The 115,343-nt window shown below is 38.3% G+C and carries 108 protein-coding genes, 1 other RNA gene, 3 pseudogenes, 1 riboswitch and 3 other annotated features (1 of these 116 running past the window's edge); of the genes and pseudogenes, 89 read left to right on the top strand and 23 right to left on the bottom strand.

Going from position 1 to position 115,343, the window contains the following annotated elements; genetic code table 11:
- Positions 1-710 precede the first annotated feature (710 nt).
- Complete coding sequence (yajC, locus tag NV349_RS15770; RefSeq protein WP_036124438.1) at positions 711-977, top strand: preprotein translocase subunit YajC; 267 nt, start codon at positions 711-713, stop codon at positions 975-977.
- Positions 978-1,051: 74 nt separating this feature from the next.
- Here yajC and NV349_RS15765 read toward each other — a convergent pair whose 3' ends face one another.
- Positions 1,052-1,894 carry a polysaccharide deacetylase family protein gene (locus tag NV349_RS15765; protein ID WP_271910526.1) on the bottom strand — a complete coding sequence of 281 codons (843 nt, stop codon included), beginning with the start codon at positions 1,892-1,894 and terminating at the stop codon, positions 1,052-1,054.
- Between the two features lie 136 nt (positions 1,895-2,030).
- On the opposite strand from NV349_RS15765, the gene NV349_RS15760 reads away from it, so the two are divergent.
- Positions 2,031-2,666 (top strand): DUF421 domain-containing protein, encoded by a 636-nt coding sequence (locus tag NV349_RS15760; RefSeq protein ID WP_036124431.1) that lies wholly within the window; start codon positions 2,031-2,033, stop codon positions 2,664-2,666.
- Here NV349_RS15760 and NV349_RS15755 read toward each other — a convergent pair.
- Positions 2,663-4,180 carry a putative polysaccharide biosynthesis protein gene (locus NV349_RS15755; RefSeq protein ID WP_089934900.1) on the bottom strand — a complete coding sequence of 506 codons (1,518 nt, stop codon included), beginning with the start codon at positions 4,178-4,180 and terminating at the stop codon, positions 2,663-2,665. The genes NV349_RS15760 and NV349_RS15755 overlap by 4 nt on opposite strands.
- Before the next feature lie 93 nt (positions 4,181-4,273).
- Between NV349_RS15755 and NV349_RS15750 the strand changes: the two genes are divergently transcribed.
- Positions 4,274-4,582: a post-transcriptional regulator gene (locus NV349_RS15750; RefSeq protein WP_036124425.1), complete on the top strand. Its 309-nt coding sequence runs from the start codon at positions 4,274-4,276 to the stop codon at positions 4,580-4,582.
- A gap of 347 nt (positions 4,583-4,929) precedes the next feature.
- Complete coding sequence (gene secDF / locus NV349_RS15745; RefSeq protein ID WP_101966519.1) at positions 4,930-7,197, top strand: protein translocase subunit SecDF; 2,268 nt, start codon at positions 4,930-4,932, stop codon at positions 7,195-7,197.
- A gap of 74 nt (positions 7,198-7,271) precedes the next feature.
- Here the strand turns inward: secDF and NV349_RS15740 are convergent, their stop codons facing one another.
- Positions 7,272-8,960 (bottom strand): methyl-accepting chemotaxis protein, encoded by a 1,689-nt coding sequence (locus NV349_RS15740; protein ID WP_271910524.1) that lies wholly within the window; start codon positions 8,958-8,960, stop codon positions 7,272-7,274.
- 322 nt (positions 8,961-9,282) lie between these two features.
- Positions 9,283-9,527: a binding site (T-box leader), on the top strand.
- A 99-nt stretch (positions 9,528-9,626) separates the two neighbouring features.
- On the opposite strand from NV349_RS15740, the gene NV349_RS15735 reads away from it, so the two are divergent.
- The 10 genes and pseudogenes from NV349_RS15735 (at position 9,627) to NV349_RS15690 (ending at position 21,243) form a co-directional block, all read left to right on the top strand.
- Entirely contained in the window at positions 9,627-10,994 is a 1,368-nt protein-coding gene (locus NV349_RS15735; RefSeq protein ID WP_271910523.1) for a chorismate-binding protein, read from the top strand.
- Positions 10,994-12,025, top strand: a complete 1,032-nt coding sequence (gene trpD, locus NV349_RS15730; protein WP_089934892.1) for an anthranilate phosphoribosyltransferase — start codon at positions 10,994-10,996, stop codon at positions 12,023-12,025. The genes NV349_RS15735 and trpD overlap by 1 nt, the downstream gene beginning before the upstream one ends.
- Entirely contained in the window at positions 12,022-12,813 is a 792-nt protein-coding gene (gene trpC / locus NV349_RS15725) for an indole-3-glycerol phosphate synthase TrpC (RefSeq protein ID WP_271910521.1), read from the top strand. The genes trpD and trpC overlap by 4 nt, the downstream gene beginning before the upstream one ends.
- A complete protein-coding gene (locus tag NV349_RS15720) occupies positions 12,810-13,424 on the top strand; it encodes a phosphoribosylanthranilate isomerase (protein WP_271910519.1) in 615 nt (204 codons plus the stop codon). Before trpC ends, NV349_RS15720 begins: the two co-directional genes overlap by 4 nt.
- Positions 13,424-14,635: a tryptophan synthase subunit beta gene (trpB, locus tag NV349_RS15715; protein ID WP_271910518.1), complete on the top strand. Its 1,212-nt coding sequence runs from the start codon at positions 13,424-13,426 to the stop codon at positions 14,633-14,635. Before NV349_RS15720 ends, trpB begins: the two co-directional genes overlap by 1 nt.
- Positions 14,632-15,423 carry a tryptophan synthase subunit alpha gene (gene trpA, locus NV349_RS15710; RefSeq protein ID WP_089934884.1) on the top strand — a complete coding sequence of 264 codons (792 nt, stop codon included), beginning with the start codon at positions 14,632-14,634 and terminating at the stop codon, positions 15,421-15,423. Before trpB ends, trpA begins: the two co-directional genes overlap by 4 nt.
- Before the next feature lie 165 nt (positions 15,424-15,588).
- Positions 15,589-15,879, top strand: a complete 291-nt coding sequence (locus tag NV349_RS15705) for a single-stranded DNA-binding protein (RefSeq protein WP_271910516.1) — start codon at positions 15,589-15,591, stop codon at positions 15,877-15,879.
- A 722-nt stretch (positions 15,880-16,601) separates the two neighbouring features.
- Positions 16,602-18,491: a group II intron reverse transcriptase/maturase gene (gene ltrA / locus NV349_RS15700; protein ID WP_271910515.1), complete on the top strand. Its 1,890-nt coding sequence runs from the start codon at positions 16,602-16,604 to the stop codon at positions 18,489-18,491.
- A gap of 161 nt (positions 18,492-18,652) precedes the next feature.
- Positions 18,653-20,695, top strand: a pseudogene (gene recJ, locus NV349_RS15695) (single-stranded-DNA-specific exonuclease RecJ); the annotation flags it as partial.
- A 35-nt stretch (positions 20,696-20,730) separates the two neighbouring features.
- Entirely contained in the window at positions 20,731-21,243 is a 513-nt protein-coding gene (locus NV349_RS15690; protein ID WP_036124410.1) for an adenine phosphoribosyltransferase, read from the top strand.
- A 451-nt stretch (positions 21,244-21,694) separates the two neighbouring features.
- On the opposite strand, the gene NV349_RS15685 is transcribed toward NV349_RS15690, so the two are convergent.
- Complete coding sequence (locus NV349_RS15685; RefSeq protein ID WP_271910511.1) at positions 21,695-22,153, bottom strand: MarR family winged helix-turn-helix transcriptional regulator; 459 nt, start codon at positions 22,151-22,153, stop codon at positions 21,695-21,697.
- A gap of 189 nt (positions 22,154-22,342) precedes the next feature.
- Here NV349_RS15685 and NV349_RS15680 point away from each other — a divergent pair, with 189 nt between their 5' ends.
- The 7 genes from NV349_RS15680 (at position 22,343) to NV349_RS15650 (ending at position 30,260) form a co-directional block, all read left to right on the top strand.
- The gene (locus NV349_RS15680) at positions 22,343-23,593 is read left to right on the top strand and encodes an MFS transporter (protein WP_271910509.1); all 1,251 of its coding nucleotides are present in this window, start codon (positions 22,343-22,345) and stop codon (positions 23,591-23,593) included.
- A 120-nt stretch (positions 23,594-23,713) separates the two neighbouring features.
- Positions 23,714-24,805: a carbohydrate kinase gene (locus NV349_RS15675; RefSeq protein WP_058845310.1), complete on the top strand. Its 1,092-nt coding sequence runs from the start codon at positions 23,714-23,716 to the stop codon at positions 24,803-24,805.
- A gap of 4 nt (positions 24,806-24,809) precedes the next feature.
- Positions 24,810-25,724 (top strand): pseudouridine-5'-phosphate glycosidase, encoded by a 915-nt coding sequence (locus NV349_RS15670; RefSeq protein WP_271910506.1) that lies wholly within the window; start codon positions 24,810-24,812, stop codon positions 25,722-25,724.
- Positions 25,725-25,928: 204 nt separating this feature from the next.
- Positions 25,929-28,124, top strand: coding sequence for a RelA/SpoT family protein (locus NV349_RS15665; RefSeq protein WP_036124404.1), 2,196 nt, complete (start codon positions 25,929-25,931; stop codon positions 28,122-28,124).
- Between the two features lie 35 nt (positions 28,125-28,159).
- On the top strand, positions 28,160-28,600 hold the full coding sequence (gene dtd, locus NV349_RS15660; protein ID WP_036124403.1) for a D-aminoacyl-tRNA deacylase: 441 nt from the start codon (positions 28,160-28,162) through the stop codon (positions 28,598-28,600).
- Between the two features lie 71 nt (positions 28,601-28,671).
- Complete coding sequence (locus NV349_RS15655) at positions 28,672-28,887, top strand: DUF2642 domain-containing protein (RefSeq protein WP_036124402.1); 216 nt, start codon at positions 28,672-28,674, stop codon at positions 28,885-28,887.
- A 272-nt stretch (positions 28,888-29,159) separates the two neighbouring features.
- Positions 29,160-30,260, top strand: coding sequence for an alpha/beta hydrolase (locus NV349_RS15650; protein WP_271910505.1), 1,101 nt, complete (start codon positions 29,160-29,162; stop codon positions 30,258-30,260).
- A 338-nt stretch (positions 30,261-30,598) separates the two neighbouring features.
- On the opposite strand, the gene NV349_RS15645 is transcribed toward NV349_RS15650, so the two are convergent.
- Complete coding sequence (locus NV349_RS15645; RefSeq protein ID WP_271910503.1) at positions 30,599-31,954, bottom strand: lytic polysaccharide monooxygenase; 1,356 nt, start codon at positions 31,952-31,954, stop codon at positions 30,599-30,601.
- Between the two features lie 561 nt (positions 31,955-32,515).
- On the opposite strand from NV349_RS15645, the gene NV349_RS15640 reads away from it, so the two are divergent.
- The gene (locus NV349_RS15640; protein WP_058845150.1) at positions 32,516-33,922 is read left to right on the top strand and encodes a YfcC family protein; all 1,407 of its coding nucleotides are present in this window, start codon (positions 32,516-32,518) and stop codon (positions 33,920-33,922) included.
- 492 nt (positions 33,923-34,414) lie between these two features.
- Here the strand turns inward: NV349_RS15640 and NV349_RS15635 are convergent, their stop codons facing one another.
- Positions 34,415-35,998: an N-acetylmuramoyl-L-alanine amidase family protein gene (locus NV349_RS15635; protein ID WP_101966511.1), complete on the bottom strand. Its 1,584-nt coding sequence runs from the start codon at positions 35,996-35,998 to the stop codon at positions 34,415-34,417.
- A 164-nt stretch (positions 35,999-36,162) separates the two neighbouring features.
- Positions 36,163-36,405, top strand: a binding site (T-box leader).
- A 254-nt stretch (positions 36,406-36,659) separates the two neighbouring features.
- On the opposite strand from NV349_RS15635, the gene hisS reads away from it, so the two are divergent.
- The 12 genes from hisS to NV349_RS15575 all read left to right on the top strand — a co-directional run bounded on the left by hisS (position 36,660) and on the right by NV349_RS15575 (position 47,843).
- Positions 36,660-37,928 carry a histidine--tRNA ligase gene (gene hisS, locus NV349_RS15630; RefSeq protein ID WP_271910501.1) on the top strand — a complete coding sequence of 423 codons (1,269 nt, stop codon included), beginning with the start codon at positions 36,660-36,662 and terminating at the stop codon, positions 37,926-37,928.
- 64 nt (positions 37,929-37,992) lie between these two features.
- Positions 37,993-39,762, top strand: a complete 1,770-nt coding sequence (gene aspS, locus NV349_RS15625; protein ID WP_101966510.1) for an aspartate--tRNA ligase — start codon at positions 37,993-37,995, stop codon at positions 39,760-39,762.
- Positions 39,763-39,902: 140 nt separating this feature from the next.
- Positions 39,903-40,102: non-coding RNA, 6S RNA (ssrS, locus tag NV349_RS15620), on the top strand.
- 190 nt (positions 40,103-40,292) lie between these two features.
- On the top strand, positions 40,293-41,453 hold the full coding sequence (gene nagA, locus NV349_RS15615) for an N-acetylglucosamine-6-phosphate deacetylase (protein ID WP_257982877.1): 1,161 nt from the start codon (positions 40,293-40,295) through the stop codon (positions 41,451-41,453).
- Positions 41,454-41,479: 26 nt separating this feature from the next.
- Positions 41,480-42,202 (top strand): GntR family transcriptional regulator, encoded by a 723-nt coding sequence (locus NV349_RS15610; RefSeq protein WP_036124397.1) that lies wholly within the window; start codon positions 41,480-41,482, stop codon positions 42,200-42,202.
- 4 nt (positions 42,203-42,206) lie between these two features.
- Positions 42,207-42,926 (top strand): sugar isomerase domain-containing protein, encoded by a 720-nt coding sequence (locus NV349_RS15605; protein WP_036124385.1) that lies wholly within the window; start codon positions 42,207-42,209, stop codon positions 42,924-42,926.
- Between the two features lie 19 nt (positions 42,927-42,945).
- The gene (locus tag NV349_RS15600) at positions 42,946-43,215 is read left to right on the top strand and encodes an HPr family phosphocarrier protein (RefSeq protein ID WP_036124382.1); all 270 of its coding nucleotides are present in this window, start codon (positions 42,946-42,948) and stop codon (positions 43,213-43,215) included.
- A gap of 96 nt (positions 43,216-43,311) precedes the next feature.
- On the top strand, positions 43,312-44,487 hold the full coding sequence (locus NV349_RS15595; protein WP_271910497.1) for a GNAT family N-acetyltransferase: 1,176 nt from the start codon (positions 43,312-43,314) through the stop codon (positions 44,485-44,487).
- 227 nt (positions 44,488-44,714) lie between these two features.
- Positions 44,715-45,026, top strand: coding sequence for a PTS sugar transporter subunit IIB (locus NV349_RS15590; protein ID WP_036124378.1), 312 nt, complete (start codon positions 44,715-44,717; stop codon positions 45,024-45,026).
- 17 nt (positions 45,027-45,043) lie between these two features.
- On the top strand, positions 45,044-45,364 hold the full coding sequence (locus NV349_RS15585; RefSeq protein WP_036124376.1) for a PTS lactose/cellobiose transporter subunit IIA: 321 nt from the start codon (positions 45,044-45,046) through the stop codon (positions 45,362-45,364).
- Between the two features lie 46 nt (positions 45,365-45,410).
- Positions 45,411-46,736, top strand: coding sequence for a PTS sugar transporter subunit IIC (locus NV349_RS15580; protein WP_036124372.1), 1,326 nt, complete (start codon positions 45,411-45,413; stop codon positions 46,734-46,736).
- A 24-nt stretch (positions 46,737-46,760) separates the two neighbouring features.
- A complete protein-coding gene (locus tag NV349_RS15575; protein ID WP_036124370.1) occupies positions 46,761-47,843 on the top strand; it encodes a DUF871 domain-containing protein in 1,083 nt (360 codons plus the stop codon).
- A gap of 113 nt (positions 47,844-47,956) precedes the next feature.
- Here NV349_RS15575 and NV349_RS23255 read toward each other — a convergent pair.
- Positions 47,957-48,112 (bottom strand): annotated as a pseudogene (locus NV349_RS23255) (IS5/IS1182 family transposase); the annotation flags it as partial.
- 368 nt (positions 48,113-48,480) lie between these two features.
- Here NV349_RS23255 and NV349_RS15570 point away from each other — a divergent pair.
- The 4 genes from NV349_RS15570 to NV349_RS15555 all read left to right on the top strand — a co-directional run bounded on the left by NV349_RS15570 (position 48,481) and on the right by NV349_RS15555 (position 51,475).
- Positions 48,481-49,242, top strand: coding sequence for a tRNA threonylcarbamoyladenosine dehydratase (locus NV349_RS15570; protein ID WP_271910494.1), 762 nt, complete (start codon positions 48,481-48,483; stop codon positions 49,240-49,242).
- A 129-nt stretch (positions 49,243-49,371) separates the two neighbouring features.
- Positions 49,372-49,758, top strand: a complete 387-nt coding sequence (locus NV349_RS15565; protein WP_036124366.1) for a hypothetical protein — start codon at positions 49,372-49,374, stop codon at positions 49,756-49,758.
- Positions 49,759-49,968: 210 nt separating this feature from the next.
- Complete coding sequence (locus tag NV349_RS15560; RefSeq protein WP_036124364.1) at positions 49,969-50,487, top strand: hypothetical protein; 519 nt, start codon at positions 49,969-49,971, stop codon at positions 50,485-50,487.
- 271 nt (positions 50,488-50,758) lie between these two features.
- Positions 50,759-51,475, top strand: coding sequence for a hypothetical protein (locus NV349_RS15555; protein ID WP_036124362.1), 717 nt, complete (start codon positions 50,759-50,761; stop codon positions 51,473-51,475).
- An 83-nt stretch (positions 51,476-51,558) separates the two neighbouring features.
- Here NV349_RS15555 and NV349_RS15550 read toward each other — a convergent pair whose 3' ends face one another.
- On the bottom strand, positions 51,559-52,839 hold the full coding sequence (locus NV349_RS15550) for a replication-associated recombination protein A (RefSeq protein WP_036124360.1): 1,281 nt from the start codon (positions 52,837-52,839) through the stop codon (positions 51,559-51,561).
- 204 nt (positions 52,840-53,043) lie between these two features.
- Here NV349_RS15550 and cymR point away from each other — a divergent pair, with 204 nt between their 5' ends.
- The 5 genes from cymR (at position 53,044) to NV349_RS15525 (ending at position 58,562) form a co-directional block, all read left to right on the top strand.
- Positions 53,044-53,463, top strand: a complete 420-nt coding sequence (gene cymR / locus NV349_RS15545; RefSeq protein WP_008181126.1) for a cysteine metabolism transcriptional regulator CymR — start codon at positions 53,044-53,046, stop codon at positions 53,461-53,463.
- Positions 53,464-53,865: 402 nt separating this feature from the next.
- Complete coding sequence (locus NV349_RS15540) at positions 53,866-55,014, top strand: cysteine desulfurase family protein (RefSeq protein ID WP_036124356.1); 1,149 nt, start codon at positions 53,866-53,868, stop codon at positions 55,012-55,014.
- 76 nt (positions 55,015-55,090) lie between these two features.
- On the top strand, positions 55,091-56,215 hold the full coding sequence (gene mnmA, locus NV349_RS15535) for a tRNA 2-thiouridine(34) synthase MnmA (protein ID WP_058844058.1): 1,125 nt from the start codon (positions 55,091-55,093) through the stop codon (positions 56,213-56,215).
- Positions 56,216-56,289: 74 nt separating this feature from the next.
- A complete protein-coding gene (locus NV349_RS15530) occupies positions 56,290-56,949 on the top strand; it encodes a tetratricopeptide repeat protein (protein WP_058844059.1) in 660 nt (219 codons plus the stop codon).
- 170 nt (positions 56,950-57,119) lie between these two features.
- Positions 57,120-58,562, top strand: coding sequence for an MDR family MFS transporter (locus NV349_RS15525; RefSeq protein ID WP_101966500.1), 1,443 nt, complete (start codon positions 57,120-57,122; stop codon positions 58,560-58,562).
- A gap of 143 nt (positions 58,563-58,705) precedes the next feature.
- Here the strand turns inward: NV349_RS15525 and NV349_RS15520 are convergent, their stop codons facing one another.
- From NV349_RS15520 to hisA, 4 genes are all read right to left on the bottom strand, one after another.
- Positions 58,706-59,428 carry a GTP pyrophosphokinase gene (locus tag NV349_RS15520; RefSeq protein ID WP_036124348.1) on the bottom strand — a complete coding sequence of 241 codons (723 nt, stop codon included), beginning with the start codon at positions 59,426-59,428 and terminating at the stop codon, positions 58,706-58,708.
- Positions 59,429-59,444: 16 nt separating this feature from the next.
- Positions 59,445-60,083 carry a hypothetical protein gene (locus tag NV349_RS15515; RefSeq protein WP_271910491.1) on the bottom strand — a complete coding sequence of 213 codons (639 nt, stop codon included), beginning with the start codon at positions 60,081-60,083 and terminating at the stop codon, positions 59,445-59,447.
- A 331-nt stretch (positions 60,084-60,414) separates the two neighbouring features.
- Positions 60,415-60,702: a hypothetical protein gene (locus tag NV349_RS15510; RefSeq protein WP_036124345.1), complete on the bottom strand. Its 288-nt coding sequence runs from the start codon at positions 60,700-60,702 to the stop codon at positions 60,415-60,417.
- Positions 60,699-61,466 carry a phosphoribosylformimino-5-aminoimidazole carboxamide ribotide isomerase gene (gene hisA / locus NV349_RS15505; RefSeq protein WP_271910490.1) on the bottom strand — a complete coding sequence of 256 codons (768 nt, stop codon included), beginning with the start codon at positions 61,464-61,466 and terminating at the stop codon, positions 60,699-60,701. The genes NV349_RS15510 and hisA overlap by 4 nt, the downstream gene beginning before the upstream one ends.
- A 188-nt stretch (positions 61,467-61,654) precedes the next feature.
- Here hisA and recD2 point away from each other — a divergent pair, with 188 nt between their 5' ends.
- From recD2 to mtnN, 22 genes are all read left to right on the top strand, one after another.
- Positions 61,655-64,087, top strand: coding sequence for an SF1B family DNA helicase RecD2 (recD2, locus tag NV349_RS15500; RefSeq protein WP_058844063.1), 2,433 nt, complete (start codon positions 61,655-61,657; stop codon positions 64,085-64,087).
- Between the two features lie 137 nt (positions 64,088-64,224).
- Positions 64,225-65,658, top strand: a complete 1,434-nt coding sequence (hpaB, locus tag NV349_RS15495) for a 4-hydroxyphenylacetate 3-monooxygenase, oxygenase component (RefSeq protein ID WP_271910489.1) — start codon at positions 64,225-64,227, stop codon at positions 65,656-65,658.
- Between the two features lie 56 nt (positions 65,659-65,714).
- Positions 65,715-65,880, top strand: a riboswitch (M-box (ykoK) riboswitch).
- Between the two features lie 247 nt (positions 65,881-66,127).
- A complete protein-coding gene (locus tag NV349_RS15490) occupies positions 66,128-67,093 on the top strand; it encodes a magnesium transporter CorA family protein (RefSeq protein WP_036124338.1) in 966 nt (321 codons plus the stop codon).
- 67 nt (positions 67,094-67,160) lie between these two features.
- Positions 67,161-67,378 (top strand) — a binding site (T-box leader).
- 114 nt (positions 67,379-67,492) lie between these two features.
- On the top strand, positions 67,493-70,153 hold the full coding sequence (gene alaS, locus NV349_RS15485; RefSeq protein ID WP_271910488.1) for an alanine--tRNA ligase: 2,661 nt from the start codon (positions 67,493-67,495) through the stop codon (positions 70,151-70,153).
- A 156-nt stretch (positions 70,154-70,309) separates the two neighbouring features.
- Positions 70,310-70,576: an IreB family regulatory phosphoprotein gene (locus NV349_RS15480; RefSeq protein ID WP_004226839.1), complete on the top strand. Its 267-nt coding sequence runs from the start codon at positions 70,310-70,312 to the stop codon at positions 70,574-70,576.
- Positions 70,577-70,578: 2 nt separating this feature from the next.
- Complete coding sequence (gene ruvX, locus NV349_RS15475) at positions 70,579-70,995, top strand: Holliday junction resolvase RuvX (protein WP_036124334.1); 417 nt, start codon at positions 70,579-70,581, stop codon at positions 70,993-70,995.
- 19 nt (positions 70,996-71,014) lie between these two features.
- Positions 71,015-71,323 carry a DUF1292 domain-containing protein gene (locus NV349_RS15470; RefSeq protein ID WP_036124332.1) on the top strand — a complete coding sequence of 103 codons (309 nt, stop codon included), beginning with the start codon at positions 71,015-71,017 and terminating at the stop codon, positions 71,321-71,323.
- 286 nt (positions 71,324-71,609) lie between these two features.
- On the top strand, positions 71,610-72,137 hold the full coding sequence (locus NV349_RS15465) for a DUF1292 domain-containing protein (protein ID WP_036124330.1): 528 nt from the start codon (positions 71,610-71,612) through the stop codon (positions 72,135-72,137).
- 833 nt (positions 72,138-72,970) lie between these two features.
- The gene (locus tag NV349_RS15460; protein ID WP_036121966.1) at positions 72,971-73,780 is read left to right on the top strand and encodes a MetQ/NlpA family ABC transporter substrate-binding protein; all 810 of its coding nucleotides are present in this window, start codon (positions 72,971-72,973) and stop codon (positions 73,778-73,780) included.
- Positions 73,781-73,819: 39 nt separating this feature from the next.
- Positions 73,820-74,899, top strand: a complete 1,080-nt coding sequence (locus tag NV349_RS15455; protein ID WP_271910482.1) for a methionine ABC transporter ATP-binding protein — start codon at positions 73,820-73,822, stop codon at positions 74,897-74,899.
- Positions 74,892-75,494: a methionine ABC transporter permease gene (locus NV349_RS15450; RefSeq protein WP_271913602.1), complete on the top strand. Its 603-nt coding sequence runs from the start codon at positions 74,892-74,894 to the stop codon at positions 75,492-75,494. Before NV349_RS15455 ends, NV349_RS15450 begins: the two co-directional genes overlap by 8 nt.
- Before the next feature lie 14 nt (positions 75,495-75,508).
- A complete protein-coding gene (locus tag NV349_RS15445) occupies positions 75,509-76,345 on the top strand; it encodes a MetQ/NlpA family ABC transporter substrate-binding protein (RefSeq protein ID WP_271910481.1) in 837 nt (278 codons plus the stop codon).
- Between the two features lie 14 nt (positions 76,346-76,359).
- A complete protein-coding gene (locus tag NV349_RS15440; protein WP_271910480.1) occupies positions 76,360-77,706 on the top strand; it encodes an LLM class flavin-dependent oxidoreductase in 1,347 nt (448 codons plus the stop codon).
- The gene (locus NV349_RS15435; protein ID WP_271910479.1) at positions 77,703-78,890 is read left to right on the top strand and encodes an acyl-CoA dehydrogenase family protein; all 1,188 of its coding nucleotides are present in this window, start codon (positions 77,703-77,705) and stop codon (positions 78,888-78,890) included. The genes NV349_RS15440 and NV349_RS15435 overlap by 4 nt, the downstream gene beginning before the upstream one ends.
- 171 nt (positions 78,891-79,061) lie before the next feature.
- Positions 79,062-80,189: an endolytic transglycosylase MltG gene (mltG, locus tag NV349_RS15430; protein WP_036121947.1), complete on the top strand. Its 1,128-nt coding sequence runs from the start codon at positions 79,062-79,064 to the stop codon at positions 80,187-80,189.
- Between the two features lie 285 nt (positions 80,190-80,474).
- A complete protein-coding gene (locus NV349_RS15425; protein WP_036121943.1) occupies positions 80,475-81,107 on the top strand; it encodes an O-methyltransferase in 633 nt (210 codons plus the stop codon).
- Positions 81,108-81,112: 5 nt separating this feature from the next.
- The gene (locus NV349_RS15420; protein ID WP_058844212.1) at positions 81,113-82,045 is read left to right on the top strand and encodes a peptidase U32 family protein; all 933 of its coding nucleotides are present in this window, start codon (positions 81,113-81,115) and stop codon (positions 82,043-82,045) included.
- Positions 82,046-82,058: 13 nt separating this feature from the next.
- Positions 82,059-83,339 carry a peptidase U32 family protein gene (locus tag NV349_RS15415; RefSeq protein WP_271910478.1) on the top strand — a complete coding sequence of 427 codons (1,281 nt, stop codon included), beginning with the start codon at positions 82,059-82,061 and terminating at the stop codon, positions 83,337-83,339.
- Entirely contained in the window at positions 83,339-83,977 is a 639-nt protein-coding gene (gene udk / locus NV349_RS15410; RefSeq protein WP_271910477.1) for a uridine kinase, read from the top strand. Before NV349_RS15415 ends, udk begins: the two co-directional genes overlap by 1 nt.
- A gap of 175 nt (positions 83,978-84,152) precedes the next feature.
- Positions 84,153-84,641, top strand: a complete 489-nt coding sequence (greA, locus tag NV349_RS15405) for a transcription elongation factor GreA (protein ID WP_036121930.1) — start codon at positions 84,153-84,155, stop codon at positions 84,639-84,641.
- A gap of 131 nt (positions 84,642-84,772) precedes the next feature.
- Entirely contained in the window at positions 84,773-85,432 is a 660-nt protein-coding gene (locus tag NV349_RS15400; protein WP_036121926.1) for a YrrS family protein, read from the top strand.
- Between the two features lie 59 nt (positions 85,433-85,491).
- Complete coding sequence (gene mtnN / locus NV349_RS15395) at positions 85,492-86,184, top strand: 5'-methylthioadenosine/S-adenosylhomocysteine nucleosidase (RefSeq protein ID WP_036121923.1); 693 nt, start codon at positions 85,492-85,494, stop codon at positions 86,182-86,184.
- Positions 86,185-86,513: 329 nt separating this feature from the next.
- Here mtnN and sigK read toward each other — a convergent pair whose 3' ends face one another.
- On the bottom strand, positions 86,514-87,221 hold the full coding sequence (gene sigK, locus NV349_RS15390) for an RNA polymerase sporulation sigma factor SigK (protein ID WP_036121917.1): 708 nt from the start codon (positions 87,219-87,221) through the stop codon (positions 86,514-86,516).
- Between the two features lie 86 nt (positions 87,222-87,307).
- Positions 87,308-87,808, bottom strand: a complete 501-nt coding sequence (gene pssA, locus NV349_RS15385) for a CDP-diacylglycerol--serine O-phosphatidyltransferase (RefSeq protein ID WP_271913600.1) — start codon at positions 87,806-87,808, stop codon at positions 87,308-87,310.
- A gap of 136 nt (positions 87,809-87,944) precedes the next feature.
- Between pssA and NV349_RS15380 the strand changes: the two genes are divergently transcribed.
- The 12 genes from NV349_RS15380 (at position 87,945) to NV349_RS15325 (ending at position 97,660) form a co-directional block, all read left to right on the top strand.
- Complete coding sequence (locus NV349_RS15380; protein WP_249646110.1) at positions 87,945-88,727, top strand: phosphatidylserine decarboxylase; 783 nt, start codon at positions 87,945-87,947, stop codon at positions 88,725-88,727.
- Between the two features lie 36 nt (positions 88,728-88,763).
- Positions 88,764-89,285, top strand: coding sequence for a YqeG family HAD IIIA-type phosphatase (locus NV349_RS15375; protein ID WP_271910476.1), 522 nt, complete (start codon positions 88,764-88,766; stop codon positions 89,283-89,285).
- The gene (yqeH, locus tag NV349_RS15370; RefSeq protein ID WP_036121905.1) at positions 89,282-90,385 is read left to right on the top strand and encodes a ribosome biogenesis GTPase YqeH; all 1,104 of its coding nucleotides are present in this window, start codon (positions 89,282-89,284) and stop codon (positions 90,383-90,385) included. Before NV349_RS15375 ends, yqeH begins: the two co-directional genes overlap by 4 nt.
- Positions 90,386-90,418: 33 nt before the next feature.
- Positions 90,419-91,249, top strand: coding sequence for a shikimate dehydrogenase (gene aroE / locus NV349_RS15365; protein WP_036121902.1), 831 nt, complete (start codon positions 90,419-90,421; stop codon positions 91,247-91,249).
- 5 nt (positions 91,250-91,254) lie between these two features.
- On the top strand, positions 91,255-91,557 hold the full coding sequence (yhbY, locus tag NV349_RS15360) for a ribosome assembly RNA-binding protein YhbY (protein ID WP_036121900.1): 303 nt from the start codon (positions 91,255-91,257) through the stop codon (positions 91,555-91,557).
- Between the two features lie 9 nt (positions 91,558-91,566).
- A complete protein-coding gene (locus tag NV349_RS15355; protein WP_036121897.1) occupies positions 91,567-92,157 on the top strand; it encodes a nicotinate-nucleotide adenylyltransferase in 591 nt (196 codons plus the stop codon).
- Entirely contained in the window at positions 92,126-92,698 is a 573-nt protein-coding gene (yqeK, locus tag NV349_RS15350; protein ID WP_036121894.1) for a bis(5'-nucleosyl)-tetraphosphatase (symmetrical) YqeK, read from the top strand. Before NV349_RS15355 ends, yqeK begins: the two co-directional genes overlap by 32 nt.
- Complete coding sequence (gene rsfS / locus NV349_RS15345; protein ID WP_036121893.1) at positions 92,695-93,039, top strand: ribosome silencing factor; 345 nt, start codon at positions 92,695-92,697, stop codon at positions 93,037-93,039. Before yqeK ends, rsfS begins: the two co-directional genes overlap by 4 nt.
- Before the next feature lie 5 nt (positions 93,040-93,044).
- Positions 93,045-93,785 (top strand): class I SAM-dependent DNA methyltransferase, encoded by a 741-nt coding sequence (locus tag NV349_RS15340; RefSeq protein ID WP_036121889.1) that lies wholly within the window; start codon positions 93,045-93,047, stop codon positions 93,783-93,785.
- A gap of 279 nt (positions 93,786-94,064) precedes the next feature.
- Positions 94,065-94,694: a helix-hairpin-helix domain-containing protein gene (locus NV349_RS15335; RefSeq protein WP_058844218.1), complete on the top strand. Its 630-nt coding sequence runs from the start codon at positions 94,065-94,067 to the stop codon at positions 94,692-94,694.
- A gap of 105 nt (positions 94,695-94,799) precedes the next feature.
- Positions 94,800-95,369 (top strand): ComE operon protein 2, encoded by a 570-nt coding sequence (locus tag NV349_RS15330; protein ID WP_036121883.1) that lies wholly within the window; start codon positions 94,800-94,802, stop codon positions 95,367-95,369.
- A gap of 131 nt (positions 95,370-95,500) precedes the next feature.
- Entirely contained in the window at positions 95,501-97,660 is a 2,160-nt protein-coding gene (locus NV349_RS15325) for a DNA internalization-related competence protein ComEC/Rec2 (RefSeq protein ID WP_271910474.1), read from the top strand.
- 28 nt (positions 97,661-97,688) lie between these two features.
- On the opposite strand, the gene NV349_RS15320 is transcribed toward NV349_RS15325, so the two are convergent.
- Positions 97,689-97,826 (bottom strand): YqzM family protein, encoded by a 138-nt coding sequence (locus NV349_RS15320; protein ID WP_036121877.1) that lies wholly within the window; start codon positions 97,824-97,826, stop codon positions 97,689-97,691.
- Between the two features lie 165 nt (positions 97,827-97,991).
- Here NV349_RS15320 and holA point away from each other — a divergent pair, with 165 nt between their 5' ends.
- Positions 97,992-99,002, top strand: coding sequence for a DNA polymerase III subunit delta (holA, locus tag NV349_RS15315; RefSeq protein WP_058844220.1), 1,011 nt, complete (start codon positions 97,992-97,994; stop codon positions 99,000-99,002).
- A gap of 95 nt (positions 99,003-99,097) precedes the next feature.
- Here holA and rpsT read toward each other — a convergent pair whose 3' ends face one another.
- Complete coding sequence (gene rpsT, locus NV349_RS15310) at positions 99,098-99,346, bottom strand: 30S ribosomal protein S20 (RefSeq protein ID WP_036121871.1); 249 nt, start codon at positions 99,344-99,346, stop codon at positions 99,098-99,100.
- Positions 99,347-99,509: 163 nt separating this feature from the next.
- On the opposite strand from rpsT, the gene gpr reads away from it, so the two are divergent.
- The 8 genes from gpr (at position 99,510) to NV349_RS15265 (ending at position 108,612) form a co-directional block, all read left to right on the top strand.
- Entirely contained in the window at positions 99,510-100,526 is a 1,017-nt protein-coding gene (gene gpr / locus NV349_RS15305) for a GPR endopeptidase (RefSeq protein WP_036121869.1), read from the top strand.
- Between the two features lie 119 nt (positions 100,527-100,645).
- A complete protein-coding gene (gene spoIIP / locus NV349_RS15300; protein WP_249646113.1) occupies positions 100,646-101,500 on the top strand; it encodes a stage II sporulation protein P in 855 nt (284 codons plus the stop codon).
- A gap of 465 nt (positions 101,501-101,965) precedes the next feature.
- The gene (locus NV349_RS15295) at positions 101,966-103,861 is read left to right on the top strand and encodes an acyltransferase family protein (RefSeq protein ID WP_271910471.1); all 1,896 of its coding nucleotides are present in this window, start codon (positions 101,966-101,968) and stop codon (positions 103,859-103,861) included.
- A 247-nt stretch (positions 103,862-104,108) separates the two neighbouring features.
- On the top strand, positions 104,109-105,935 hold the full coding sequence (lepA, locus tag NV349_RS15290; RefSeq protein WP_058844222.1) for a translation elongation factor 4: 1,827 nt from the start codon (positions 104,109-104,111) through the stop codon (positions 105,933-105,935).
- A 934-nt stretch (positions 105,936-106,869) separates the two neighbouring features.
- Entirely contained in the window at positions 106,870-107,160 is a 291-nt protein-coding gene (locus NV349_RS15285) for a hypothetical protein (RefSeq protein WP_271910469.1), read from the top strand.
- Positions 107,161-107,187: 27 nt separating this feature from the next.
- The gene (locus NV349_RS23175; RefSeq protein ID WP_334312333.1) at positions 107,188-107,370 is read left to right on the top strand and encodes a phage holin; all 183 of its coding nucleotides are present in this window, start codon (positions 107,188-107,190) and stop codon (positions 107,368-107,370) included.
- A gap of 300 nt (positions 107,371-107,670) precedes the next feature.
- Positions 107,671-108,063 (top strand): M15 family metallopeptidase, encoded by a 393-nt coding sequence (locus NV349_RS15270; protein ID WP_271910466.1) that lies wholly within the window; start codon positions 107,671-107,673, stop codon positions 108,061-108,063.
- Between the two features lie 84 nt (positions 108,064-108,147).
- A complete protein-coding gene (locus NV349_RS15265; protein ID WP_271910465.1) occupies positions 108,148-108,612 on the top strand; it encodes a GNAT family N-acetyltransferase in 465 nt (154 codons plus the stop codon).
- A gap of 58 nt (positions 108,613-108,670) precedes the next feature.
- Here the strand turns inward: NV349_RS15265 and NV349_RS15260 are convergent, their stop codons facing one another.
- The 3 genes from NV349_RS15260 to NV349_RS15250 all read right to left on the bottom strand — a co-directional run bounded on the left by NV349_RS15260 (position 108,671) and on the right by NV349_RS15250 (position 110,854).
- Entirely contained in the window at positions 108,671-109,021 is a 351-nt protein-coding gene (locus NV349_RS15260) for a hypothetical protein (protein WP_271910463.1), read from the bottom strand.
- A gap of 259 nt (positions 109,022-109,280) precedes the next feature.
- Complete coding sequence (locus NV349_RS15255) at positions 109,281-110,327, bottom strand: Ig-like domain-containing protein (RefSeq protein ID WP_036121760.1); 1,047 nt, start codon at positions 110,325-110,327, stop codon at positions 109,281-109,283.
- Positions 110,328-110,650: 323 nt separating this feature from the next.
- Positions 110,651-110,854, bottom strand: coding sequence for a helix-turn-helix domain-containing protein (locus NV349_RS15250; RefSeq protein WP_271910460.1), 204 nt, complete (start codon positions 110,852-110,854; stop codon positions 110,651-110,653).
- 133 nt (positions 110,855-110,987) lie between these two features.
- Between NV349_RS15250 and NV349_RS15245 the strand changes: the two genes are divergently transcribed.
- Together NV349_RS15245 and NV349_RS15240 are read left to right on the top strand one after the other, a co-directional pair.
- Complete coding sequence (locus tag NV349_RS15245) at positions 110,988-111,197, top strand: hypothetical protein (RefSeq protein ID WP_036121755.1); 210 nt, start codon at positions 110,988-110,990, stop codon at positions 111,195-111,197.
- Positions 111,198-111,333: 136 nt separating this feature from the next.
- On the top strand, positions 111,334-111,660 hold the full coding sequence (locus NV349_RS15240) for a hypothetical protein (protein WP_036121752.1): 327 nt from the start codon (positions 111,334-111,336) through the stop codon (positions 111,658-111,660).
- Between the two features lie 185 nt (positions 111,661-111,845).
- On the opposite strand, the gene NV349_RS15235 is transcribed toward NV349_RS15240, so the two are convergent.
- The 4 genes and pseudogenes from NV349_RS15235 to NV349_RS15220 form a co-directional block, all read right to left on the bottom strand.
- Positions 111,846-112,487 (bottom strand): hypothetical protein, encoded by a 642-nt coding sequence (locus NV349_RS15235; protein ID WP_271910459.1) that lies wholly within the window; start codon positions 112,485-112,487, stop codon positions 111,846-111,848.
- A 646-nt stretch (positions 112,488-113,133) separates the two neighbouring features.
- Complete coding sequence (locus NV349_RS15230) at positions 113,134-113,268, bottom strand: hypothetical protein (RefSeq protein ID WP_004226973.1); 135 nt, start codon at positions 113,266-113,268, stop codon at positions 113,134-113,136.
- Between the two features lie 321 nt (positions 113,269-113,589).
- A pseudogene (locus tag NV349_RS15225) lies at positions 113,590-114,024 on the bottom strand (GNAT family N-acetyltransferase).
- Positions 114,025-114,027: 3 nt separating this feature from the next.
- A complete protein-coding gene (locus NV349_RS15220; RefSeq protein WP_036121742.1) occupies positions 114,028-114,579 on the bottom strand; it encodes a GNAT family N-acetyltransferase in 552 nt (183 codons plus the stop codon).
- Between the two features lie 425 nt (positions 114,580-115,004).
- Here NV349_RS15220 and NV349_RS15215 point away from each other — a divergent pair, with 425 nt between their 5' ends.
- Positions 115,005-115,343: the start of an SMI1/KNR4 family protein gene (locus NV349_RS15215; protein ID WP_249646114.1), read on the top strand. It continues 414 nt past the right edge of the window; 339 of the gene's 753 nt are visible here — the first part of the coding sequence; its start codon is at positions 115,005-115,007; its stop codon lies beyond the right edge, outside the window.

Genomic DNA, 115,343 nt, shown 5'->3' with positions numbered 1-115,343 from the left:
AAATAAAAAAGGTAATGTCAACGGCATAATAAGCAATTTTGTAAGGCGAGGGGTTGATTTCCGTTCCACCAGCGTCCTTTCCAGGGGGCGTCAGATGAGCCGCTTCACTCACTGCGTTCGCTCCAGGGTCTCCTCTATGACGCTAAATCCCCTAGGAGTGACACTGGCTCCACTCCAATCAACCATTCTGCAAAAATGTCTTTTCCTTATCTTTCATACGAGCCGTATTTGTATGATTAGAGAAAGGATAGCCTCTTATTTTCAATGTGGAGAAGTGATGAGTGACAACACCCTCCATAAAGAGTAATGAATACCTTCACTTTATTTGAAGATCTTTGCTAAACAGAAACATTTTTATGGATTGGAGTGGAAGGCTACTTGACTCCCGTGGGATAGCTCGGCGCTCGCCCACAGGAAAGCAAGTAGCCTGCAACGGAAATCCTTTTTCACCTTTCATATAAATTCTATGAATGGTTTTGTTTTTCAACACTATGAAAGGACATTAGGCAGTGCCTAATGTCCTTATACTATGGCAATCGTTTTGTAAAAGCATTCAAATCTTTGTAAAAAGTGAATATTTCTAGCAAAATAATGTCAATCATAGAAAAAATATTAGTAATTGAGAAAATTTTTTGGCTTGTCCATCGCTTTTTATTGGTGGAATAGTCTATACTAAAAAAGTGAGATTTGGAAAGGGGGCAAGATATATTATGGATCAATTATTAGGATTAGCGCCAATATTATTAATGTTCGTTGCAATGTGGTTTATCTTAATCCGTCCAGCTAAAAAAAGACAGCAGGAAACACAAAATATGCAAAGTAGTTTGCAACGTGGAGATAAAGTCATTACAATCGGTGGTCTACATGGTGTCGTAGATGCGATTGAGGACACAGCAGTGACGTTAAAAATCGCTGACAATGTACGAGTGAAATTTGACCGTCAAGCAATTGGGCGAATTGTTAATGACAATCAGTAACAAAAGAGAAAAGGCTTACAATAGGGCATTAGCTATGTTGTAAGTCTTTTTTTACACATGAAGCGAACTCATGGCTAGTTAGCTGTTTTTATTTTATGGATCAATACTTCACCAGAATCTTTGCCGTTTACAGTTATTCTGCTTAACGTAAACAGAGAATCGCCCCTTTTCACATGTTTATTTTGAATAACAAAGGCCATCTTAAAACCAGCTTCTTTTGCTAATTTTATGGTGGATGGTGAATGAATACCGTAAGGATAGCTAATAGCAATGGGCTCATAGCCAAGTTTTTCTTTTATTATTTTTCGTGAGCGAATAAAATCATTTCTAACTCTTTCTTCATATGCATGATAACTTTCAAGTTGTCCGTCTACAAAACCTGGTCCATATACCGCACCATTTAGCCTACCGTTTTCTGAAGGTAATTTATAATGCAAATCCCATGTGTGACTTTGAATTGTCATATAATCCTTCATTTCCTTTAACTGCTCCCAGCTCATCTTTGGAATTTCTTTTGGCTGTTGAATTTTTTCATCATTTTCTAGGATTCGGCTTGCAATCACAAAGATTTCTGCATGCATATCGTATTTTTTTAAAACAGGGTATGCTTTTTCATAATTGCTTAAATACCCATCATCAAACGTAATTAATATAGGCTTTGGAGGTAATGGCGTTTGCCCATTTAAGTAATCATATAATTGCTGAACAGAAATGGTATGATATCCTGCACCTTTCAGCGCCTTCATTTGATTTTCAAAATTTTCGGGTGAAATAACTGTAGTATTATTTATATGTTCCTCTAAATGATGATACATAAGAACCGGTATTTCCGGCTCTTGGTATCCGTAAATAAGGGAGGGGCTTATTAACAACAGGAGCATATAAACAGCAACGAAAACAATTATTTTCCTTGTCATGTTCTCACCTTGTTTGTTTTTATAGTCGTTAAGCATTTTGTTCTTTGTTATTGTGTACGAACAAGTGGAGACTATTCCTTGAAAATTGTATAAAAAACAATAAGTAAGGTCACTTTGATAGTATGGGGGTGTTTCTATGGAAGAATATTACCATATTATTTTTCGAACTTGTTTTTTATATGTGTTTATTATCATTGTTTTCCGTTTAATGGGTAAACGAGAAGTAGGAGAATTATCAGTCATAGATTTGGTTGTATTTGTATTGATTGCAGAAGTTGCTGCTTTTGCGCTAGATGACTTTAAAAATCCTCTCTTTAATGCCATACTACCTATCATTATTTTGCTCTTTATTCAAATTTTAAGTGCTTACTTATCGTTAAAGTTCAAAAAAATACGAGATTTAGTGGATGGTGACCCAGCTTTATTAGTAAAAGATGGTGTTATTTTAGAGAGTGAGATGCGAAAACACCGCTATAATTTAGATGATTTATGTCAGCAATTACGAGAAAATGGCGTTGCATCAGTGACAGATGTGGCATTTGCCTATTTAGAGCCATCAGGCAATCTTTCCATCTATAAAAAAGATGAAAAAGCTTTCGTGTATCCACTTATTATCGATGGCGATATTCAAGAAAGACATTTATTGACCATGCATAAAGATGTGGATTGGTTAATGGGTGAGCTAGCTAAAAACAATATAACAAACAGTGAAACGGTATTTTTTTGTATTTGGGAAGACCATAAGCTCCACATCCAATTAAAAGAATCTTAAACCTTCTTCGCTAATTTTTTGATGTAGCGGAAATCAGTGATTCGTAACTGATTGGTAAATAATAAAAAAGTAAACAGTAAAAATAATGTAACACCACTGCTCAAAATAAATGGTAGTGATAATATTGGAATAAGAAAATACTGTGCGACACAAACGGCAATAAAGCAACTATAAGGTACGACAAACATTCTGAAGCCAGCACGTAGGTTTTTTCTTTGTCTAACAGTTGCGATATGCAGGAAGGACGTCAGTAAAACACCAAAGCCAATAGCTACGACGGCTCCTTTTTCCTGAATGCCAGGTTGAGAGGCTAGTACAAACATCACAAATAATTTACCGAGTCCACCATAGATGGAGTTCATCATAGCAGCTCTAGCTTCACCAATCGCTTGTAAGATAGAATGGAGCGGGCTTTGAATATAATAAAAATAAAAAATTGGTGCTAAAATTTTAACGTACCCCCGATTTTCTTCTAAATGGAAGAGCTTCATAGCTAATTCATCACCATGTACAAAGAAATACGTAGCAGCAAAGCAGCCTACTAAGGAAGATAATCTTAGGGAGACCGAAATTCGCTCTTGTAACAGCGGGATGTGCTGTCGAGCGACGGCATCACTCACAGCTGGAATTAGTACAATGGATAAGGCTGTTGATACAAAAGCTGGAAATAATAGTAAGGGTACTAAAACACCAGAGATGACACCATATAAAATAGTAGCAGCAGAAGCAGTTAAACCTGCGACTGTCAAAGCTTTTAAAAAGATAATCGGTTCTAAAAACCAAGTGAAAGAACCAAACAGCTTACTGCCCGCAGAGGGAAGGGCAATACGTAGCATGGGTGATGCAGGGTAGCCTTCGATTTTAGTTTTACGCGTCAATAGTCTCTTTTTCGAAACGATATAATGTAGCCATAAATAGAGGAATGCTACAACCTCAGCAAGAAGTGTAATACCCATTGCAGCAGCCGCAGTAACAGCCGCATTATTGTAATTAGCCACATAAGGCAGCATTAACGTAATGAAGCTAATTCGGACAATTTGCTCAATCATTTGAGCCCAAGCAGTTGGGGTAATTTTAGCTACACCCTGTAAATAAGCACGTAATAACCCAGATCCAACGGACACAGGTACAGCAAAGAGCGCAATCCATAGCGTAAATGTTGTCTGTTCATTATGTAAGAGCGTCGTCGAAATATATGGTATTGTGAGTGCAACGAGTGGCATAAAAATGATCATACCAATGAATGACCAAAGAATGGCCGTACGCATGACACCAAAGATGTTTTCGCGCTTATTTTTTGCTAGTAATTCTGCCACGATTTTAGCTACAGCGATAGGTAGTCCAAGTTGAATGAGTGAGATAAAGAAAATAAATGCTGGATAGACGGTCATATAAATGCCGACAGCCTCTTCACCAGCAATACGCATAAATTGCATTCTATAAAAGAAGCCAAAAAGTTTAGATAAAAAAATCACGAACATTAAAAATAATGTACCTCTTACAAAAGAACTCATGCCATCCGTCCCTTCTCAAGCCGCAAAAATTCATTTACACTATTTGTATGCAAACATGTCTTACGTTACGACTTTGATTGGAGATGATTCAAAATGAGTATGCAATATGAGCAACTATTTGAAAAAATCCGTCCGGCAATTGATAGTAAGATGGCAGAGTTCAAACATTATCAATATGATGCCATTACGGCGGAAGAACTTTGGCGCTACTGTATTGAAAAAAAATGGCGTAAAAAGAAAATCGAACAGCTACGTTTACATGAGGTGATTGCGACCATTTTTGCGGTATCACCATCTGATATTGTCTCATTTAATCAAGTAGAGTTTTTACAAAGTAATAATTGGTTTGAAGAAGTAGGTATGGAAGAATTACAATTACTGCTTGGTCCAGTTAGAACGTAATCAAGGATGTGTCAAATTTTACAATATTTCAAAGAATCCTAAATGTGTTGAATTGACACCAAGCGCAACCTGTTTCATAATAAGTGTGTTGCGCTTTTTTTATTTTGAATAAGTTTTTACTTACATAAGTCTTGAATGCTCTTTTACTTGCATTTGGAAGGCTAGTACCTAATAATACAAAGATAAACTTGCGCGTTATGAACGATTGAATAAGTAGAGCAACCTTTTTGAGACACAGGTAACACGATTCTAAAGGAAAAGGAGGATTAAACGTTTCAAAAGGTATTGCTAGTTACTTGTTTGGCGTGTAAGGACAGCCCTTACACCAATTCGAGGAGGATTTATTGATGAAACTAAAAAGTCGTATAGTTGCATTCCTATTAATTCTAGTGCTTTTCGCAGCAGGAATTAGTACGACTGTAAACGGCGTCTTAAAGGACATCAAGCTTGGTCTTGACTTACAGGGCGGGTTTGAAGTACTTTACGAGGTAAATGAATTAAAAGATGGTCAAAAAATTACACCTGAAATTGTCACTGCTACGGCAACAGCTCTTGGCAACCGTGTAAATGCTATTGGGGTAAGTGAACCTAGCATTCAAGTTGAGGGAGAAAACCGAATCCGTGTGCAATTAGCAGGTGTTGAAGATCAAGAATCTGCACGTAAGTTATTGTCTACTTCTGCGAATTTAACATTCCGTGATGTTGATGATAATTTATTATTAGATGGAGATGATCTAAAAGAAAATGGAGCAAGTGCTTCCTTTGACCAACAAAATCGCCCAATTGTTTCGCTAAAATTAAAAGATGCGAAAAAATTTGCTGATGTAACAAGTAAGATTGCTGCGAAACCCGCAGGACAAAATTTATTGGTTGTATGGTTAGACTTCGAAGAGGGTGTTGATTCTTATAAAGCGGAATCACAGAAAGCGAAGCCTCGCTATGCATCTGCAGCAACAGTTTCTCAAACATTAAATACAACAGATGTAATGATAAGTGGTAATTTCTCTGTTGAAGAAACAAAAAATCTATCAGGTATTTTAAATGCAGGGGCATTACCTGTTAAACTTGATGAAATTTATTCAACTTCTGTGGGTGCTCAATTTGGTGATGAAGCACTGAAAAGCACTATTTTCGCTGGTATTGTTGGCGTAGTGATCATTTTCTTATTTATGCTATTCTACTATCGTTTACCAGGCTTTATTTCGATCATCACACTTGGTGTATTTACATTCCTAGTACTGGTTGTATTTGATTGGATTAATGCAGTCTTAACGCTTCCTGGTATAGCAGCCATTGTGCTTGGTATAGGAATGGCAGTAGATGCCAATATTTTAGCAGCAGAACGTATTCGAGAAGAATTACGTGTCGGCTACTCAGCGAAGCAAGCCTTCCTACTAGGCTCTAAACAATCTTTATCAGCCATTGTTGATGCACAGCTAACTACATTATTAGCAGCAGGTGTACTATTCTACTTTGGGACAAGCTCTGTTAAAGGATTCGCTACAACATTAATCATTAGTATTTTATTGAGCTTCTTAACAGCAGTGTGGGGCTCACGTGTACTATTAGGTTTACTTGTGAACAGTGGCTATTTCAATAATCCAGCCTGGTATGGTATTGCGAAATCAAAACAACATAGTCTGGATGAAAATATTGGTGCATTAGATTTATCAACGAAATTTGATCGCTTTGACTTTGTACACAATCGTAAGAAATTCTATACATTCTCATTAGCTATTTTAGTGGCTGGTTTAGTTGTTCTTGGTATTTTCCGTCTAAACCTTGGTATTGATTTCTCAAGTGGTACACGTATTCAAATTGAAGCAGATCAAACATTAACAAAAGAAGCAGTGGAAAAATATGTTGATAGTATCGGCTTCCCTTCGGAAGATGTAGTTCTTTCAGGAGAAAAGAGTACCTCAGCGGTTGTACGTTATAAAACCGATTTATCTCAAGCAGATATTTTGAAATTCCAAAAAGAAACAACTGAGGAATATGGTCATAAACCTACTGTAAGTACAGTATCTCCTACTGTTGGTAAGGAACTTGTGAAAAATGCCATTAAGGCATTATCTCTTGCAGCACTAGGTATTATCATTTATGTGGCGATTCGCTTTGAATGGCGCATGGGGGTCGGGGCAATTGTTTCGCTTCTGCATGATGTATTCTTAATTGTTGCTGTGTTTAGTTTCATGCGTTTAGAGGTAGATATTACGTTTATTGCGGCTGTTTTAACAATTGTTGGTTATTCTATTAATGATACAATCGTTACCTTTGACCGTATGCGTGAAAACTTAGATCGATATGATACCATTAATGACCGTGAAATATTGGCAAATATTGTGAATAAATCGCTACGCCAAACGATGGGACGTTCTGTTAATACAGTGTTAACTGTTATTATCGTTGTTGTATCCCTATTAATTTTTGGTGCACCATCTATTCAAAACTTCTCTATCGCTTTATTGATTGGTTTAATTACAGGTATGTATTCTTCTATCTGTATCGCCGCTCAAATCTGGTATTCATTAAAAATTCGTGAAATGAAAAAATCAGATGGAAAGCTACTCAAGAAAGAGAAAAAACAATGGGGAACTGACGAACCTACAGTATAATTTAGTAAGCAGGGAATAGAAAACGATTCGTTTTCTATTCCCTGCTTTTTTGTAGGCGAGATTGCCGAGTGTATTTATAATTTAAATTGCTGAAGGACTTCTTGGAGCTGTTGCGCATTCTGACTTAATTCCTCAGCAACCGCATTCACTTGCTGCATTGTCGCCACTTGTTCGTCAACAGACTCTGCAATCAGTTGAGAATTGCTAGCTGATTGATTTGAAACATTGGCTGTTTCGGTGACAGAGGCGGCAACCTGCTCGGCACTTGCTGAAATTTCTTCGGATGTGGCAGATATTTCTTCAATTTGCTCTGTAAAGGCTGTGACCGCTGAGGTAATAGAGTAGAAAGCATCTCCTGCTTCGTGAATTTTAGACACGCCGTCCTGTACAGAAGCTAAGCCATGGTCCACTGCATTAGCCACATTGCGCGTATCTGTTAGGATTTCCCTCGTAATGGCAACAATTTGATTAGCAGATTGATTGGATTCCTCTGCTAGTTTACGTACTTCATCAGCTACAACGGCAAAGCCTTTACCATGTTCTCCAGCTCTTGCTGCTTCAATGGCCGCATTAAGAGCAAGTAAATTTGTTTGTTCTGAAATGGCTGTAATGACAGTTGTAATTTGTCCAATTTCTTCCGATTGCTTACTTAGCTTTTGAGTCAATGTGGCAATTTCAGAGGTAGCCACAGAAATGATATTCATTTGTTCTTCCGCTGTTGAAATCGTTGCTCCTCCTGTATGGGCTAGTTGGCGCATACTCTCTGCATTGTGGTGAAGACTATGTGTCGCCTCAGCAATGCGTTGAACACCTGCTGCTGTTTCATCCATTGCCAGAGCACTTTGCTGCGAGGTACGAGCGGAAGAAGTGAGCGATGTTGCGTTTTCTTGAATTCTTTGTGCAATATCATCGGATGTTACCGTTACTTCCTCTGTGCTCGCAGTAAGCTCTTCAGAGACAGCTGATAAATGGGATGCACTGTCTTGAATGTTCGTCATCAGACCAGCTAGACTTTGTTTTAATGTATTGACTGCACCCGCAAGTATGCCAATTTCATCTTTTGTCTGATGGTCAAGCTCAGCGATTGTTAAATCTCCTTGTGCTAATGTGTCTGCTGCTTCAGTGACCTTCCGTAATGGCTGAACAATGGAGTTTTTAACAAAATACATAAAATATATACCAATAATAATACTAGCAATTAGTAGACTAATGGAAATAATAAGAGCACGTGAAACGGTATGATTTACTTCTTGATCGACCTTTTGAAGCTGCTCATCATGATAAGCTAATAAATCAGTTGTTAGCTTGAAGATTTCCTTATTGTATTTTGTGACATCGTTATTTATGTAAGTGAGAGCTAAATCCGTATTGCCACTATTAAACGTCTGCAAGGCTTTCGCTGAAGAGGCTAGTAACTCGTTTTGTAATGCAGTGACTTGTTGCATAATATCTTTTGTATAATCAGAGCGAACAAGACCAGAAAGTTCTTGAACTGTTTCAGGTAAAAGTTTGTGATAACGCTCTAAATTATCCCGAGCTGCTTCATCCTTATTATTTAAAACATAGGAGCGTAAAAATAAACCTTGAGACGCAAGTTGTTGCTGTATATTCTCCGTTAATTGAATTTGAACAATACGATGCTTCAATACTTCCTCTAAATCATTTTGTGTTGTTTTGAATTGAAGAAATGATAAGATGCTTGAAATGAGTAGTAAACAGGTTAAAGAAATGAAGCCTAAATTTAATTTTTTGCGAACGGACATATACGTTCCTACTTTCTATATATTATATGGAAAAAATTATTGTTCTGAAATTACTATAACTTGATATATTTACATGGTCAATACTCAGAAAATATTCAATAGTAAGGAATCCTTTTCCCTTTTAAGGTCTTTTTGAAGGATAATATACCTACATAAAAAGTTCTTACGAAAACATAAATTTCAATCTTTTTCTTCAGAATTAATTGACAATTAAATTGGTTTGGCATAGAATTAAGGCTAACTTTTTGTTCGGTCAAGGTAGAAGGCTTCGGGAGCGAGGTCAGCCTAAGAACAGATGAGCTGAGTTTAGATGAGAATAGCTGAGAAATTGTTGAATAAGAGTAGTAGCATAGGTATGTAATTTAGAGAGTCAGTGGGTGGTGTGAACTGATTTACAGCTTATGTGAATGGACTTATGAGAGTCGCTTTTAAAAGCGAACGTGATTCCCCACGTTATAGGGGTGCTTTGAATGTATGGCTAAAATGAAGCTGGTCATCATAGAAAGCACAAAAGTGAGAGCATATGCTCTAATATGAGGTGGCAACGCGGTCATGATCGTCCTCTGCAATTAGGAATAATCCTTTTTGCAGAGGGCTTTTTTTATTTTGCTTCAGCATTCGTCTAGACATTAGCAAAAGGAATTTTTGAAAAGGAGCTTATAAGCTATGCAAACAACGAGTTCAAGAACAAAAATGAAAACTATCAATGGCGATTCTTTAACACCTATTTTAATTTTCAGACGTTTACAGGGGAAATATAAATTTTTGCTGGAGAGCTCTGCACAGCATGAGGGAGCAGGCAGATTTTCATTTATTGGTGCGAATCCACGAAAAACCTATAAAGGTGTGGGACAAGAAATTCAGGAGATATCCTATAAAACGGGAAAAACATATGTGCATAAAGGGGAGCTTTTTGTCCTCCTTAAACGACTTATGCCACGTATCTCTAATACGACACAATTTCCGTTTTCAGGAGGTGCTGTCGGATATATAGGTCATGGTGGAACGACAATGTTCGCTGACGAGAAAATAGGGCTTCCTGATGCGCACTTCCATGTGTATGAAACGATCATTGTGTTCGATCATTTAACAGATGAAGTGACACTGATTCATACAAATATTGATGCGGAAAAACAGCAACCTGATTTGGAAGTGCTGGCCCAACAATTATTAAATGGTGATGCTTATGACGAAGCAACTTATCATTATCACGCAATAGAAAAGGCAACGGATGAATCCTTTGCAGCAGAGTTACAGGCGATGCAAACCAAGTTAAATGATGACATAACAAGGGTAGTACTGCCTAAGCGTTATGTAGCAAATTTTCAAGGTGATGCGTTTTCCTTATACAGACAGCTACGCAAAAAAAAACCTGCACCCTATATGTATTATGTAGAGTTTGAGGATCACGTTATATTAGGCACTTCTCCTGACAGCCTTATACGAGTGAAGGGGGAGCGAGTGATAGCCACACCAACGGAGGGCACCTATCCACGTGGGGAGACTAAAAGTGAAGACCTAAAAAATGAGCGCACATTATATGAACAAACGGACATTCGAAATTCACATGCAATACTCGTTAGTGCCATTCAGCAAAAATTACAGTCTGTTTGTTTTCGAGACTCTGTTCAGGTCATTGAGGCCATGCGTATTGAAAGGTCAAAACAGGCACTGCACTTGACGTCGAGAGTAGAAGGTCGGCTTTTACCTATGTTGCACGCTTTGGATGTACTGGCAGTAACAATCCCACCATTTTCAGTTACAGAGATTTCTAAGAAGCAGGTGATACGTTACTTAGAAAATGGGTCACACATGGCATGTATTTTTGGTGATGCTCTTGGCTTTATTGGATTCAATGGCCATTTGGATTTTGCTTTAACAGCGCAATCCATTGTAGTTGAACATGAAACGATGTATATGCAATCCACAATAACAATGACTAAATATACGAATATCCCTAACGTGTTACAGCAAGTGCAAGAGGAAGAGAAAGGTTTTTTACAGTTATTGGTTAACGATGGAGGGCGAAACTGATGGAACAATTACAACGGAAAGTAGTGCAAGGTGAACATCTGATGTATGAGGAAATGCTGAAGGTCGCGCAATGGTTATTTCAGGATGAGACACCTAAAGAGGAAATCGCCAGTTTTTTAACGGCTTTAGCTGTGAAAGGGGAAACAGCACACGAGGTAGCAGCATTAGCAACTATTATGCGTTCTTTTGCACGTGATGTAGCTGTAAAAGAAGACGACTATATGGATAATTGTGGTACGGGTGGAGATGGTCTTCATACCTTCAACATTAGTACAGCCTCTGCTTTTGTACTAGCTGGAGCAGGTGTCAAAATGGCAAAGCATGGGAATCGTAAAATATCTTCATCCTCGGGTAGCTCAGATGTGTTGGAGGCATTAGGTATTCATACAGCTATTTCCATACCTCAAACGATTGAATTGCTAGAGAAAGAAGGAATTGCTTTTATCTATGCACCGAATGTTCATCCAAAATTAAAGCGAATTGGCGAAGTTCGTCGTTCATTAGGAAAACCAACGATTTTTAATCTAGTCGGTCCTTTAACCAATCCAGTACCATTATTTACGCAATTCACAGGTATTAATCGTCCTGATTTTGTCATGGAATATGCCTCAGTCCTACAGATGCTGGGGCGGGAGCGAGCCATTGTTGTTTCAGGTCCTAAGGGGCTTGATGAGGCTTCCTTAGCAGGACAAAATACATTGGTCCTAGTAGATAGAGGAGATTTAATTCCCTTCTCCTTGTCGGCTGAAGATGTTGGTCTTCAAGCAGCACCTTTAGAAGCTATCCGTGGTGGCAATGCAGATGACAATGCGGTCATTATGAAAAAAATATTGGCTGGAGAGCACAGTGCGTACTTAGATACGGTGTTATTAAATACGGGTATTGGCTTATTCGGTTATGGTCAAGCAGAAACCATTAAAGAAGGTGTCGCGATGGCGAAGGAAAGTATTTTTAGTGGGAGAGCATTGAAAAAATTGGAAGCAGTTATTACTTACAGTGAACAAATGAAAGAAGTGGAGGTAGGGCAATGAATATACTCTATAAAATTCTGCAGCAAAAGAAAATTGAGATAGGTGCTTTATTAGAGCAGCCAGATCCTTTAGCAAATTTTACAGAAAAGCCACGACCCTCATTAGTCGAAACATTACGTCAAGCTACAAAATTACAGGTCGTTGCTGAAATGAAACGTGCTTCGCCCTCCAGGGGGGTCATCGCTGGTGCGGCGGATCCAGTTGCTCAAGCACAGGTCTATGCACAGGCAGGAGCAGCAGCTATTTCTGTTTTAACAGATAAGGCGTTTTTTAAAGGCTCCTTTGAAGATTTAGCGGCAGTTGCTCGTGTTGTTGACACGCCTCTTCTTTGTAAGGATTTTATGATAGATCGGGTGCAGATTCGATTTGCGAAGGCAGCAGGTGCCTCTATTATTTTATTAATTGTGGCGGCCTTAACGGATGACGCTTTACGCGACTTATATAGTTATGCAACGGGCTTAGGCCTAGAAGTTTTAGTGGAAGTACACGATACAGAGGAGCTTGAACGTGCTCTTGCAGTAGATGCAAAGTTGATTGGTGTCAATAATCGGGATTTACGTACCTTTGAGGTTAGTCTACAACGGACAAAAGAAATTGCCGAAGTTTTCCCATTCAGTGAGCAACGTGTATTAATTAGTGAAAGTGGTATTTGGTCACAGGAAGATGCCAATCAAGTTGCCACAATGGGAGCTAGTGGCGTTCTTGTAGGGGAGGCATTGATGCGCAGTGAAGACGCGGGGCAAGCACTACAACGTTTACAGGTACTAAAGGAGGCAGCTTCTATATGACAAAAGTCAAAATTTGTGGATTACAAGAACAAGTACATGTCAAAACAGCTATTCATGCTGGCGCAGATGCCATTGGTTTTGTTTTTGCACCAAGTAAACGTCGTGTAACTGTTGAGCAAGCCCAACAGTTAGCGAAGGAGGTGCCACGAGGTGTTTTGAAAATAGGTGTCTTTGTCAATCCCACACCAGCTGAATTAAAGGAAGCGGTAGAGCGCGTGCCTTTAGACTATGTGCAATATCATGGAGAGGAAACGCCAGCATTTATTCAGGAGCAAGGCTACCCAGCCATTAAGGCATTGTCGATACGAGGAAGAGAGGATGTTCAAGCAGCTGTTCATTATCAGGTGGATTATTATTTATTCGATGCCCCTGGAACAGATTTTAAAGGTGGTAGCGGTCATACTTTTGATTGGACGTTACTTGAGGAAGTAGGTATTCCAAGAGAGAAATTATTATTAGCGGGTGGTCTCAATGTGGACAATATTGAAGCGGCCATTTCAAGTGTTGCTCCTGTAATGGTGGATGTATCAAGTGGCGTGGAAACAGACGGAGTCAAAGATTCTATAAAAATACAGGCATTTTTGCAGGCAGTAAAGAGGGGGAGCGAATAATGGGAAATTCAATCGCATTTAATGTACCGACTAAGGAAGGTCGTTACGGACAATTTGGTGGACGTTATGTGCCAGAAACATTAATGACAGCTTTACTAGAATTAGAAACAGCTTATGAAGAAGCGATGAAGGATTCAATGTTTACAGAGGAGCTATCCTATTATTTACAGGAGTATGTAGGGCGAGAAACCCCACTCTATTACGCAGAAAATTTAACGAGCGCACTTGGAGGAGCTAAGATTTATTTAAAGCGTGAAGATTTAAATCATACAGGTGCACATAAAATTAACAATGCGATTGGGCAGGCGCTTCTTGCCAAACGCATGGGCAAAAAGAAAATTGTTGCTGAAACAGGTGCAGGACAGCATGGTGTGGCAACGGCTACTGCTTGTGCCTTATTAAATCTAGAATGTGTTGTTTTTATGGGTGCGGAAGATATGAAACGTCAGCAGTTAAATGTTTTTCGCATGGAGTTGCTTGGCACAAAGGTTCAATCGGTGGAAAGTGGTTCTAAAACTTTAAAGGATGCTGTGAATGCAGCGCTACGTTATTGGGTGACAAATGTTGAGGATACGCATTATATTTTAGGCTCTGCCCTAGGACCTCACCCATTTCCTAAAATCGTTCGAGACTTTCAGCGTGTCATTGGGGTAGAAACGAGAAAGCAAATTTTGCAAAAGGAAGGTCGTTTACCTGATGCTGTTGTGGCTTGTATTGGTGGCGGCAGTAATGCAATTGGTATGTTTCATCCGTTCGTAGATGATGCATCAGTCGCTTTATATGGTGTAGAGGCGGCAGGGAGTGGTCTTGAAACAGGGAAACACGCTGCGGCAATTGCAGGTGGACAATTAGGTGTATTGCATGGTGCCTACATGTATTTATTACAGGATGAAAATGGCTTTGTCCAAGAAGCACATTCGATTTCCGCGGGGTTAGATTATCCGGGAAAAGGGCCAGAACATTGTTATTTACATGATATCGGTCGAGCGCAGTTTGACGCCATCACAGATGCTGAGGCACTAGAAGGCTTACAATTGTTAAGTCGAACAGAGGGGATACTTCCTGCGCTTGAAAGTTCCCATGCTATTGCTTACACAGCAAAACTTGCTAAAACCATGCCGAAAGACCAGATCATTGTAGTGTGCTTGTCTGGTCGCGGAGATAAGGATGTACACACGGTTAGGGCGGTACTAGGAGGAGATGGCAAATGACGACGTTACAACAAGCAATTGAACAAGCAAAGGTAGCAGGAAACAAAGCCTTTATTCCGTATATCATGGCAGGTGATGGAGGGCTAGAAACGATCAAGCCAACCATCCTAACACTACAGCAGCTAGGTGTGACAGCTATTGAAGTAGGTATCCCCTTTACAGACCCTGTTGCAGATGGGCCAACAATTGAGCGGGCAGGAGAACGTGCACTCGCAGCTGGCGTAACATTAACGAAGGTATTGCAAACGCTCACTTCATTTAGAGATGAAATCACGGTACCTCTAGTTGTCATGACTTATTTCAATCCAGTGTTAGCGTATGGCTTAGAGGCTTTTGCAAAAGCCTGTGTAGCTGGGGGCGTTAAGGGAATAATCGTACCAGATGTTCCATTAGAAGAAAGTGCTCTATTACGGGAGGCATTAAACCCATATACCATTGATGTTGTTCAACTTGTCTCTTTAACAAGTCCTCCTGAGCGTATTGCTCATATTGCAGCAGCTAGTCAGGGCTTCGTTTATGCTGTGACTGTGAATGGAATTACAGGGGCAAGGTCCCGTTTTGCTGCAAACTTAGAGCAGCATTTTGCAAGTCTACGTCAAGCAAGTTCAATCCCTGTGCTTGCAGGCTTTGGTATTTCAACACCTGAGCAAGTGAAAAGGATGGGGTCATTGGGAGATGGAGTTATTGTTGGTAGTGCTATTGTAACAGCATTGCATGAAGAAGATATGACCACCGTAGCAGCATTAGTGGCCGCTTCAAAAGGTGTATTCGAGAAGTCTACTCTATAGAGTAGGCTTTTTTGCTGCTAGATGGATAGTAAGTTTAAACTGATGGATTAATCAGTAAAAGGGGCGGATAGAAATTTTCACATTGATGGATAAAACTATCAATCTAACGGATAGTGCGTATCCAATAGAATTTCGGTATAATAGCTTTCGTAAGGAAGTGAGAAGATGATTCTATCGAAAAAAAGATGGCAGGTGGAGCGTCCAGATGCCACACTTGTACAAGCATTACAAAATGACTTACAACTTTCCGCGATTGCTGCAAAAATTTTAGCAGCACGAGGCTGTGAAACTACGGCTGAAGCAGAAAGCTTATTAAATATGACTGAAGCAAATGTCCATGACCCATTTCTTATGTACGGTATGGCTGAAGCAGTAGCACGAATTGAGCAAGCATTAGAAAATGGGCAGAAGATTTTAGTCTATGGCGATTATGATGCCGGTGCGACACGTTTCTAAGTGAAAAGCTTAGACACTAGGGAGTCGCTTAATTTCCCTAGGAGAACTGATTTCTTGATAGGTGGAATGAGAGGGTAACGCCTTGAAACGCCTACTCTGATACTCCGACATGCTTTAGCTAAGGTTAACTAGTGAAGTATGAAGCTCGGTAAAGTCGGCAGAGAGATACCGTCAGCTTACAAATGTAAAAATGTTCACAGTAAGTCACGAAAGCTGTCTAGAGGTAGATGGTGTATCCTATATGCCGGGAGTCCATAAAGTATCTATGGTTAGAATGTGCTGCACAAGCACTGACGAATCTCTGAATGTACAGGTCTAGACGTAGATGTTGTAGAAATGCAATGGGTGGCAGTGCCATCGTATGTGTGGATGAGTAAAAATCGTGCGTTATGAAAATCCATAGCTTGTTACAGGCAAGTTCAAGCATACAGGACTATAGGAGAAACCTAAGGATATATGGATGGATAGAGAAGTCGGAACGTGGAAAGCGAAGGATGTGGAGGTATTAACCTGCCTATGAAGCAGTTCAGTATATAAAGGGGCAACCTATTAAAACTGATTAACCTTTCGTGAGAGTGGAGCCACAGTACCTTTGAAATCGTGATAATAAGCGGTGGAGGGATAGGCTCTAGTCGGAAATTTCAAAGACTTATAAATGCATAACAAATCACAGATTCGAGTATGACTAATAGAATCACCACTTGAGAGAGGGGTTGATGTCTGTGGCAAATTCACGAATCGTACAACATGTTAAAAAGTCCAAGTTAAGAAATGCTGAATATTATAGTATGCAGTCAACTTTTGACATGCTATATGACCAAAGTAAAAACGGTAGTAATTTTAAAAACTTAATGAGAATTATCAGTTCGTCTGAAAACATTAAGTTAGCGTATCGTAATATTAAGAAAAATACGGGTAGTAAAACGGCTGGCGTAGATGGTCGGACAATCGAACATGTTTCGAAGCTAGCCGAAGAACAATTCGTTTGTTATGTTAGAAATAAATTAAGAGATTACAAACCGAAAGCAGTTAGACGAGTTGAAATACCAAAACCTAATGGTAAAGTAAGACCTTTAGGAATTCCTGCAATTTGGGATAGAATAGTCCAACAATGTATTTTCCAAGTTCTTGAGCCTATAGCAGAAGCAAAATTTTCTGGTAGAAGTCACGGATTTAGACCAAACCGTTCAGTAGAAAATGCGATTGCTCAAAGTTATCGGTTAATGCAACATTCCAAAATGTCTTATGTAATTGATATAGATATAAAGGGATTTTTCGATAATGTTTCACATGCAAAGTTGTTAAAACAAATGTGGACACTAGGTATACAAGACAAAAATTTACTCACGATTATTTCAAAAATGCTAAAAGCCAAAGTCAAAATGCCAGATGGTCAAATTATTGAGAATAAAAAAGGTACACCACAAGGAGGTATTTTATCTCCATTGTTGTCTAATATTGTGCTTAATGAACTTGACCGATGGATTGAAAGCCAATGGGAAACATTCCCCACTTTAAAAGACTATACGCAATATGGTGGTAAGGGAGAAAATAGACATCCTCACAATAGTTATAAATATAGGATGTTAAAGAAATCATCTAAACTGAAAGAATGTTACATTGTTCGCTATGCAGATGACTTCAAAATCTTTTGTAGTAATCCTAACCATACCAAAAAGTTATTTATTGCGGTTCAAAAATGGCTTAAAGATAGACTAGGTCTAGCAATTAGTGAAGACAAATCAAAAATCGTGAATCTTAAAAAGGACTATTCTGAATTTCTAGGAATCAAAATGAAGTTAATTCCAAAAGGTCAGAAATGGGTAGTTAAAAGTCATATGTGTGATAAAGCAGTACAGCGTACGAAGAATAACCTTAAAGAAATTATTAATGGTATTCGATATGATAGTGGCTCAAATGACCAAGCAAGAAAAATAGCATTATATAACTCAACTGTAATAGGACTTCATCAGTATTTTCGCATAGCAACTATGATAGCCGAAGATATGGGAAACATCGCATATGAAATAAACGTATGTTTGAAGGACCATCGAATGAAACGGCGAATCAAGAAAACGGGTGTTATCACTTCTGATTTCATCAAGAAAGAATACGGAAAAAGCAAGCAACTTAGATTTATATCACGAGAACCGTTTCTACCTATTGGTTACATTAAACACAAAAGTCCAATGATGAAACGAAATGTAGTAAATGCATATACAAAAGAAGGTAGAGAAGAAATTCATAAAAACCTCTCTACTATTGATGTTGGCGTACTTCGTTTCTTAATGGAACATCCAATTTCACAACGAAGTGTCGAATATAACGACAATCGAATTGCATTATACTGTGCACAAAGAGGTATATGCCATGTAACAGGGCAAGGACTAAACCCAATGACGATTCACTGTCATCACAAAGTACCACGATTGCAAGGTGGTACTGACGAATACAAAAACCTCTGTCTCGTTGATAAAGACATTCATATTTTAATTCATGCGAAAGATGAAGAAATTATCTCGAAATATAAATATCTTATAACGAATGTTGGAAGCCTCAACAAACTTAATACGTTACGCAAAATACTAAATTTAGAAGAACTAGCAATTTAATTGGACAAATAAACATACGCTTAGTGAATACTGTTAAGTTATGTAGATTAACAAAGTTTTGAAATTATTCGATGGAACGCCGTGTGAGGTGAAAGTCTCACGCACGGTGTGAAGTGGGGGAAAAGCTAGAGATAACCTCAAAGGCTTACCTATCACTATATGGTGTCACAAGCACGACTGTTATGCTAAATGTTTTACTAGATCTTGGAGCGGATGTATCCTTTAAAATCCCCAATCGTTTTATCCATGGTTATGGTCCACATGAGGCATTATTTCGTGAAGCATATGAAGAGGGTGTACAGTTAATCATAACAGTAGATAACGGGATATCTGGTATCGAACCTGTTCGAGTGGCTAAAGAGCTTGGCATGGATGTCATTGTGACAGATCACCATGAGCCAGGTGAGGAACTACCGCCAGCAGATATTATTCTTCATCCTCGATTACCAGAAGGTCATTATCCGTTTGGAGAGCTAGCTGGAGTAGGTGTAGCCTTTAAGTTAGCACATGCTTTATATGGTGAACTACCAATTCATTTAATGGAATTGGTGGCGATTGGAACTGTAGCTGATTTAGTTCCTTTAGTGGATGAAAATCGCTATCTCGTGAAGCGAGGTATACAGGAAATGCGTCGTTCCCTTAGTCCATGGGTACAAGCAATGTGTGATATAGCCAGTACAGAGCAGGCAAAAATTACGGAAGAGACAATTGGCTTTTATTTTGGTCCTCGATTAAATGCTGTTGGTCGACTCGGAGAAGCAGCTCCAGGAGTCGAGTTATTAATGGCAGATGATAGTGCTAAAGCAAGCGCATTGGCAAAGCAGCTTAATGCCTGCAATACAGAGCGCAAAGATATTGTGAAAAGCATTACAGATGAGGCCATTGCACTTATTGAATCGGATGAAAAAATCGGCAATTCCTTAGTTCTTGTTGTGGCGGGGGAAGGCTGGAATGCAGGCGTTGTTGGAATAGTTGCCTCACGACTTGTTGAGCAGTACTATCGTCCAACCATTGTCCTTTCACTTGATCCTGAAAAGGGCACAGCAAAGGGTTCCGCTCGAAGCATTGAAGGCTTCCATCTATATAATGAACTAGCTAAAAACCGAGATATTTTACCGCATTTTGGTGGACATCCTATGGCCGCAGGCATGACCTTATCGTTAGAGCATGTGGATGAACTACGTACACGCTTGGATGCACAGGCAAGAGAATGTTTAACAGAGGAGCAATTAACACCGATCGTCCATATTGATATTCCGTTAAGTATCGATGAAATTTCAGCAGATGCTATTGAAGAAATTTCAGCACTAGGACCATTTGGAACAGATTTTCCAAAGCCTGTTTACGTACTTGAGGATGTTGAAATCTCATCTATGCGTAAAATTGGAGCAGCTGAGAATCATATTAAAATGGAATTAACAAATGGCTATGATAAATTAGATAGTGTCGGCTTTAATAAAGGGCATTTACATGATGAATTAACGTATGGCATTAAAGTATCCTTTATAGGCGATTTACAAATTAATGAATGGCAGGGACGTAAAAAAGCCCAATTTATGATCGAGGATGTCCAAACAACGGAATGGCAGCTATTTGATATTCGTGGTATCCGTCAAACTGCGCGTTGGCTTAATACGGTACCGAAGGATGAGGCACAGTTTATTGCCTTTCATCCAGCAACGATGGCGTATTATCAATCATTGATTGGTGCTCCTATTACAGTAGTTGACCCAGCACTATCCAATGTGGAACAAAGTGATTATATTGTGCTCTTAGATTTGCCACAACAAGTTCAAAGACTAGAAGAGGTGTTACAGAAGACGACACCTTCACGTATTTATGCGCATTTTTATATGCCTGATTCGCAATACTTTAGTGGTTTACCTACTCGTGAGCAATTTTCTTGGTATTATAAATTTTTGAAAAATCGACCAGCCTTTCCGCTTGATATGCATATAGCAGATTTAGCAAAGCATACAGGTTGGCCATTGGATGTATTAAAATTTATGACACAGGTGTTTTTTGAGCTTGGTTTTGTTAAAATGGAGAGTGGACTGACGACTGTCAACGTGAATGCCCCAAAACAAGCACTAACAGAGGCACCGTCTTACAAACAACGTTCAGAACAGATTGAAATGGAGCAAAAGCTTGTCTATGCTCCTTATATAGAATTAAAACAATGGTTTGATGAACGATTAACATAAACGGACGTACAGCGTTTCGTAGGAGGAGCAATAACATGGATTTAAAGCAATATGTTACAACAGTTGAAAACTGGCCGAAAGAGGGCATTAGCTTCAGAGATATTACAACAATTATGGATAATGGACCAGCATACAAATATGCAACAGACCAAATTGTAGAATATGCAAAAGAAGTGGGAGCTGAAATTGTAGTTGGCCCTGAGGCTCGTGGTTTTATCATCGGTTGCCCAGTTGCCTATGCACTTGAAATTGGCTTTGCACCTGTTCGTAAACCAGGTAAATTACCACGTGAGGTTATTAGTGCAGACTATGGTCTTGAATATGGTCAAGATACGTTAACAATGCATCATGATGCGATTAAGCCTGGCCAAAAGGTTTTAATCTGTGATGATTTACTAGCAACGGGTGGGACAGTTGAAGCAACTGTTCGTTTAGTAGAAGAATTAGGTGGTCAGGTAGTAGGCTGTGCCTTCCTAATCGAACTTTTAGAATTAAATGGTCGTGCAAAGCTTGGAGATTTAAATATTAAAACACTTATTCAATATTAAGAGAAAGCGTCTACCATAGTGGGCACTTCAGATTGTAGACAAACTCAAGAAATTACGAGTTTGCCTACAGTCTTTTTCTTTTACAATGAAATAAAGTAAAGCCGATACGGGCCGAGTTGCTTTCCCCGCTCCATCGAACTTCTTCCCTATTACTGTGTTGATTAACCGTAAACTTTTAAGCTGATGAAAGCTGAAGACGGAAAATTAAATCAATAAACATGAACAATTAGAAATGGTAACGGTTAATCAATTTATATCATTTGAGCGAAAATTAGAGGCTGCTATTTACCCTTTAGTAGAAACGACTTACTAAGCTTATGGATGCCCAAATATTGATCATGCCACTCTATATTTGGTAAGTAATTAGAAGAAAAAATGACAACAGCCATCGAGGTGAACTTTTCGATGGCTGTTGTTTGCAGTTTGAAGCGCCCAATAAAGTAGGTACTTTTTAATCTTCATCATATGCTTGGATGATCTTTTGTATTGTGCGCAAGGTATCATAGAAATCTGCATATTTTTCAACCCCTATATCTTCGATGATTCTATCTTGAATCGTTTGCCAAATGGGTGCGGCTTCATGCAGCTTTTCTAATCCTTTTTCAGTGAGCGTAATCTTTTTAGTGCGCGCATCGCTTGTGTCTCGCTTTAATTCAACATAGCCATGTTGCTTTAATAGATTAATATTACGGGTCACAGTCGTTTGATCAAGTTGTAAAATTTCACCTAAACGGCTAATTGAGACAGTTTGCTGAAGATCGATATGGGCCAGCATGGAATATTGTGTAACCTTTAAACCAGTGGGCTGTAGCAGCTTATCATATAATTGTGTGACAACCCTTGTTTTTTTTCTAAGGTTTGCACAAACACAGATTTGTGTATAATCGATTGTTTTAAGTTGATTCTTCATCGTCAGTACTCCTTTGAGGGGATTCTACTAATTGTAAGTATACACCTAAGAGCTAGAAAAGACTGCTTGACAGCTATAGGAACGATTATTATCATTATACATGTATATACATATAAATGGAATGAAGAGATCGCAAAACATGTATATACATGTTTTGTTATGCATCTCACAAGAAAAGAAGGTGTTAGGATGAAGCGAGTTCATTATAGCTGGTTGATTTTGATTGTCACATTTTTCTCGATTATTGTAGCAGGGATTACAATGTCATCGTCTGGTGTTTTCCTGGATCCCCTCGAAAAAGAATTTCAATGGGATCGCTCAACGATTGCTTTAGCATTTGCTGTAAGTTTATTTTTATATGGCATATCTGGACCATTTATGGCGGCGCTGCTTGAAGTCATTGGCTTAAAGAAAATGATGCTTAGTGCCATGTCTACTTTAATAGTAGGAATGACCTTAACCTTTTGGATGAGCCAATCCTGGCAGTTAATCATTATTTGGGGAGGTATCATTGGGCTTGGTGCGAGCCTTTTTTTAACGGTGCTCAGTCCCTATGTAGCGAATCATTGGTTTGTTAAACGCAGAGGGCTGGCAGTTGGGATTTTAACGGCTAGTACAGCCACAGGTCAATTAATTTTACTGCCAGTGCTAGCCATTATTATTGAACATTATTCTTGGCGATGGGCAATGGGATTAATCCTACTCCTGAGTACCATGATGTTCGTCATGATTGCTATGTTTATTAAAAACAAGCCGCAAGATATTGGTCTAACCCCTTACGGTCATGATGAGATTATAGAAGAGCCGCAAGTACAGCCCAAGAAGAATCCAATTAGTATGGCATTTCTTGGTTTAGCAGAGGCAGTTAAAGTCAAAGCATTTTGGCTCTTAGCAGGCAGCTTTTTCATTTGTGGTCTTTCGACAAGTGGATTAATCGGAACTCACTTTGTGTCATATTGTATTAGCTTTGGCGTTCCGCTAGTAACCGCTGCATCTCTTCTTTCTTTTATGGGGGTGTTTAACTTATTAGGCACGACTGTCTCTGGCTGGCTATCGGATCGCTTTGATAATCGTTGGCTATTATTTTGGTATTACTTGTTAAGGGGAGCTTCTCTCTTGCTACTCCCTTATGCACTCGCTCAAGGCTCCTTTGTTTTATTGACGATTTTCAGCATCTTTTATGGACTCGATTGGATTGCCACAGTACCACCAACTATCAGCATTACACGACAAATTTTTGGGATGCAAAAAAGCAGCATTATTTACGGATGGATATTCGCCTCACATCAGGCAGGAGCGGCAGTTGCTGCGTATGGGGGTGGGTTAATTTATAAATTTTTCAATTCCTACACATGGGCTTTTTTCCTTGCTGGCCTATTCTGTGCATTGGCAAGCTTATTCGTTATCATTGTAAAAAAACAAACGCCTCAGCAAGGATAAACAGTCGACTAAAAAAGTTGAACCTCGACAGAAAGAGGTTCAACTTTTTTTATCAATATTAGTTTGACATTTAACAAACAAAAGTTTACAATATAAACAAATATAATAAAAGGTGATGCTATGAATGAAAGAGAACAGGCGGTGCTTGCTTTAATTCGCCAAAACCCGTTTATGTCTCAGCAAGAGATGGCAGATACAATGAATCTGTCCCGTCCCGTGCTTGCTAATTTAGTGTCTAGTTTAACAAAGCAAGGAAAAATTGTAGGTCGTGCTTATATTTTACCCGAGGAAAATGAAATTATTTGCATCGGGGGAGCTAATTTAGACCGAAAATTCCATGTGAAGGGCAATGTTCAATTTGGAACATCTAACCCTGCCAGCTCTTCTTTTAGTGTAGGTGGAGTTGGTCGAAATATTGCTGAAAACTTAGGCAGATTAAACCATCAAGTGACGTTATTAACAACGGCTGGTAAAGATGCTGATTGGCAAGTGATCCAAGAAGCTTCGGAATCCTTTATGAATCTACGTTATGTGGAGCAGCTAGCTGAGGCTTCTACGGGTTCCTATACAGCTATTATGGATGAACAAGGTGAGCTAGCATTAGCTGTAGCCAATATGGAGGTTTATGACCTGCTGTTACCGAGTTTGTTGAAAAAGCATGAAACAATGCTAGTGAATGCTGGTTGCTTTATTTTGGATTTAAATTGCCCGAAAGAAACAGTGGCGTATATCCAGCAAGTAGCCATTGCTCGTGCCATTCCATTAGTCATTGTGCCAGTATCTTCGCCAAAAATGAATCGACTACCTGAAACATTACAAGGTGTAACTTGGTTTATTTGTAACACGGATGAAGCAGAAACAATTGTTGGACATAAAATTGAAAGCGCTACCCATTATGAAAAAGCATTACAACAGCTCTTACAACTAGGTGCTGAACATGTCATTATCACAGCTGGTAGCAAGGGTGTTTATGCAGCATCTACGACGATCACACCTCGTCATTTCGCTGCGAAAGTGATCAACAAAATTGAAGATGTTACAGGAGCAGGAGATGCGTTTGTCAGCGCTGTGATACACAGTTGGTTGACAGGTCAATCTTTTGAGACATGTATTGATGCAGGGTTAACAAATGCTAAAAATACATTGGCATCTCCTTATACAGTAAGACCTGAATTATCAGTAGATTTGTTAAAAAATGAAATGGAGGAATAACAACATGAAAGAATTCATCGTATTATCAGAAGAAGTAAAAGCAGGACAAGCAGAAGGTCTACCAATCGTGGCATTAGAATCTACAATCATTTCACACGGTATGCCATATCCACAAAATGTGAAAACTGCGCGTGAAGTTGAGCAAATTATTCGCGATAATGGTGCAGTACCTGCAACCATTGCCTTAATAGATGGCAAAATCAAAATCGGTTTATCAGATGAAGAGCTAGAGATGTTTGGAAATTCACAAGGCGTTGCAAAAGCTTCACGTCGTGACTTAGGCTACTTACTTGCAACAAAAAAATTAGGTGCGACAACAGTTGCAGCTACAATGATCTGTGCTGAACTTGCAGACATTGAAATCTTTGTAACAGGTGGTATTGGTGGTGTACACCGTGGTGCTGAAACAACAATGGATGTCTCTGCTGACTTAGAAGAATTAGCACAAACTAATGTGGCTGTTATTTGCGCGGGTGCAAAATCTATTCTAGATATTGGTCTTACATTAGAATACCTTGAAACAAAAGGGGTACCAGTAGTTGGTTATGGTACAGATGAATTACCAGCATTCTACACACGTCAAAGTGGTTTCGATGTCAACTTCCAGCTTGATACACCAGAGGAGATTGCAGCAATGCTATCTGCGAAATGGCAATTAGGGTTAAAAGGTGGCGCTGTCATTGCCAACCCAATTCCAGAAGCTGAAGCATTAGATCATGCATTTATTACAAACATTATTGAAAAAGCTTTAGCTGAAGCTGAAGAGAATGGTATTCAAGGTAAAAACGTTACACCATTCTTACTTGGTAAAGTAAAAGAATTAACAGAAGGTAAAAGTCTTGATGCGAACATTGCATTAGTGAAAAACAATGCAGTCGTTGGCGCAAAAATTGCTGTTGCCTACAATCAATTACACTAATCATTTGTCGAAACAAGAACCCTTTGTGACATCCTGTCGCAAAGGGTCTTTTTCATTAAAAAGAAGAATATTTTTTCCATTTTTCGAACTGTTCACGAGATTAACTAAACTAAATGACACAGTCTCTTTACAATAGGCTACAAAATTTTATACAATTAAGTTTATATCTAATCTGAAAAATTTGACGAGCAAGGTGGACATGTTATGGCGAAAGAGCAAATTTTGACTCCTGAGGACGTTTTTGAGTTAGTCAAATCCTACATGAATGATGAAAATGTCACATTCGTGAAAAAAGCATATGAATTAGCAAGGGATGCCCATATTGAGCAATTCCGTAGCTCTGGTGAACCTTATATCATTCACCCAGTACAAGTGGCAGGTATTCTAGCTGAATTACAAATGGACCCGGAAACAGTAGCGGCAGGTTTTTTACATGATGTTGTCGAAGATACGGATTTTACGCGGGATGATTTGGTACGGGAATTTGGCGAAGAAGTAGCCGTGCTTGTTGATGGTGTGACAAAGCTAGGGAAAATTAAATATTTATCAAAAGAGGCGCAGCAAGCAGAGAATCATCGAAAAATGTTTGTAGCTATGGCACAGGATATTCGTGTCATCTTAATTAAGCTAGCAGACCGTCTCCATAATATGCGTACGTTAAAGCATTTACCTGCTGAAAAGCAGCGACGTATATCGAAAGAGACGCTAGAAATTTTTGCACCACTTGCACATCGTCTGGGAATCTCGACTGTAAAATGGGAGCTTGAAGATACAGCACTTCGCTATTTAAACCCACAACAATATTATCGTATTGTCAGTTTGATGAAGAAAAAGCGTGATGAGCGTGAGGCTTATTTAGAGAATGTCATGGCTGAGATGAAGTCACAGCTTAATGAGGTTGAAATTGAAGCAGATATCTATGGTCGTCCAAAGCATATTTACAGTATTTATCGAAAAATGGTGCTCCAAAAGAAACAATTTAATGAAATTTATGATTTATTAGCCATACGTGTACTTGTCGATAGTATTAAAGATTGCTATGCGGTTTTAGGGATTGTGCATACACTCTGGAAACCGATGCCAGGGCGCTTTAAAGACTATATTGCCATGCCAAAACAAAACCTGTATCAGTCCTTACACACGACCGTTATTGGACCCTATGGTGATCCATTAGAGGTTCAGATTCGTACGAAGGAAATGCACAAAATTGCAGAGTACGGGATTGCGGCACACTGGGCGTATAAAGAGGGCAAAAATGTTGATCATCAAAAGCAAAATGTCGATCAAAAATTAACATGGTTCCGTGAGATTTTAGAATTTCAAAATGAATCTTCTAATGCAGAAGAATTTATGGAATCCTTAAAATTCGATTTATTTTCTGATATGGTCTACGTATTTACACCTGAAGGCGATGTCATCGAATTGCCGGCGGGTTCTGTGCCCATCGATTTTGCCTATCGTGTCCATTCAGAGGTCGGAAATCGTACGATTGGGGCAAAAGTCAATGGGAAAATGGTGCCGCTTGATACACCACTGAAAACCGGCGATATCATTGAAATTTTAACATCTAAGCAATCCTTTGGTCCGAGCCGCGATTGGCTAAAAATAGCACAATCCTCACAGGCGAAAAATAAGATTAAGCAATTCTTTAAACGACATTTACGTGAAGAGAATATCATCAAAGGGAAAGAAATGATTGAAAAGGAAATTCGTGCTCAGGATTTCGATTTAAAGGAAACGATGTCATCAGAAAACCTCAAACGTGTATGTGATAAATTCAACTATACGAATGAGGAGGACTTGTATGCAGCAGTAGGGGTGAATGGCATTACTGCACAGCAAGTGGTTAATCGTTTAGCGGAAAAACGTCGTAAAGAGCGTGAGCAGGAAGAAGCTTTAGAGAAAATCGAACAAAAAATGAAAAATCCAATTCCGCAAAAACGAACGGAATCGGGTGTCATCGTCAAGGGCATTGATAATATGCTTATTCGACTTTCTCGTTGTTGTACGCCTGTACCTGGTGATGAGATTGTAGGCTTTATTACAAAAGGTAGAGGTGTTTCTGTACACCGTGCAGACTGTCCAAATATTCAAATTGAGGATGAGCAAGAACGTTTAATTGAAGTGGAATGGGAGCATGGAATCATCCCTGAGAAAAAAGAATATCCAGTGGATATCGAAGTGTCAGCCTTTGATCGACCTGGTATTTTAAATGAAATTATGCAAATTGTTAGTGAAACAAAAACAAATATTTTAGCAGTCAGTGGTCGTGCTGATCGTGATAAAATGGCAACAATTCATTTAACGATTTCCATTTCAAACATTTCACATTTGCATAAGGTTGTTGAGCGGATTAAACAAACACCTGATATTTATTCGGTGCAGCGTGTCATCAATTAATGATTGGCAACAACATAGAATTGGGGTTTTAATGCATGAAAGTAGTATTACAGCGCAGTAAAGCTGCTTCTGTAACGGTTGACGGAACTGTCACAGGAGCGATTGATAATGGCTATGTTCTTCTAGTAGGTATTACACATGAGGATACACATGAGGATGTCGCTTATTTAGCGAAAAAAGTAGCTAATTTACGCCTTTGGGAAGATGCGGAAGGAAAAATGAATCATTCGATCCTAGAGCATGGAGGCGCAATTTTATCCGTCTCACAATTTACATTGTATGGGGATGCAAAAAAGGGAAATCGTCCTAGTTTCATCAGTGCAGCTAGACCAGAAGTAGCCGAACCGCTGTGGGAAGCTTTTAATCAAGCATTGCGTGAGCTCGGCTTACATGTGGAAACAGGTATTTTTGGTGCAATGATGGATGTTGCACTAATCAACGATGGTCCAGTAACAATACTTCTAGAATCAAAATAATGGAACATTTCCTATAAATCCTTCATATACTAATGAGTATGGTTAGTTTTATAGGAAGGAGTGTCTTAAACTTGACGCAGATAGGGAGTAGATCTAATCCATATTTATACGAAACACTTAACATGATGATTGGCCAGGCAGTAGTGGTGCAAACAGAAAAAACGATGCAAAAAGGTATTTTATTATCCATACTACCTGACCATATGATCCTTGAGATGAATCGTACCCCTTTCTTCATTCGAATGGAGGAAATTGTATGGGTTACATTGGAAACTACAAAAAATTGATGAAGTACGAACCTTCGAATCATAAAAGATGATAGAAGGTTCTTTTTTATATTTTAAGGTATAATGAGCAAATTTAATTATTAGAATATGGAGTTTATATTGGTTTGAGGGCAGAAGCAGGGATCGTTCATGGAGAAAGACACTTTTGGTATGTCTCTTGTGAAATCGGTCATAAAGCGACTAGAATTATACTCAACTAAGAAACAAGTAGGAATGGCTGCTAATATACTATTTAATACTGTCATGAATAGGTTTAAAGGAGGTTATATATTATGAACATAATGAAGAAAATAGCCAAGATAGTGGGAATAATTCTAGCTATTTTCGCTTTGTTTATAGGGGGTGGATACGCTATTCTTGAGATTAATCCATTTGGGAATAAACTAGGCAAGCCAGTTGCGGATATTGAGCACAAGGTTGAAATTTGGGGAGAAGAAGTTGCAGGAAATCATTCTGGAAGTAAGCTAGACGATATGAATATTAAGGGTAATCCTAACAGACTCTTAGCGACATTCAAATTTTCTACTAGTATTGTGGGAGAAGAATATAAAGACAATGAAGCTGCAATTGATACCTTTACATATGTCCATGAAATTGTAGGAGGCTATGAAAAATCTACCTATGAAGATGAACCATATCTGATTCCTTATACGAGGTCAAACAGTGACAGTGCCATCATTATTATTCCAGGAGGTGGCTATGGCTTTAAGGAAATGGATGGTGGAACTGCTGAAGGAAAAGAAGTAGCTGAATCATTAAATAAGGCAGGTATCAATGCATTCGTTCTACACTATCGTTCTAACCCATATGAATGGCCTATTCCCCAATTGGATGTTCAGCGGGCTGTCCGTTATCTACGTTATCATGCAAATGATTATGGTATTCATCCAGATAAAATTGGATTAATCGGTTTTAGCGCGGGTGGTTTTCAAACCGGTAGCTTTATTAATCTCATTCAGGGGAAAAATCTGTTTCCTAATAGTTATCAGCTTGATGACATCGATGCAGTCGATGATAAAGTAGTCTCTGCAGCTATGATTTATCCAGCATTGACCTATCGCTATAATGTGCCTATGCTCTTTGCTTCTTTTAAAGATGAAGATGTAAGAAGTCCAGAAGTGCGTGAAGAGCTTTTGAATCAGACAGATTTATCTAAACATTTTAGCACAGCAAATATACCTCAGTTTATTGCTTATGGGACGAATGATTTAGCTGTTGGGGTAAAAGGGCCACAAGAATATATTCAATCTGCACGAGTAGCAGATGCGGATATTACTGAAATTGTAGTAGAAGGTCAGAATCATGGCTTTAAGCAGGAACACTATATGAGAGAGTTTCTTGAATGGGTAAAAAAGGTTTTCAATTCCTTATAATGTGTCTTTTTTACTTTTGTTAATTGTAACTTGTGGAAGCAGAATCAATAATGCAAGCGATATAATTAGTATATACACATGCATGGGCTACTTGCTTTCCTGTGGGCGAGCGCCTAACCGCTTCCACTCCGTGCAGGGGTTGGATACGTTAATGTTTTACTAAATGTTGGAAATTAAAGAGGAAGAAAAATGACAAAAGCCATCGAGATCAACTTCTCGATGGCCTTTGTATGAATTTATTTAACTTCTAAAATGAATTTATAGCTATTATCTATAGAAATAAAACTATTGTTGATTTAAAAGGATCTTTTCAATCACTGCAATCTCATACTAGGACTTTACTCATTTTCTTTCCATAAAGACAATGCGTTTATCCAATTTGGATCTCCGTATCCTTGATAGCTTTGAACGGCTACATAAATCTTTCCTTGGTACTCAACCTTATCTCCTTTTGTGTACGCCTTAAATGGACTCCATTGCTCATAAGAAGCCCCTAGATCTTTTGTAGTCACAGTTAAAATGGAACTTTTAATTGATTCATTTCCAGCCGCATCCACTGCAGTTACTGCATACATATATGTTGTATTGGATTGGAGATTCATGTTCATAAATGATGTAGTTTTTGATGTTCCAACAACAGACATTTGATCTGCTTGTGTTCCTTGATATATAACATAATGGTCAACTGCTACATTATCCTCTGATGCACTCCACATTAAGTCTGCACTTGAAGATGTTACGCCCATTGTGTGAAGTGCAGTCGGTTGCGTTGGTGCTTCTGTATCTGGAGCTGTATGCATTGTCTCTACAACTATCGATTCACTTTCATTAGAAACATTCCCAGCTGCATCCACTGCCTTTACCGTATATGTATACTTGGTAGTCGGTTTTAAATTTTTATCTGTGAATGTTGTTCCTGGTACCACTCCAACTACTTTATTATCACGTAATATCTGATATTCTTTTACACTCACATTGTCTGTAGAAGGACTCCATTTTAGCTCGGCACTGTTTGAAGTAACTTTCGTAGTATGTAATCCATTTGGCTGAGTTGGAGCTTCTATATCTACATTTCCATTATTCACTAAATTAACGTCGATTACATTATAGAATGCATTTGAAGTATCAGCTACATCCCAAACAGCTAGAATAATGTGGTAACCACTACGATCAGTTGGCACGTTAATTGTATGAGTTAAATTATTCGATGCAGCAGAACCATTATGTTCTACAGTTTCAATTAGCTCAAGGTCAGCACGGTTTAATGGTTTATTTGGATTCCATCCCTTTTTAGTAATATAATAGTGCCATTTGCTTGTTAAATGTGGAGCTGTATACTTCCATGTAAAGGTATTTGAACCTCCTGTAATCGTGTTTTTAAACCAACGATCAGCGGTTTGTTGATCGAGTATGCCACCAAATAGACCTCCAGCAGATGCGATTTTTCCATCAGCCGGCCCACTTTGTGGAAATCCCTTAGGTGCCTCTAAACTCTGTGGCTCATACATTATGTTTCCGCACATTAAATTAAGTGCTCCATAATTTTGACTACATAAAGCAGCTCGGCTAGCTGGTTTTTCAACAAATCCATGGGCATATGCATTAGGTGCCATTGAAATACCCATGATTCCTGCTGCTAATATGGCAGCACTTATTCCCTTTTTACTTAACTTTTTTGCGAATTTAGTATTCATATAACTAGTCTCCTTTTGTTGGAATTGGATAGCAACTAGTATGATAGCAATATATTAAAAATTATTCAAAGTCTGTTTTTATAGGATAATAGTTTTGTTGTGCAAATAACTTTTGTTGCAAAATTAATGAGTATATAGACCTTAATTGGGTAAATATCTTACTTTAGAGGATTGTTTTCTATTAAAAATAATTAGCTATTATAATAAAATCTTCAAATCTATTAAAATTTGTCAATTTACGTACAGTTACTCTTCTCATTCATGAAATGTAGCTATAGAAGTTGTTAACCTTGGTCACAATACTCAAATTACGGCGCTCTGCTGAACGCATAATTATCCAATTAATCGAGTATGAATATTTTATGTAGCAGAGGATAAGCATCCTTATCAGCAGGGGCGTCTGAGAAAGCTTGCTGTGGCAACAAATAAATAGAATTTCTGAAATAATAGAAAATTAATACTTTACAATAAATTTGAACTCATGTATATTTATTTTCAATTAACGACATATAGCGACAATATAATGCAAATGTCTAAATTGATTAAAAGGAGGGTGATGTCATGGAAAATGAACAAGGTGTAAAGAAAAGAAGCTGGCTGAAAGTACCTCATACATATACCATTATTTTTGCTATTATTTTTTTAGCGGGTATTGCAAGCTATATTATTCCAGCAGGTGAGTTTGAACGAATAGAGGATAAGGAAGGGCGAATGCTCGTTGTAGATGGAAGCTATCATCATATTGAGAGTGATCCAGTTTCATTTTTTGAAATGTTTACAGCTATTCCAATGGGTCTTGAAAAAGGGGCTCAAATTATTTTCTACATTTTCTTAGTCAGTGGTGTTTTTGGGATTATTCGTTCCACGGGTGCCATTGAAGCTGGTGTTTATAAAGGGGTAAAAGCTTTAGAGGGAAGAGAAAAATTACTTATCCCATTATCAATGATTTTATTCTCTGTTGGTGGTTTTACAATGGGGATGGCCGAAGAAACAATTATTTTCGTACCGATTGGTGTAGCAATTGCGCGTGCGATGGGCTTCGATGCTGTGACAGGGACTGCCATGATCACACTTGGAGCGGCCAGTGGATTTTTTGGAGGGATGCTTAATCCCTTTACGGTGGGTGTTGCACAATCATTAGCAGATGTACCGTTATTCTCTGGGATCGGCTTCCGTGCAGTTGTCTATGTTTTTGTGTTAGGTTTTGCTATTTTCTATGTATCTCGCTATGCCTTTAAGGTGAAAAAGAATCCACAGGCAAGTGTTATTTATGACATCGAGCAAAAAGCTAAATCTAATGTATCCGTTATTGACATTCCTACATTAACAGGAAAGCATAAATTTGTATTTATTGTGATGGCTTGTGGAATTGGCTTTAATATTTATGGTGTATTTAATTGGGGCTGGTTCTTAACACAGTTAACCGCCTCCTTTTTAATTATGGGGTTAATTGCAGGGCTAATTGGTGGGTTGAAACCTGCAACTATTTTTGATTCCTTCATTGAAGGAGCGAAGGCTGTAACATTCGGTGCTTTAATTGTAGGTTTTGCCCGTGCGATTACGGTTGTTTTAGAGCAAGGGAAAATTATCGATACTATCGTTTATGCGGCATCGGAAACAATTGGGCATTTACCACATGCTATCAGTGCAATCGGTATGTTATTTATTCAAGCACTGTTAAATTTATTTATTTCATCTGGTAGTGGACAGGCAGCCGCAACAATGCCGATTATGATACCAATTACCGATTTATTAGGGTTAGAACGACAAGTGGCTGTATTAGCCTTCCAATATGGTGATTCCTTAACGAACTCTATTATTCCTACTTCATCTGCCTTAATGGCCTATTTAGCGGTTGCAGGCATTCCCTATGAAAAGTGGATCAAATTCATTTGGAAGATGATTCTTGGCTGGGCAGTGATTGCATGCCTGGCGTTAATTGCTGCGGTAGCAATAGGGGTTTCTTAATACGTGAAAAAAGCTGTGGATAGCATCCGCAGCTTTTTTCTTAGTGTTGAAAAACAAAACAGTCAATTGGAAGGTAGAAATGGATTTCCGTTGCAGGCTACTTGACTCCATTCCAACCTACAAAAGTGTTACCTTTTTAGTGAAGGTTTTCAAATAAAGTGAAGGTCTTCACTGCTCTTTATGGAGAGGTGTTGTCACGCATCACTTCTCTACATTAATAATAAGAGCTTATTCCCTCTAAGAATACAAATAATGGGCTATTTAATCGCTATATTACTATGAAAAAAAGTAAAGACTCTTTGCAGAATGGTTGATTGGAGTGGAGCCAGCGTCACTCCTAGGGGATTTAGCGTCACAGATGAGACTCTGGAGCGAGCGTAAGTGAGTGAAGCGGCTCATCGGACGCCCCCCTGGAAAGGACGCTGGCGGAACGGAAATCTCCCCCTCCCCTTGCAAAGTTGCTTTTTCTGCCTTTGACATGATCTTTTTTCATTATTCCTCTTGCTCATTAAAGTAGTTGAGAATTCCTTGATAAATACCGAGAGTCGCCTGTTCACGGAACTTCGCTGTGGTGATGACACGCTCTTCACTTGAATTACTTAAGAAGCCTAACTCAATAAGGACTGCTTTTTGACGATTTTCTCGTAGTACTAAATAGTTACCTTGTTGTGTGCCACGATCTCTTAACTCTAATTTACTTGATAGTCCATCATGAATCGCTTCAGCAAGCCCTTTTTGATTACTATTCATATAATAGGAGGTGAAGCCGTTAATAGAGCTATCGTCTGTTGCATCATAATGGAGACTAATAAAGGCATCTGCTTCATATTGATGCGCAATCGATACACGCTTACGCAATGCCACATATTCATCTGATTCCCTCGTCATGACTACATTGGCGCCAGCCGCACTTAGCTTGGATGCAAGCATAGTAGCTGTTTTCAGCGTAATGCCTTTTTCCTCTGTACCACGTTGACCCGTTGTGCCATGATCATTTCCACCATGGCCAGCATCAACAACTATTGTTAACCCACTTAACGTCCCTTTTTTACGAGGCTCTTCTTTTTCCTTTTGAGGAATCATCGTTTTATTAGAACTTGTTGTTACAACCCAGTTTGCAACAAATGCTGTTTGATCTTCATCTAATTGAATTTCATAAAAATCATTTTTTACGCCGACAATTGGATAATTTAAGCCAGCATCTACCCGTTCAACCACTTCAGCTGCTGTTGAGGCATCTGTTCGTAAGTTTGTCCCATTATAGATTATGGTAACGGATTCCAACTCTTTGGAAGAGGAAGTTTTGGATGTACTTTTAACTTTATTGGAGAAAGTACCATAAAAGCTATAAACCCAGCCTGTTTTTTTATCATTGTACTGAATTTGTACCCAATTATGTTCATGTGCAATTACTTTAAAGGCTTGACCTTTTTTCGCAGTGCCGATTTTTTTAGCATTCAAGTCTGGTTTTTTACGAACATTGAGGACGTCTACTAAAATAGTAAAGGTTGTGTCCTTGTTAACAGGTGTTGTAGTTGTCGTTACTTCTACGGCATCATCTTTAGGTTCCTTTTCTTTTTTAGGATTATCATTAATCGTGACATAATCCTTTGAAACCCATCCCGTAAGTCCATTCCAATCAATTTTTGCCCATTCAGCATTTTCTTCAATGAGGTTGGCTTGGTTGCCTGTAGAAAGTTGACCAAGAACAGCTGAAGAAATATCTGGATCTGTTCGTATATTTAAACGGTCAACTTGTGAGATGACGGATTTATCGATGGCCTGTTTAGCACTTGTAGGAGCCGTCAGCCATGAAGCAACCCAGCCCTCATAGTTACCTGCTTTTACTTGAATCCAATCACCTTCACGACCGATAGAGGTTAAAGGATCACCTTCTTCTAATGTCGTAATAATGGGATATGATAATCCAGGACCCTCACGCAAATGAAGAATCGTTCCAGCGACTTTTAGATCACTGGTGTCAGCGGAAGCTCTTTGAACAAAGTTCTTATTTGGCATCGCAATCGTTACCATTAGTACGAATATGATTATACTATGTAAAATTTTTGTCCTCATCAGATTCCTCCTATTCCTTGTGCTATTTTACCATGCTTTTGTCATAAAATTCGTGGTAAAATGGTAACGGAATTTGTTATTTTCATTATAGCCCTATGAAAAATACAAAAACAGTTGACATTGGCATGGCTAGTGACTAACATAAAGGGTAATCGAAAAATGATTAATCGCTTATGACCAAGCAAGTAGCGTATACCTCTATTGGAACAGAGAGGGAAAGACTTAGGCTGCAATCTTTCCTACAAAAATGTATCACGCGAATAACACTTGAGAGGCTTTTTTCTGAAAAGCAGTGCTTAGTAGGAAAAAACGGAATCGGCCGTTATCCGATTACGAGGAGGACACATGTAATTAATTGTGTCAACTAGGGTGGAACCGCGGAAGCTTATACAGCTCTCGTCCCTTGCTATGGCAAGGTGACGGGGGCTTTTTTGTTGTTCGAAAAAACTGCGAGATTCTTTTGAGAAAAGGGATGGGTTCGGTTTTAGGTGGTGAGTCTGCTCATCAAAATTGCGAACCCGCTCTAATCAAAGTGAAGACCGCTCTTTGAAGGTGTAACCAAACTCCAACCTGAATGAAAACTGCTCAATCGAAGCATGCCTCCGCCCCAAGTAGAATGACAGCTGCTCTATCATAAGCAATCGATATAGGAGGGATTTACATGAGTTTTAAAGTGCCACGAGGGACACAAGATATTTTGCCAGGTCAATCTGAAAAATGGCAAAAGGTTGAAGCGATTATTCGTGATATTTGTCGTGTTTATCGTTATAACGAAATTCGTACACCGATTTTCGAGCAAACGGATTTGTTTGCGCGTGGTGTTGGTGAAACAACGGATGTTGTGCAAAAGGAAATGTATACATTTGAGGATCGCGGGGGACGTTCACTAACATTACGTCCTGAAAATACGGCTGGTGTCGTACGTGCCTACGTAGAACATAAAATGTTTGGTGCTCCAGATCAGCCCGTTAAGCTTTCTTACTTAGGACCAATGTTCCGCTATGAGCGTCAACAGGCTGGGCGTTATCGTCAATTTGTACAGTTTGGAGTAGAGGCCATTGGTTCAGCAGATCCTGCAATTGATGCGGAAGTCATTGCTCTTGCGATGGATGTTTATGAATCAGCGGGCTTAAAGGATTTAAAACTAGTGATTAATTCACTGGGTGATAAAGAAACGCGTAATACTCACCGTACAGCCTTATTACAGCATTTTGAGCCACATATTCAAGAGTTTTGCTCTGACTGTCAAAATCGTTTGCAAAAAAATCCATTACGAATTTTAGATTGTAAGGTGGATCGTGAACACCCATTAATGCAAACGGCTCCAGCGTTAACTGATTTCTTAACAGAGGAGTCAGCTGCTTATTTCAGTCAGGTGAAATCGTATTTAGATACATTGGGCATTTCTTATGAGGTGGATCCAAATCTTGTACGTGGGCTTGATTATTACAATCACACAACATTTGAAATTATGTCTACAGCAGCTGGCTTTGGTGCGATTACAACACTATGTGGAGGCGGACGCTACAATGGGCTAGTGCAAGAAATTGGAGGTCCAGATGTACCGGGTATTGGTTTTGCATTAAGTATTGAGCGTTTATTATTAGCACTTGAAGCAGAGGGCGTTGAATTAGATACCGCTTCAGTACTAGATGTTTATATTATCGCAATGGACGCTGAAGCCAAGCAAAAGGCTGTAGAGCTAACTAGTACTTTCCGTGCAAAGGGTCTTGCGACAGAAATGGATTATTTAGATCGTAAAATGAAAGCCCAAATGAAATCAGCGGATCGTCTAGGTGCAAAATACACAATCGTTCTTGGCGAAACAGAGCTTGAAGAGCAAGCAGCTGCCGTGAAACATATGGAATCTGGTGAACAGCACAAAGTGGCATTCTCAGAGCTAGTGAATTATTTATCACAACAATCTTAAAGTAGATACAGGGCATTGCTAGTAGATGCTACATAAATTGAAGATATTTTGGAGGAATTTAACAATGGCTACAAGAACACATGCTAGTAACGAGCTATCAGAGGCGTTACAAGGCGAAAAAGTCGTATTAAAAGGTTGGGTGCAGCGTCGTCGTGACCTTGGTGGTTTGATTTTCATTGATTTACGTGACCGTACGGGAATTACACAGGTCGTATTTAGTCCAGACGTGGCTGAAGCACATGCACTAGCGGATAAAGTACGTAGTGAATATGTGATTGAAGTGGAAGGAACAGTTATCCTTCGTACAGAGGATCAAATTAATCCGAATGTACCAAACGGTAAAATTGAAGTAGAAGCAACAAGTTTAATCGTAATTAATACGGCCAAAACAACACCATTCCAAATTGAAGATCGCACAGATGTATCAGAAGACCTACGTTTAAAATATCGCTATTTGGACTTACGTCGTCCAGTCATGTTCGATACATTCAAAATGCGTTCTGATGTTACACGTACAATCCGTAACTTCTTACAAAATGAAGGCTTCTTAGAAGTAGAAACACCGATTTTAACAAAATCAACGCCAGAGGGTGCCCGTGATTATTTAGTACCATCCCGTGTCCATGAGGGTGAATTTTATGCATTACCACAATCACCACAATTGTTTAAACAATTATTAATGGTTGCAGGCTTTGAAAAGTATTTCCAAATTGCCCGTTGCTTCCGTGATGAAGACTTACGTGCTGACCGTCAACCAGAGTTTACACAGGTGGACATTGAAACTAGCTTCTTAACACAAGAAGAAGTATTAGAAATGAATGAACGCTTAATTCAAGCTGTTATGAAAGAAGTAAAAGGAATCGATATCCCTGCACCTTTCCAGCGTATGAAGTATCAAGAAGCAATGGATCGTTATGGTTCAGATAAACCAGACGTACGTTTTGGATTAGAGCTAGTAGCATTAAATGATATTTTTGAAGGCTGTAATTTCAAAGTATTTGCAGATACTGTTGCACAAGGAAAACAAGTGAAAAGTATCAATATTAAAGGAGCAGCGGACAAATATTCTCGTAAAGACATGGATGAATTAACAAAATTCGTTAGTATTTACGGAGCAAAAGGTCTTGCTTGGTTAAAGGTTACAGAAGAAGGCTTAAATGGCCCAATCGCGAAATTCTTTGACGAAGCGTTAGCAGCAGCTTTAATCGAACGTATGGGAGCAGAAGTTGGCGATATTCTTGTATTCGTGGCGGATAAGGCACCTGTTGTTGCAGCTTCTTTAGGGGCATTACGTTCGAAATTAGGACAAGATTTAAACTTGATTGACGAATCACAATTTGCTTTCCTTTGGATTACTGACTGGCCATTATTTGAATTCTCTGAGGAAGATGGACGTTACTATGCAGCACATCATCCATTCACACGTCCGTTCGATGAAGATATAGCGTTAATGGATACAGATCCTTCAGCAGTTCGTGCACAAGCCTATGATATCGTATTAAACGGTTACGAGCTTGGTGGTGGATCATTACGTATCTATGAACGTGACCTACAGGAAAAAATGTTTGAATTACTTGGCTTTACAGAAGAAGAAGCACAAGCGCAATTTGGCTTCTTATTAGAAGCATTTGAGTATGGCGTGCCACCACATGCAGGTCTTGCCTTTGGTCTTGATCGCTTTGTGATGCTACTAGCAGGACGTACGAATTTACGTGATACTATCGCATTCCCGAAAACAGCAAGTGCTAGCTGCTTAATGACAGAAGCACCGAGCGAAGTATCACCAGAGCAACTAAGTGAATTAAGCTTAGCCATCAAACCATTTAAAAAATAATGAATAAAACAAAATACCTGGATTTCCTAGCAAATATTGTTGAGAATCTAGGTATTTTTTTGTGTTTTTTCAGGAAAATATAGATTATGAGAGAAAATCGTTTGAATTATCAGAAAAGTGGTGTTATGATAACTGTAATACGAATCCTGATGTGTTTGTCTAACTGCTAAATCTACTTCACAGTTTTGACCGAACACTATCGAATCGGGAGCCTTCATTTTGTAGTCGCAAACATGCCCCTAGCGGAGCGGGACGTTTAAAGCTGCAAAGCGGGCACCCCCCTGCAAATTGCGGGTTCAAAACGAATGTTTCTTGGCATTACGGCACAATTGGGATTCGTCCTATACATAGGATTAAAAAGGAGCTTGAGAGTAGCTCCTTTTTTGTTGCCAATTTTTAAAAGAAAGATTTATAGAAAAATTTTGAAAATATGAAAAAATAACTTTTTATTTTAGATGAACGAGCATATAATTGGTATAGACAACTATACCTTTTGGAGAGCGTTCATAAAAAGGTTGGAGGTGATAAGTTTGAAGGACACATTATTAATCTCAAATGTTAGGATTATTAATCCTGATGATCAGCCGTTTAAGGGTGACGTCTATATAGAAGATGGTAAGATCATTCAAATAGGGCAGTGTTTGTCAAGAAAGGCAGTGCAACGTATTGATGGGCAAAATCATGATTGGCTACTGCTCCCTGGCTATATTGATATGCACATTCATGGATCAGCTGGGCATGATACGATGGATGCTAGTCCATTAGCTTTGCATGAAATAGCACAGTCCTTAGTGCAAGAAGGCGTTACAGGTTTCCTTGCTACAACTATGACACAAACTATAGCCAAAATTGAAAGCGCTTTAGTCAATGTGGCGCAATTTGAACAGCAAGAAGGAGAAGCCGTTTTACTGGGCATTCATGTTGAAGGTCCATTTGTTTCGAAAATACGTGCAGGTGCACAGCCAGAAGAATACATGATTAGTCCTACGATTGAACAATTTGCTAATTGGCAAAAAATGAGCTGTTATCGTATCAAACAAATTACCGTCGCACCAGAAATAGAAGGTGGATTCACATTTCTTGAAGCATTAAAGAACTTTAATGTGATTCCGTCTATTGGTCACTCAGATGCTACAATAGAGGAAGTCCATCAAGCAGTATCATTAGGTATAAGTCAAGCCACTCATTTATATAATCAAATGCGACCATTTCATCATCGTGATCCAGGTGTCGTTGGTGGGGTATTATTAGAAGATAACATCAAAGTGGAATTAATTGTTGATTGTGTGCATAGTCATCCTCAAGCAGTCAAGCTAGCCTATCGGACAAAAGGTGCCAAGGGGATCATTCTTATTACGGACGCCATGCGAGCGAAAGGCTTGCAGTATGGTGAATATGATTTAGGTGGGCAAACGGTGTATGTAAGTGAAAAAGGAGCCCATTTAGCGAACGGAGCATTAGCTGGCAGTGTGTTAACAATGGAACAGGCGGTTAAAAATATGAAGGCCATTACGAATTGTTCCTTACAAGAAATAGTCGCCATGTCTTCTACGAATGCCGCTGAACAATTGCAGCTTCCCATGAAAGGTCGAATTGAAGAAGGCTTTGATGCAGATTTTGTCTTGCTAGATCAACAATTAAATGTGCAAAAAACGATTTGTCGAGGTAAAGTTGTATTTGAGAAATCATAAAAGAGGCGATAAGGAAGGTGCAAGATTTGTTAGAGAAAAATTCTCATATACCTATTTATATACAAATAGAAGAGATTATTAAACAAAGAATTTATTTAGAAGAATACAGAATTGGTGAGACGATACCTTCAGAACGTGAACTTTCTGCACAATTTGATGTTAGTAGAATGACTGTGCGTCAATCCATTACCAATCTCGTAAACAGCGGTCTGTTATATCGAGAAAAAGGGAGAGGTACCTATGTTGCTAATCCCAAATTGGAGCAGCCATTAAAGGGCTTAACAAGTTTTACGGAAGATATGCGCGCTAGAGGAATGGAACCAAGCAGTAAGGTGTTACGATTTGAAAAAATCATACCACCAGTGGATATTGCAAGAGATTTAATGATTGAGCCTGGAGAAGAAGTATTCTTTGTGGTGCGAATTAGAAATGCCGATTCTCAGCCAATGGCGATTGAAAGAACGTATATTCCAGTCAAAATCTATCCAGAGTTGGATGAAAAGCAAATAATGGGCTCGCTTTATGCTTTAATCGAAGCAAAGTTCCATCAAAAGATTGGGAATGCCGTACAGCAAATGGAGGCAGCCATTGTCTCAAAAGAAGATAGTAAATTTCTACAGATAAATCAAACAGCACCTGTTTTAATTATCAAACGTACGAGTTATTTATCGGACGGTAAACCATTTGAGCTTGTACGCAGTACGTATCGAGCTGATCGCTATAAATTTATAAGTGAAATTAAAAGGTGATTATATGCATGCATATTTTTCTGAAATCGAAAAGCTCATCCAGATTGTGAAGGAGCAGGAGACTGTTCATTTAAAGGAAGCAGCACAAATCATTGTTCAACGTCTTCAAAGAGGTGGAATCATCCAATTATTTGGCTGCGGCCATTCTCAGCTATTAGCGCAGGAGGCTTTTTATCGAGCTGGTGGTTTAGTACCTGTTCGTCCGATTTTTCTAGAACCTTTGGCATTACATGCTGGAGCACTAGCTTCCTCAATCAATGAGAAGGATCCCACTATTATTGAACAACATAAGGAACAGTTTGATTTTCGTGAAAATGACGTTTGCATTGTCATTTCAACTTCAGGGAGAAATGCGGCCCCTATAGATGCTGCTTTGTTGGCAAAGGAGTCAGGGGTATACGTGTTTTCTCTACAGTCGCTCCTCTATAGAGAGCAGGTTGCACGTCATCACAGTGGGCACAGGCTTGAAGACGTGGTAGATTTTGTGATCAATACACATATCCCTATTGGAGATGGTGTTTTGCATCTACATGAAATGCAGTATGCGCCAGCTTCTACTGTCATTGGTTCCTTATTATTAAACGCCTTGTTCAGCGAAGTCATCGAAATAATAGCAAAGACGACAAAGGAGTTACCTATTTTTGTCAGCAATAATGTTGACTCGGATTGGTCGCATAATGAAACAATGATGGCCAACTATCAACATCGTATAGATTTTACATGAAAAAGGGGAGACATCGTAAATGAAAAAAATGTATAAAATTACTTCACCTGAGGGCATTCATGCCAGACCTGCTGCACTACTAGTAACTGCAGTAACTCCATTCGAAAGTGATATTCAATTAACGTACAAGGGAAAATCTGTTAATCTAAAGTCCATTATGGGCGTTATGTCATTGGGTGTAACACCTGGTAGTATAGTAGAAATTTCAGCGGCTGGTCCAGATATTGAAAAATTATTTCAAACCGTAACAGAAATCATGGTGTCAAAAGAAATAGGAGAAGAATGTTAAGAGGACAAAAGATTCTTGCAGTGATTGTTTTCATCTCACTGCAGAAGAATCTTTTGTAAATAACTGAATTTTTAGAATTGCAATAGGGGTGATTATATGGATATCCACATCGTCTCGCCTAATGATTATAGGCAGATTCATCAATTAAGAGATTATTGTTTTCCGAATAAATACACAGGGGCTCGACGAGAGGACTTTCATTATTGGATAGAGCAGAGTACGACATTAGGAGCTTATGATCATAAAAAGATTGTCGGTCAACTTTTAATATTGCCACTCAACATGACGGTTCATGGTGTTCCTTATAAAATGGGCGGAATCGGCTTTGTTGCAACATATCCTGAGTACCGACAACAAGGGATTATTAAAAGGCTCATGATAGAAGCCCTACAAAAAATGCGTGATAATGGGCAAACCATTTCAGTTTTAGCGCCTTTTTCTGTGTCCTTCTATCGACATTTTGGTTGGGAATTATTTTTTGAGAAGCTTCATTACACGATCCCACAAGCACAATTTCCGTCGTTTGGGAAACAACTGGATATCGTCAAACGGATGAGCTTTGAATGGGTTGAGCCTGAGCTGTTCAAGGAAATAAAGGATTTTCATAATATAATGGCAATATTGCAAAATGGAGGCATGGTAAGAGATGATGCCTGGTGGAAAAGAATTGAGAGAAGGAGCCCTGACAGCCATTTTGCAGCCTATTTTCAAGCAGATAAAATAGAGGGCTATATTCGTTATACCATTCTGCAGGGGACGTTTGTCATTCAAGACTTTATTGTAGCTAATTATTTAGCGGAGCAAGCCATATGGCGTTATATTACGTCACATGCAGCAAGTGTCGATCAAATTACAGGTGTTACTAGCAATCATTATCCCTTTGGTTTTTATTTCAAAGAGCCGCAATTCAAAAGGGAAGTCATACAGGATGTGATGGTTAGAGTCGTAGACGTTGCAGCTTTTATGCAGCGGTATCCATGGAGAGATATCACAGAAACATTGACGATACGTATTGACGATCCATTTTGTCATTGGAATGAGCATGTCTATCAAATAAATAAAAATGGTCAAGTGTCCATAATTGAGACAAATTCGGTCTCTGACAAGCATATGTTAACACTACCAATTAATCTTTTTTCTGCAATGATGGTTGGTTATCTTTCCGTCAAAGAGGCTGTTGTCTATGCTAATCAATCGACAGTGGAAAAGACTCTACAACGATGGCAAAGGGCATTGCCTACTGAAAAGCCAGCATTTTATGAGTATTTTTAAGCACTAAATGGTTTGAAAATTTTAAATTTTTTTGGATTTTTTTCTGGACTATACCAGTTGAGTAGAATCGTTTATGTTGCTATAAAAAACAATAGCCCAATTTTGTAAATAATTACACGGATATAAAATTAATGTAAAAAGTGTATTGTGGTATATACCAATAGGTGCTATTCTCAAAATAAGTAAGCGATTACACAATCAAAAAAACATAAAAAGGAGTGTTTCGAATGAAAAATATTATGTTAGTGTGTGTAGCGGGCATGAGTACTAGTTTATTAGTATCTAAGATGCAAAAAGCTGCTCAAGAGCAAAATATTGAAGCTGATATTTATGCCATTGCTGAAGGTGAGGTGGAAAAAGTATTAGCGACGAAAAAAGCGGATGTGCTGTTATTAGGTCCTCAGGTTCGCTATTTAAAGGGGTCATTTGAAACAAAATTCAAGGATAGGGGCTTTCCAATCGATGTCATCAATATGGCAGATTATGGCATGATGAATGGTGAAAATGTCCTGAAGCAAGCACTACACTTAATTGGATGAAAAAGGGGTTAAAGGGAATGGGAGAAGCAGCATTAATGGAGTCCATTATGGGTCTTATTGTGCATAGTGGCAATACGAAAAGTGAGTGTATGGAAGCTCTTCAGCTAGCAAAAAAGGGGCAAGTTGAGGAAGCAAAAGAAAAAATTAAATTAGCAAATGAGTCTTTAATTGAAGCACATCATGCTCAAACGGGGTTACTGTCTCAAGAAGCAAGGGGAGAAAAAGTAGAGGTTTCCATGTTATTAATTCATGCGCAAGATCATTTAATGAATGCTATTACTTTTCGCGATTTAGCGCAAGAAATGATTGAGTTATATGAACGAATCAAAGGGGAGTAACATCAAATTTTGATGTCACAATAAAAAGCAAAGGGAGTGTATGTGGATGTTCCGTTTTTTAGAAGAAAAATTTGTACCGGTTGCTGCTAGGGTTGGGAATCAGCGTCATTTAGTTGCTATTCGTGACGGCTTTATTACGATCATGCCGTTGACAATTGTTGGATCATTAGCTGTACTTATTAACAATTTGCCCATTAAATTATATCAAAATGCACTCGATGCCATTTGGAAGCATGAGACATGGACACAGTTTGGGGGGAATATTTGGGGAGCGACATTTGGAATTATCTCTCTATTATTAGCCTTTTGTGTTGCCTATCATCTGACAAAAAGCTATGACAAGGATGCATTATCTGGTGGGGTAATAGGGCTTGCCAGTTATATGACATTTGGTACGTTTGGTGAAGGGGGATTAACGGGTTTAACGACAGGTACAGGAGGAATATTTGTTGCCCTCATTACCGCTTTAATTTCCGCAGAACTATTTTCTCGTTTATCTGGCAATCCAAAGCTTTTAATTAAAATGCCTGCAGGTGTGCCATCCGCTGTGTCAAAGTCATTTGCAGCATTACTTCCAGCAATTATAACAATTGGTTTATTAGCATTAGTTCGTACGATCATTTCTGCTGGGTTTGATATACCTGATATTATTGGAACGTTTTATTCATCGATTCAAGAGCCATTTATGGGCTTAACAAATACATGGGTAGCTGGACTTATTTTAGCCTTCATTCCAACATTTTTATGGACATTTGGTATTCATGGGGCAAATATTATCGAGCCGTTTATGCAATCGATTAATCTACAAGCAATTGATGCTAACGTTGCAGCCATTTCTGCTGGAAAAGTCGCACCTTACATTATTAACAAACCGTTCTTTGACGCTTTTATTAATATGGGTGGCTCAGGTACAACGATCGCTTTAATTATCGCAATATTCATTATTGCTCGTAAAAACAAACAATATAATACGGTTGGTAAATTATCCGCTGCTCCCGGATTATTTAATATTAATGAACCATTACTATTTGGTTTACCAATTGTCTTAAATCCAATTTTATTTGTACCATTTATTTTGACACCAATGGTCAATGTGACAATTGCTTTCTTTGTAACAAAATGGGGTTGGGTGCCAGCAGCAACGATTGCTGTTCCATGGACGACGCCTCCAATTATTAATGGTTTCCTAGTCACGCAATCTTGGCGTGGAGCTGTACTGAGTATTGTCTTAATTGTTGTAGCTATTTGTATCTATTTACCATTTTTATCCATGGCTAATCGCTTGTCAAGACAGAATGAACAAAAGGCTGCTTTAGCAGCACAGAGCGAACAATCTGTTGTGGAATCCCAAGGGGAAAAAGTAGAAGTATAAGCGTCAATTAACGGAGGGTTTGAAGTGAGAAGATTAGGAATTTCGCTATATCCACAGCATAGTACACTAGACGAAATGAAGCGCTATGTTCAACTTGCTCATGACAATGGCTTTGATCGGATTTTTACCTGTTTGATGTCATTAAAACAGGAGGGGGAGCGTCAGAAATTACAGCAAATTAATGCCTTTGCGCAGCAGCTTGGTTTTGACATATCGGCTGATATCGCACCAGCTGTTTTTGATGATTTAGGCTTAACCTTTAAAGATATTGGCTATTTGAAGGAACATTATTATTTGGCAGCCTTACGTTTAGATATGGGATTTTCTGGTCAGGAAGAAGCGTTGATGTCACTTGACGCAAGTAATCTAAAAATAGAATTAAACATTAGTAACGGGACGAAATATGTAGACAATATTGTTTCTTACCAGCCCAATAAAGAGAACATTATCGGGTGTCATAATTTTTATCCAAGACGCTTTACTGGGCTATCTCGTCAGCACTTTTTACAAACATCCCAACACTTTAAAGCACACAACTTGAGAACTGCCGCGATGATCTCCTCGCAGCATGGTCAATTTGGGCCTTGGGAGCAAACGGAGTACGGGTTACCTACATTAGAGGAGCATCGTCATCTTCCTATCACTGTACAAGCGAAAGATTTATGGCATACAGGGCTCATTGATGATTGTATTATTGGCAATATGTATGCCTCAGAGGAGGAAATACGTGCGTTAGGTCAATTAAATCGCAATAAGCTTGAAATAAAGGTTGTCCCGTCAGCAGACACGAGTATTTTAGAGGAAACGATTCTTTTTAAAGAGCCCCATTTTAATAGAGGGGATGTCTCTGAGTATGTCATTCGTAGCACACAATCTCGGGTTAAATATAAAAACGGAGATTTTCCTGTGCATGATACACGACCATTAAAAAGAGGCGATATCACGATTGATAATAATTTGGATGTTCGTTATAAGGGAGAGCTACAAATTGTTCTAAAAGAAATCCCAAATGCCGGGTCGAGCAATGTTATCGCTAGCGTTGTTGAGGAAGAACAATTTTTATTAGCACATATTCAACCATGGGCATCATTCGGCTTTACAAAATGAAAAAAGGTGAGAAAGGGATTGAGTCATCAATCTCACAGACTGTAGCCATCGAGAACTTCACTCTCGATGGCTTTTGTCATTTTTCTTTCTTTGTTCAATATTTGATAAACCATTCCATAATCAGAATAGGGGTTTGCTACTAATGGATAAATAAACGAAAAATTAATAGTGGTTTCTAATTTTCGCACTTAATGATCTTGTCGTACTAATTGATCAATCGTAAACATTTCTAATTGTTTACATTCGTTGATTTTATTCTTCGTCAGCATCGTTTTTCACTTTAAAAGTTTACTTTTCATCAACATATATGGATGGAGTTGCTTTATATAGATGTTGAATATAGCGAAGGACGGTGACTCCTGCGGGGAAAGCAGCTCGACACCGCATGTGGAAAGTATCAGCTTGGAGTGGAATCAACCGTTTCCCTTTAGAAAATAATGCCAAGGAAGCATTCCAACTTTATTTTAAAATCCTTGTTTAATTACTGTTATTTGGATGGTTTTCAGTAGGCAATCTTCATTTTTTTCTTTATAATTTTCTCTTGAACAATAACATGATAAAATGTAAGATAGATTTTGATTTTATCTTAGTATATAACTAGGTTTACTAATAAAATATACAGATGGAGAGTGTCAGGATGTTACATCAATTTTCACGTAACGAGCTCGCTATAGGAACAGAGGGTCTCGAAAAATTAAAAAATACAACGGTTGCCATACTTGGTGTAGGTGGTGTTGGTTCATTTGCAGCCGAGGCATGCGCAAGAAGTGGAATCGGTCGCATTATTTTAGTTGATAAGGATAATGTCGATATTACAAATGTCAACAGACAACTAGTGGCATATCTATCAACTGTAGGCAAATCTAAATCAGCTGTCATGAAAGAGCGCATTACAGATATTAACCCAGCATGTGAAGTCATTGATATGCACATGTTTTACACGGAAGAAACCTATGAAAAGTTTTTCGCACAAGGCATTGATTATGTCATTGATGCAAGCGATACAGTGATGTACAAAATTCATCTAATGAAGGAATGCTTGCAACGTAATATTCCTATTATTTCGAGTATGGGTGCAGCAAATAAAATGGATCCTACTCGTTTCCAAATTGCGGATATATCAAAAACACATACAGATCCATTAGCAAAAATAATTCGTACAAAGCTTCGTAAAGAGGGTATTCATAAGGGTGTAACGGTTGTTTTTTCTGATGAAAGTCCAATTGTTGTACGTCCTGATGTCGTAGAGCATGTTGGTAAGCCTGATGCGGCAATTCGTAAGGCAAAGATGCCGCCTTCATCCAATGCCTTTGTACCGTCCGTAGCAGGTTTAATTGCGGCGAGCTGGGTAGTCAATACCATCTTAAAAGATGTAAAAATTACGCGCGTACAAGGATAATGTCAGAGAATTATTTTAAAAAAACAGCATAATGGATTATTTTCGTAGAAGTAGCTGCCTCATTGTTTTGAGAAGTAGCTACTTTTTCTATGTTACAATTAGACCGTTGAAAAAAGGAGGCGCATACAGATGGAAAAAATTTATCAAATGGAATATAGAGGTTTAAATCTTTTCGATGAAATTAGCACTGTAGAGTTAGCGATTGATGAAGAGAAGCAAACTATACATATTTTTGATGTTGGACAAGTAGTCAGCCCCATTTTTAATTTTGATGTATCTGCCTATGAATTGTCCGATGGTTTTTATAAAATGGCGGATGTTCTGCGGCATAAGAAAATCTTAACGAATCATCAAGCAGATAATAATGTCACATTAAGTGAATGGTTAATTATGAACAATGCTTATTTTTATATACCTCAAAAGCGCATTAAAAAATATATGCAGGGGAGCATTATTGAAATTGTTGATCGCGCAAAGGAACCCTGGTTATTTGATGATTATGTACAAAGGGTATAATTTTACCAAAATAGTTCGTCTTATGTACATAAAATGCTATTAATTCACGAAATTGTCTTATTTTTTTCATGTCCTCACTACTCCATATAGTTTATTGATATAATTTAAATCATCCATTAGATAATCGATCAGTTTGTTTGGGATGCTCCGAGCTACTTAGTAAATAGCCAGGAAGTTAAAACAGCAAATGACATATGGGAGAGTGGGGAAATGGAAATTCAAGTAATTCGTGATCATTTAGATATTGTCAAACTTCAAGAGAAAATGAATGCCATTGTATTTGACTATTTGGATACATCTAATAATTATCCGAAAGCTATGAGAGGGTTGAATCCTTTATATAGTCAAGTAACAACTTATTATAAAGAGTATGTTGATCATCGATCAGGGGAATTACCAAGCGCAAATACGTATTGGCATCTGTTTATCGATTGTTGTGCAAAATTATGTTATTTTTTAGCTGCATCGACCTATTATTCTTCGAATGCCTTGCAAAAAACGCCTGAAAAAGTGGAGCGTTTATTAACAATAGCAGCTTATTCCTTACCGGGAATTGAACAGGAAGAGAATGAATTATTATTAACAGATATCTTTGCTCTCTTAACGGAAGTGCTAGAGGATGAAGAGAAAATGACAACGATACGCAATGAAGTGCTTGCACAAAAGGGTGATGTGAAGCAGTGTCTGGAACAGTTCAAAGCATTTGTTGATGAAGAACTGACAGCCTAGACATTATTAGACTAGCTATTTTCAGAAAATAGCCTATACGACAAGAATCTACGTAACTTTTGTAAGTAATTCTCGTTTTTCTATACTAGAAAAAAGTGGATTTACTTGCTTCGTTTTGTTTCGTGGGTTCTTTTTTGTTATTTGGAAAGTAAAAAAAGACCATTTTACTTAAAGGGAATTATGATTTTTTGTCGAATTATAGTTAAAAAATGGGTTCTCCTATAATCATTTTATTCAACACTGTAAGAACTTATTGAAAGGGGGCTAGGCAATGATTGTAAACGGTATAAAATTAGATTTGGCGAATTTGGAAAAACCGCTTTTACTAGTTAGTGAGGAAGATGAGCATTTATTTCAACGACTTATCCAACCAACGATTGAGAAGGAACTTATACAGTGTCAATTAGCGCTCTCTACAAGAAAATCTATTTCATTGGTCAAAGATATTTGGTTGGCAATGTATAGGGATCGAGAAAAGTTATACATTAATAGTGGTCATGCCATGCTGTACCCAATTCGTTTAATTCTTTTTGAATTAGTGACACAAGCAGAATCTTTCCAGCGCTTAGCAAAAAAGTCGCGTGGTGATGCATGTCTTTCCCTTATATATGCAGTTATTCTTATACAATTTGTCTTGCAGTGGTTAAAGGATCGGTTTAGTGGAAACCAAGAGGTATATGGTGCATTAAAGCGGTTATACAGAGTGACGGATGATGAATTAACTAGAGAGCCATCCTATGAAACAAGAGAACAAAAAATTGCACAAGCTATTGCTGTAAAAGCAATTCGCTTTGAAGTGAGAGAAAACAATCAAGAATTCGCGAGTGTGTTGTATCAATCGTATAATTTGATTGTTTTTTTGCATAGTAAGGTCAATGAAGAGGATGGGAAAGAATCCCTTCTGTCATCACTTCGACATGTAGCAGAACCATTAAATTTGTTTTATAAAGAGCGATACACAGCAAATAACCAGAGCTTTACAGGATGATCATCAAAGCAGCCCATCCTGTTATTTTGTAAAAAAGCAAAGTCACTATCAGTACTGGAAATCGTGACTTTGCTTTTGTGCTGTTATTGATGGAACGATTTGAGCTTTTCATAGATGCCTGCCATTCGTTTTTCTTCTCCAGCAATAACAGGTTTATAAAATTCTGTTCCTACAAGTTCATCCGGTAAATATTGCTGGTCTACCCAACCACCAAAAGTGCCAATGGGTGTGTTATGTGGATATTGATAGCCAACATGTCCTAAATCTTTCGCTCCCTCGTAATGAGCATCTCGTAAATGATGAGGAATATCACCCGTTTTGCCTTCATGAATTGCTGTAATGGCAGCGTCTATTGCAGCTATGGCAGAATTGGATTTAGAGGCAAGGCACATTTCTATGACGGCGCTTGCGAGTGGAATACGTGCCTCAGGTAACCCTAGTCGTTCGGCTGCTTGGATGGCAGCCAGCATATGAGGACCAACATCGGGATTGGCAAGACCAATATCTTCATAAGCCATCACAAGCAGGCGCCTGCTGACGGCCACTAAATCGCCTGTTTCCAGTAAATGCGCTAAATAATATAAAGCAGCATTGGTATCACTGCCACGTACAGATTTTTGCAAGGCGGAAAGTAAATTATAAAAATGTGAACCTTTTTTATCGCCATAAACACCGATTCGGTTAATGAGATGCTCAATAACATGATCGGCTGCAAGCGTCTGCCCATCAACCTCATCACTCGCATAATAAATGGATTCTAGTAGTGTTAATGCCTTCCGCGCATCCCCGTTTGCGGCTCCTGCAATTTGCTCAATTTGAGTGGGTGTTAATACAAAATGATATTTACCTAACCCTCGTTTTTCATCTGCTAGTGCTTTTTCAATCAACTCAATTAAATTTTCCTTTGTTAGTCGTTTTAGCTGGTAAATTTCTCCACAGCGTGAACGAATAGCTGGATTGACGTCATGGTAAGGATTTTCTGTTGTGGCCCCAATTAATACAATTGAGCCATTTTCAACATGTGGTAACAAAGTATCTTGCTGTAATTTATTGAAACGATGAATTTCATCCAAAAAAAGAAGTACTTTTCCGGAGATTCTGGCTTCTTGTACAATATCCTCCACATCTTTTTTGCCAGCTCGCGTTGCATTGAGTGCAAAGAAAGGGAGCTTGGAGCTTCCTGCAATGGCATTGGCAATAGAAGTTTTACCGATTCCAGGTTCTCCGTATAGCAACATGGAAGGTACATGTTCATTTTGAATCATTTTATACAGGGCTGTATTGGGACCAATGAAATCCTGATGCCCAACTATTTCATCAAGGGTTAAAGGACGCATTCGAAAAGCGAGTGGTTCATTATGCAATTTAGTTCCCCCTTTCAGTCGTTGTCATTTTTTGCTTCGACCATGTTTATACGCTAAAATAAAGCGCTGATTGTTATTTTTGAACGATTTTTAATCGCATTTATTAGTATATCACATCCTTCTAGGTGTATTTCCGAGTTCATCAAGAGGAGATTATGATATACTGTTTGTAGTATTTTGACTAGACTAATTGAGGGTGATAAAATGAAAATTTCAACAAAGGGCCGTTACGGGCTTACGATTATGATTGAATTAGCAAAGCATTATGGTGAAGGGCCGATTCCATTGCGTAAAATTGCTGCGGAAAAGGAGCTTTCTGAAGCATATTTAGAGCAATTAGTGTCTCCGCTTCGTAATTCAGGCTTAGTAAAAAGTGTACGTGGTGCTTATGGTGGTTATATGCTAGCGAATCCACCTAGCGAAATTTCAGCAGCCCATGTTATTAGTGTGCTAGAAGGGCCTATTCAACCAGTAGAGGGTATTGAAAATGAGGAAGCGCCACAACGAGAGTTATGGCTACGTATTCGCGATGCAGTAAAAAATGTGTTAGATACAACGACAATTGAAGACCTAGCACAATATACAGAAGAAAATGTAGCGGAAGGTTACATGTTCTATATTTAAAATGTTCGAGCTAAAGTGCTACGCCCGCATCAATCTCATTCATTTTGTGAAATAGTCTTATCGCAATGGCTATTTTTACGATGAGTGATGTGGGTTTTTGCGCTTCTGATCTTGATTCAGGAGAGGACTCCACTTATGAAGGGTGAGCTGAATGCGGTGCTGATTTTTTCAGTGAGTGTTCAAACGATCACTGAATCAAGATAAAGTCTCTGGCGAAAGTCACAGATTTTGAAGAGAGGTCTGCATGATGCAGGTCAGTTACCGTTGTCACAGAATGTGACGAGAGTAGGCTAACTGTTACTCATTAGTTTGAAAAGAATGGACGTATTGTTTATCTGCGCGAAAGTGAAGTGTCAGCGGCAATTACGTCGAGGCGTAATTGATCAAAAAGGAGTTTTCAACATGAATTCATATATTTATCTCGATCATGCGGCTACATCTCCGATGAATGGCCAAGTAATAGAAGCGATGACGACTGCTATGCAGCAGGTTTTTGGCAACGCATCAAGTATTCATGGCGCAGGTCGAGAAGCACGAAAATATTTAGACAATGCACGTGAGTTATTAGCGAAATCCATCGGTGCCCAAGCAGGGGAAATTATTTTCACAAGCGGCGGCACGGAAGCTGATAATACAGCCATTTTAGGCACTGTCTATGCCCGTGCGAACGAAGGGAAACACATCATTACAACACAAGTAGAGCATCATGCGGTGTTACATACTTGTGAAAAACTTGAACGCGATGGCTTTGAGGTGACCTATTTACCAGTAGATCAATTGGGACGTGTAGCGGTTGAAGATGTTCAAGAAGCCCTTCGCGAAGATACTATTTTAGTGACGATTATGTATGGTAATAATGAAGTAGGTACAATTCAGCCTATTGCTGAAATTGGTGAGCTATTACGTGAGCATCATGCCACATTCCATACAGATGCAGTTCAAGCTTACGGCTTGGAGAAAATAGATGTAAACCAATTACAGGTGGATTTATTGAGTGTATCTGCACATAAAATCAATGGTCCTAAAGGTGTTGGATTCCTTTACCAAAAGACAGGAACACCGTTAGCGAGCTTTGCTCTTGGGGGCGCACAAGAGAAAAAACGTCGCGCAGGTACTGAAAATATTCCAGCCATTATTGGTTTTGCGACTGCTGTGCAAGTTGCAAATAAGTTGCGTGAAGAAAAGCGTTCACTATACAATCACTTTAAGCAAATTATGCTCGAAGTTTTTACACAGGAAAAGCTAGCGTTCCATGTGAATGGTGAAGAAAAGCATTCATTGCCTCATGTACTAAATATTAGCTTTAAAGGGATGGAAGTAGAATCGTTTCTAGTGAATCTTGATATGGCAGGTATTTGTGTATCAAGTGGTTCAGCATGTACCGCTGGTTCGATTGATCCATCGCATGTGTTAGTAGCGATGTTCGGGCAAGGAGCAGAGGAATTACGAAACTCCATCCGATTTAGCTTTGGGCAAGATTTAACGGAAAACGATATACGCGATGCAGCGGAAAAAACAGCTCAAATTGTGAAAAAACTAGCTACCAAATAATTTGCGCAATACGACGTTATGTTTCTATAACTTTTGAAGCATCAACTGTAATTAGATAAAAGAAAAGGTGACCACAATGAAAGAAACACGTGACCCCTCACAAATTCGCGTTGTCGTCGGCATGTCAGGTGGGGTAGATTCATCGGTGGCTGCATACTTGTTAAAACAACAAGGGTATGAAGTAATCGGGATCTTTATGAAAAACTGGGATGATACGGATGAAAACGGTGTTTGTACAGCGACTGAAGATTATGATGATGTGATTAAAGTGTGCAATCAAATCGGTATCCCATACTATGCTGTCAATTTCGAGAAACAATATTGGGATAAAGTTTTCACATACTTTTTAGAAGAATATAAAGCAGGGCGTACACCAAACCCTGATGTGATGTGCAATAAAGAAATTAAATTTAAAGCATTTTTGGAGCATGCCATGAACTTAGGCGCCGATTACTTAGCGACAGGACACTATGCACGTATTGATCGAAGTGTTGATGGTGAAGTGAAAATGTTACGTGGCGTTGATGATAACAAAGATCAAACATACTTTTTAAATCAACTATCACAGGAGCAATTAGCCCATGTGATGTTCCCAATTGGCGATATTGAGAAGAAAGAAGTGCGTAAAATTGCAGAGGAAGCTGGACTTGCCACTGCCAAGAAAAAGGATTCAACAGGTATTTGTTTTATCGGAGAACGTAACTTCAAGGAGTTTTTGAGTCAATATTTACCAGCTCAACCTGGCAAAATGGAAACAATGGATGGCGTTGTGATGGGACAACATGATGGTTTAATGTACTATACACTTGGGCAACGACATGGTCTTGGTATTGGTGGAGACGGTGAGCCTTGGTTTGTGCTAGGGAAAGATTTAGAGCGTAATGTGTTACTTGTTGGACAAGGCTTTGACAATGAGTTTTCATACTCTACATCATTGACTGCTGTGAAAATGAACTATACTTCGACAAAAAAATTGCCTGGGAAATTTTCTTGCACAGCGAAATTCCGCTATCGTCAAACAGATACACCAGTAGAAGTAGAAATTTTACCAGATGGTCGTGCACACATTACATTTGCAGAGCCTGTACGTGCGATTACACCAGGACAAGCCGTAGTGCTGTACAATGGTGATGAATGTATGGGTGGCGGTACGATTGACGAAGTCTTTAAAAGTAATGAAAAACTAACATATGTTGGATAACTTGTGTTAAGACTGCTCTTACTGCCTCTTGGCTTTCTAGAAGCAGTCTTTCGCTACATAGAGGTGAAGAACGAATGAATTATAATGAACAGGGCATTCAAGCATTTCAAGAAAAACGTTATGAGGATGCTGCCCAACTATTTACAAAAGCAATTGAAGCAGAGCCCGAAAATGCCATTGGTTATGTGAATTTCGGCAATTTGTTAGCTGTGTTAGAGGATACAGAACGTGCAGAACGTTTCTTCCAAAAGGCGATTACTGTAGATGAAACTGCAGCGACAGCTTATTACGGTTTAGCCAATTTATATTATAATGCGGAACGCTATGCGGAAGCTGCAAAACTGTATGAACAAGCACTTAAACATCAGATTGAAGGGGCAGATGTTTATTATATGATGGGGAAATGCTTTGAGCGTATGGAGAACTCAAAACTAGCATTGCCCTATTTACAACGTGCCGTAGAAATTGCGCCAGAAGATACACAAATTCGTTTAACCTATGCGATTGTGCTATGTGCGCTAGAAATGTTTGAAGAAGGGAAGAGGGAACTGGATCTCTTAATCGAGCAGGATTGGAATAATGCAGATGCACATTATAATTTAGGCGTGCTCTATGCCGTTTCCACAGAACAAACGGAAGATGCGATGTATCATTTGAAACAAGCCTTTACATTACAACCTGAATATGACCAAGCACGATATATATATGATATGATTGCCCAACGATTTAACTGATAGATGATTAGCAGCGAGTGTCAATTGATGAACTTGCTGCTTTTTTCTATCAAAATGCAAGGCAATCTATAAATCTCATTTATTATTTTTCAGCAAATGAATTCCTTCTTCTTTTATTTTTCGTTCAAACTTGGTAATGTTTGTTATGCAGGAAAGGAAAAGGTGACAGGATGAATAAAGTATTTATTGCACTATTACTTGTAACAGCACTTGCCGCAATTGAAGGAACAATTGTAAGTACGGCTATTCCAAGTATTACAGCTGATTTATTAGGCGTAGACTTAATTAGCTGGATTTATTCCGCTTATTTACTAGCTTCTGCTATTGCTGCGATTATTTTTGGCAAGCTAGCTGATTTATTTGGACGCAAGCGGATGATTATTACAGGGATTATTATTTTTTTAGTAGGCTCGATGTTATGTGGTTTAGCCCAATCGATGGAGCAATTAATTGTCTTTCGTGCAATCCAAGGTATTGGTGCAGGTTCAATTTTACCCATCACATTAACAATGGTTGGGGAGCTGTATAAGACTGAAAAAGCGCGTGCCAAAGGACAAAGCTATTTAAGTATGGTATGGGGCGTGTCTGGCGTAGTTGGTCCATTATTTGGAGGTTTTATTGTAGACCAAGTGTCATGGCATTTTATTTTTTTCATTAATGTACCATTTGGTTTAGCATCTATTTATTTAATTGCGAAACATTATAAAGAGCAAATAGAAGCGGTGAAGCGTAAAATTGACTACCTAGGTGCTGTACTATTTACAATTGGCATGGTGGCGTTGTTATTTGTGATTATCGAAAACAGTAAAACGCAGGCTTGGTTATCAGGTCAATCATTGCTAATGTATCTAATTGCGGTTGTCTTCCTTAGTATTTTTATTTGGGTGGAATTACGAGCTGAAGAGCCAATTATTCCGTTAGCACTGTTTAAAAATGGGCGACTAATGGTCATAAATGCCTTAACATTAAGCGGGATGTCTATTGTGATTGGTGTAACGGTTTATATTCCGATATTTGCCCAAAGTGTTCTTGGTAAAAATGCAACACAAGCAGGTTTATTATTAACACCGATGTCTATTTTCTGGACGGTAAACTCCATTATGGCAGGTTATTTAATCGGGCGTTTAACGAATAAAAGAATTATTCAAATGGGGACAATTTTACTGGTTACGGGTACTCTATTACTGGCAAGACTATCTTCAGGTTCTAGCGATTTCAGCGCTTATTTCGCTTCATCATTAGTTGGGCTAGGAATGGGCTTTATCATGCCAATGTTGATGATTTCCATTCAAAAGGTGGCAAATCCTAAGCAGCTTGGCATCTCAATTGGTTTAAACTCCTTTACAAATACATTTAGTCAAGCGATTGGGGCAGCACTATTTGGGATGATTTTTAACTTAGCAACGAGTGAAAAAATGGCTTCATTAGGAAAAGGTGAAATTCAATTAAATGGTGAATTTGCAAGAGGTGGCTTTAGTCTAGAAGAAGTAAGCTTTTTAAAAGAAACTATTGCGAATGGCGTAAGCTATGTTTATGTCGCTACCTTTGTTTTTGCCATTTGTGCCCTTATTTTCTCCTTCTTTGTAGCGACGAAATCCAAGGAGCAGGCATAATCGTTACAAAGCTTTAAAACTGTAAAAATCCACCTCACTCTCTGTGAAAAAGAACATTGGACAATTGGGTCTTTTGCTTTTCTCACCGAAAGCTAGGTGGATTTTTATGTTCATTTAGTTTTGGTCATAATGACAACGGAGTGTCATTGATTGTTAGGTAGTTCTGTTAAGTATTTCGCTAAATGTGAAATAGGGGTACTGTCTAGTAATGATGGCTCTGCTTCATTTTCTTTTAAAATATTGATCTCTTTATTCAAACGCTCCATTTTTCGATCTAATTCGGCTGCTTGTAGTGCGGCTTCTTTTAATTCAATACGAATATGCTCGGGTACATCTTTGTTATACTTATAATAAATTTTGTGCTCCAAGCTTGCCCAAAAATCCATTGCTATTGTACGAATTTGGATCTCTGTGTAAACCTTTTCCATATGGTCTGACATAAAGATAGGAATTTTAATAATGAGATGTAAGCTTTGGTAGCCATTTTCTTTTGGATAAGCAATATAATCCTTCACTTCAACAACCTCAATGTCATGCTGTGCCTGTAACATGGCACTAACCTTGTAAATATCTTCCACGAAAGAGCAGGTGATGCGAGCGCCTGCTATATCACGAATATTTTCACGAACAGCCTCCATGGATGGGGGAAGCTCTTTTTTCATCATCTTCGCTAAAATACTTTTCGGTGATTTTACACGAGTGGAAATATGCTCAATTGGATTGTATTCATGAATCAACTTAAATTCTTCTTGCAATATATTTATTTTCGTTTCTACTTCCTGTAGAGCAAATTTGTAGGCTAAAAAGAAACGTGTTAATTCAGTTTGGAATGTTTTTAAAGAGTTTACCTCTAGTCCAGTTTTCATAGTTTGTAAATCCTTTCTAGTTGGTTTGTGCCATTTTTATTTTCTGTGTGGCTGTCATCCCAATGAGATAGCCAATAATGGGTGAAATTCCATAGCCCATAATAGGCATTGGAAAATGGCCAAAGAAAGTGACAAGAATTGTCATCAAGAAATAGAGTCCTAATATATCTTTTTTCCATGTGATAAAGAATGGATAGACTAACAATAGAAGGGCTCCAACTCCTAAAATAAGTAACATACTTCCCATATCTGCTACTAAAAATATTATTTGCTCTACATATGGTACAGGAGCTAAATGATCGATGTAAATCCAGGGTGTAAAGACATATAGGGTTAGTATGATTAGCGTAATATACTGCCATTTAGGGTTTTCTATAGCTCGCCATAAAATAATGGTGGAGGCACAAGCAAAAGCAGTAATTTGCCCTGCATCTGGTTGCAATAGTAAAATACCACCTATGAGAATCATGAATCCTATAACATATGGTACATAATTACTTTTTGATAGCCTCCACAAATAAACAATGAGCATAGGTAAAATAATACTGGCCATATAAAAATTGAATGGACCCAAAGTTACCCATCGGTGGACACCCTCTAAGCCATTAAACCAAAAGGGCAGAATAAGTAAAATAGTTAAAATAGATGTGACCAAAAGAGGGTTCTTATGTAGTTCTATTAGGGGTGTTTTATTTAAAATGACATAGCAAAAACAAACGCCTAACATCCAGATGAATATATTTTGTATCTAAATACTTATGTCTACACCGTAGAAGATCATAGCGATCGTTCCTATAAGAAGTGCGGGAAGCATAAAAAAATAAGGTAGTATATGTTTAATATGGAGTTTAGTCATGTGACCCCCTTATACGTAATGCTATACAATATATAACTCATATGACAAACAAAAGGTTTCAGAAATTGTTGAAAGGAATAGAGGAGACGGAGGTGAGAAAATGAAAAAAAGGAGCTAGTGCCCCTTCGGTTTAAGTAATAATTTCAGCATTTAAGTTATAGCGCTTATTAAACTCATCGACAAAAACCTGTAAATCAATATATGTTCCGATATACGGTTCTGTTTCTTGATCGCGTAACAAGCCACAAGTTGCCTTTAATGATTTTGAAAACTCTAGTAACATTTGTTCGTTGTCCAGTTGCACGTGAATCGCAAGAGAATGATCTTTTTTATTTACTTTAAAATATTTACCATCTATGATTCTCTCTAAATTTGTTTCTTGAAATGGAAAAACATAATCTTTATAAATTAGCTTCACAAGATCCCACCTCTTTCACAATAGTTTACTACATCTGTATAAGGTAACTCCCCACCAAAAATAGAGAGGGCACTGCCAATGGTTACATGCAATTTTCCGTTGGCTAATTGATTAAATTTTTCTAAATCCTCCAGCGAACGAACACCACCTGCATAGGTAGTAGGAATAGAAGTCCAGGCAGCTAAATCCCTTACTAGGCTTTCCTGCATTCCCCCCTTTTTTCCTTCAACATCGACGGCATGAATTAAAAGTTCATCACAAAAATCTTCTAGATAGGCAATAGATGCTGCATTGACTTCGAAGTGACTATATGTAGTCCATTTATCTGTCATGACAAACCACTTTCCATCACGCATCTTGCAGCTAAGATCAATGACTAGACGTTCTTTACCTATCAGTTGGTTTAAACACTTTAAACGTGCTAGGTCTAGCTGTCCATCATGAAAAATATAGGATGTCACGATAATATGCGAAGCGCCTGCTTCAATATATTTTTGTGCATTATCAGCCGTGATGCCGCCACCAATTTGTAAGCCCTGAGGATAGGCTGCTAAAGCGGCTAAGGCGGCTTCTTCATTCCCAGAACCAAGCATGATAACATGTCCACCTGTTAAGCGATCTTTTGCAAACATTTGTGCATAGTAGCTAGCGTCATGTGTAGAAATAAAATTTTCTACGACAGCTTGATTTGCATAACCCAAAGTACTTCCTACAATTTGTTTTACTTTGCCATCATGTAAATCGATGCAAGGTCTAAATTCCACTAACTTCACAATCCTTCCGTGCGCTAATTCTTATTTATCATAGCATGGAATAAGAGATAAAGGCAGAGAATTGTCATTTGTCGCAATAATGTAAAAATAAAGTAGAGAATACATTTTTATCTACGATATTTTGATGAGGCTATGGTAAAATAAAAAGATTGAAGACAATAAGAAAGGACGGACCGAACATGACCGATCATCTAGATTTATTTGAACTCAATAAATTCTTTATACTCGGACGTCCAATCGTCTCTATCTTTCATAATGCACAAAATATGTATTCGATTGTACGTGTGAAAATACAAGAGACGAACTTACAATATGAAGATAAAGAAATTATCGTTGTTGGTTATTTTCCACCATTACAAATGGATGAACAATATCGTTTTACGGGTATCTTAAAACAGCATCCTAAATATGGTGCTCAATTTCAAATCGAGACATTTACGAAAGAGGTTCCTGCAACTGAGCAAGGGATTATTCATTATTTATCTAGTGACTTATTTGTAGGAATTGGGAAAAAAACGGCTGAAACGATTGTAGAAAAACTAGGGGCTAATGCTCTTCGTGTTATTTTAGAAGATCCTAGTGCACTTGACGCCGTTCCACGCTTATCCACTGAAAAAAAAGAAGTTATTCATCGCACCATCGAACAAAATCTAGGCCTAGAACGTGTGATGATTCAACTGAATGAGTGGGGCTTTGGTCCACAGCTCGGTATGAAAATCTATCAAACCTATCGAACTGAAGCCATAGAATTACTAACTGAAAATCCATATCGCTTGATCGAAGATGTTGAAGGCGTTGGTTTCTTTCGGGCTGACGAATTAGGGGCTAAACTAGGAATTACTGGTAAACATCCTGATCGTGTCAAAGCAGCGATATTTCATGTGTTAAATACAGCTGCTTTATCAGATGGACACGTCTATTTAGATGCGGAGCATGTCCTACCGCTTGTAAAGGATATGCTTCAACAAAGTCAGCGGCAGGAGATCCCGTTTGAGGACATTTCTAAAGCCTGTATTGAGCTACGTGAAGAAGGTAAAATTTGTGGTGAAGAAACTAGATTATATTTACCATCCCTTTATTTTTCTGAAGTAGGGATTGCCTCTAAAATCGTATCGCTCATTGAGCGAAATAATAAGGCTGAGCATTTTAGTAAGGACGAAATTAGAAAAGCCATTGGAGAAACAGAGGAGCTACTCAATGTCACCTACGCTGAGACACAAGCAAATGCTATTGAACAGGCTTTAAATTCAGCCGTCATGATTTTGACAGGTGGACCGGGTACTGGAAAAACAACGGTTGTACGTGGAGTGGTTGAAGTTTATGCAAAGCTACATGGTTTATCATTAAATCCAAAAGAATATGCTCAAAAAGAAGAACCATTTCCTATCATCCTTTGTGCACCAACTGGACGTGCTGCCAAGCGGTTAGCTGAATCAACTGAGCTTCCTGCAATGACCATTCATCGTCTACTTGGCTTTACAGGGCAAGAAAAAGAGGAAGAAACAGAGCGTGAGGTAACAGGAAAGCTCATCATTGTGGATGAAATGTCTATGGTGGATACATGGCTTGCCCATCAGTTATTAAAAGCTTTACATGAAGATGTCCAGGTTGTTTTTGTAGGGGACCAGGACCAGCTTCCACCAGTAGGGCCAGGACAGGTGTTAAAGGATTTATTAGCATCAAAGCAACTGCCAACTGTTGAACTAACAGATGTTTATCGACAAGCAGAGGGCTCTACAATTATTGAGCTTGCCCATCAAATTAAAAAGGGAACGATTCCAAATGATTTAACAGCTAAAACATCTGATCGTTCGTTTATAAAGGCTTCAGCCGATCAAGTTGCCAATGTTGTCACGCAGGTTGTCAAAAGTGCAGTAGCCAAAGGACAGGAAATTCGCAATATTCAGGTGCTAGCACCCATGTATAAAGGTACGGCTGGTATTGATAATTTAAATAAAATGATTCAAGAGCTCATTAATCCAAATGATACGGGAACAAGAAAAGAGCTGGTCTTTGGTGATGTGACTTATCGCATAAAAGATAAAGTACTTCAGCTGGTCAATCAACCTGAGAGCAATGTTTTTAACGGGGATATGGGCGAGGTCATCAGTATTATTAAAGCAAAAGAAACGATCGAAAAACAGGACTTACTGATCGTATCCTTTGATGGTATCGAGGTAACTTATCAACGCAGTGATTTGAACCAATTGACACTAGCCTATTGCTGCTCTATTCATAAATCTCAAGGCTCTGAGTTTCAAACAGTTATTATGCCAGTTGTCAGAGGATATTCAAAAATGCTGCGGCGTAATCTCTTATACACAGGGATTACTCGTGCTAAAAACTTTTTGATTTTATGTGGTGAACCCGATGTACTTGCAGATGGCTTACAGCGTACAGATGACCTACAGCGTTTCACTTCTTTACGTGCAAGACTTAATCCGATGGATATCAATGAAGAAATTGTGGAAGTAGAGGCTATGTCAATAGAGGAGCAGGAGTTGAACAATCCCGTCTCCATAGCACAAAAGCTAACAGTAGAAACAGCACCATATATTCATCCAATGATTGGGATGAATGATATCTCCCCTTATGATTTTTTAAATGACTAAAATAATTACTATTTGCTGTATATGCCCGATTAGACTGTCTAGTCGGGCTTTTCTATTTAGCCCATCGTCACCTAATATTTGGACATTTCATATACTAGGTGAGTACAAAAACATAGGGAATGTATAGGGGTGACAGCATGCCAATAATGACAGGGCAACAGTATATTGAACGTATAGATGCTTTAAAAACGTATATTTCGATTGATGGGGAAGTCGTGACAGGAAAGGTGTCAGAACATCCTGCATTTAAGGGGATTATGCAGAGTCAAGCAAAACTTTTTGACTTACAACATCAAGGGGCTCTTCTTGAAAAAATGACCTATGAATCGCCAACTAGCAAGCAGAGAGTTGGCATGTCTTTTCTTCAAGTAATGACGCCAGAAGATCTTGTGAAAAGGCGCCATGCGGCAAGGGAATGGGCATTATCTTCCCATGGTTTTATGGGGAGAAGCCCAGATTATATGAATACGACCTTAATGGCCTTAGCTTCAGCGTCAGACTTTTTAAAAGATAAGCCAAATTGTTTTCCAGAGCATTTACTGAAGTTTTATGAGTATGCTCGTGAGAATGATATTACTATGACCCATACCTTTATCGAACCACAGGTAAACCGTAAGCGCTATTATTATGAGGATGAAGAAGTGACGATTGCTGCCAAAATTATTGACAAGACGAGTGAAGGTTTAATCATTAAAGGGGCGAGATTACTAGCAACACAGGGCGGCATAACGGATGAACTGCTCGTTTTATCAACAAATGGTTATGATGAAGGAAAAGGTTTCGGCTTTTCGATACCGAGTAATACGAAGGGCTTAAAGTTTTTATGTCGCCAATCTTTTGTAGGTGGAGATTCCTCATTTGATTATCCATTAAGCTCTCGTTTTGAAGAAATGGATGCGATTGTTGTTTTTGATGATGTAGTTGTCCCTTGGGAACGGGTTTTTTATTACGAAAATGTAGATGTTGCCAATCAATTTATGAATGTTAGTGGCTTCCAAGCATACAGTTTACATCAAGTACTTTCTCGGCAAATTGCGAAGACTGAATTTGTATTAGGTGTTGTGCAGTCGATTGTGGACACCATTAATATCGGTGATTACCAACATGTACAACAAAAAGTAGTGGATGTAATTGTGACACTAGAAACGATGAAGGCAATGCTCGTAAAATCAGAAATAGATGCACAGCGAGATATGTTCGGCTTTCTTCGACCAGACCTCTCAACTTTGCAAGTAGCCATTCAAATTTTCCCGAGAGTATATCCGACTTTTACGGAAATCATCCAACAACTTGGGGCAAGCGGCTTAATGTCCATACCAAGTGCCAAAGCATTTGCAGCAGATGAAGGCGATCTTGATCACTATTTGCAATCATTCCAAGATAAAGGCGAAGAGCGAGTGAAAAAATTTCGTTTAGCTTGGGATTTAACAATGAGTAGTTTTGGCACAAGGCAAACACTGTATGAACGCTTTTTCTTTGGTGATCCAGTGCGTTTATCTAGCCTGCTCTATCAATCGTATAAACGGGACCACTTCGTGCAAAGAGTAGAAGACTTTTTGAAAAATGAATGATTTACAGTTTGACAGTTTGAATTCAATCCGCTATGATTTATAGGAATAAAAGAATAACATCCCTTCGTTAGGTGAGGCTCCTATGCTGGAGATACGCTACTACCCAAAAATGTCGAGAGACGCCAATGGGTCAACAGAAATCATCGAAATAAGGTGTTTTTTAACGTAGCTGGACATATTCCTATGCCGCATAGTGCTAAAACTCAACGTTTGAAGGTAACACGCATGCAACGATTTTTTATTGCTCTTTTTTGATATGTGTATTCAACACGCCTTCATTCGTAGAAGGCGTGTTTTTGTTATGAAAGGAAGGTGATGAGAAATGGATAGTAGTCCTGAACCGAATAAGTATCATTCTAGGCAAACGGAAACAAATAAAAGGCATCCATTTCGGATCACCAACGCAGACAAAAGGCGATAAAGGATGACCTTTTGTTTCCCTCAATAACAAAACATGAGGTGAAGTGCAATGATTAAAATCCACTATTTTAATAGCAGCAACAAGACAGTCCAACATGATTTCAACATGAAGGATTTACAACTACCTATTCATAATGAAGATTTATTATGGGTAGATTTATATGCGTATAGTTATAATGAATTGAATAATATAGCAGATGTATTTGGCTTTCATCCATTAGCAGTTGAAGATTGCTTACATGAAGGCTCCCGTCCGAAAATGGACAATTATGGCGATTATAAATTTTTTGTTTTCCATGCACCCATTTATAATGAAAAAAGTAATAATGAAATTACAACCGTTGAGCTCAATATTTTTATGGGTCCAAACTATGTTGTCACTGTACACAAACGGAAATTGCAATGGCTAGGTCACATGGAAAATGTTTGTGTTAATCGTTCCGAATATATGGAAAAGGGTACTGATTTTTTATTGCATACCATTATAGATGGCATTACAGATGAATATTTTCCAGTATTAGAGCGAATTCGAACTCGCATAGATGAACTAGAAGAAGAAATTTATGAGTATCAACCTAAAGTAGTGACTGAGGAATTTCTTGCACTAAAGCGGGCCATTATTTTAATTCGCCAGGCCATCATGCCGCAAAGAAGAATTTTTTCAACAATCAATGGTCAGTGGAAATTTGAGATACAGGAAGAAAATATCCCATTCTATAAAGATTTAAATGACCATCTAGAACGTATTGTTGACTCTACAGAGACATACCGCGATTTAGTTAACAGTACGCTCGACACATATTTTTCAATTAATAGTGGTAAATCCATTGAAAAGCTGAATTTACTAACAGTTATTTCTACAATAATGTTACCATTATCTGTGATCACTAGCTTTTTTGGTATGAATGTGCCGTTACCTTATCAGGATTCACCTATTGCAACGATTGCAATCAGTGCTTTTCTAGTGCTCTTTACTTGGGGTATGTGGGTATATTTTAAAAAAATGATTGCTTAGATAGCATTAGTCATAGTAGTACTAATTGACAGCACAATAGATTTTTTTTATAATTTCGTTAGAAAAAGTAAAAACGATGATGGAAAAAGTACGTATTTGTGCGTGTACAAGAAAGGGATTTCTAGGCTGGAAAAATCCTCACGACAGCAAATGCCGAAAGCTACTCCAGAGTGCAGCTAATCCCTGCCGTTCACTGACGTTACAAGTGCTAAAGAGGTAAGTAAGCATTTTTTACTTACAACTAGGGTGGTACCGCGAGACAAATGACAAGTCCTCGTCCCTTTTTTGGGGATGAGGGCTTTTTTTATTTTCTTCGATAGTACTCTCCAAAGTGTAATTCATGTAGATCGCAGGATTCTTATCGTGATTTTACAATATAAAATAGGAGGAATTTATCCAATGAAAGCAGTAGATATTCGCCGTATGTATTTGGAATTTTTTAAAGAAAAGGGACATCATCATGAGCCATCAGCGCCACTTGTGCCAATAAATGACCCATCACTACTATGGATTAACTCAGGTGTTGCCACTCTTAAACCATATTTTGATGGTCGTGTTATTCCTGACAATCCACGTATTACGAATGCACAAAAATCGATTCGTACCAATGATATTGAGAACGTTGGGAAAACAGCTCGTCACCATACATTCTTTGAAATGTTAGGAAACTTCTCCATTGGTGACTACTTCAAAAAAGAAGCAATCCATTATGCTTGGGAGTTTTTAACGGATAAAAAATGGATGGGCTTTGATCCAGCGTTATTATCTATCACAATTCACCCTGAAGATCAGGAAGCATATGATGTTTGGCATCAAGAAATCGGTATTCCTGAAGAGCGTTTAATCCGTTTAGAAGGAAACTTCTGGGATATTGGAGAAGGTCCATCTGGTCCTAACTCAGAGATTTTTTATGATCGTGGTGTAGAATATGGCTCAGATGAAAATGATCCTGAAATGTATCCAGGTGGGGAGAACGAACGTTATCTCGAAATTTGGAACCTTGTGTTCTCGCAATTCAACCATAATCCTGATGGTACATACACACCCCTACCAAAGCAAAATATTGATACAGGTATGGGCTTAGAGCGTATTGTATCTGTTGTTCAAAATGTACCAACAAACTTCGATACAGATTTATTCATGCCAATCATTGAAAAAATCGAGGAATTTGCCAACCGTAAATATAAGCGTCCTAGCGAAGTAGATTTAAATGAAATTTTCGGCTCAGAAGAGGATATTAATACACCGTTTAAAGTTATTGCAGACCATATTCGTACAGTAGCTTTTGCCATTGGCGATGGTGCTCTTCCTTCAAACGAAGGACGTGGTTATGTATTGCGTCGTTTATTACGCCGTGCTGTTCGTTATGCTAAACAAATTGGCATTGAGAAGCCATTTATGTTTGAACTGGTACCAACTGTAGGGAAAATCATGGAAGACTTCTATCCAGAAGTAACGGAGAAATGTGAATTTATTCAACGTGTCATTAAAAATGAAGAAATTCGTTTCCATGAAACATTGGACGGTGGTTTAGCAATCTTTAATGCAGTAGTGGAATCGCAAAAAACAGCTGGCCACGATTATATTCCTGGTGCAGATGCCTTCCGTTTATACGATACGTATGGCTTCCCAATCGAATTAACAGAGGAATATGCAGAAGAAGTGGGCATGAAGGTTGATCATGAGGGCTTCGAGGCAGCGATGGAAGAACAGCGTGAACGTGCTCGTGCAGCTCGTCAAGATGTTGATTCTATGCAAGTACAAAATGAAGTATTAGCAAACTTAACAGTTGCAAGTGAATTTGTTGGCTATGATACGTTAACGGTTTCTACTGAAATCGCTGCAATGATCGTCAATGGTCAAGTAGCAAAAGTTGCTTCTGAAGGACAAGAAGCATTCGTTATTTTAGCGAAGACACCATTCTATGCAGAAATGGGTGGTCAAATTGCTGATAGCGGTACTATTTCAAATGATCGTTTTACGGCTATCGTAAAAGATGTTCAAAAAGCACCGAATGGTCAACCGCTTCATACAGTAGTAGTTGAATCTGGTGAAATGCATGTAGAAGATGCAGTGCAAGCAGTGGTCAATCGTGATGACCGTAATTTAATTATTAAAAACCATACAGCGACACATATTATGCAACGTGCATTAAAAGATGTGCTAGGCGATCATGTTAATCAAGCTGGTTCATATGTAGGTCCTGACCGATTACGTTTTGACTTCTCTCATTTTGGTCAAGTTACAAAAGAAGAATTACAGCAAATCGAGCGTATTGTAAATGAGAAAGTGTGGGATGATATAGAGGTCGTTATTGAAGAAAAAGGCATTGACGAAGCGAAAGCGATGGGTGCAATGGCATTGTTCGGTGAAAAATATGGCGATGTAGTTCGTGTCGTATCAATAGGAGATTATTCGATTGAGCTATGTGGTGGTATCCATGTCAAACGTTCTTCTGAAATTGGCTTCTTCAAAATTGTTTCAGAAGGTGGTATTGGTGCAGGTACTCGCCGTATTGAAGCTGTGACAGGTAAGGTTGCCTATGAAGCAGTAAAAGAGGAAGAAGCTTTATTAAATGAGGCAGCAGCATTATTAAAAGCAAACCCTAAAGATATCGTGACAAAAGTGCAGGCATTGCAGGCTGACTATAAAGAGTTACAACGAGAAAATGAAGCCTTATCCCAAAAAATCGCAAATGCACAGGCAGGAGCTATCGTTGATGCAGCACAAACAATTGGTGATGTGACAGTTCTATCGACAAAAGTAGAGGCGAAGGATAATAATCAACTGCGTCAAATGATGGACGACTTAAAAGTGAAAATGCCAAAAGCAGTTATTGTTCTTGGAGCGGTTGATGGCGAAAAAGTTATGTTATGCGCTGGGGTTTCCAAAGAATTAGTTGGTGGCAATTACCATGCAGGGAATATTGTGAAAATGGTTGCAGAAGCTTGTGGCGGTAAAGGTGGCGGTCGCCCAGATATGGCGATGGCAGGTGCAAAGGATGCCTCAAAACTTGAAGAAGCATTAGTTTCTGTGTATGATTATATTAAATCCATTTAACTTCTTTCAACGAAAAGAAGTGAAAGCCTCTGGCTGATTCCGAACGTAATTATGCCGAGGTATAATTGATAATACGCCAAAACATGTTATAATAAAGAGAAATTGGAGATGAGCTTGTCTGCACATCTCCTTATTTCTGAAAGCGAGGTGCTGGTCATGAGTTCATTTGATCAAACGATGAAATTTAATTTTCCAGAAGAATCAATGGAACAGGAAGTCAAGCAAGTAATGTTGAAAGTACATTCTTCATTAGAGGAAAAGGGATATAACCCTATCAATCAGATTGTTGGTTACTTACTTTCTGGTGATCCGGCGTATATTCCTCGCCATCAGGATGCTCGTAATTTAATTCGCAAGCTTGAGCGTGACGAAATTCTAGAGGAGCTTGTTAAATTTTATATTAAAAAGAATAACGAGGACTAGAAATGAGAATTATGGGATTAGACGTTGGGTCGAAAACTGTTGGGGTTGCTGTTAGTGATGCACTCGGGTGGACTGCCCAAGGTATTGAAACCGTAAAAATTGATGAGGCTAACGGAGAGTTCGGTATTGACCGCATCGCCGAGCTAGTAAAGGAATATGCTATAACAGAATTTGTTGTAGGATATCCGAAAAACATGAATAATACGGTAGGACCGCGTGGAGAAGCATCTGAGGACTATAAAAAGTTGTTGGAAGAAACATTTTCACTACCGGTTAAGTTATGGGATGAACGTTTAACGACGATGGCTGCAGAACGTATGCTAATCGAAGCGGACGTGAGTCGCAAAAAGCGCAAGCAGGTCATTGATAAAATGGCGGCTGTGATGATTTTACAAGGCTACTTAGATAGCAAAAATTAATTGATGAGGTGACTTAGGCATGACACACGAGCATAACCATGAAGAAGAACTACATGTTCAACACATTACAGTGATTGACGAAAACGGAAACGAGCAGCTTTGTGAAGTGATTCACGTTCATGAATCTCCAGAGTTTGGCAAATCATATGTGTTTTACTCAATGGTAGGCGCAGAAGAAGATGAAGATGGCTCAGTTGAAATCTTCGTATCTTCATTTGTACCATCTGAAAATGGTGAAGATGGTGAATTAACGCCAATCGAAACTGAAGCAGAGTGGGATATGGTAGAGGACGTTTTAAATGCTTTAGAGGATGAAAACGAAGAATAATCTTCTAACTCAAAGCTTGGAACAAGGATCGCAGCTTGCATTCCTTGTTCCTTTTTTATTGAGCCTCTGTCTAGTAGTTGAATTGTGGAGATACATGTCGGTTTCGCTCAAGAGTGTTGTAAATCGTTCGTAAAGTGAGAGAAACCGCTCAAAAGTAGGGTGACAGCACTCATCAAATGACTGGAACTACTCAAGAGCCCGCTAATAAAATACTCAACAATAATAGCGTGGGGGTAAATAAAATCCACTTAATAAATGACAGCAAAGGTATAAAGGAGGAACCCAAATGAATGAAGAAACACAAGAATTTACGATAATAGTCGAAGGTGGCAAAGAGCAAAAATGCCGTGTGGTCTTTACATTTGATGCAGAGGACAAGTCTTATGTGCTATTTTCACTTGTAGATGACAAGGGGCAAGAAATCCCGGGGGATATTTCAGCGATGACCTTTGATTATGATGACAATACGGGTGAAATGGCCAATTTACAGCCAGTTGAAACGGATGCCGAATGGGAAATGATTAATGAGGTAGTGTTGACACTTCTTGATGAATTCGATGCAGAGCCCCAGCTTATTACTGTGACCAATGAAGATGGAACAGATCAAATTTGTGAGGTTATTCATACTTTTTCATCTGAGCAATTTGGTAAATCGTATGTTTTATATGTTCCAGCGACGGATGAACCTATGGAAGAACGTGATATTTTTGCAGCTCAATATTTGTCTGGAAATGACGGTTCTATAGAAGAATTATTACCAATTGAAACGGATGAAGAATGGGCCTTTGTTGAGGATGTATTAAACGAATTGTAAAAACTGTGAGTGGTTGTTAGCCACTCACAGTTTTTTATGTTGTTGAAAAAAGGTGATGTCAATAGCAGAAAAAGAACCTTTAGCAAGGCGAGGGGTTGATTTCCGTTGCACCAGCGTCCTTTCCAGGGGGTGTCCGATGAGCCACTTCACTTACTGCGTTCGCTCCAGGGTCTCCTCTGTGACGCTAAATCCCCTAGGAGTGACGCTGGCTCCACTCCAATCAGCCATTCTGCAAAAGTGTCTTTTCCTGAACAAAATAGCCCATTATTTATATTATAAGAGAGGATAGCCTCTCTTACTTTCAATGTGGAGAAGTGATGTGTGACAACACCCCTCCATAAAGAGTAGTAAAGACCTTTGCTAAAAAAGGCAATATTTTTGTGGGTTGGAGTGGAAGGCTACTTGACTCCCGTGGGATAGCGAGACAGGCGAGCCTCTAAACGGAGCGGTAGCAGAGGAAGCGGCTTGGCGCTCACCCACAGGAAAGCAAGTAGCCTGCAACGGAAATCCTTTTTCACCTTTCGCAAAAATGCTGTGAATCGTTTTGTTTTTCAATACTATGAAACCTCTGAGTGGTTGTTAGCCACTCAGAGGTTTTTGTTTTATTAATAGAAATTTTCTATCAAGGGTCTAAAAATATTCTATCTGTAAATGGGATTTTTGCATTTTCGATTAAATTTAATGGATTTTCGAGAAAAAATATGCATTTCAACTTTTAGTTTTCTGAATTTTTTAATAAATGAAACAAAAGGAGTATTGACCAATTCTTAGTAAATAGATAAGATTTGGTTTAAATTAAACCAAGTAAATTTATTAATTAAGGAGGTAATGTGATGAGACTAGGTTGGAAATGGCTTATCGGTGCATTGGTAATAGGCTTGTTGGCTGGTTGCACAAACAAAGAAGAGGCTACTAAAGAGGAGATTGTAACATTAAAAGTAGGGGCAGCCAATGTTCCTCATGCGGAAGTATTGGAGTATTTAGCAAAAGATATTGAAAAAGATGGAGTGAAACTAGACATTACCATTATAAAAGATGCTGTGCAAGCGAACCAACAAACGGCAGATGGTGAGTTGGATTTTAACTATTTTCAACATGTCCCTTTTTTAGAACAGTCGAATAAAGAAAGTCATTTAGATTTAGTCAGTGTAAAAGGAATTCATATTGAGCCATTTGGTGTGTACTCAAAAAAAATAAAAAAAATTAGTGATTTGCCACAAAATGCAAAGGTTGCTGTACCTAATGATGTTGTCAATTTCTCAAGAGCGTTACTACTGTTTCAAAATAATGGTTTGATTGAATTAGATAAAACGAAGAAAGGTGATTATACAGTCGAAGATATTGCGAAAAATGAGAAGAGTATTCAATTTATAGGTGTTGATTCTCCACTACTTGTTCGTTCATTAGATGATGTAGAAGCAGCTGCTATCAATACAAATTACGCATTAGAAGGGGGCTATAATCCTGTGAAGGATGCACTGATTATAGAAGATTCAGAATCACCTTATGTCAATATAATAGCCTCGACAAATGAAAAAAAGGATGATCCAGCTATACAAACAATTGTTAAGTGGTTAACAAGTGAAAAGGCACGTTCGTTCTTTGAAGATCAATATAAAGGTGCTGTTGTCCCAGCATTTTAAAGCTGTGCAATCACATAAATGCTAAGGAGGTAGACGTGCATGATTGAGTTTATTGAGACAACAAAAGAATTCCAGGTCGGTACTTCGACTGTAACGGCTCTAAATAAAATCAATTTAACAATTCAGAGGGGGGATATTTTTGGTGTTATCGGTTTTAGTGGTGCTGGTAAGAGCACACTGATTCGGACAGTAAATTTACTGGAGGAGCCAACATCTGGGCAAGTACTTGTGAATGGCAAAGAATTAACCACGCTCACTAAAAGGCAGCTTCGAGAGGAGAAGAAAAATATCGGCATGATTTTTCAACACTTTAATCTCCTGCATTCTAAAACAGTATTTGAAAATGTAGCAATGCCTTTAATCATAAGTGGAGTAAAAAAATCAAATTTGGAAGGTCAAGTAAAAGAGGTTTTAGCATTTGTTGGTTTAGCAGACAAAACGGATCGCTATATTGATGAGCTATCAGGCGGGCAAAAACAAAGAGTCGGCATTGCAAGAGCATTAGTGACAAAACCAACTATCCTTTTATGCGATGAAGCAACTTCGGCTCTCGACCCACAAACGACCAAATCGATTTTAGCCTTACTGAAGAAGGTCAATATCGAGTACGGTATTACAATTTTAATGATTACTCATGAAATGGAGGTTATTCGGGATATTTGTAATCGTGTCGCTGTCATGGAAAATGGAAGAATTATTGAAACAGGCAATGTACTTGAAATTTTCTCCTCACCAAGAGAAGAGACAACTAAAAATTTTGTCCAATCGGTTGTTCGTGATGAAGTTCCACCTTCTGTTTATGAGCAGCTAAAAAGTATAGATGCTTCTAAAAAAATTTACAATTTAAAATTCATAGGAGTAGACGTTGGGCAGCCGATTGTCTCACAGGTGGCGAAAAAGTTTGCTGTAGATGTCAATGTTTTATTCGGCAATATCACAGAATTACAAGGAATTCCATTCGGCCATTTAATCGTGGAGCTCGTTGGTTCTGAAAAAGATATACAAAAAGCATTTCTTTTTATTCAGGCTAAAAATATTCAAATAGAGGAGGTTGTTGCACGTGAAAGTGAGTACACAAATCATTATCGACGCGGTTCTAGATACGCTGTACATGGTTAGCATTTCCTTATTTTTTGGCGCTATTTTAGGCTTTATTTTAGGGGTAATCTTAGTTGTGACGAGAAAAGGACATATTCTTGAAAATAAATTAATCTTCTCGGTTGTCAATCCGATCGTCAATACATTGCGCTCCATTCCATTCATTATTTTACTTGTTGCAATTATTCCATTCACAAGATTACTCGTTGGCACTGCCATTGGTACGACTGCTGCCATTGTGCCGCTAATCTTGCATATTGGACCATATATTTCAAGATTAATAGAAAATTCATTATTAGAGGTGGATGAAGGCATCATTGAAGCAGCCAAAGCAATGGGAGCCTCTCCATTTCAGATTATTCAAAAATTTTTGTTACCTGAAGCCTTCCCATCGTTAATCTTAAGTGTCACAACTGCAACGATTGGGCTTGTTGGTGCGACGGCCATGGCTGGAGCTGTTGGAGGTGGTGGTTTAGGTGATGTTGCCATTACTTACGGATATCAACGCTTTGATAATACAACGATTTTGGTTACAGTAGTCATTTTAGTTGTACTTGTGCAAATTATTCAAAGCATTGGCAACAGTCTTGAACGAAAAATACGTAGGGTGTCTTAGGGGAGAATGTGAGCATGAAAAAACTGAAATATTTAATAGGGCTTTTTACATTACTATTGTTACTAATGGCATGTGCAGAAGCGGATGAAAAAGATACTGTGAAAGTGGGTATCCGTAGCTCGGAATTGAAAACATGGGCGTATATAAAAGAACAGGCTAGTGAGGAAGGTATTAACTTGGAATTAGTAACATTCTCTGCTCAATATGACCCAAATCAAGCATTGGCAGAGGGAGAAGTAGATATTAATGCTTTTCAACATGTTGCATATTTAAATTTATTTAATACGAACAATAACTCGGATTTACAGGCAATTGGCACAACAATAATGGCATCAATTGGCTTATATTCAAACAAATATAAATCGCTAGATGATATAAAAGAAGGCGCAAAAATTGCTGTACCAAATGATCCTTCCAACTGGGGTAGAGCTTTGCTACTGCTTCAGGAGCATGGACTACTAACAGTAACGGATGATTTTGATGGTAACGGTGGAGAAGACCGTATTAAGGATAATCCCAAAAACTTAATCATTTTGCCTGTTGATGGTGCAACAACGCCACGTGTGATGGAGGATGCTGATTTTGCCATTATTAATAATGGAGTTGCTGTAGAAGCTGGTCTTTTATTGAAGGATGCCATCATTCACGAAAGTGAAACAGCTAAGCCATTTATTAATGTTATCGTGGCAAAGGCAGAAGACAAAAATAATGACATATTGAAGAAAATCGTGGAAATTTATCAGCGAGATGAAACGGGGAAGTTTATTAAAGAAGTGTCAAATGGTAACTATATTCCAGTGGAGCTACCACTGGATGAATTAGCAACATGGAAAGATTTCTATTCATATTAGGAAGGGTGATAACAATGACTAGTAAAAAAGAAATAAAGCTAGCCTTGTATTTAATAGGAGCAGGTATGCATGTTGCTGCATGGAGGCACCCATCTGCTCAAGCGAATGCAAGCATCGATATTCAAGCATTACAAAAAGTAGCTCAGATTGCGGAAAGAGGAAAATTTGATATAGCTTTTGTTGCCGACAGTTTAGCCATTAATCATGAGTCACATCCACATATTTTAAATCGTTTTGATCCATTAATTCAAATTACGGCTTTAGCGGCAGCAACAACTAAAATTGGACTGGGTGCAACAGCTTCAACCACATACAGTGAGCCATATGTGCTGGCAAGACAGTTAATGTCCATCGATCATATAAGCAATGGGAGAGTTGCTTGGAACTTAGTAACCACAGCAGATGCCACAGGAGAAACGGCATTAAATTTTAGCCGCGATAAGCATTGGGAGCATGATCATCGCTATGAACGTGCAGAGGAATTTATCGATGTTGTTCAATCACTATGGGATTCATGGGAAGACGATGCTTTTCTCTATGATCGAGATAATAATCTATTTTATGATCGTCTTAAAGTGCATGAAACATCATTTAAGGGCAACTATTTATCTGTCAAAGGTCCATTAAATATTGCTCGTTCTGTACAGGGGCAGCCTGTTATTGTGCAGGCTGGTGCATCTAAACCAGGCCAACAATTAGCTGCACGTACAGCGGAAGTTGTATTTGTCCATTGGGATGATATTGAAAAATCGAAAGAACACTATCGGCAATTAAAGGCACAGCTTCCTCCCTTTGGACGTAAGGAGGAGGAGCTCCTTGTTTTACAAGGAATTTCCCCAATAGTAGGTGATACAGAGGAGGAGGCAATTCGTAAATTTAATGAATTACAGTCATTGATTGATCCATACGAAAGCTTAAAATTTGTTTCGGGGTACATGGGGAATGTTGACTTTTCAAAGTATTCCCTCGATACACCTGCTATTGAAGTAGAATTCCCAGAAGTTAATAGTATTCAAAGTCACTTCTATGAACACTTAGAGATTATTAAGAAGGAAAATTTAAAAGTTGGTGATTTGTATGCACGCCTTTTTGGACCTGCAAAGCGCGATGCTTTTGTCGGAACACCAACACAAATAGCGGATGAGATGGAGCGTTGGATAATAGAGCAAGCAGCAGATGGCTTTATGCTACAGTTTCCGTTATTACCACGTGATTTAGAAGATTTTGTTGACAAGGTTGTACCGATTTTGCAGGAGCGAGGTATTTATCGTAAAGATTATACGGGCACAACATTAAGAGAACATTTAGGCCTGAAAAAGCCGCTGAATCGTTTTGCTAAAAGTAAGGTGAATCAGGAATGATGGATATTTTTATTCGAAATGAACGAGAGCAAAGGCTTGTTCAATATGCTCAGAATTTAGCGCAACAAATTGAGAAGACAGCTAACCAATATGATGAGAGTGGAAAATTTCCGTTTGAGCATTTTAAAATTTTAGAAGATGCAGGCTATTTTCGACTAACAGTGCCTCAAAAATATGGAGGAGAAGAAATTTCTTTATACGAGATGTTATTAGTGCAGGAACAATTAGCTAGAGGCGATGCTTCCACTGCCTTGTCTGTTGGCTGGCATTTATTGACGTTTTTGAATGTTCGTGAGGCAAAAACATGGCCAGAACCTATCTTTGCAGAATTATGCCGAAAAGCAGTTGAGGAAGGCTCACTTTTGAATATTATTAGCAGTGAACGTGGAAAGGGGAATATTTCTCGGGGGAGTTTACCTGGTACAATTGCTAAAAAGGTGCCAGGGGGATATTGCATTACTGGTGAAAAAGCATTTGCTTCATTAGCGCCGATTTTAAAACAATTCACCATTATTGCTTATCTGGAAGAAGAAAACCTAACAGCGGAATTTCTAATAACGAAAAACGAACAGGTGGAAATTGTTGAAACATGGGATGCAATGGGCATGAGGGCAACAGGTAGTCATGATATTATTTTTCATGATACGTTTGTACCAGAGGCAGCGTTGCTTTACAGACATCATCCAAATGGAGTTAATCGTTTTTTAGCTGATGGTCGAGTCTATTCGTTAGAGATTCCAGCCGTTTATTTAGGAGTGGCAGGAGCAGCAAGAGATTATGCAATTGATTTTGCCAAAAATACGTATTCACATAGCTTAGAAAATACAATCGCTCATGCTAGTCATGTCCAACAAAGGATTGGTGAAATAGAAGTACTTTATCAAACTGCACGAAGAACATTGTATAGTATTGCAACACAGGTAGAACAAAATCCAGCTCTTAAGGAGCAACTATCAGAGTCTGTTAGTATCGCAAAGTATGTAATTTGTAATTACGCCATCGATATAGTAACAAAAGCCATGCAAGTTGTAGGGGGACGAAGTTTATCTAAAGAAAACAAAATCCAGCGTCTATTTAGAGATGTTCAATGTAGTCGCTTTAATCCGCCAGCAGATGATGTGGTGATAGCTCAACTTGCTATGGAGTTACTTGCGGATAAGAAGCAAGGAACTTTTCAATTATAGTTTATATAATGAAGATTTTGAATCGTGCAAGATTTTATAGAGAGAGGATCTGCCAGTAAAAATAGCTGGCAGATTTTTTTTACATATACAATTTCTCCTGAATTGTCGATTTCTGTTTGTCGTGAAAGTTGATTTCTAGTATGATATTGATTAGTGATAGGGGGGAAACCCGTGGATAACGGTTCTAAAAAACAAGAAATGTTTTCAAAAATGCAGGAAAGAAAATCTGAGGTAAAAATCGTGAGAAAAATCGTTGCAATTATTGCGATTGTTTTCGTGCTTATAATCGGTGTTGTTGGTATCCTTGGGTACAACTATGTCAAGGGTGCATTAAAGCCACTCGATCCTAATGCGACGAAGACCATTGCTGTGGAAGTACCTATTGGTTCTAGTTTATCATCCATTTCCACGCTGCTAGAGAAAAAAGACGTCATTAAAGATGCACGTGTTTTTAAATACTATGCAAAATTTAAAAATGAATCTCAATTCCAAGCAGGAAATTATGATCTAACACAGGCGATGACATTCGATGAACTGATCGAAAGCTTGAAAACAGGGAAAGTCTACCGTAAGCCTGTCTTTACAATGACAGTTCCGGAGGGCTTAACACTTGAACAAATTGGGAATGTGATTGAAAAGAAAACACCATACACAAAACAGGAATTTATGGATCTTGTGACGAGTGATACATTTGTTCAGCAAATGATGGCCAATTATCCTGAACTTGTCACGGAGGCTGTGTTAGCGGATAATATTCGCTATGATTTAGAGGGCTATCTTTACCCAGCCACTTACTCTTACTATGAAGAAAAACCATCATTACAGGGAATTGTAGAAGAGATGATAGCGGCGATGAATAATGTGGTGAAGAACTATAGTGATGTTTTAGCAGAAAAACAAATGTCGGTGCATCAGCTGTTAACATTTGCCTCATTATTAGAAGAAGAAGCGACAGCTCAAACAGATCGAGAGACAATCGCAAGTGTCTTCTATAATCGAATAAATGAAGGCATGCCATTACAGACAGACCCGACCGTGTTATATGCACTTGGTGATCATAAAGATCGTGTGCTTTTTGAAGATTTAGAAGTGGATAATGCTTATAACACTTATAAAAATAAAGGCTTACCACCTGGACCAATCGCTGGTGCTGGTAAAACTTCTATTGAGGCAACATTAAATCCAAGTCAAACCGACTATTTCTATTTCTTAGCAGATAAAGAGGGTGTTAATCACTTCTCGAAAACATATGATGAGCATTTACAGAAAATAGCAAAATATTTACAAAAAGAAGAATAAGCGTTTAGGAAGAGCAAAAAGTATATAGCAAACAGATGGATAGAAGGAAAGAAAAATAGCTTTCCTTCTATTTTCATGCTATTATAAAGTGTGATTTTTGATCAATCCGTTCATTTATGCGGGACAAATATGCGTGGTAGCAATTGTTGGAGCATATCTAAACAATTGCTCATTTTTGTATGGCAAAGTACCAAGACATCACGTTTGGTCTTTTTCTTTTTGTTGATAAATGATGAAGTACAGACAACGGCAAACGCCCGTTGCCTTTTAAATGAGGGTGAAACAATGGAATTATCAGATGCATATATACAATCATTTATACAGCCACGTAATGAATTGCTTTTAGAGATGGAAGCATACGCGGAGGAGAATCATGTACCGATTATGCAATTAGCAGGTATTGATGCATTAAATCAACTGTTACGTATTCAAAATCCGTCAAAAATTTTAGAGATAGGCACAGCAATTGGCTATTCTGCTATTCGAATGGCAGAGGCATTGCCCAATGTCCAAATTGTTACAATTGAACGTGATCAAGAGCGTGTAACAAGGGCGAAAGCCTATATTCGACGTTCTACTGTATCAGATCGAATTACGGTCATTGAGGGTGACGCTTTAGAGGTGAACGATGAAGCTATTGATACGACTTTCGATGCGGTCTTTATCGATGCCGCAAAGGGACAGTATCAACGCTTTTTTGAAAAATATGCCCCTTTAGTGAATTCAGGTGGGGTTTTGTATATCGATAATATGTACATGCATGGCCTGTCTGATTTAGAGCTGAAGGATGTGCCACGTCGTAAGCGGACAATGATTCGCAATTTAAAAAACTTCACAGATTGGATTATGCAGCACCCAGATTATACAAGTGCTTTTTTGCCAGTCGGTGACGGTTTATTACTATGTTTGAAGAGGTGACTACTATGAAAAAACCAGAATTGCTTGTGACACCACAATCTGTAGAACATATAAAAGCACTTTTAGAAGCTGGAGCAGATGCTTTTGTTATTGGTGAGCAACAATTTGGTCTACGTCTAGCTGGAGAGTTCTCTGTTGAAGAGGTGGAAGAAGCGACGAAGCTAATTCACGCAGCAGGTAAAAAGGTTTATGTTGCGGTCAATGCACTTTTTCATAATGAGAAACTGGAGGCACTGGCAGACTATTTAAAAGAAATGCAACGTATCGGAGTGGATCGTTTAATTTATGGTGATCCAGCGGTACTTATTATTCGCCGCGAGCAAGCCGTGACGATTCCATTACATTGGAATCCAGAAACGACTGCTACAAACTGGTTTACAGCAAATTACTGGGGGAAACGTGGTGCAAAGCGTGCTGTATTAGCACGTGAACTTTCTCTTGATGAAGTATTAGAAATTAAAGAAAATACTGAGGTGGAGATTGAGGTACAAGTACATGGCATGACATGTATGTTCCAATCGAAACGCCCATTACTTGGTCATTATTTCTTATATCAAGATAAGGTGATGGCCATTGAAAACCGTCAAGAAAATCGTAATATGTTCCTACATGACGATGAGCGAAATAATAAATATCCTATTTATGAAGATGTCAATGGGACACATATTTTCAGTCCAAATGATATGTGTATAATTGATGAGCTTGGTGAATTATTCGAAGGTGGCATTGATGCCCTGAAAATCGAGGGTGTTCTACAAACACCAGACTATGTAGTAACGGTTACAGAAATCTATCGCAAAGCCATCGATACTTATTTTGATGAATCAGAAGACGCGTATGAAGAGATAAAAGATGATTTATTAGCACGAATTGAAGATATTCAACCAGCCATTAGACCATTAGATACAGGCTTTATCTTCAAGGAAACAGTTTACTAGGAGGGGCAATACCATGGCATTAGCATTAGAACAAAATGACAAAATCCGTGAGATTGTCGACGGTAAACGTGTCATTACTAAAAAACCAGAGCTACTTGCCCCAGCAGGTAGCTTAGAGAAATTAAAAGTAGCTGTTCATTATGGAGCAGATGCGGTATTTATTGGTGGACGAGAATTTGGACTACGTTCCAATGCAGACAACTTCTCGATTGAAGAGATGCGTGAAGGTGTCGAATTTGCCAAACAATATGGGGCAAAAATTTATGTCACGACAAATATTTTTGCTCACAATGAAAATATGGATGGCTTAGAGCGTTACTTAAAGGATATTGAATCAGCAGGCGTAACAGGAATTATCGTTGCAGACCCACTGATTATTGAAACATGTCGTACAGCAGCACCTAAGCTTGAAATTCATCTTTCTACACAGCAATCACTGTCCAATTGGAAGGCTGTTCAGTACTGGAAAGAAGAAGGCTTACATCGTGTCGTTTTAGCACGTGAAGTAGGCGGAGAAGAAATGAAGCTGATGAAGGAAAAGGTTGATATTGAAATCGAGGCTTTCGTTCATGGTGCAATGTGTATCGCCTACTCTGGTCGTTGTGTTCTGTCCAATCATATGACTGCTCGTGACTCTAACCGCGGTGGTTGCTGTCAATCATGCCGTTGGGACTATGATTTATATGAATTAGAAGATGGTGAAGAAAAAGCACTGTTCGATGACAAGCACGCATCTTTTGCGATGAGTCCAAAAGATTTAAAATTAATCGAAGCAATTCCTCATATGATTGAGCTTGGGATTGATTCGTTAAAAGTTGAAGGTCGTATGAAATCCATTCATTATGTTGCGACAGTTGTTTCAGTGTACCGTAAAGTGATTGATGCTTACTGTGCAGATCCGGAAAACTTTAAAATTAAACGCGAGTGGCTCGAAGAATTGGATAAATGCGCCAACCGTGATACGGCTGAAGCATTCTTCCATGATGCACCTGGCTTCGAGGAGCAAATGTTTGGAGTACATGGTCGTAAAACAACGTATGAATTTGCAGGTCTTATTTTAGATCATGATCCAGAAACAAAAATAGTGACGATGCAACAACGAAATTATTTTAAACCTGGTGATGAAGTAGAATTCTTTGGTCCTGAAATTGAAAATTTCAGTTTAACAATGGGCGAAATTTGGGACGAGGATGGCAATAGCCTAGATGCTGCTCGTCATCCATTACAAATTGTGAAATTTAAATGTGACACACCTTTAAAACCGCATAATATGATGCGAAAGGAGAATAACTAATGGCAGCAAAGCGACCAGTTGTCATCGGAATCGCTGGTGGCTCATGCTCTGGAAAAACGAGTGTGACGCACGCCATTTATGAAGTTTTCCGTGAGCATTCCGTTGTGGTGATTGAACAAGATTTTTATTATAAAGATCAAAGTCATTTAACATTTGAAGAACGCTTAGGAACAAACTACGATCATCCGTTGGCTTTCGATAATGATTTATTAATTGAGCACATAAAAAAACTGTTAGTGCGTCAACCAATTGAAAAACCTGTTTATGACTATGTGCAGCATACGAGAGCAGAAGAAGTGATCCATGTTGAACCAGTAGATGTTATTATCCTAGAAGGTATTCTAGTGCTAGAAGATGCTGATTTACGTGATTTAATGGATATTAAATTATTCGTAGACACAGACTCAGATTTACGAATTATTCGTCGTATCATGCGTGATATTAAAGAGCGTGGTCGTACAACTGATTCGGTTATTGAGCAGTATTTAGCAGCGGTTCGACCTATGCATAATTTATTTATTGAACCAACGAAACGTTATGCTGATATCATTATTCCAGAAGGCGGGGATAATGAGGTAGCAATTGATTTAATGGTAACGAAAATTAAAACTATTCTTGAAACCGACAACGTATTGTAATAAGATAGAGTGGTATTGACAATATTTTCATGCATATTAAAAAAAAGCATGCATACTATTAGGTCAAAGCGTAATTTGAAAAAGTTTAAAAATAATAAAATTCGATTAAATGCATCTTCCGTGCATTTAGTCGAGTTTTATGTTTTTATATTGAAGAAACAAGGAGTGAAGGACTTTGGCAAATGAAAAACAGTACCCTATGACAGCTGAGGGAAAACGTAAATTAGAAGAAGAATTAGTAAAATTAGAAACAGAAACACGTAAAGAAATCGTTGAACGTATTAAAATAGCACGTGATTTTGGAGATCTATCTGAAAATGCTGAGTATGATTCAGCAAAAGAAGAGCAAGCCTTTTTAGAAGGTCGTATTTCTACATTAAAATCAATGATTCGTAACGCAGTGATTATTTCTGAGGATGAGACAGATAACAGTGTTGTATCACTTGGGAAAACGGTTACATTTGTAGAAATCATTAATGGTAAACCGTCATCAGATGAAGAATCGTATACAATTGTTGGTTCTGCTGAGGCAGATCCAATGGAATTCCGCATTTCAAATGAATCGCCAATTGCAAAGGGTCTACTTGGTCGTGCTGAAGGTGAAGAAGTTGCCGTACAAACACCTGGTGGCGAAATGAAAGTGAAAATTATTTCCATTAAATAATGTGTAAGTGTACAAGCAGTTAGCCTTAGGCTGACTGCTTTTAACATTCTTTGGCAATAAAATAGTGAGTATAATTATTTTGCAAGAGCTGTTGAACTTGATAGAATATTTGCTAGAGAGGGGGAGACATTATGAGTGAACGACAAACTCGAAGTAGTCGTCATTTGCAGCCATCTCGTAATAAAAAGCTAGATAAACTATTGAATGTTTTAATAGGTGTTGTGGTTGTACTTATTATTATTACAGCAACCTATGTGTTTAAATGGCAAGATGATGCAGATCAAGCAGTGAAAGATGAACCAGCTCAAGAGGAAAAGAGCGGTGATAACGAAAAAGAAGTAGATAAAGAACCTGCGAAAGAACAGGATAAAGATCTCGCTGTTGAAGAAGACAAAACTTCCGAGGAAGAATCGGAGCCTGATACATCTCAGGAAGAGCAAGGTACGCCAGAAGAGTCGACATCGGATAATCCAATTGTTGACAAGGTTATCACGAATAAAAATTGGCAGCCAACACCTACAACTCAAACAGGTCAGCATGTTTCTTCATATGATGACAAGTCTGTAGACTGGGCTGAGAAGGTAGCCACTGTTTCGACTGTGACAGGCATCGAACAAAGCAATATGATTATTTGGCGTATGCAAAATAATGGTGGTCCTAATTCATCCGTTGCGACAGTTTCAACGAATGATAAATCTCAGATGTACCGTGTCAGTATGGAATGGGTTGAAAATGAAGGATGGAAGCCCGTGAAGTTGGAGCAACTTAACACATTAGAAGGCGCCTATTGACGAAAATCACTCTTTTGATTATTTTTAATAGAGTTGATAAAGAAGGGAAGTAACAGTACATGAAAATAGCAGTAATTGGCGCAATGGAAGAGGAAGTAGAGCTTCTAAGAGCAGCATTAAACGATGCACAAAGTACAATGATTGCAGGCAGTGAGTATACAACAGGGACTTATGAAGGCAAGGAAGTTGTGTTATTAAAAAGTGGTATTGGCAAGGTGAATGCTGCTATGTCTACGACAATCCTTTTACATGAGTTTAAGCCGGATGTTGTTATGAATACAGGCTCTGCAGGTGGATATGACGAGGCACTTGAGGTAGGCGCTATCGTCATTTCTGATGAAGTTCGCCACCATGATGTAGATGTCACAATTTTTGGCTATGAAATCGGACAGATGGCTGGGATGCCAGCAGCTTATAAATCAGATGAGAAATTGATGAAAGTCGCTGAGGAGGCCGTCAAGGCGGTTGGAGAGCATCAGTATGGCATCGGTTTAATTTGCTCTGGAGATGCTTTTATGAATGATCCTGAACGTGTAGAAGCGGTTCGTCGTCATTTCCCTCAAATGAAGGCTGTAGAAATGGAAGCGGCTGCGGTTGCTCAAGTATGTTATCAATTTGCTACACCTTTTGTTGTCATTCGTGCTTTATCAGATATTGCTGGGAAAGAATCGAATATTAGTTTCGATGAGTTTTTACCAGTTGCTGCAAAGCATTCTACACAAGTCGTTTTAAAAGCAATTGCCTCTCTATAAACTACACAAAATGGTCAAAATGTGCGTGTCATTCTGTGAGAAAAATCACAGTTAAAGCAATGGACAAATGCTACACTGACAGTAATAAATCTCTTCATAATAGAATGGGAGGCATTCATGATGTTATTTTTAACAGCGGGTGTAGTCATTATTACAACTTTAATAGGCACGTTGATTTCAGCAGAACTATCGGAGTCAGCGCATTAGTATGACGGGAAAGCTCCTTTGCGACATAGTCATGTCGCAGGGGAGCTTTTTATATGCCATGAAATAGGCACATCTTCCGCCAATGATGCATTGAATTTTTCTACTGTCCATTTTACAATATATTATTCAATAGACTTTTGGTCTCGTTTGTATAGTTGATAGAGTTTAATAAGTGCTCGCTTTTCAATGCGAGATACATAGCTGCGTGAGATATTTAAACGAGCAGCAATTTCCTTTTGTGTAAGGGCATCCTGTTGGTTTAAACCATAGCGTAGTGTCACAATTTCGAGCTCACGTTCATCAAGCATATGCAAATAGTGATATAACTGTGCCACATGTTCTTTATGCTCTAGTTTTTCTGTGGCGCTTTCTTCGTCACACTGAAGTAAATCACGAATTTGCAGTGCATTACCATCTTTATCAGTCCCAATAGGCTCAAACAGTGATACGTCTTTCTGCACTTTTTTTTGTGTGCGCAGATGCATTAAAATTTCATTTTCAATACAACGGGCTGCATATGTGGCAAGTCTAGTTTTTTTGTCAGGGGTATAGCTCTCGACAGCTTTCATTAGACCGATTGTTCCGATGGAAATATAATCATCTAGTTGTTCATGTTTTGGATGGAATTTTTTTACGACGTGCGCGACAAGCCTCATATTGCGTTCGATTAAGTCAAGACGTGCTTGCTCATCGCCACCTAAAAATCGTTCAATACAAGCAGCTTCCTCTTCTTTTGAAAAGGGTTTATGGAATGTTTGCCCCTTTAAGTAGCCAAGCAACGCAGGGATTTCAAGCCATAACTGCAACATTGATGTAAAAATTCCGCTCATTGAATGATTTCATCCTTTCCCCATTTTTCGACAGTATATGTTTAAAAGCTGTGGGAAATGAAAAAAGTGCAACAGCAAATGTGCTGTTACACTTTTTTTAACGTAAATGTACTAATCATGAGTAAAGCTAAGATGGGAAAAAGGAAAAGATAAAATGCCGGATGGAACGCATTGGCTGCGAAATACGTTAAAGTTAAGAACGTACCTGCAGCTGTAATTGGTAAACCTGTGAAATAACCATTCGCTTCACTAATATTGAAGCGAGCTAAACGCATCGCGCCACAGACGATAAATAATACGGCCATCATCATGCCGGCAAAACCAAAATCAACTAGAACAACTTCATACATTAATAATGCAGGTGCCACACCAAATGATATAATATCACTCATAGAATCTAATTGTTTACCTAACTCAGACACTTGTCCGAGTGCTCTCGCTACCTTACCATCGTAGCGATCAAGAAGGGCTGCAATAAAGATAAACAAGACACTATAGCTATAATATTCATGTAAAATGGCCATAATAGCCGCGCCTCCAAAGGACATATTACTAATTGTGATGAAGTTAGCTGCGTGCGATTTCATTTTCTTAACCGTGGTATCCACCAACTTGTGATAAAAAAACAAGGGGGATCACTCCTTTGCACTTAAGATATTGTACCATTATACTTCGAATGCGAAAAAATTGACAGTCTAAATTAATGGATAGGGGTTTTACTGTATGAAAGAAAAACTATATCAACGCTTGATAGAACTAACGAATGGTAAGCAATCTTCCCATCTTTTGCAGGCAATTGCAAAAGCGAAGTGGAGTAAACGTATAATTCCAAGCTACATGAAGTTATACGATATTAACATTGAAGAAGTTTCAAAAAAACAACAACAATTTTCAAGTTTACATGATTTTTTCACAAGAGAACTTCTAGAAGAAGCTCGACCTATTGAAAAAAATCCAACGATTTATGTTAGCCCAGTAGATGCCAAGGTGGAATCTTTTGGTCGCATTGAATGGGATATGACATTTCTAGTTAAGGGTAAGCCCTATGCATTACAAGATTTACTAGGTAATACAGAGAGAGCCGCACAATATGCAGATGGTCATTTTATCGTATTTTATTTAAGTCCTGCTGATTATCATCGTATCCATAGTCCGATAGATGGGGAAGTAGTACGACAATATACACTTGGTCAGAAATCTTATCCCGTGAATCAGCTAGGTCTTACATACGGTAAAAAACCAATTTCTCATAATTATCGTTTAGTGACAGAGCTGAAAGCAGCCAATCAACAGCATGTAGCCTTTATTAAAGTTGGTGCGACTTTTGTTAATTCCATTGTGCTTACGAATACGACAACGAAATGGCGTAAAGGTCAGGAAGTTGGATATTTTTCATTTGGTTCCACAGTGGTTATGCTGTTTGAAAAGGATACGGTTGAATTTACGGATAATGTTGTACAGGGAAGCCCAATTCGAATGGGTGAAGCTTTTGCAAATATGCTATAATGGTCGAATAATACGTTAAGATTAGGGGTCGCTATTTTGTATAATTTTTTATTACCGAACGAATTTGTGACGAATATTTTTGAAATTACGCCGGAAAAGTTACAAGAATTAGGGATTAGAGGCATCATTACGGATTTAGATAATACGCTTGTTGAATGGGATCGCCCAGACGCAACAGAAGAGCTGATTATTTGGTTACGTATTATGAAAGAATCAGGTATTCGAGTTATTATTGCATCGAATAACAATGAAGCGCGTGTGAAGCATTTTGCTGAGCCATTAGATATCCCGTATATTCACAAGGCAAAAAAACCACTTCGTAATGCTTTTTATAATGCACTGATTCAACTAGGTTTACGCCCAAATGAAGTAGTCATGGTTGGAGATCAACTCCTGACTGATGTGATGGGCGCAAAACGTTTAGGCTTGCATACAGTGTTAGTAAAGCCTGTTGCACAATCAGATGGGCTGGTAACAAAATTGAATCGTTTCATTGAGCGTCGAGTATTTAATGATTTGAAACGTAAAGGAATAATAACTTGGGAGGAACAAGAATGATTGAAATGCCAAATTGTATTGGCTGTGGTACAACAATTCAAACAGAAGATAAAACAGCAGTTGGGTATGCACCCCCATCATCATTAGAAAAGGATGTGGTCATTTGCCAGCGCTGCTTCCGTTTGAAAAATTACAATGAAATTCAACCCGTGTCATTAACAGATGACGACTTTTTACGTATTTTAAACGGCCTTGGAACACAGCAGGGCTTAATCGTAAAAATTGTTGATATATTTGATTTCAATGGGAGCTGGCTACCTGGGCTTCACCGTTTTGTAGGGAAGAATCCTGTTCTTTTGATTGCCAACAAAGCAGATTTATTACCAAAATCAGTGAAACCGAAAAAAGTAATCAATTGGCTTAAACGCGAGGCAAAGGCACTAGGACTTCAGCCTATCGATGTTCTATTAGTCAGTGCCCATAAAGGCAAGGGAATGGCGGAAGCAATGGAGGCCATCGACGAGTACCGTAACGGACAAAATGTCTATGTTGTAGGTTGTACAAATGTTGGGAAATCTACATTCATTAACCGTATTATTAAACAGGCTACAGGAGAAGGGGAAGTCATTACAACGTCACACTTCCCTGGTACTACTTTAGACATGATTGACATTCCACTGGATGATGGTAGTGCATTATATGATACGCCTGGTATTATTAATCATCATCAAATGGCTCATCATATTGATTCAAGTGAATTAAAATATATTATGCCGAAAAAGGAAATTAAACCGAAAGTCTACCAGCAAAATCCTGGACAGTCCCTATTTATTGGGGCATTGGCGAGATTTGACTTTATCCAGGGAGAGCGTTCAGCCTTTACAATCCATGTGGCAAACGATCTACCGATTCACCGTACAAAGCTTGAGAAGGCCGATACATTATATGCAGAACATAAAGGCGAGCTTCTGGCACCTCCAACTGCAGATTTTATCGACCAACTTCCACCATTGGTACGTCATGAGTTTTCCATCAAAGAAGCGAAAACAGACGTTGTATTTTCTGGCCTGGGCTGGATTACAGTACAGCATGCTAATGTAGTCGTAGCAGCCTACGCGCCAAAAGGTGTACAAGTTTCAATTCGTCCTTCACTGATCTAAACAGAAGGATGTAGTAGAGAGAGGGACTAGAAAATGAAGAAATGGTTTGCAGTTATGGGTGATCCAATTGAACATTCAAAATCACCGGCCATGCACAATGCTTGGTTTGAGGACATGTCAATAGATGCGACATATATTCCTTTGCATGTACCTTCTGATCAATTAGAATCAGCAGTTGCTGGTTTGAAAACATTAGGGGCGAGTGGCTGGAACGTGACAATTCCTCATAAGACAGCAATCATTCCATATTTAGATGAGCTAGATGAGCTGGCGCAAAAAATGGGCGCAGTGAATACAGTCGTACGAACAAAAGAGGGAAAGCTGAAGGGCTATAATACAGATGGGATTGGCTTTGTTCGCTCACTAGAAGAAGCCGTTGGTGTATCTCGAAAGGACAAGCCTGTATTACTTGTTGGTGCTGGTGGCGCTGCTCGCGGTATTGCCTTTGCTATGCAGCAACAAGGCTATCACCATTTAACTATCGCCAATCGTACGGTGGCAAATGCCCAAGCGATAATTGATGAAATGGATATGGGTCGTGCGATGTCATTACAAGAAGCAGAAGAAACATTAGCTGATTTCGGCATTATTGTGCAAATGACATCGGCTGGCCTTGCTACGGGCAATTTTTCTATGCCATTTTCATTAGATCGACTTGCGAAAGGAGCAATTGTTGCGGATATTGTGTATAATCCATTAATGACGCCTTTTTTACAAGCGGCTGAAGAAAAAGGAGCAACGATTGTCACAGGCTTAGGGATGTTTGTCCATCAAGGAGCCATTGCTTTTGAACACTGGTTAGGAAACTATCCAAACACAAATTCAATGATTGCGCAGCTTAAGGCGCAATTAGGAGGAAACTAATTTTTATGTTAACAGGTAAACAGAAACGTTTTTTACGTGCAGAGGCACATCATTTAACACCTATTTTCCAAGTAGGAAAAGGTGGAGTTAATGACGAAATGACAAAGCAAATTCGTGAGGCACTAGAAGTACGTGAACTGATTAAAGTGCGTATTTTAGATAACTGTGAAGAGGACAAACATGAAGTTGCTGAATCACTGGCAACAGGTGCTCGTGCGGAGCTTGTCCAATTAATCGGTCTGACAGTTGTTTTATATAAAGAGTCACGCAATCATAAAAAGATTGTATTACCAAAAGCAACGAAATAAGGTGAGACGATGAAAAAGGTCGGTTTACTAGGTGGCACATTTAACCCACCACATATAGGGCATCTCATGATGGCTAATGAGGTTTTTCATGCGCTAGAGCTTGATGAAATCCGTTTTATGCCAAATGCTATACCACCACATAAGCAGGCACGATTTGATGCTAGTAATGTCGAACGACTCGAAATGGTGAAGCGTGCAATTCGTCCATTTCCTTATTTTTCAGTAGAGTCGTATGAGGTTGAGAAGGGTGGCGTATCCTATTCCTATGAGACACTTTCTGCCTTGTGTAGAAGAGAACCGGATGTGAAATTTTACTTTATCATCGGTGGCGATATGATTGATTCGCTACATACATGGCATTGTATTGATGATTTAGTAAAAATCGTGCGGTTTGTCGGAGTAAAGCGTCCAGGAACAGCGGCGACAACAGAGTACCCTATAAGTATGGTGGAAGTGCCTCAAATCGATTTATCGTCCACACTGATTCGTGAACGCCTTGCGACTGGGGGAACGGTAACATTTTTATTACCAGAAGCGGTAGAGACGTTCATACGAGAGGAAGGTCTTTATGGAACGCGAACAGTATTTAGCGGCGATTAAGCCAAGAATGCCTGAAAAACGTTATATTCATACAATCGGTGTAATGGAAACAGCCATCGATTTAGCACAAAAATATGGCGAGGATGTTAAAAAAGCTGAAATAGCAGCAATCCTCCATGATATTGCTAAATATGAAGACATTGAATGGATGGAGAATATCGTTCGTGATGAAAATTTAGATCCACAATTAATTGGCTGGGGCAGTGAATTACTCCACGGCCCAGTCGGTGCCTATATAGCGCAAAGTGAGTTTGGCATCACAGACGATGAGTTGTTAAATGCGATTCGTTTCCATACAACAGGACGCGTTGGGATGAGTCGTTTAGAAAAAATCATTTTTGTCGCAGATATGATTGAGCCAAACCGTCGATTTGATGGTGTGGAGCGTCTGCGAAAGAAGGCGCAAAAAAATTTGGATAAGGCGATGAGTGCATGTGTACGCCATACTTTGGCATTTTTAATAGACACAAAGCAACCAATTTATCCTTTATCAATAGAATGTTATAACGATACGATGAACAGAGAGGATAGTGAAGGATGACTTCAACTTTATTACAAGCAGCGTACAAAGCAATTGACGACAAACATGGTGAGGATATTGTCGTTTTAAATATGCAAGGAATTTCCCTTTTAGCAGATTATTTTATCATCGCCCATGGTAACTCTGACCGCCAAGTGCAAGCAATCGCGCGTGAGTTACAGGATATAGCAGAACAACAAGGCTATGAAATTCGTCGTGTCGAAGGTTTCGATGCAGCTCGTTGGGTACTTGTTGACCTTGGAGATGTAGTGGCGCACGTATTCCATAAGGATGAGCGTGCTTATTATAATTTAGAACGTCTATGGGGCGATGCACCGCAGCTAGACATGCCAGAGGCCTAAGCTAAGTGAGTAGTTACGAACGCTTTGCCCATGTCTATGATGAGCTACAAACGGATATTCCTTACAATCTTTATGTAGATTGGGTTGTACAGCATGCACCATGCAGCCAATACCCCACACTTTTAGATATTGGTTGTGGTACAGGTGTGCTTAGCTTGTTATTCGCCCATGCTGGTTATAAGGTCAGCGGAGTCGACTTATCAGAAGAGATGCTGTCCATCGCAGCAAAACGCTTTGCTGATGCAGGCTACCAAGCTCCGTTATATTGTATGTCGATGGACGAATTAGATGGCTTTGAGGCGTTAGATGTTGTGACGATTACCATTGACTCCCTTAATTATGTTGTAGAGGAGCAAGCCGTCTATACAACATTAGAACGTATTTATCATGCTTTACGTGATGGAGGACAGCTGTTTTTTGATGTTCATTCATTATTTAAGATGAATGAGATTTTTTTAGACGGACCGTTTACGTATGATGATGGGGACATTAGTTATGTATGGCATACAGCGCCAGCTGATTTCGAGCATTCTGTTACACATCAAATGACCTTTTATGTGCGAGATATCGCAAGTGAGTTATATGAACGTTTTGATGAAGAGCATTTACAACGTACTTTCTCAATAGAGCAGTATATGGCTTGGCTGCGCGCCATTGGTTTTCATGATGTGGAAATCACAGCTGATTTTACGGATGAAGCACCTGAATATGAAAGCGAACGCATTTTTATTCGTGCGGTGAAATAAAGAAAACGGAGCCACACTGTCCCCCAATGGGCAGTGTGGCTCTTTTGGTGGATAGAAAGGCTAAAGTGAAGGATAGCGTGCTTAAATCAGTGGATAGAAAAGCGAAAGCGAAGGATAGCAAGCTTAAATCGGTGGATAGCAAGGCGAAAGCGAAGAATAGCTCTCTTAAGCAGGTCAATAGAATCTCCTGATATTTATTATTATTTTCAATCAACAAGTCATAGTGTATGATGTAGATAACTCCATATGATGACCTTTTGCAAGGAAAGGATGGGTGCTATGCTCCAATCTTTATGGCAAAAGTATAAAAAAAGTATGTTATTCCCCAGCATACTGGTAGTCAGTGGACTTTGTTACTTCTATTTTTCGAGTTTTGACTCTTCACCTCCCCAAGAAGAGCTCATCGAGACAATCCAATCGTTTGAAGAAAAAAATCATAGTGAAACTGCTGAAGAAGCGGTGATTCAGCAGATATTTGTTGATATAAAGGGTGCTGTGATGTATCCAGGCGTTTATGAGCTTCAGCAAGACCAACGCATAAAAGATGCTGTCGAGCTTGCAGGTGGCTATACAGAGCAAGCTGACACACAGCGCATGAATCATGCGCAAAAAGTGCAGGATGAAATGGTGATTTATATTCCCACAAAGGGTGAACAGCTAGAAGATGGAGCTACAACTCTTTTAACAATACCTACTGAAAGTGCTCCTAAAGAGCAGAAGATTAATATTAATCAAGCCGATATAGCAATTCTAGCAACCTTACCAGGAATCGGCCCCTCGAAAGCGCAAAGTATTCTTACGTATCGAGAGGAACACGGACACTTTCAAGCGATCGAAGACTTAAAAAATGTAAGTGGTATTGGTGATAAAACATTTGAGAAGCTAAAAGATGCGATTACTGTAAAGTAAACGTTTTACAGGATGTAATATTGACGCCTCTTTTCTATAAGGGATACACTATAGTAGAAAAGCAAGAGAAATATAATTTGTAAGCCAATTTTTGGAGGTAATCATATGGAGCGAATTACTTGGGATCAATTTTTTATGGCACAGAGCCATTTACTCGCATTACGTAGTACATGTACAAGACTAGCAGTAGGAGCAACTGTTGTGCGTGAAAAACGCATCATTGCAGGCGGTTATAACGGTTCCATTATAGGAGACGAACATTGTATTGAACAAGGATGCTATGTAGTTGACAACCATTGTGTGCGTACGGTGCATGCTGAAATGAATGCCTTGCTGCAATGTGCTAAATATGGAACACCGACAAAAGGTGCTGATTTGTATGTAACACATTTCCCATGTCTACCATGTACAAAATCCATTATTCAAGCGGGCATTGAACGTGTCTATTACGCAACAGATTATAAAAATAATCCCTATGCCCAGGAATTATTTGCAAAAGCGGGCGTGGAAGTTGTCCATGTACCCTTTGATGACCGTAAAATCGATTTTTTACGAGATGAAAAACTAGCCTTGTACACAGAAATGCTTCATGAGCTTCGCGAGAGTGGCGTGCCAGCCGAAAAGTTGCTCCCATATGAACAGAAGGTGAGTGCATTATTTGGCATCGAGCTTTAAAGCATAAATGGATCTTTGTAGCTCTTGCTGTACTTATAGCGGCTATTGCAGCACACTCGTCAGCATGGCTACTCACTTTTTTATTGCTTTTAGCCCTGTGGCTCATCTTAAAAGGTGAGTCATGTTTTCTTGTGACGTTTGTAATGATAAGTGCTTTATTCGCTTATTTTTTTCTTTCTACCTATCAACTGACGGAACCTTCCCCCTTACCAAAAACCTTCCCTATAACCTGGTCAAACGATTATAAAATAAACGGCCAAAAACTCCGTGGTTTTGCTACAACTACAAATCGTCAAAAGCTTTATGTGATATATACCTTTTCATCAGAGCAAGAAAAAAGTTTGTATGAAAATACTTCATTAGCAGGCAAAACATATCTTGCCAGGGGTGAGCTTGTAGCACCGTCTCCATCTGCGCATGCTTATGCATTTTCAATGACTGACTATTTAACAAGCAAGGGAGCAACAGGCATTGTGGAAATCGCTAGCTGGCGTTATGTCGAAAAGCAGTCTTCCATCTTCACCTTTTTGGCTGAAATAAGACACAGTATGAAAAAACATATAGAAAGAACCTTTCCAAAAGCCCTTGTAGCAGAGGCACAAGCACTTCTGATAGGGGCACAAGATCAAATGGAGGGTGAACTGCAGCGTGCCTATCAAAAGCTTGGTATCACCCATTTGTTTGCGATTTCTGGCCTACATGTCGCACTCGTGTCTTGGTTATTCTTTGAAGGCTTACTTCGAATAGGCATACGCAAAGAAATGGCTACGGCTGCACTACTGATCCTTTTACCCGTTTATGGGGTCATTGCAGGAGGTGCACCTTCTGTTTGGCGTGCAGTCTCTGTAGTTGAACTAATGATGTTACTGCGCTTTTTGAAGTGGACTCTTTCAATAGATGATGCACTAGCCATCAGCTTTATAGGCTTCGTTATGCTTGAACCAGGTGTCATTTTTCAAATTGGCTTTCAACTGTCCTATTTAGCTGCCGCTAGTTTGGTTTATTCAGGTATCATTTTCAAACAGACGGAGAATTGGCTCAGTCGTTCTTTTTTCGTCACATTTGTCTGCCAGCTGCTCGTTTATCCTCTATTACTTCATCATTTTTATGAATTATCTATGTCCTCGTTTTTTGTCAATATTCTGTTTGTTCCATTGTTTTCCTTTGTTATATTACCATTTAATATTGTAGTGTTTATGTTATCCTATATTTCCTTACCGCTTGCCAATATGCTATTTGCTGGCTACGAACCGCTACGTAATGGACTGACCCATATGATTATGGAGATGCAGGAGCTACCATTTCAATTATGGTCACCGGGTAAGCCAATGATCTGGCTTAGCTGTGTAGCACTGCTAAGTGTTTTAGCAAGCTTATATTACTTAGAAACGAGAAGGTTCAGGAAGGCTATTGTCGCACTTGTTATTCCCGCCATTTGGATTCATCTGTCACCCATGCTGTCTAACGAAACACAGATCACATTTTTAAATGTAGGACAGGGAGATAGTATCGTTATTGAATTGCCTTTTAGAAAAGCTGTCTATGTCATTGATGCGGGTGGGATACTACGCTTTGAACAGGAGCAGTGGAAAAAAGCAGATAGTCCTTATGAGGTAGGGAAGCAAGTTGTAGTGCCATTTTTAAAAGCTAAAGGAATACGCACCATCGATATTTTTATCGCCACCCATGCGGATGCAGATCATATAGAAGGTGCCGAAGAGGTTTTACAAGAAATTAAGATGAAGGAAATACACGTGACACCAAGTTCTTTACAGCAGCCTTTAATGCAAGAATTATTGCTAGAAGCAAATAAGCACAATGTACCTGTTAAAGAAAAGATGATGGGGACAGCATGGCATAGTGGTGGGACAAATTTTTATTATTTATCGCCTGATGACACCCTTTATGAAGGGAACGATGATTCCCTCGTATTGTACATGCAACAGAACGACTTTACAGCGTTATTTACAGGTGACTTGGAACAATATGGTGAACAACAGCTAATCAAGCGTTATGGGCATCTATTAGCCAATCTAACATTGCTGAAAGCGGGACATCATGGCAGTAAGACATCTAGTTCAGAAGCCTTTGTTGAGCTGCTCCAGCCCGAATTAACGGTTTTCAGTGCAGGTCTCCATAATCGCTATGGTCATCCACATGAAGAAGTAGTACAACGTTTTGTCAGTCGCAATTTAGCGACTTTGACAACAGGGGTGGATGGAACCATTGAAATACGTATTCGTGCTAATGGTTGGTCTGCTGCAGTAAATGAAAAAGGCCTTGTCCAATGACCAAGGCCTTTTTCCTGCATAAGTCCAATTACTGTGATACGAATTCTACTATAGTTGCAATAATAAACATAATTGTGAAAACGCCAAATGATACACCGAAGCCAACACCAGAATCGATGGCATCGTTACGTCGACATTGTATGTTCTTTCCTTCAAATGGATTCATTGTTATCCCTCCAATTCTGTTATTTATTATAAGACAACATGGTCATAAAAGCTATATCGAAAAGGAGAATTCCCAGTCTGGCAAGGAATAGACACAATTCGGTCAAAGTCACAAAGGACCATGAAATCATGTATACTAATAGTATTGCTAGATGGAGGGAAAATTATGATTTCAAAGGTTTGGAATACAATAAAAAAAGGTGAGCTGGCACCGGTTTATTTACTTGTTGGTGAAGAAAGCTATTTTATAGATGAAACCATTAAACGTTTAAAAGAAGCGATGGGGTCAGAAGAAGAGCTGGAAATGACCGCATTTGATTTAGAAGAGGTGCCAGTAGATGTGGTTATGGATGAAGCAGATACGATTCCTTTTTTCTCAGAACGTAAGCTTATTATTGCTAAAAACGCTTCGTTTTTAAAAGCAACTGAGAAAGGGAAAGAAAAAATCGATCATGATGTAAAACGTTTGGAAACGTGGTTATCGAATCCATCTGATTTCTCCGTAACGGTTTTTATTGCCCCTTATGAAAAATTAGATGAACGTAAAAAAGTGACCAAAATGCTCAAAGAGCATGCATTACTTGTACAAGCCGAAACCCCAAAAGAGCAGGATTTAGCCGTATGGATTCAAGGCGTTGTCAAGGCACAGGGCAACAGCATCACACAAGAGGCTATTGAGCTGCTTGTAACGATGGTGGGCGCCAACATGCTGCAATTGCAGATGGAAATTGACAAGCTTACCCTCTATTTAGGTGAGGGTGGAGAAATTACAGCTTCGTTAGTGGAGGATCTAGTAGCAAAAACATTGGAGCAAGATGCATTTAAAATGCTCAATGCTTATTTGGCTAATGATTCGGTCAGCGCTTTGTCCATTTATCATGATTTATTACGACAAAAACAAGAGCCTATTATGTTAGTTGGCTTGCTTGCATCCAATGTTCGTACCATGTCCAATGTTTTTTATTTGTTGAAGAAAGGATATCATCCACAACAAATCGCCAAAAATTTAAAAATTCACCCGTATCGTGTCAAACTCATGACTGAGCAGCATCATCGCCCATCAGAAGAAAGTTTATTGAGAGCATTATATCAACTAGCTGAGGTTGATTTACAGCTGAAATCGACTGGTGGTAATCGAGAGAGACATTTAGAATTATTTCTATTACGTCAACTGTAACATAAAAAGCTGTCCAATAAAGGGCAGCTTTTGTGTTATCTATCAAAATGAAAAAGATCAGCTACTCCTAATAGAGTATCTGATCCTTTAAACAATTACGCTTTTTTAGCAAGGCGAGACTTTTTACGAGCCGCCGCGTTTTTGTGGATAAGTCCTTTTGAAGCTGCTTTATCTAATGATTTGAAAGCTGCTTGTAAAAGTTCTTGTTTGTTTTCAGCGTTTGCAACAACAGCGTTTTCAGCTTTTTTCACTGTAGTACGCATTGCAGATTTAGCTTGAGAATTAGCAATGTTTGCTTTTTCGTTAACTTTTACGCGTTTAATCGCAGATTTAATGTTTGGCATATATTTCACCTCCTAAATTAGGTACGAGATGATATCTTCTCATTGATTTCTTGTGTTAATACAACAAAAATCATTTTAACAAACGCTTGACCAAATTGCAATAGATAAATGCAAAGAATATTTACTTGACAGTTTGAACAAACTACAGCTTGAGGTGAACTGTATGCAAAATTTTAATTGGCAACGAACAGATTTAATCGATGAATCTGAAGAGGTAGTTGTCCATCAGACCAAAGAACAAAAAGAAAAGCTAGAACAATCGAGTGGCGTTCAAATAGAAGATCGGAATGCTGGTCGAGTGAAAATTACAGATGTCCTTGTAGATGCTGAGGGTGAAAAGCAAATTGGCAAAAAAGAAGGGCAGTATATTACACTTTCTGTCCCAACACTGACATTAGAAGACCAAGATGGCTTTGCACAGCTTGAGCAAGAATTACTTGTGAATTTTAAAAACATGCATGAATCACTTTCTTGGCAAGAAGATGATAAAATTTTAATTGTTGGTTTGGGCAATCGTACCATTACACCTGATGCCATAGGTCCTTATTTAATTGATCATCTGCATAGCTTAGATGTGATAGATGAAAAGTTTGTCATGTATGCGCCAGGTGTTACAGGGCAAACGGGCTATGAAACAGGGGAGTTTGTGGCTGCGATTGCTGAGCGTCTACAACCAAAATTAATTATTGTGGTTGATGCGCTTGCTACAAGGGCGAGTAATCGTCTTTGTAAAACAATTCAATTAACAGATACGGGCATCCATCCTGGCTCAGGTGTAGGCAATCAACGGCAAGAAATTTCCTATGAGATGCTAGGGATTCCTGTAACGGCAATTGGTATCCCAACAGTAGTAGATGCACCTGTATTAATTGCTGATGCGGTAGAAACGATGCTTCGCTCGATAGCTGCTCGTGTAGCTGAGCGCAGTAAACCATCATCGAAGCTCTCATTGTCCTCTTGGCAACCCGATATCAATAAAGAGCTTGATATGACGTTAGTACAACCTATTTTTGGAGAATGGGCGACATGGACGAAGGAGGAACGTCAGCAGCTGTTTGAAGAAACCTTCGCTGGCTCACATACACAATTGATGGTTACACCAAAGGAAGCAGACTATTGGATTGATCGCTATGCAAAACTAGTGGCTTCCATGCTAATGAACTGGGCAAGTGATTTATAATAAAGGCTAAAAAAATGTTCTTGATAGACCTTCTAAAACACTCAGATTTATGCGTAAAACAAGAAAATTATTTTCGTTCTAAATGACACCCCCTCTCCATACGATATGGGGAGGAGGGTGTGACTTTGCTAAAAAAACTACAATGGTCATTTGGTATATTATTGTTCTTTTTCGTATTACCTGTCATTGCTGGGCAACTTCCGTTCAACAAGCAAGCATCGACTCCGATTAAACAATCAGAAGATAAGCAAGTCGTGTTTGCCGCTACCAATTTAGCTGAACAAAGTGTACTGGAACAAACGAAAGAGCCTGAACCAGATCAAGCCCTAGACCCGGACCCATTTAAAGTGTTAGTGTTATTTACTCATTCACATGAAGCATACGAACCAATGGTGAAAGCTGTGAGTGGTAAGGTAGCGACTTCTCATGAAACAGTCAATATTATGAGTCTAAAGGATAAGATTGTGAATCATTTTAATGTAAATGGCTTGAAGACAAATATCCTCGATGTAGATATTATGAAGAAATTACAAGCTGAGGGTAAGGGATATCATGAATCCTATAATGTCATGAGACCTTATTTAAGTAAGCATTTAGAAACAAATAATTATGATTTAATACTAGATTTACATCGTGACTCATTAAAACATGATCTTACAACGATCTCATATAATGGGGAAAACTATGCAAAAATTGCTATTGTGGTTGGTGCAGAGCATGCAAATTACCGCTGGAATACAGCGTATGCAGAAAGTTTATCCTCCACATTAAATGCCATCGTTCCAAAAATATCAAAAGGTGTTATTTCCAAAAGTGGTGATGGTGTTGATGGGCGATATAATCAGGATTTGGCAAAGCAAATGATGATTGTTGAGGTTGGTGGAATTGGCAATACGGAGGAAGAGGTTAATCGTACGATTGCTGTAATTGGCAAGGCCATATCAAAAGCATTTGTAAATGATTCAAAACAATAGAACAAGGATGAAAAAAGTGAGTCTGTTACAGGCTCACTTTTTTGCTATTCTAGCATAAAAATTTCCAGAACAAAATCTAATTATTTGTCTTTCCATTGCTTCATTCTTGTCTTATAATTTTCAAGTTGGCTTTCGATTTTCATGATAAAACGTTAATGAAGGCATATGCAAGTAAGGCAAAATGTGCTTTTGAAGCATCTACCATTTTTGGGAATGCCTTTTAAGACAATAGCAAACATACATATGAATTTTAAAAAGACAAAGAGTGATCACGTTTCATTTTTCTCTAAAACTTTTATCGTATTTCAAACGTCAAACATATAAGTGCACAAATGAAAAAGTATAAAGAGGAGATGATGTTCAAATCACAGGTGCTATTAAGGGATAACAGGTTTTATCTTGATATAGTAGCTATAAGGCCATTATGCAAAAGGAAATTGATAGATTATTGAAGGAAGGAATAGTATGTCAGGCAAGTCATTAAATCATCGTTATATTCCTGGACTAGACGGGATTCGAGCATTAGCCGTATTAGCAGTTATTGCTTATCATTTTAACTTCAATTGGGCTAGAGGTGGCTTTTTAGGAGTAGATATCTTTTTTGTATTATCAGGCTATTTAATCACCTCTACCATTTTGCCTGTAAAGGGCAATCAATTAACAGTCAGTCTAAAGAAATTTTGGATTGGACGATTTAGGCGGTTACTACCAGCGGCCTACGTGATGATTGTTATATCATTTGTCTGGGCAACGCTCTTTCATAAAGAACTTCTTCATACATTACGTGGAGATGCGTTGTCCTCTATTTTTTATTCAAGTAATTGGTGGTTCATTTTTCATAAACTTTCTTATTTTGATAGTTTTGGCTCCCCGTCACCTTTAAAAAATTTATGGTCGCTAGCTATTGAAGAACAATTTTATCTGATTTGGCCCTTGCTCTTAATGATTGGCCTTTATATTTTTCAAAAACAAAGTAAACTGGCTAAAGTTGTCTTTATCGGAGCGGTTTGTTCAGCTCTAGTAATGGCGATTCTTTATGAGCCAGGTGCAGATCCAAGCCGTGTCTATTATGGAACGGACACACGCTGTTTTGAACTATTAATTGGCTGTTGGCTAGCTCTTGTTTGGCCAATGAAAAGGCTATCTGCACAAAAATTATCAACAAACCATGTGAAGAAGCTAAATAGTTTGAGTTTCATTACGCTTATGATTTTTCTAGTTAGTATTGTTTATGTAGATGAATATCAACCCTTCCTTTATAGAGGTGGCATGTTCTTATTTTGCTTAAATGCAGCAGTTTTGATTGCATGTATCTGTCACCCCGTCAGCATTTTAGGAAAACTACTAGCATGGAGGCCGCTTTGTTGGATTGGCTCTCGATCCTACGGCATATATCTATGGCATTATCCTGTCATGGTACTAGGTACACCTATTCATGAAATTGGCAACCCATCTTATTGGCGGGTTGCACTTCAAATCATACTTATTGTTATGATAGCAGAGCTATCCTATCGCTTCATTGAAATGCCTATCCGTAAAGAAGGATTCCGAGCCTATTATGGGAAATACTTTGTCTTTAACAAAAATAAATGGGGAAGCCTTTCATTCTCACGAAAAATTTCAACGGTAATGGCTCCACTTTTCCTTCTTATGTTTTTCACAGGAATGACAGGAGTAGTAGGGGAAGGTCAGCAAAGCACTTCGAGTTCATATCCAACAAACATCAAAATTAATGGTGATGAACCTACAACTAATTTAAACAAGCATGACCAGCAATCAGAGCTACCAACTAACGAACCTTCCAAGGAAGAGAAAGTGGAGGATGTTCAGCAGATAGAAACACCAAAGCAAGAAGAAAATGATGTAAATAAAGTGCCTGAACGGGATGAGTTTTATCGTGGAATAATAGCGATTGGTGATTCACTTATGATTGATATTGGCCCGAGCTTACATACTATTTACCCAACTATTACAATCGATGGAAAAATAGGTCGTCAAGTTTCACAAGCTGTCAAACTAGCACCAAATTATGCAAGTTTTAATCAACCCAATCATGCAGTCATTCTTCAATTGGGGACAAATGGTTATTTTACAAATGACCAAATGGACACACTCCTTGCCGCTTTTTCAAATGCTGATATTTATTTAGTGAATACACGTGTGCCCCGTTCATGGGAGGCAAAAGTGAATGAAGCATTACAGCAAAAAGCCCAGGAGAATGAACATATTACACTCATTGACTGGCATGCTGCAGCACTCAATCATCCAGAATACTTCGCCCCAGATGGCGTTCATTTAGAGAAAAAAGGGGTAGAAGTTTTAACAAACCTGATTCAACAATCCTTAAACAAGAAAAATTAATGAAAAAAGTCAGTCTACACAGCTTTGTCTGTTGACTGACTTTTTCTGTGCAAATATATGGTCTAAAGTTGAATTTGGACAAATGCGCCCTTAATTTCTCTGCATTTATATACTTAATACTGTAAAATCTAAAAACAGCATTAAACACTGAAAGTATTGATATTATAGGCTTTCTAGTCTAGTTGCTGTTGTACTTTGCGTTATGTTCATAGTATAATTCATTATAGTTTAATTAGGAGTGGAAAAGATGAACCGAGATGCACGTTTAAAACGACAAGAGAATATACGAAATTTCTCTATTATTGCACATATTGACCATGGGAAATCAACGCTTGCTGACCGTATTTTAGAGCAAACAAAATCTTTAACTTCCCGTGAAATGAAAGCACAGCTCCTCGACTCAATGGATTTAGAGCGTGAGCGAGGGATAACGATTAAATTAAATGCAGTTCAATTAAAGTACGAAGCAAAAGACGGCGAAGTGTATACATTCCATTTAATCGACACACCAGGACACGTCGATTTCACATATGAAGTATCCCGTAGTTTAGCTGCTTGTGAGGGTGCCATTTTAGTTGTGGACGCCGCACAAGGTATTGAAGCGCAAACACTAGCAAATGTTTACTTAGCACTTGATAATGATTTAGAAATTTTACCTGTTATTAATAAAATTGACTTACCTGCCGCTGATCCTGAGCGTGTGCGTCAAGAAGTAGAGGATGTCATCGGGCTGGATGCGTCTGAAGCGGTACTAGCTTCTGCGAAAGCAGGTATTGGTATTGAGGATATTTTAGAGCAAATCGTGGAAAAGGTACCAGCACCAACGGGTGATCCTGATGCTCCACTACAAGCTTTAATTTTTGACTCTGTGTACGATGCCTATAAAGGTGTTATCATTTCGATTCGTGTGATCAACGGGACTGTCAAGCCTGGCGATAAAATTCGTATGATGGCAACAGGTGCGGAATTCGAGGTTATTGAAGTTGGGGTACATACACCAAAGGTTGTGCCACAGGCTGAATTAACAGTTGGTGATGTAGGTTATTTAACAGCATCTATTAAAAACGTAGGTGACACACGCGTAGGTGATACTGTAACCTATGCAAATCGTCCAGCAGCCGAGCCATTAGCAGGTTATCGTCGCTTGAACCCAATGGTTTATTGTGGTTTATACCCAATTGATACAGCTAAATACAATGATTTACGTGAAGCGTTAGAAAAACTAGAGCTAAATGACTCTGCTCTACAATATGAGCCAGAGACATCTCAAGCACTTGGCTTTGGTTTCCGCTGCGGTTTCTTAGGATTACTCCATATGGAAATTATTCAGGAGCGTATTGAGCGTGAATTTAATATTGATTTAATTACAACAGCACCTTCTGTAATTTACAATGTTCATATGACAGATGGCACTGATATTAAAGTAGATAACCCATCCTTTATGCCAGACCCACAAAAAATCGAGCGTGTTGAGGAACCTTATGTAAAGGCAACCATTATGGTGCCAAATGATTATGTGGGAGCGGTTATGGAGCTTTGTCAATTGAAGCGTGGTAATTTCATGACGATGGATTATATTGATACATCCCGTGTAAGCATTATTTATGAAATGCCTTTATCCGAAATTGTCTATGATTTCTTTGACTATTTAAAATCAAATACGAAGGGCTATGCATCCTTCGACTATGAACTTATCGGTTACCAGCCATCGAAATTAGTGAAAATGGATATTTTACTAAATGGTGAGCAGGTCGATGCACTAAGCTTTATCGTACACCGTGACTTTGCCTATGATCGAGGCAAAATCATCGTAGAAAAATTAAAAGAATTAATTCCACGCCAACAATTTGAAGTACCAATTCAAGCAGCAGTTGGTCAAAAAATTGTGGCACGTTCAACAATTAAAGCCATCCGTAAAAACGTTTTAGCGAAATGTTACGGTGGGGATATTTCTCGTAAGCGCAAACTTCTTGATAAACAAAAAGAAGGTAAAAAACGTATGAAACAAGTAGGCTCCGTCGAAGTCCCTCAAGAGGCATTCATGGCTGTGCTGAAGATGGATGATTCGAAGTAACGTTGATATAACAGCGTTTATAGGGGTTTGAAATAAGTGTTTTGTGGTGTTTCCCACCATAAAAAATACGTTAGTAATTCTTATATATATTGAACGAATGAGTCAAAGATGTTAGCAGCATCTCTGGCCATTTTTTCAGTGAGGTGGACATAGCGATCTTCTGTTACGGCAGCTCGACTATGTCCTATCTTTTTGTACTTTTTTAACAGGTGTACCGTTTTCGATTAAAGTTGTAGCATGTGTGTGGCGTAAGGAATGATAATATAAACAAGCAATTATAGAATCAGGTGAACAGTAAACGCAGCATTAGCTAGCGTTATTTTTATTGTCTAAAAATGATAAGGTCTATGGAAGGTTAAGATTTCTTTACCTTGTCAAAATTCTATTGAATTAATTTAGAAATAAAATTACAATGTTGACGGGGAAATAAGTACTAGATTTACTGCTGACGGATCGCCGTATGCGATGAAAGTCGCCTGTGTGGTGAAGGCTCGTTATAAAGCATGTACATGAATAAGACGAGAATGGCATAATAACAATAGGTGCTGCTTATGCAAACCCAAACAGTAAAGTTGTAGGGTTACCGTCATCCACGCAAATTGAAATACGTCATTTACAATCAGATGGTATTACACCAATTTCTAATTGGACATTAGTTACTACTTTTGTTGATGGAACAATTATGTGGGGGACACAAATAGGACAAATAGTCGAAGTGCGTTTACCTTCTGACCCTACAAACGTTTTAAGCGTAACAGTTCAAGCTGCACCATAAATTTATTATTTTTTTATTAAATGGTTAGGGGACACGTCATTATGATGTGTCCTTTTTCCTTTGACTACCACAATCATCTGTGTAGGGTTCTTTTTATATAACAAGACCTAAGTAATGCACTGTGCTGAGCAGTGCTATTTCTATTTGTGAGGTATTGACATGGACAGTCAAACAGTAGCTTTAATCGGAATTTTATGTATAGTATTAGGAGCTTTTATTGGAGTACTTACTTACAATTGCAATCGAGACAAGGATGTAAAAAATGATGCATCTGATTCAGCTGTAATACGCACAAAATTAGACAATATTAATGCTGGGATAAATATTGATATTAAAGCGCAAGAAATGCGTGTTACAGGGTTATCAGAGCGTGTGATTCTTGTAGAGGAATCAAGTAAACAAGCACATAAACGTTTAGATAAAATGGAGGGAATTATACATGGGAATTAACTGGAAATCACGTTTGCAATATAAGTAATTTGGGGTGTCATAAATTGTATTACTATTGTACTCGCTAATCAAACAGCGGGCATTTTTAATGTCGATATTACGATTTACAATGTACAAATCACAGCCATTTCAGAGACTGTATTAAATATTTTAGGCTTGCTTGGTATTATTATCGACCCGACTACAAAAGGCACTTCGGACAGCAAGTAGGCATTGAATGATGACAAGCCTAAGGGTGATGTAAAATGACAAGCATTACTACAACATGCGGGGAGATCTTGGAACTATTGCCAGCTGCACAAACAGCATGTAGATTGTTATTCCAAGAGTGCTTTAAAGCAGGTATTAAGAACATCTTTATTACTGAAACATATCGCTCACAAGAACGACAGAAGTACCTTTATGAACAAGGAAGAACTCGACCAGGACAAATTGTTACTTGGACACTAGACAGCAATCATAAGTCACGATTAGCATGGGATATCGCTGTTGGTCCTCCACAGTCTTTATATGATGTGGCAACCCGGTGCTATTGCACGTCAGCTAGGTATTACATGGGGTGGAGATTGGACAGGTAATATTGATCGTCCCCATTTTGAGGTTAAGCCAAATTGGATTATGCCAAAGGGATACAAAATTGAAGGACAAGTGATTATTCCGACTAATAGTAAATACCAAGTGCAATTAATTGTGGAAGGCAATACAACTAAACCAATTGCAAAGAATGATGACACAATGAAATTCACAAGGACAACTGCAAAAGCTGCTGTACGTGATTATATTCAACAAGCAGTCGGTAAAGGATTGATGGATAGGTCATGGTTGGAAAAATTCGATAATGGCACTATGACAAATGGTGATTTTGAAGGTTTGAAAATTATTATTGCACAGCGTAGCATTTAATAATTAAAAAACTAATTTTAAGTGTAATTATGAGAAATTTTGAAAAAGTGTTAAGATTAAAAGATAGATTAGGAGGGAAATAAAGTGATTTCATTAAAACCTATGAACCAAGAAGAGTTCAAACAATATATTAGTTATGCAATTGAAGACTATGCAAAAGACAAAATCGCTTCCGGAAATTGGAGTGAAGATGAAGCGATTAACTTGTCGAGGGAATCATTTGAACGACTACTACCAAATGGTGAGAAGACCGAAAATAATCATTTATTGTCTATCTTTCATGGCGATATTTTAGTTGGAATGATTTGGATTTCGCAAAAAGCCCCTAAAAATCCTAATGAAGGTTTTATTTATGATTTTGTGATTTTTGAACAATATCAAGGGCAAGGGTATGGCAAGAAAGCAATGAAAGAAGCTGAAATTATTGCTAAAGAGTTAGGTATGAATAAAATTGGTTTAAACGTTTTTGGTCATAATAAAATAGCACGTGGATTATATGAAAAAATGGGTTATGAAATTACGAATATAACCATGGCTAAAACAATTTGATAATGCAAGTAATTGCCCATTACCTTAATCGGTAATGGGCTTTTTTTATTTCCACAAATTATTGGTCAAAAAAGAAAAACAATATAACGAAAGGAAGAATTACTATTCCAATCATAAAGATAATAATCCAGTGTATAATTTCCAAGTTATCCATAGAAATAATGTAAAAAAATACACCTATGGCCAAGAGTACCAAAAATAAGCATCCGTGAATATGAGTATTTCCCTCATTAACATTACCTCCATATTCATTTTCAAATTCATCCTGGACTTCTGACTTAACAATCTCTTTTGGTATTGTTTTATCTTCTATAACTGTATTACAGTATTCACACCTTATTAATACTAAACCATCTTCGTATACTTTCGTAAAAGAATTATTGGCTAAACAATTAGGGCAATTATTCATTAATTTTCACCTCAATATATCTATCTACTATTTCCCATTTTAGGGATTTCGACATGGTTTGTATATATAAATAAAAGTTAGTAATCAATTTAATGGAAAGGGTAGACGAATATTTTATTGTTGTGCATGTAGCTATGGCAGGCAATGATGTGGTCCTTAGGTATGCTAATATGGCACTAAAAACTCAGGTAGAAAATTTATTAATCAGTCACCAAAATAAAGATCAGGCGCTCAATTGAGTACCTGATCATTTTTAAATTTAATATTCTCTTATTTCAAATGAAGCAATTTTATCATGTACAACATATTCTGTTACCTTTTTATAAGGTGAAATTGTTTTAGAAAATTTGAACGTTGATGTACCTTGTGCACTTTTAAACCAATTTAAATAATTGTTTAAAACTGTATTCGTTACATCATATTCTTTTGTTATACCGTTTACTAATGTAATGCTTAAAATAGCATTTGAAAATTCATTGTTTGGTTTCTTAACAATTACTGTACTAGTGGCTGCACTATCAGTACCTTTAATTTTGGCAGTAATTATTGCTTCGCCTTCGTGAAGGGCCGTGACATTACCATCCTGATCTACAGTAGCAATTGATTCATCACTTGATAACCAAATTACTTTTACTGTATCAGGTGTAACCGTTGCTATTAACTTATCTTGACTACCTTCTAGAAGTTCTAATAAATTTCTGTCTAATGTGATGGATTGAGTGTTAGGTTCAGATGGGTTTGAAATCTTTTCCATCATTTGAAGTTCGCATATTCCAGCTCTGACAGTACCAGATGCCCCGTTAGCCTTGCTGATATTTATTCTATACTTGTTATAATAAGTATTGTTATCAAAGGTAAAGCTTTGTTCGGAGTTCTTCACCCAATCCTCTTTTGTAACATTATTTTGAGAATCTAATACTATCCATTCCGAACCATTCCAAGCTTCAAAAGTCCATGTGTTTGGGAATAATGTTGGAGAGGTACCATTATTATGCATTACGTATTTACTTATTGCTTTTGGAGTAGTAAATTCGTAGGCTAACCAACCTGTTTCTTCGGTAGTTGCCCAAGCAGTGTAATCCGTCTTATAATAACTTAGTTCACCATCGAATGCTAGCCAACTTGGTGTACTAATATAGTTACTCGAAGATGAAGCTTTACCAAATTCTGATTCATTTGAATTCATTTTTGGAATTAAGTTTTCTGAATATACATCCTCAGCCTGTGCATTTTCAACATTAAAATTTACTAACGCTAACATAATTAATGATAGAAAAATAAAACCTTTCTTAAATAAATTAACCACTTATGTATCCTCCTTTAAATTAACAAGGCTATTATAAATAACCTATAAAAACAACTTTAACCAATATGATACTTATTTACCATAATAAATATCGTGTATATTTAATAAAAAAAGCCCCTCGTGGTAGTGACTATTTATTGAAATAATATAATTGAAGCTTCGTTGCTATTACTGCCGCATGCCGCTAAAGTAAGTACAGATAGTAGTGCAATAAATGTTAATAATTTACTTGACATAAATAATTATTCCCTCTGTATTTCCGTTTTAGGGAATTTAGTAATGAAGTACATGCAAAAAAACAGACAACTTTATTTAGTTATCTGTTACTTAATCTCAAACATCTCGTTCATATCTGTAATTTCTAGAGCTTGTAGAACTTTAGTGATGTGTTCACGATTAATCGAGGTTCTTCTATTAGTTGCAAGTTTGCTAATCACTGGACGTGTTAATCCTGTCTTTTCTGCTAATTCCGCTTGTGACATTCCTTGTTCGTTTAACATTTCTTTTAATTTTACTGTTAGTTCCATGATTTCATCTCTTTAATTAAATCCTCTTTAAATCCCATTATACACAAACCTATGAATTTAATAATTTATACTAAAATCAATAAATAACGAAATTTAATAATTTGTTTATTCATAGGGAAGAGGTGAAATACAAATGGCATTCGAATACTTAGCACAATATACAATATTTGATTCAGTAGCAGATATGGATAAGAGTGTAGAAGACCATATGGCATCACATTATTATGATTTAACAGAATCAGAGCGAGCCATCGTTTTCACTTTAACTAACAGATCTTTAGCATATCCAGGTACTTGTCACTTAAAAGCTAAAACGATAGCCGAACAAACTGGAACATCTTGAAGTACGGTAATGCGGGCAATTAAGAAATTGGTTAGCATAAACATCATTGAAAACTGAAGCAAACCAAGCTTAACGGTATCAAAGAAGCTAGCATTTATCGCATTTTACCCTACAGTGAAACATCGAGAGACATTCGATGAAGCTAGTAACGGCGCGGATTGTTCTCCAATTAAAAAATGAATTAGCTTTGCAAGTTGAAAAGAAAAAAGAGTACATGAATGAGTATCAGCAAATGCTGTTTGATTTCATATACTCGCTGCCATTAGCGGATAACTTGAAAGATGAATTAAACAAAGTTGTTTTAGCTACTCAAATTCAAAGTATAACTGACTTCATTAAAGCTAAAAACGTCCTATTCAAAATTGCATTGGATATTAAAGAAGCTGTACTGACAGTTGCTAGTACATTAAAAGCTGTATTTGTAGGGGCTTATAGTAAGACTATTGAGCACTACCCTCTGTAGTGAACGAAACACTCAGAGGACGTCTAGTACCATAGTATAACTGGTTGAAAGAACGTGATGATCAGATACAAATGAATTAGACTAGAATAAAAATTTTGCTGGAAAGGTAGTATATTTTTGAAAATTTTCAATTAATCAATGAAAAATATAAAAAGGGATTTTAAATATAAATAAATTCCGTTACATTAGCATTGTACTGCCTTTATTCCCAGTTGCACCATTCTTGCTATAGTAATTTCATAGGGAGTAGGATCTTTATCTTCTAGGTAATACATTTTAAATACATTTCCAGCACGATCTTCTAATAATGAAACAATTTGAATTGCTATTAGGATGAATGGTCCTCCTGACCCTGGTTTCCAATAAAATAAAGCCCACTTTCCTACACAACCCTTTAATTGGTCTACAATAGATAAGAGATTATTAGTTTGAAACCCACCATTGTAAGGTGGATTGCAACTGTTCGGGTCGTCGTTACAAGGTAAGGGTACTTTTATTCCTTGCATTAAACTATTTACAATAGGAACTAGTGCGTTAATATTTTGGTCTTGTGATTTTTTGTAATATGCAAGTGAATTTGCAATGTATGCAGGCATTTGCGGAACTAATCTTATATCATTATGCACATAATTAGAACGTTCGTATGCTACACAACAATAATTACAATCGCAACTTCCATCTTCGTACCAATCTAAACAATGAGGATATTCAGGACAATAGGTGGGAGCATATGCACATCGACCAACTAATTTTTTTTCTACCTTTAGAGCCATACTGTCACAACCACCGTAGGAAACAGGTGAATATATATAATTAAATGGATACAAATAATAACCCCTTTTCACTTTATTTGAGATAAACTCATATCAGAATATGAAACCTTAAAAGAGATGTTTCCTTTATTATCCATTAAAACCATCTAATGCTAATGTTGAGTTATGCACAAATCTAAAAAGACCACTCCGTGATGAGTGATCTTCAACGTTTTTTCCGCCTTCATGCCACCGTGTTCAACGAATAAACATGAAATATTAGTGGATAAAGAAAAATATAATACGATAAAAAAGCCGACAAACCCTTGATAACTAAAGGTTTGTCGGATATGAAAAGATATAAAAAATCCACTTTAATACTGCCATACTCCAAGAGGCATTCATGGCTGTGCTGAAGATGGATGATTCGAAGTAAGACACAACTATTCAAAAACAGGGAATGCTATTTTTTTGTAGCATTCCCTGTTTTTTTCTCTAGTTAAACTGCACCTAAGTAGTTTGCTTCTTGGCGATTTTTATATTTTGTAGCTATCATGTACATTTTGGGAAAATTTTAGTAAAAGATAAATAGATTTTCTACATTTTAAAAAAATCCTGACCATTTTATTGTCTGCCGAGAAAGGTGAAGCACCATAAAACAATAAAAGGAATCGCTATTGAAATAGAGATCCCTTTTATTGTAATACTCTTTGTAGGCAATTTAATGAAACAATAGGAAGAACTTAGCCAATAAAAAAATAGGGACTCCTACAATTATTACGCCTGCAAAGAAATAACAAAATAACATAAAAACATCGAAAACCGCACCAGCTAAATCATCAATGAATTTTAACATTTCATTTCCCTCCAAACATAATAAGTATGGGCACTACAAACGATTTATTCTTTAACTAATTGCAGAAAGTTTTTACTTAAAGCTAAAGTGAGATAGATTATACAGACATTCATAAAGAATGAAACATATGATAATGGCTTTTCACTAGGACGGCGGGGTTGAAATAGGAAAGGGCTGAGACTTCTTCTTCTCCGATATAACGTACCCATGGAATCGGTCCTCCAAAAGTTGTCTGTTGATAGGTCACGAAAAATAGAGAGATACAGGTAGTAAAATACTAATCCAAAAAAATCGTTGATGGACCTTCATAATATCTCCCCTTTAAAGATCAGATCGTAGCGTCTTTTTTAAATAATCATGTTTAAAATCTCTGCCAATATGGTCGAGAGTCCCGTAAATTTCATAATGATGATTTTCATAAAATGTTAACGCTTGAAAGCTAAGCGTGTCAACTTTAATGAAATCACATTCATGGTTGAAGGCAATTTGTTCAATTGTTTGCTACAACTTTGATCCATACCCTAACCCACGAAGCTTTTTGTCTACCATTAGCGTGTGTATTTCTAACCAATTCCAGCAAATTTCACCCAGTATGCCACCATAAACGTGACCATTGCTATCAGTTAGAAATAAATTAATTTCCTGATATCGACCTTGTAAATCTTTTGGAAAGTGTTTTACATTGTATTCATAAAGCATGTTATTGACATAAGCTTTGTTCTTCTTATGTCGTTCTTGTGTGATTTGATAAGACATCTTTTACTTCTTTTCTCGCAATGGTAGTACTCGTTGCCAAATCATATGATGGCTATTCGTTCCCCAAAAGTGCTCAAGTATATAGTCAGGCTGTCCAAATTTTTTCTGCCAGATGACTTGTGCCTGTTTATATCCACTATCTAAACAAAAGCTATGCACCTTTTGTTTTTCCAACGTCGTTAGCATTTTCTGTAATAGCCTGGTGCCAATACCACGATTTTGATAGTCCGGATGAACAAATACGGTACCGATTTCTGGACAATGGGAAAGATCTTCTTTAATCGTTTGTTGAATGATCTCGTTGGCTTCCCCATATTCGATCGTTCCTATTATGTCATTTGTTGCTTCGTCCACAGCTACCCAGAAAAATCTTTTTTTGCCTTGGCTCTCTATGTCCATTGCGACATACTGCTTTTTCATTGCCCATTCACGCTGTTGATCGTCCACTAGCTCGGCAATCCCTTCTTTTGCATAAGTATCTTGAATGACGTGGAAAAAGAATTGATGTAATGTTTGTATGTCCGATTGTTCGGGACGTCTTATGAGTAATTTCAAATTTTCTTACGCTCCTTCGTATTTGGTGATTTTTGGCTTAATAAGGTATGAGCTCTTTGCACGTCAACATCTATATCTGCCTGTACTGCGGTTAATCGATCAAGTGCAAGCTTGTAGCCAATAATAGGAGGCATCATATTTTTCAGTATGCCAAAGCAACTCTCTATAGCAAATAGAGGGTTGGATATTCACCAGATGAGCTAATTTTTTCAGACATTGTTCTCCTTGTGCCACCTTGGTTTATTGTACTGTCTGTTCGTTCGCATATTGTGACATGACAGATAGCCCCCATCCGTTATTGTTGAGCACGTTATGCATACTACCAGTCTATTTTAATGATTATAACATGTTCACCTTAATTGGTTAATGATGGAATATGTTAAAATATAAAGAAAGACACTAGGTAACGAAAGGAGGGAATGCAGTTGAAAGAGTTGCAGGAGAAACTAGATGCAGTATTAGAGCAAATGCGCAGTTTTATCCAAGGTATTCAAGAGAGGGATTCAGCTTACCCTATGTTTTTTCACAATCAAATCGAGGAGGATATTAGCCAATTTGTAGACAGTCAGTGGTCATTACCAACGGAATATGTCTATTTTTTAAGGCGTTATGTCGTTGAAAGGGTTACATGGAATACGGGTGATTATATAAATCTACAGATCTATGGAGCAAGAGATTTAATGCGTGGGCAGGAAGGCTATCATTATAATCCAGTGACAGAAGAGGTGATTCTGGATTGGCCGCACAATTATTTGGTCATCGCA

It is taken from the genome of Lysinibacillus sp. OF-1 (assembly GCF_028356935.1).
GTDB classification, from domain to species: Bacteria; Bacillota; Bacilli; order Bacillales_A; family Planococcaceae; genus Lysinibacillus; species Lysinibacillus fusiformis_D.
Note: the sequence above shows the minus strand (reverse complement) of the source record. Positions and strands in the feature narration are given on the sequence as shown.

What these genes read in the sequence shown, in the direction of transcription:
- NV349_RS15420 (WP_058844212.1), top strand. Translation starts at nt 81,113, where the DNA reads ATGAAAAAACCAGAATTGCTTGTGACACCACAATCTGTAGAACATATA.
- NV349_RS15690 (WP_036124410.1), top strand. Translation starts at nt 20,731, where the DNA reads ATGGATTTAAAGCAATATGTTACAACAGTTGAAAACTGGCCGAAAGAG.
- NV349_RS15580 (WP_036124372.1), top strand. Translation starts at nt 45,411, where the DNA reads ATGTTCCGTTTTTTAGAAGAAAAATTTGTACCGGTTGCTGCTAGGGTT.
- NV349_RS15400 (WP_036121926.1), top strand. Translation starts at nt 84,773, where the DNA reads ATGAGTGAACGACAAACTCGAAGTAGTCGTCATTTGCAGCCATCTCGT.
- NV349_RS15295 (WP_271910471.1), top strand. Translation starts at nt 101,966, where the DNA reads ATGTCAGGCAAGTCATTAAATCATCGTTATATTCCTGGACTAGACGGG.
- NV349_RS15590 (WP_036124378.1), top strand. Translation starts at nt 44,715, where the DNA reads ATGAAAAATATTATGTTAGTGTGTGTAGCGGGCATGAGTACTAGTTTA.
- NV349_RS15555 (WP_036124362.1), top strand. Translation starts at nt 50,759, where the DNA reads ATGATTGTAAACGGTATAAAATTAGATTTGGCGAATTTGGAAAAACCG.
- NV349_RS15520 (WP_036124348.1), bottom strand. Translation starts at nt 59,428, where the DNA reads ATGAAAACTGGACTAGAGGTAAACTCTTTAAAAACATTCCAAACTGAA.
- NV349_RS15530 (WP_058844059.1), top strand. Translation starts at nt 56,290, where the DNA reads ATGAATTATAATGAACAGGGCATTCAAGCATTTCAAGAAAAACGTTAT.
- NV349_RS15380 (WP_249646110.1), top strand. Translation starts at nt 87,945, where the DNA reads ATGAAAGAAAAACTATATCAACGCTTGATAGAACTAACGAATGGTAAG.
- secDF (WP_101966519.1), top strand. Translation starts at nt 4,930, where the DNA reads ATGAAACTAAAAAGTCGTATAGTTGCATTCCTATTAATTCTAGTGCTT.
- NV349_RS15680 (WP_271910509.1), top strand. Translation starts at nt 22,343, where the DNA reads ATGAAGCGAGTTCATTATAGCTGGTTGATTTTGATTGTCACATTTTTC.
- dtd (WP_036124403.1), top strand. Translation starts at nt 28,160, where the DNA reads ATGAAAGTAGTATTACAGCGCAGTAAAGCTGCTTCTGTAACGGTTGAC.
- hpaB (WP_271910489.1), top strand. Translation starts at nt 64,225, where the DNA reads ATGCCAATAATGACAGGGCAACAGTATATTGAACGTATAGATGCTTTA.
- NV349_RS15335 (WP_058844218.1), top strand. Translation starts at nt 94,065, where the DNA reads ATGCTCCAATCTTTATGGCAAAAGTATAAAAAAAGTATGTTATTCCCC.
- holA (WP_058844220.1), top strand. Translation starts at nt 97,992, where the DNA reads ATGATTTCAAAGGTTTGGAATACAATAAAAAAAGGTGAGCTGGCACCG.
- NV349_RS15525 (WP_101966500.1), top strand. Translation starts at nt 57,120, where the DNA reads ATGAATAAAGTATTTATTGCACTATTACTTGTAACAGCACTTGCCGCA.
- NV349_RS15675 (WP_058845310.1), top strand. Translation starts at nt 23,714, where the DNA reads ATGAATGAAAGAGAACAGGCGGTGCTTGCTTTAATTCGCCAAAACCCG.
- NV349_RS15240 (WP_036121752.1), top strand. Translation starts at nt 111,334, where the DNA reads ATGAAGCTAGTAACGGCGCGGATTGTTCTCCAATTAAAAAATGAATTA.
- pssA (WP_271913600.1), bottom strand. Translation starts at nt 87,808, where the DNA reads ATGAAATCGCACGCAGCTAACTTCATCACAATTAGTAATATGTCCTTT.
- NV349_RS15735 (WP_271910523.1), top strand. Translation starts at nt 9,627, where the DNA reads ATGCAAACAACGAGTTCAAGAACAAAAATGAAAACTATCAATGGCGAT.
- NV349_RS15490 (WP_036124338.1), top strand. Translation starts at nt 66,128, where the DNA reads ATGATTAAAATCCACTATTTTAATAGCAGCAACAAGACAGTCCAACAT.
- gpr (WP_036121869.1), top strand. Translation starts at nt 99,510, where the DNA reads ATGCAAAATTTTAATTGGCAACGAACAGATTTAATCGATGAATCTGAA.
- NV349_RS15705 (WP_271910516.1), top strand. Translation starts at nt 15,589, where the DNA reads ATGATTCTATCGAAAAAAAGATGGCAGGTGGAGCGTCCAGATGCCACA.
- yhbY (WP_036121900.1), top strand. Translation starts at nt 91,255, where the DNA reads ATGTTAACAGGTAAACAGAAACGTTTTTTACGTGCAGAGGCACATCAT.
- cymR (WP_008181126.1), top strand. Translation starts at nt 53,044, where the DNA reads ATGAAAATTTCAACAAAGGGCCGTTACGGGCTTACGATTATGATTGAA.
- aspS (WP_101966510.1), top strand. Translation starts at nt 37,993, where the DNA reads ATGGCTACAAGAACACATGCTAGTAACGAGCTATCAGAGGCGTTACAA.
- NV349_RS15460 (WP_036121966.1), top strand. Translation starts at nt 72,971, where the DNA reads ATGAGACTAGGTTGGAAATGGCTTATCGGTGCATTGGTAATAGGCTTG.
- NV349_RS15445 (WP_271910481.1), top strand. Translation starts at nt 75,509, where the DNA reads ATGAAAAAACTGAAATATTTAATAGGGCTTTTTACATTACTATTGTTA.
- rsfS (WP_036121893.1), top strand. Translation starts at nt 92,695, where the DNA reads ATGACTTCAACTTTATTACAAGCAGCGTACAAAGCAATTGACGACAAA.
- NV349_RS15670 (WP_271910506.1), top strand. Translation starts at nt 24,810, where the DNA reads ATGAAAGAATTCATCGTATTATCAGAAGAAGTAAAAGCAGGACAAGCA.
- NV349_RS15465 (WP_036124330.1), top strand. Translation starts at nt 71,610, where the DNA reads ATGAATGAAGAAACACAAGAATTTACGATAATAGTCGAAGGTGGCAAA.
- NV349_RS15355 (WP_036121897.1), top strand. Translation starts at nt 91,567, where the DNA reads ATGAAAAAGGTCGGTTTACTAGGTGGCACATTTAACCCACCACATATA.
- trpD (WP_089934892.1), top strand. Translation starts at nt 10,994, where the DNA reads ATGGAACAATTACAACGGAAAGTAGTGCAAGGTGAACATCTGATGTAT.
- NV349_RS15600 (WP_036124382.1), top strand. Translation starts at nt 42,946, where the DNA reads ATGAAAAAAATGTATAAAATTACTTCACCTGAGGGCATTCATGCCAGA.
- trpB (WP_271910518.1), top strand. Translation starts at nt 13,424, where the DNA reads ATGGGAAATTCAATCGCATTTAATGTACCGACTAAGGAAGGTCGTTAC.
- NV349_RS15260 (WP_271910463.1), bottom strand. Translation starts at nt 109,021, where the DNA reads ATGAATAATTGCCCTAATTGTTTAGCCAATAATTCTTTTACGAAAGTA.
- trpA (WP_089934884.1), top strand. Translation starts at nt 14,632, where the DNA reads ATGACGACGTTACAACAAGCAATTGAACAAGCAAAGGTAGCAGGAAAC.
- NV349_RS15605 (WP_036124385.1), top strand. Translation starts at nt 42,207, where the DNA reads ATGCATGCATATTTTTCTGAAATCGAAAAGCTCATCCAGATTGTGAAG.
- NV349_RS15750 (WP_036124425.1), top strand. Translation starts at nt 4,274, where the DNA reads ATGAGTATGCAATATGAGCAACTATTTGAAAAAATCCGTCCGGCAATT.
- recD2 (WP_058844063.1), top strand. Translation starts at nt 61,655, where the DNA reads ATGACCGATCATCTAGATTTATTTGAACTCAATAAATTCTTTATACTC.
- NV349_RS15645 (WP_271910503.1), bottom strand. Translation starts at nt 31,954, where the DNA reads ATGAATACTAAATTCGCAAAAAAGTTAAGTAAAAAGGGAATAAGTGCT.
- NV349_RS15560 (WP_036124364.1), top strand. Translation starts at nt 49,969, where the DNA reads ATGGAAATTCAAGTAATTCGTGATCATTTAGATATTGTCAAACTTCAA.
- NV349_RS15435 (WP_271910479.1), top strand. Translation starts at nt 77,703, where the DNA reads ATGATGGATATTTTTATTCGAAATGAACGAGAGCAAAGGCTTGTTCAA.
- NV349_RS15595 (WP_271910497.1), top strand. Translation starts at nt 43,312, where the DNA reads ATGGATATCCACATCGTCTCGCCTAATGATTATAGGCAGATTCATCAA.
- NV349_RS15425 (WP_036121943.1), top strand. Translation starts at nt 80,475, where the DNA reads ATGGAATTATCAGATGCATATATACAATCATTTATACAGCCACGTAAT.
- NV349_RS15540 (WP_036124356.1), top strand. Translation starts at nt 53,866, where the DNA reads ATGAATTCATATATTTATCTCGATCATGCGGCTACATCTCCGATGAAT.
- sigK (WP_036121917.1), bottom strand. Translation starts at nt 87,221, where the DNA reads ATGAGCGGAATTTTTACATCAATGTTGCAGTTATGGCTTGAAATCCCT.
- NV349_RS15250 (WP_271910460.1), bottom strand. Translation starts at nt 110,854, where the DNA reads ATGGAACTAACAGTAAAATTAAAAGAAATGTTAAACGAACAAGGAATG.
- NV349_RS15440 (WP_271910480.1), top strand. Translation starts at nt 76,360, where the DNA reads ATGACTAGTAAAAAAGAAATAAAGCTAGCCTTGTATTTAATAGGAGCA.
- hisS (WP_271910501.1), top strand. Translation starts at nt 36,660, where the DNA reads ATGAGTTTTAAAGTGCCACGAGGGACACAAGATATTTTGCCAGGTCAA.
- mtnN (WP_036121923.1), top strand. Translation starts at nt 85,492, where the DNA reads ATGAAAATAGCAGTAATTGGCGCAATGGAAGAGGAAGTAGAGCTTCTA.
- NV349_RS15270 (WP_271910466.1), top strand. Translation starts at nt 107,671, where the DNA reads ATGATGTGGCAACCCGGTGCTATTGCACGTCAGCTAGGTATTACATGG.
- NV349_RS15755 (WP_089934900.1), bottom strand. Translation starts at nt 4,180, where the DNA reads ATGAGTTCTTTTGTAAGAGGTACATTATTTTTAATGTTCGTGATTTTT.
- NV349_RS15685 (WP_271910511.1), bottom strand. Translation starts at nt 22,153, where the DNA reads ATGAAGAATCAACTTAAAACAATCGATTATACACAAATCTGTGTTTGT.
- yajC (WP_036124438.1), top strand. Translation starts at nt 711, where the DNA reads ATGGATCAATTATTAGGATTAGCGCCAATATTATTAATGTTCGTTGCA.
- NV349_RS15650 (WP_271910505.1), top strand. Translation starts at nt 29,160, where the DNA reads ATGAACATAATGAAGAAAATAGCCAAGATAGTGGGAATAATTCTAGCT.
- NV349_RS15570 (WP_271910494.1), top strand. Translation starts at nt 48,481, where the DNA reads ATGTTACATCAATTTTCACGTAACGAGCTCGCTATAGGAACAGAGGGT.
- NV349_RS15470 (WP_036124332.1), top strand. Translation starts at nt 71,015, where the DNA reads ATGACACACGAGCATAACCATGAAGAAGAACTACATGTTCAACACATT.
- NV349_RS15635 (WP_101966511.1), bottom strand. Translation starts at nt 35,998, where the DNA reads ATGAGGACAAAAATTTTACATAGTATAATCATATTCGTACTAATGGTA.
- NV349_RS15765 (WP_271910526.1), bottom strand. Translation starts at nt 1,894, where the DNA reads ATGACAAGGAAAATAATTGTTTTCGTTGCTGTTTATATGCTCCTGTTG.
- udk (WP_271910477.1), top strand. Translation starts at nt 83,339, where the DNA reads ATGGCAGCAAAGCGACCAGTTGTCATCGGAATCGCTGGTGGCTCATGC.
- NV349_RS15565 (WP_036124366.1), top strand. Translation starts at nt 49,372, where the DNA reads ATGGAAAAAATTTATCAAATGGAATATAGAGGTTTAAATCTTTTCGAT.
- aroE (WP_036121902.1), top strand. Translation starts at nt 90,419, where the DNA reads ATGAAGAAATGGTTTGCAGTTATGGGTGATCCAATTGAACATTCAAAA.
- NV349_RS15640 (WP_058845150.1), top strand. Translation starts at nt 32,516, where the DNA reads ATGGAAAATGAACAAGGTGTAAAGAAAAGAAGCTGGCTGAAAGTACCT.
- NV349_RS15760 (WP_036124431.1), top strand. Translation starts at nt 2,031, where the DNA reads ATGGAAGAATATTACCATATTATTTTTCGAACTTGTTTTTTATATGTG.
- NV349_RS15320 (WP_036121877.1), bottom strand. Translation starts at nt 97,826, where the DNA reads ATGAATCCATTTGAAGGAAAGAACATACAATGTCGACGTAACGATGCC.
- NV349_RS15415 (WP_271910478.1), top strand. Translation starts at nt 82,059, where the DNA reads ATGGCATTAGCATTAGAACAAAATGACAAAATCCGTGAGATTGTCGAC.
- yqeK (WP_036121894.1), top strand. Translation starts at nt 92,126, where the DNA reads ATGGAACGCGAACAGTATTTAGCGGCGATTAAGCCAAGAATGCCTGAA.
- NV349_RS15665 (WP_036124404.1), top strand. Translation starts at nt 25,929, where the DNA reads ATGGCGAAAGAGCAAATTTTGACTCCTGAGGACGTTTTTGAGTTAGTC.
- ruvX (WP_036124334.1), top strand. Translation starts at nt 70,579, where the DNA reads ATGAGAATTATGGGATTAGACGTTGGGTCGAAAACTGTTGGGGTTGCT.
- mnmA (WP_058844058.1), top strand. Translation starts at nt 55,091, where the DNA reads ATGAAAGAAACACGTGACCCCTCACAAATTCGCGTTGTCGTCGGCATG.
- NV349_RS15455 (WP_271910482.1), top strand. Translation starts at nt 73,820, where the DNA reads ATGATTGAGTTTATTGAGACAACAAAAGAATTCCAGGTCGGTACTTCG.
- NV349_RS15245 (WP_036121755.1), top strand. Translation starts at nt 110,988, where the DNA reads ATGGCATTCGAATACTTAGCACAATATACAATATTTGATTCAGTAGCA.
- rpsT (WP_036121871.1), bottom strand. Translation starts at nt 99,346, where the DNA reads ATGCCAAACATTAAATCTGCGATTAAACGCGTAAAAGTTAACGAAAAA.
- trpC (WP_271910521.1), top strand. Translation starts at nt 12,022, where the DNA reads ATGAATATACTCTATAAAATTCTGCAGCAAAAGAAAATTGAGATAGGT.
- NV349_RS15330 (WP_036121883.1), top strand. Translation starts at nt 94,800, where the DNA reads ATGGAGCGAATTACTTGGGATCAATTTTTTATGGCACAGAGCCATTTA.
- yqeH (WP_036121905.1), top strand. Translation starts at nt 89,282, where the DNA reads ATGATTGAAATGCCAAATTGTATTGGCTGTGGTACAACAATTCAAACA.
- NV349_RS15285 (WP_271910469.1), top strand. Translation starts at nt 106,870, where the DNA reads ATGGACAGTCAAACAGTAGCTTTAATCGGAATTTTATGTATAGTATTA.
- lepA (WP_058844222.1), top strand. Translation starts at nt 104,109, where the DNA reads ATGAACCGAGATGCACGTTTAAAACGACAAGAGAATATACGAAATTTC.
- NV349_RS15720 (WP_271910519.1), top strand. Translation starts at nt 12,810, where the DNA reads ATGACAAAAGTCAAAATTTGTGGATTACAAGAACAAGTACATGTCAAA.
- NV349_RS15480 (WP_004226839.1), top strand. Translation starts at nt 70,310, where the DNA reads ATGAGTTCATTTGATCAAACGATGAAATTTAATTTTCCAGAAGAATCA.
- NV349_RS15450 (WP_271913602.1), top strand. Translation starts at nt 74,892, where the DNA reads ATGGTTAGCATTTCCTTATTTTTTGGCGCTATTTTAGGCTTTATTTTA.
- NV349_RS15230 (WP_004226973.1), bottom strand. Translation starts at nt 113,268, where the DNA reads ATGTTAAAATTCATTGATGATTTAGCTGGTGCGGTTTTCGATGTTTTT.
- NV349_RS15740 (WP_271910524.1), bottom strand. Translation starts at nt 8,960, where the DNA reads ATGTCCGTTCGCAAAAAATTAAATTTAGGCTTCATTTCTTTAACCTGT.
- alaS (WP_271910488.1), top strand. Translation starts at nt 67,493, where the DNA reads ATGAAAGCAGTAGATATTCGCCGTATGTATTTGGAATTTTTTAAAGAA.
- NV349_RS15585 (WP_036124376.1), top strand. Translation starts at nt 45,044, where the DNA reads ATGGGAGAAGCAGCATTAATGGAGTCCATTATGGGTCTTATTGTGCAT.